The 115,343-nt window shown below is 36.1% G+C and carries 89 protein-coding genes, 4 tRNA genes and 1 riboswitch (2 of these 94 running past the window's edge); of the genes, 36 read left to right on the forward strand and 57 right to left on the reverse strand.

Features of this window, described 5'->3' with window-relative positions; all coding sequences use genetic code 11:
- The 18 genes from fusA to HH304_RS13670 form a co-directional block, all read right to left on the reverse strand.
- On the reverse strand, nt 1-653 hold the beginning of the coding sequence (gene fusA, locus HH304_RS13585) for an elongation factor G (RefSeq protein WP_169682551.1). 1,498 nt of this gene lie to the left of the window's left edge; only the first 653 of its 2,151 coding nucleotides appear in the window; its start codon is at nt 651-653; its stop codon lies off the left edge, out of view.
- Between the two features lie 12 nt (nt 654-665).
- Nucleotides 666-1,133 carry a 30S ribosomal protein S7 gene (gene rpsG, locus HH304_RS13590; RefSeq protein ID WP_169682553.1) on the reverse strand — a complete coding sequence of 156 codons (468 nt, stop codon included), beginning with the start codon at nt 1,131-1,133 and terminating at the stop codon, nt 666-668.
- 8 nt (nt 1,134-1,141) lie between these two features.
- Complete coding sequence (gene rpsL, locus HH304_RS13595) at nt 1,142-1,516, reverse strand: 30S ribosomal protein S12 (RefSeq protein WP_169682555.1); 375 nt, start codon at nt 1,514-1,516, stop codon at nt 1,142-1,144.
- Between the two features lie 141 nt (nt 1,517-1,657).
- Nucleotides 1,658-1,981, reverse strand: coding sequence for a DUF3467 domain-containing protein (locus HH304_RS13600; RefSeq protein WP_169682557.1), 324 nt, complete (start codon nt 1,979-1,981; stop codon nt 1,658-1,660).
- Nucleotides 1,982-2,059: 78 nt separating this feature from the next.
- Nucleotides 2,060-6,364, reverse strand: a complete 4,305-nt coding sequence (gene rpoC / locus HH304_RS13605; protein WP_169682559.1) for a DNA-directed RNA polymerase subunit beta' — start codon at nt 6,362-6,364, stop codon at nt 2,060-2,062.
- Between the two features lie 46 nt (nt 6,365-6,410).
- Entirely contained in the window at nt 6,411-10,277 is a 3,867-nt protein-coding gene (rpoB, locus tag HH304_RS13610) for a DNA-directed RNA polymerase subunit beta (RefSeq protein ID WP_169682561.1), read from the reverse strand.
- Between the two features lie 150 nt (nt 10,278-10,427).
- Complete coding sequence (rplL, locus tag HH304_RS13615) at nt 10,428-10,808, reverse strand: 50S ribosomal protein L7/L12 (protein ID WP_169682562.1); 381 nt, start codon at nt 10,806-10,808, stop codon at nt 10,428-10,430.
- Nucleotides 10,809-10,860: 52 nt separating this feature from the next.
- Nucleotides 10,861-11,397 (reverse strand): 50S ribosomal protein L10, encoded by a 537-nt coding sequence (gene rplJ, locus HH304_RS13620; RefSeq protein ID WP_169682564.1) that lies wholly within the window; start codon nt 11,395-11,397, stop codon nt 10,861-10,863.
- Nucleotides 11,398-11,399: 2 nt separating this feature from the next.
- A complete protein-coding gene (gene rplA, locus HH304_RS13625) occupies nt 11,400-12,098 on the reverse strand; it encodes a 50S ribosomal protein L1 (RefSeq protein ID WP_169682566.1) in 699 nt (232 codons plus the stop codon).
- A 15-nt stretch (nt 12,099-12,113) separates the two neighbouring features.
- The gene (gene rplK / locus HH304_RS13630) at nt 12,114-12,554 is read right to left on the reverse strand and encodes a 50S ribosomal protein L11 (RefSeq protein ID WP_169682568.1); all 441 of its coding nucleotides are present in this window, start codon (nt 12,552-12,554) and stop codon (nt 12,114-12,116) included.
- 2 nt (nt 12,555-12,556) lie between these two features.
- A complete protein-coding gene (gene nusG, locus HH304_RS13635) occupies nt 12,557-13,114 on the reverse strand; it encodes a transcription termination/antitermination protein NusG (RefSeq protein ID WP_169682570.1) in 558 nt (185 codons plus the stop codon).
- Between the two features lie 20 nt (nt 13,115-13,134).
- Nucleotides 13,135-13,329 carry a preprotein translocase subunit SecE gene (gene secE / locus HH304_RS13640; protein WP_169682572.1) on the reverse strand — a complete coding sequence of 65 codons (195 nt, stop codon included), beginning with the start codon at nt 13,327-13,329 and terminating at the stop codon, nt 13,135-13,137.
- Between the two features lie 19 nt (nt 13,330-13,348).
- Nucleotides 13,349-13,424: transfer RNA gene (locus tag HH304_RS13645), tRNA-Trp, on the reverse strand.
- 105 nt (nt 13,425-13,529) lie between these two features.
- A complete protein-coding gene (gene tuf, locus HH304_RS13650) occupies nt 13,530-14,720 on the reverse strand; it encodes an elongation factor Tu (protein WP_169682574.1) in 1,191 nt (396 codons plus the stop codon).
- Nucleotides 14,721-14,847: 127 nt separating this feature from the next.
- Nucleotides 14,848-14,919: transfer RNA gene (locus HH304_RS13655), tRNA-Thr, on the reverse strand.
- 20 nt (nt 14,920-14,939) lie between these two features.
- Nucleotides 14,940-15,012 (reverse strand) — tRNA-Gly (locus HH304_RS13660).
- 68 nt (nt 15,013-15,080) lie between these two features.
- Nucleotides 15,081-15,163: transfer RNA gene (locus HH304_RS13665), tRNA-Tyr, on the reverse strand.
- A 149-nt stretch (nt 15,164-15,312) separates the two neighbouring features.
- Nucleotides 15,313-17,856: a M1 family metallopeptidase gene (locus HH304_RS13670; RefSeq protein ID WP_169682576.1), complete on the reverse strand. Its 2,544-nt coding sequence runs from the start codon at nt 17,854-17,856 to the stop codon at nt 15,313-15,315.
- 145 nt (nt 17,857-18,001) lie between these two features.
- On the opposite strand from HH304_RS13670, the gene HH304_RS13675 reads away from it, so the two are divergent.
- From HH304_RS13675 to frr, 3 genes are read left to right on the forward strand one after another with little or no spacing between them, the layout of a single operon-like run.
- Entirely contained in the window at nt 18,002-18,517 is a 516-nt protein-coding gene (locus tag HH304_RS13675) for an acetyl-CoA carboxylase biotin carboxyl carrier protein subunit (protein WP_169682577.1), read from the forward strand.
- Nucleotides 18,518-18,576: 59 nt separating this feature from the next.
- Nucleotides 18,577-19,281 (forward strand): UMP kinase, encoded by a 705-nt coding sequence (gene pyrH / locus HH304_RS13680; RefSeq protein WP_169682579.1) that lies wholly within the window; start codon nt 18,577-18,579, stop codon nt 19,279-19,281.
- A gap of 22 nt (nt 19,282-19,303) precedes the next feature.
- Nucleotides 19,304-19,864: a ribosome recycling factor gene (frr, locus tag HH304_RS13685; protein WP_169682581.1), complete on the forward strand. Its 561-nt coding sequence runs from the start codon at nt 19,304-19,306 to the stop codon at nt 19,862-19,864.
- 28 nt (nt 19,865-19,892) lie between these two features.
- Here frr and HH304_RS13690 read toward each other — a convergent pair whose 3' ends face one another.
- The 6 genes from HH304_RS13690 to HH304_RS13715 all read right to left on the reverse strand — a co-directional run bounded on the left by HH304_RS13690 (nt 19,893) and on the right by HH304_RS13715 (nt 28,240).
- A complete protein-coding gene (locus tag HH304_RS13690; RefSeq protein ID WP_169682583.1) occupies nt 19,893-22,466 on the reverse strand; it encodes a DUF5686 and carboxypeptidase regulatory-like domain-containing protein in 2,574 nt (857 codons plus the stop codon).
- 57 nt (nt 22,467-22,523) lie between these two features.
- Nucleotides 22,524-23,102: a nicotinate (nicotinamide) nucleotide adenylyltransferase gene (gene nadD / locus HH304_RS13695; protein WP_169682585.1), complete on the reverse strand. Its 579-nt coding sequence runs from the start codon at nt 23,100-23,102 to the stop codon at nt 22,524-22,526.
- Between the two features lie 5 nt (nt 23,103-23,107).
- Nucleotides 23,108-23,680, reverse strand: a complete 573-nt coding sequence (gene gmk / locus HH304_RS13700; RefSeq protein ID WP_169682587.1) for a guanylate kinase — start codon at nt 23,678-23,680, stop codon at nt 23,108-23,110.
- A 96-nt stretch (nt 23,681-23,776) separates the two neighbouring features.
- On the reverse strand, nt 23,777-24,610 hold the full coding sequence (locus HH304_RS13705; protein ID WP_169682589.1) for a DUF4249 domain-containing protein: 834 nt from the start codon (nt 24,608-24,610) through the stop codon (nt 23,777-23,779).
- A 1-nt stretch (nt 24,611) separates the two neighbouring features.
- Nucleotides 24,612-27,017, reverse strand: coding sequence for a TonB-dependent receptor (locus HH304_RS13710; RefSeq protein WP_169682590.1), 2,406 nt, complete (start codon nt 27,015-27,017; stop codon nt 24,612-24,614).
- Nucleotides 27,018-27,124: 107 nt separating this feature from the next.
- On the reverse strand, nt 27,125-28,240 hold the full coding sequence (locus HH304_RS13715; RefSeq protein WP_169682592.1) for a sulfotransferase family protein: 1,116 nt from the start codon (nt 28,238-28,240) through the stop codon (nt 27,125-27,127).
- Between the two features lie 28 nt (nt 28,241-28,268).
- Here HH304_RS13715 and HH304_RS13720 point away from each other — a divergent pair, with 28 nt between their 5' ends.
- A complete protein-coding gene (locus tag HH304_RS13720) occupies nt 28,269-29,147 on the forward strand; it encodes a DUF1295 domain-containing protein (RefSeq protein ID WP_169682594.1) in 879 nt (292 codons plus the stop codon).
- On the opposite strand, the gene HH304_RS13725 is transcribed toward HH304_RS13720, so the two are convergent.
- The 6 genes from HH304_RS13725 to rsfS all read right to left on the reverse strand — a co-directional run bounded on the left by HH304_RS13725 (nt 29,144) and on the right by rsfS (nt 36,192).
- The gene (locus tag HH304_RS13725; RefSeq protein ID WP_169682596.1) at nt 29,144-30,493 is read right to left on the reverse strand and encodes a sensor histidine kinase; all 1,350 of its coding nucleotides are present in this window, start codon (nt 30,491-30,493) and stop codon (nt 29,144-29,146) included. The genes HH304_RS13720 and HH304_RS13725 overlap by 4 nt on opposite strands.
- A complete protein-coding gene (locus tag HH304_RS13730; protein ID WP_169682820.1) occupies nt 30,483-31,862 on the reverse strand; it encodes a sigma-54-dependent transcriptional regulator in 1,380 nt (459 codons plus the stop codon). The genes HH304_RS13725 and HH304_RS13730 overlap by 11 nt, the downstream gene beginning before the upstream one ends.
- A gap of 157 nt (nt 31,863-32,019) precedes the next feature.
- A complete protein-coding gene (locus HH304_RS13735; protein ID WP_169682598.1) occupies nt 32,020-32,805 on the reverse strand; it encodes a hypothetical protein in 786 nt (261 codons plus the stop codon).
- Nucleotides 32,787-33,560, reverse strand: coding sequence for a UDP-2,3-diacylglucosamine diphosphatase (locus tag HH304_RS13740; protein WP_169682600.1), 774 nt, complete (start codon nt 33,558-33,560; stop codon nt 32,787-32,789). Before HH304_RS13740 ends, HH304_RS13735 begins: the two co-directional genes overlap by 19 nt.
- Nucleotides 33,561-33,668: 108 nt before the next feature.
- On the reverse strand, nt 33,669-35,762 hold the full coding sequence (gene ftsH, locus HH304_RS13745) for an ATP-dependent zinc metalloprotease FtsH (RefSeq protein WP_169682602.1): 2,094 nt from the start codon (nt 35,760-35,762) through the stop codon (nt 33,669-33,671).
- A gap of 73 nt (nt 35,763-35,835) precedes the next feature.
- A complete protein-coding gene (gene rsfS / locus HH304_RS13750) occupies nt 35,836-36,192 on the reverse strand; it encodes a ribosome silencing factor (protein ID WP_169682604.1) in 357 nt (118 codons plus the stop codon).
- A 45-nt stretch (nt 36,193-36,237) separates the two neighbouring features.
- Between rsfS and HH304_RS13755 the strand changes: the two genes are divergently transcribed.
- From HH304_RS13755 to HH304_RS13770, 4 genes are all read left to right on the forward strand, one after another.
- The gene (locus HH304_RS13755; RefSeq protein WP_169682605.1) at nt 36,238-37,005 is read left to right on the forward strand and encodes a biotin--[acetyl-CoA-carboxylase] ligase; all 768 of its coding nucleotides are present in this window, start codon (nt 36,238-36,240) and stop codon (nt 37,003-37,005) included.
- A gap of 115 nt (nt 37,006-37,120) precedes the next feature.
- A complete protein-coding gene (ahcY, locus tag HH304_RS13760; RefSeq protein ID WP_169682607.1) occupies nt 37,121-38,434 on the forward strand; it encodes an adenosylhomocysteinase in 1,314 nt (437 codons plus the stop codon).
- A gap of 591 nt (nt 38,435-39,025) precedes the next feature.
- The gene (locus HH304_RS13765) at nt 39,026-39,934 is read left to right on the forward strand and encodes a TraB/GumN family protein (protein WP_169682609.1); all 909 of its coding nucleotides are present in this window, start codon (nt 39,026-39,028) and stop codon (nt 39,932-39,934) included.
- Between the two features lie 81 nt (nt 39,935-40,015).
- Nucleotides 40,016-41,422 carry a sigma-54-dependent transcriptional regulator gene (locus HH304_RS13770; protein ID WP_169682611.1) on the forward strand — a complete coding sequence of 469 codons (1,407 nt, stop codon included), beginning with the start codon at nt 40,016-40,018 and terminating at the stop codon, nt 41,420-41,422.
- Here the strand turns inward: HH304_RS13770 and HH304_RS13775 are convergent.
- Nucleotides 41,397-44,003: an ATP-binding protein gene (locus HH304_RS13775; RefSeq protein ID WP_169682613.1), complete on the reverse strand. Its 2,607-nt coding sequence runs from the start codon at nt 44,001-44,003 to the stop codon at nt 41,397-41,399. The two genes, HH304_RS13770 and HH304_RS13775, sit on opposite strands and share 26 nt — an antisense overlap.
- 20 nt (nt 44,004-44,023) lie before the next feature.
- The gene (locus tag HH304_RS13780) at nt 44,024-45,466 is read right to left on the reverse strand and encodes an NAD-dependent succinate-semialdehyde dehydrogenase (RefSeq protein ID WP_271711622.1); all 1,443 of its coding nucleotides are present in this window, start codon (nt 45,464-45,466) and stop codon (nt 44,024-44,026) included.
- A gap of 143 nt (nt 45,467-45,609) precedes the next feature.
- Here HH304_RS13780 and HH304_RS13785 point away from each other — a divergent pair, with 143 nt between their 5' ends.
- Complete coding sequence (locus HH304_RS13785) at nt 45,610-46,971, forward strand: M28 family peptidase (RefSeq protein ID WP_169682617.1); 1,362 nt, start codon at nt 45,610-45,612, stop codon at nt 46,969-46,971.
- On the opposite strand, the gene HH304_RS13790 is transcribed toward HH304_RS13785, so the two are convergent.
- Nucleotides 46,968-47,993, reverse strand: a complete 1,026-nt coding sequence (locus HH304_RS13790; protein WP_169682618.1) for a hypothetical protein — start codon at nt 47,991-47,993, stop codon at nt 46,968-46,970. The two genes, HH304_RS13785 and HH304_RS13790, sit on opposite strands and share 4 nt — an antisense overlap.
- Before the next feature lie 186 nt (nt 47,994-48,179).
- Here HH304_RS13790 and HH304_RS13795 point away from each other — a divergent pair, with 186 nt between their 5' ends.
- On the forward strand, nt 48,180-50,021 hold the full coding sequence (locus HH304_RS13795; protein ID WP_169682620.1) for an LTA synthase family protein: 1,842 nt from the start codon (nt 48,180-48,182) through the stop codon (nt 50,019-50,021).
- Nucleotides 50,022-50,096: 75 nt separating this feature from the next.
- On the opposite strand, the gene HH304_RS13800 is transcribed toward HH304_RS13795, so the two are convergent.
- Nucleotides 50,097-51,119 carry a glycosyltransferase family 9 protein gene (locus HH304_RS13800; protein ID WP_169682622.1) on the reverse strand — a complete coding sequence of 341 codons (1,023 nt, stop codon included), beginning with the start codon at nt 51,117-51,119 and terminating at the stop codon, nt 50,097-50,099.
- Complete coding sequence (gene polX / locus HH304_RS13805; protein ID WP_169682624.1) at nt 51,120-52,820, reverse strand: DNA polymerase/3'-5' exonuclease PolX; 1,701 nt, start codon at nt 52,818-52,820, stop codon at nt 51,120-51,122.
- 80 nt (nt 52,821-52,900) lie between these two features.
- Here polX and HH304_RS13810 point away from each other — a divergent pair, with 80 nt between their 5' ends.
- The 5 genes from HH304_RS13810 (at nt 52,901) to HH304_RS13830 (ending at nt 58,488) form a co-directional block, all read left to right on the forward strand.
- Nucleotides 52,901-53,305, forward strand: a complete 405-nt coding sequence (locus HH304_RS13810; RefSeq protein ID WP_169682626.1) for an EVE domain-containing protein — start codon at nt 52,901-52,903, stop codon at nt 53,303-53,305.
- Between the two features lie 18 nt (nt 53,306-53,323).
- Nucleotides 53,324-54,853, forward strand: coding sequence for a hypothetical protein (locus tag HH304_RS13815; protein WP_169682628.1), 1,530 nt, complete (start codon nt 53,324-53,326; stop codon nt 54,851-54,853).
- A gap of 56 nt (nt 54,854-54,909) precedes the next feature.
- Nucleotides 54,910-55,449, forward strand: coding sequence for a bifunctional pyr operon transcriptional regulator/uracil phosphoribosyltransferase PyrR (gene pyrR, locus HH304_RS13820; RefSeq protein WP_169682630.1), 540 nt, complete (start codon nt 54,910-54,912; stop codon nt 55,447-55,449).
- Nucleotides 55,450-55,459: 10 nt separating this feature from the next.
- Complete coding sequence (locus HH304_RS13825) at nt 55,460-56,410, forward strand: aspartate carbamoyltransferase catalytic subunit (RefSeq protein WP_169682632.1); 951 nt, start codon at nt 55,460-55,462, stop codon at nt 56,408-56,410.
- 92 nt (nt 56,411-56,502) lie between these two features.
- Complete coding sequence (locus HH304_RS13830) at nt 56,503-58,488, forward strand: OmpA family protein (RefSeq protein WP_169682634.1); 1,986 nt, start codon at nt 56,503-56,505, stop codon at nt 58,486-58,488.
- A gap of 202 nt (nt 58,489-58,690) precedes the next feature.
- On the opposite strand, the gene rseP is transcribed toward HH304_RS13830, so the two are convergent.
- From rseP to HH304_RS13845, 3 genes are read right to left on the reverse strand one after another with little or no spacing between them, the layout of a single operon-like run.
- A complete protein-coding gene (gene rseP, locus HH304_RS13835) occupies nt 58,691-60,019 on the reverse strand; it encodes an RIP metalloprotease RseP (protein WP_169682635.1) in 1,329 nt (442 codons plus the stop codon).
- A gap of 10 nt (nt 60,020-60,029) precedes the next feature.
- Nucleotides 60,030-61,202 (reverse strand): 1-deoxy-D-xylulose-5-phosphate reductoisomerase, encoded by a 1,173-nt coding sequence (locus HH304_RS13840; protein ID WP_169682637.1) that lies wholly within the window; start codon nt 61,200-61,202, stop codon nt 60,030-60,032.
- A gap of 2 nt (nt 61,203-61,204) precedes the next feature.
- Nucleotides 61,205-62,701, reverse strand: a complete 1,497-nt coding sequence (locus HH304_RS13845; RefSeq protein ID WP_169682639.1) for a GH3 auxin-responsive promoter family protein — start codon at nt 62,699-62,701, stop codon at nt 61,205-61,207.
- A gap of 118 nt (nt 62,702-62,819) precedes the next feature.
- Between HH304_RS13845 and HH304_RS13850 the strand changes: the two genes are divergently transcribed.
- On the forward strand, nt 62,820-64,274 hold the full coding sequence (locus HH304_RS13850; protein WP_169682641.1) for a trypsin-like peptidase domain-containing protein: 1,455 nt from the start codon (nt 62,820-62,822) through the stop codon (nt 64,272-64,274).
- Nucleotides 64,275-64,318: 44 nt separating this feature from the next.
- Here the strand turns inward: HH304_RS13850 and dnaA are convergent, their stop codons facing one another.
- On the reverse strand, nt 64,319-65,734 hold the full coding sequence (gene dnaA / locus HH304_RS13855; RefSeq protein ID WP_169682643.1) for a chromosomal replication initiator protein DnaA: 1,416 nt from the start codon (nt 65,732-65,734) through the stop codon (nt 64,319-64,321).
- Between the two features lie 309 nt (nt 65,735-66,043).
- Between dnaA and HH304_RS13860 the strand changes: the two genes are divergently transcribed.
- From HH304_RS13860 to HH304_RS13870, 3 genes are all read left to right on the forward strand, one after another.
- Entirely contained in the window at nt 66,044-67,918 is a 1,875-nt protein-coding gene (locus tag HH304_RS13860) for a methylmalonyl-CoA mutase family protein (protein ID WP_169682645.1), read from the forward strand.
- Nucleotides 67,915-70,044, forward strand: coding sequence for a methylmalonyl-CoA mutase (gene scpA, locus HH304_RS13865; RefSeq protein ID WP_169682647.1), 2,130 nt, complete (start codon nt 67,915-67,917; stop codon nt 70,042-70,044). The genes HH304_RS13860 and scpA overlap by 4 nt, the downstream gene beginning before the upstream one ends.
- Before the next feature lie 297 nt (nt 70,045-70,341).
- Nucleotides 70,342-70,890 (forward strand): REP-associated tyrosine transposase, encoded by a 549-nt coding sequence (locus tag HH304_RS13870; protein WP_169682649.1) that lies wholly within the window; start codon nt 70,342-70,344, stop codon nt 70,888-70,890.
- A gap of 182 nt (nt 70,891-71,072) precedes the next feature.
- Here the strand turns inward: HH304_RS13870 and HH304_RS13875 are convergent, their stop codons facing one another.
- From HH304_RS13875 to HH304_RS13900, 6 genes are all read right to left on the reverse strand, one after another.
- Nucleotides 71,073-71,705, reverse strand: a complete 633-nt coding sequence (locus HH304_RS13875; RefSeq protein WP_169682651.1) for an NAD(P)H-dependent oxidoreductase — start codon at nt 71,703-71,705, stop codon at nt 71,073-71,075.
- A gap of 865 nt (nt 71,706-72,570) precedes the next feature.
- A complete protein-coding gene (locus tag HH304_RS13880; RefSeq protein WP_169682653.1) occupies nt 72,571-76,620 on the reverse strand; it encodes an RHS repeat-associated core domain-containing protein in 4,050 nt (1,349 codons plus the stop codon).
- Nucleotides 76,621-76,640: 20 nt separating this feature from the next.
- Entirely contained in the window at nt 76,641-78,530 is a 1,890-nt protein-coding gene (locus HH304_RS13885; RefSeq protein ID WP_169682655.1) for a DUF6443 domain-containing protein, read from the reverse strand.
- Between the two features lie 4 nt (nt 78,531-78,534).
- Nucleotides 78,535-82,035, reverse strand: a complete 3,501-nt coding sequence (locus HH304_RS13890) for a hypothetical protein (RefSeq protein ID WP_169682657.1) — start codon at nt 82,033-82,035, stop codon at nt 78,535-78,537.
- 12 nt (nt 82,036-82,047) lie between these two features.
- Nucleotides 82,048-83,265 carry a hypothetical protein gene (locus HH304_RS13895; protein ID WP_169682659.1) on the reverse strand — a complete coding sequence of 406 codons (1,218 nt, stop codon included), beginning with the start codon at nt 83,263-83,265 and terminating at the stop codon, nt 82,048-82,050.
- Nucleotides 83,266-83,564: 299 nt separating this feature from the next.
- A complete protein-coding gene (locus HH304_RS13900) occupies nt 83,565-84,464 on the reverse strand; it encodes a hypothetical protein (RefSeq protein ID WP_169682661.1) in 900 nt (299 codons plus the stop codon).
- A 261-nt stretch (nt 84,465-84,725) separates the two neighbouring features.
- On the opposite strand from HH304_RS13900, the gene meaB reads away from it, so the two are divergent.
- Nucleotides 84,726-85,733 carry a methylmalonyl Co-A mutase-associated GTPase MeaB gene (meaB, locus tag HH304_RS13905; protein ID WP_169682663.1) on the forward strand — a complete coding sequence of 336 codons (1,008 nt, stop codon included), beginning with the start codon at nt 84,726-84,728 and terminating at the stop codon, nt 85,731-85,733.
- Nucleotides 85,734-85,932: 199 nt separating this feature from the next.
- Nucleotides 85,933-86,301 (forward strand): hypothetical protein, encoded by a 369-nt coding sequence (locus tag HH304_RS13910; RefSeq protein ID WP_169682665.1) that lies wholly within the window; start codon nt 85,933-85,935, stop codon nt 86,299-86,301.
- Here the strand turns inward: HH304_RS13910 and HH304_RS13915 are convergent.
- The 3 genes from HH304_RS13915 to HH304_RS13925 are packed head-to-tail and all read right to left on the reverse strand — an operon-like array spanning nt 86,298 to nt 89,959.
- Complete coding sequence (locus tag HH304_RS13915) at nt 86,298-86,993, reverse strand: Dph6-related ATP pyrophosphatase (RefSeq protein ID WP_169682667.1); 696 nt, start codon at nt 86,991-86,993, stop codon at nt 86,298-86,300. The two genes, HH304_RS13910 and HH304_RS13915, sit on opposite strands and share 4 nt — an antisense overlap.
- Nucleotides 86,980-88,026: a YncE family protein gene (locus HH304_RS13920; protein ID WP_169682668.1), complete on the reverse strand. Its 1,047-nt coding sequence runs from the start codon at nt 88,024-88,026 to the stop codon at nt 86,980-86,982. The genes HH304_RS13915 and HH304_RS13920 overlap by 14 nt, the downstream gene beginning before the upstream one ends.
- Before the next feature lies 1 nt (nt 88,027).
- Nucleotides 88,028-89,959 (reverse strand): TonB-dependent receptor plug domain-containing protein, encoded by a 1,932-nt coding sequence (locus HH304_RS13925; RefSeq protein ID WP_169682670.1) that lies wholly within the window; start codon nt 89,957-89,959, stop codon nt 88,028-88,030.
- Nucleotides 89,960-90,057: 98 nt separating this feature from the next.
- Nucleotides 90,058-90,247: riboswitch (cobalamin riboswitch) on the reverse strand.
- Between the two features lie 72 nt (nt 90,248-90,319).
- Between HH304_RS13925 and HH304_RS13930 the strand changes: the two genes are divergently transcribed.
- From HH304_RS13930 to HH304_RS13945, 4 genes are all read left to right on the forward strand, one after another.
- On the forward strand, nt 90,320-91,450 hold the full coding sequence (locus HH304_RS13930; RefSeq protein ID WP_169682672.1) for an ABC transporter substrate-binding protein: 1,131 nt from the start codon (nt 90,320-90,322) through the stop codon (nt 91,448-91,450).
- Nucleotides 91,447-92,469, forward strand: a complete 1,023-nt coding sequence (locus tag HH304_RS13935; RefSeq protein WP_271711623.1) for an iron ABC transporter permease — start codon at nt 91,447-91,449, stop codon at nt 92,467-92,469. Before HH304_RS13930 ends, HH304_RS13935 begins: the two co-directional genes overlap by 4 nt.
- Nucleotides 92,466-93,458: an ABC transporter ATP-binding protein gene (locus HH304_RS13940; protein WP_169682674.1), complete on the forward strand. Its 993-nt coding sequence runs from the start codon at nt 92,466-92,468 to the stop codon at nt 93,456-93,458. Before HH304_RS13935 ends, HH304_RS13940 begins: the two co-directional genes overlap by 4 nt.
- A gap of 75 nt (nt 93,459-93,533) precedes the next feature.
- A complete protein-coding gene (locus tag HH304_RS13945) occupies nt 93,534-94,724 on the forward strand; it encodes a WG repeat-containing protein (protein ID WP_169682676.1) in 1,191 nt (396 codons plus the stop codon).
- Nucleotides 94,725-94,775: 51 nt separating this feature from the next.
- On the opposite strand, the gene HH304_RS13950 is transcribed toward HH304_RS13945, so the two are convergent.
- Complete coding sequence (locus HH304_RS13950) at nt 94,776-95,495, reverse strand: DUF547 domain-containing protein (RefSeq protein ID WP_169682677.1); 720 nt, start codon at nt 95,493-95,495, stop codon at nt 94,776-94,778.
- 157 nt (nt 95,496-95,652) lie between these two features.
- On the opposite strand from HH304_RS13950, the gene HH304_RS13955 reads away from it, so the two are divergent.
- The 7 genes from HH304_RS13955 (at nt 95,653) to HH304_RS13985 (ending at nt 103,522) form a co-directional block, all read left to right on the forward strand.
- Entirely contained in the window at nt 95,653-96,987 is a 1,335-nt protein-coding gene (locus HH304_RS13955; protein WP_169682679.1) for an NAD(P)/FAD-dependent oxidoreductase, read from the forward strand.
- Nucleotides 96,988-96,989: 2 nt separating this feature from the next.
- On the forward strand, nt 96,990-98,525 hold the full coding sequence (locus tag HH304_RS13960; protein ID WP_169682682.1) for a 4Fe-4S binding protein: 1,536 nt from the start codon (nt 96,990-96,992) through the stop codon (nt 98,523-98,525).
- Between the two features lie 69 nt (nt 98,526-98,594).
- The gene (locus HH304_RS13965) at nt 98,595-99,290 is read left to right on the forward strand and encodes a glycosyltransferase family 2 protein (RefSeq protein ID WP_169682684.1); all 696 of its coding nucleotides are present in this window, start codon (nt 98,595-98,597) and stop codon (nt 99,288-99,290) included.
- The gene (locus HH304_RS13970) at nt 99,280-100,746 is read left to right on the forward strand and encodes a cellulose synthase family protein (RefSeq protein ID WP_169682686.1); all 1,467 of its coding nucleotides are present in this window, start codon (nt 99,280-99,282) and stop codon (nt 100,744-100,746) included. Before HH304_RS13965 ends, HH304_RS13970 begins: the two co-directional genes overlap by 11 nt.
- A 4-nt stretch (nt 100,747-100,750) precedes the next feature.
- The gene (locus HH304_RS13975) at nt 100,751-102,079 is read left to right on the forward strand and encodes a glycosyltransferase 87 family protein (RefSeq protein ID WP_169682688.1); all 1,329 of its coding nucleotides are present in this window, start codon (nt 100,751-100,753) and stop codon (nt 102,077-102,079) included.
- A complete protein-coding gene (locus tag HH304_RS13980; RefSeq protein ID WP_169682690.1) occupies nt 102,072-102,674 on the forward strand; it encodes a TIGR04282 family arsenosugar biosynthesis glycosyltransferase in 603 nt (200 codons plus the stop codon). Before HH304_RS13975 ends, HH304_RS13980 begins: the two co-directional genes overlap by 8 nt.
- A complete protein-coding gene (locus HH304_RS13985; RefSeq protein ID WP_169682692.1) occupies nt 102,671-103,522 on the forward strand; it encodes a hypothetical protein in 852 nt (283 codons plus the stop codon). Before HH304_RS13980 ends, HH304_RS13985 begins: the two co-directional genes overlap by 4 nt.
- Here HH304_RS13985 and HH304_RS13990 read toward each other — a convergent pair.
- The gene (locus tag HH304_RS13990) at nt 103,519-104,202 is read right to left on the reverse strand and encodes a Crp/Fnr family transcriptional regulator (RefSeq protein ID WP_169682694.1); all 684 of its coding nucleotides are present in this window, start codon (nt 104,200-104,202) and stop codon (nt 103,519-103,521) included. The genes HH304_RS13985 and HH304_RS13990 overlap by 4 nt on opposite strands.
- 151 nt (nt 104,203-104,353) lie before the next feature.
- Here HH304_RS13990 and HH304_RS13995 point away from each other — a divergent pair, with 151 nt between their 5' ends.
- From HH304_RS13995 to HH304_RS14005, 3 genes are read left to right on the forward strand one after another with little or no spacing between them, the layout of a single operon-like run.
- Nucleotides 104,354-104,887 (forward strand): CopD family protein, encoded by a 534-nt coding sequence (locus HH304_RS13995; RefSeq protein ID WP_169682696.1) that lies wholly within the window; start codon nt 104,354-104,356, stop codon nt 104,885-104,887.
- Between the two features lie 7 nt (nt 104,888-104,894).
- Nucleotides 104,895-105,572: an SCO family protein gene (locus HH304_RS14000; protein ID WP_169682698.1), complete on the forward strand. Its 678-nt coding sequence runs from the start codon at nt 104,895-104,897 to the stop codon at nt 105,570-105,572.
- Nucleotides 105,569-106,027 (forward strand): c-type cytochrome, encoded by a 459-nt coding sequence (locus HH304_RS14005; protein ID WP_169682700.1) that lies wholly within the window; start codon nt 105,569-105,571, stop codon nt 106,025-106,027. Before HH304_RS14000 ends, HH304_RS14005 begins: the two co-directional genes overlap by 4 nt.
- Nucleotides 106,028-106,055: 28 nt before the next feature.
- Here HH304_RS14005 and HH304_RS14010 read toward each other — a convergent pair whose 3' ends face one another.
- Nucleotides 106,056-106,517, reverse strand: a complete 462-nt coding sequence (locus tag HH304_RS14010; protein WP_169682702.1) for a hypothetical protein — start codon at nt 106,515-106,517, stop codon at nt 106,056-106,058.
- Entirely contained in the window at nt 106,514-109,555 is a 3,042-nt protein-coding gene (locus HH304_RS14015; protein ID WP_169682704.1) for a hybrid sensor histidine kinase/response regulator, read from the reverse strand. The genes HH304_RS14010 and HH304_RS14015 overlap by 4 nt, the downstream gene beginning before the upstream one ends.
- A gap of 97 nt (nt 109,556-109,652) precedes the next feature.
- Between HH304_RS14015 and HH304_RS14020 the strand changes: the two genes are divergently transcribed.
- Nucleotides 109,653-110,045 carry a bactofilin family protein gene (locus HH304_RS14020; protein WP_169682706.1) on the forward strand — a complete coding sequence of 131 codons (393 nt, stop codon included), beginning with the start codon at nt 109,653-109,655 and terminating at the stop codon, nt 110,043-110,045.
- 11 nt (nt 110,046-110,056) lie between these two features.
- Here the strand turns inward: HH304_RS14020 and HH304_RS14025 are convergent, their stop codons facing one another.
- The 5 genes from HH304_RS14025 to HH304_RS14045 form a co-directional block, all read right to left on the reverse strand.
- Entirely contained in the window at nt 110,057-110,524 is a 468-nt protein-coding gene (locus HH304_RS14025; protein WP_169682708.1) for a hypothetical protein, read from the reverse strand.
- Between the two features lie 241 nt (nt 110,525-110,765).
- A complete protein-coding gene (locus HH304_RS14030; protein WP_169682710.1) occupies nt 110,766-111,941 on the reverse strand; it encodes a PepSY-associated TM helix domain-containing protein in 1,176 nt (391 codons plus the stop codon).
- 2 nt (nt 111,942-111,943) lie between these two features.
- The gene (locus tag HH304_RS14035) at nt 111,944-114,310 is read right to left on the reverse strand and encodes a TonB-dependent receptor (RefSeq protein WP_169682712.1); all 2,367 of its coding nucleotides are present in this window, start codon (nt 114,308-114,310) and stop codon (nt 111,944-111,946) included.
- A 130-nt stretch (nt 114,311-114,440) separates the two neighbouring features.
- Nucleotides 114,441-115,088: a helix-turn-helix transcriptional regulator gene (locus HH304_RS14040; protein WP_169682714.1), complete on the reverse strand. Its 648-nt coding sequence runs from the start codon at nt 115,086-115,088 to the stop codon at nt 114,441-114,443.
- A 118-nt stretch (nt 115,089-115,206) separates the two neighbouring features.
- Nucleotides 115,207-115,343, reverse strand: the 3' portion of a protein-coding gene (locus HH304_RS14045; RefSeq protein ID WP_169682716.1) for a dodecin family protein. Its footprint extends 64 nt past the window's final position; the window shows 137 of its 201 coding nt (coding positions 65-201); the start codon falls outside the window, past its right edge — the gene reads right to left on this strand; its stop codon occupies nt 115,207-115,209.

A 115,343-nucleotide genomic window follows, 5' to 3' on the forward strand; every position in this document is an offset into this window, starting at 1 on the left:
TCTTCGATATCAGCAGGAATATCAACAACATCGTATGTCATTCCGAAATCTTCTTCGTTCCAGATGATTGCTTTGTTAGTGATAAGATCAACTACACCTTTGAAAGTGTCCTCAGCTCCGATAGGTACTTGAAGAGGTACAGGGTTAGCACCAAGCTTATCTTTAATCTCATTTACAACGTTGAAGAAGTCAGCACCGGCACGGTCCATTTTATTAACAAAACAGATTCTAGGAACACGGTACTTATCAGCTTGTCTCCATACAGTTTCTGACTGAGGCTCAACACCTGACACGGCACAAAAAAGAGCAACAGCTCCATCAAGTACACGTAATGAACGCTCTACTTCTACAGTAAAGTCAACGTGACCTGGAGTATCAATGATGTTAACTTTATACTCTTTTGTTTCGTCAATTGGTTGTCCCTGCTTAGTAGGGTACTTCCAGAATGTTGTTGTTGCAGCAGAGGTAATAGTAATACCACGCTCCTGCTCCTGTTCCATCCAGTCCATTGTAGCTGCACCATCGTGCACCTCACCAATTTTATGACTTAGACCAGTATAGAAAAGGATTCTCTCAGTCGTTGTCGTTTTCCCGGCATCAATGTGAGCCATGATACCGATATTACGAAGGTAGGTTAAATCTTTTTTAGCCATTTTAATATCCTATTAGAATCTGAAGTGTGAAAAAGCTTTATTAGCTTCTGCCATACGGTGAGTATCATCTTTCTTCTTGATGGCAGCACCTTCACCTTTTGAAGCCGCAACGATTTCATTAGCCAATCTTTCTACCATCGTTTTCTCATTTCGAGAACGAGCGTAGCTGATCATCCACTTAATACCTAATGAAGTCCTTCTTTCAGGTCTTACCTCCATAGGTACCTGGAATGTCGCACCACCAACTCTTCTACTTTTTACCTCGACAGAAGGCATAACGTTATTAAGCGCTTTCTTCCAAACCTCTAAACCATTCTCTCCAGTTTTTTCGCTCACGATATCTATTGCATCATAGAAAATCGAATACGATAATGATTTTTTACCGTCAACCATTAAATAGTTAACGAATTTCGTCACTAGAGTATCTTGAAATTTTGGATCCGGAAGGATGTATCTCTTTTTAGGTTTTGCTTTTCTCATTGCTTAAATTATTTTTTAGGCCTCTTAGCACCATATTTTGAACGAGCCTGTAAACGTCCGTTTACTCCTGCAGTATCTAGTGCACCACGAATAATGTGATACCTTACACCTGGAAGATCTTTTACACGACCACCACGAATAAGCACGATTGAGTGCTCCTGCAAGTTGTGCCCCTCTCCCGGGATATATGCGTTAACTTCTTTTCCATTTGTCAACCTTACCCTTGCCACTTTACGCATCGCAGAGTTAGGTTTTTTTGGAGTGGTAGTGTAAACCCTTGTACAAACCCCTCTCCTTTGTGGACATGAGTCCAAAGCAGGAGATTTTGATTTTGAGGTTAACTTTTTTCTACCTTTTCTTACTAATTGCTGTATAGTAGGCATTTAACTCTCTCTGTTTAATTTTTATATAGACCTATCGAAATTTTGGATTGCAAAGGTAGGAAAATCAGAGGATTATCCAAAGCTTACCGAGTAAATTTTAAGTAATTCTTCGTAAACAGTGTATTATCCCACTTTCCTTAACTATGCTTCTCCCATTGTCCCCCCAAAATTCATCGGAAATTTCGGCGTTTCCTGACTGTTTTTTATTGGACCGTAAGTATTTTCATACTTATCAATATTGTCAGCTAATGCATTCAAAAGTCGCTTAGCATGCTCTGGCGTAATTACAACTCTAGATTTTACCTTTGCCTTTGGAACACCTGGCATAAGGCGGATAAAATCGATAACAAACTCACTATTTGAATGTGCTATCATAGCCAGATTAGCATAGACTCCTTCAGCAATCTCTTCCGAAAGTTCAATATTAATCTGATTTTGTCCTTGTTTATCTTTTTCTTCAGCCATTATGATTCGGGGTTAATAAACAGGCACCCTGAAATATTTCGGGGTGCCTGAAATTTTATTTGTAATTAATTGCGGTCATTAGTTTACCGCTTCTCTCTCACTACGTTCTCTTTTTCCAGCCATCATTGCTTCGTATTCATCTTTTGGAGCAACGATCAACTTGTCATAATCACGGATACCAGTTCCTGCAGGAATCAGGTGTCCAACAATTACGTTTTCTTTTAATCCAAGTAGATGATCTCGTTTACCCCATATAGATGCCTCTGAAAGCACTTTAGTGGTTTCCTGGAATGATGCAGCTGAAATGAAACTTTCAGTACCAAGAGACGCTTGTGTAATACCTTGAAGAATAGTTCTTGATACCGCAGGCTGAGCATCTCTTACCTGAACAGTTTTCAAATCTTTTCTCTTAAGCATTGAGTTCTCATCTCTTAACTGACGGGCCGTAATTATCATTCCCGGTTTCATTGAAGAACTTTCACCAGAATCAGTAACAACTTTCTTATCAAGCATAGTATCATTTTCATCAGCAAATGAGAATCTGTCTACAACCTGATTTACAAGGAAGCTTGTATCACCAGCATCAATTACTTGTACCTTCTGCATCATTTGTCTTACGATAGCTTCAATGTGCTTATCGTTTATCTTAACACCTTGTAATCTATATACTTCCTGTACTTCGTTTACAAGATATTCCTGAACAGCTTTTGGTCCTTTGATCGAAAGGATATCATTTGGAGTAATAGCTCCATCAGATAATGGGTAACCAGCTTTCACAAAGTCTCCATCCTGAACCAAGATGTGCTTAGATAGAGGCACCATGTAACGCTTCTTAACACCATCTTTAGATTCGATATAGATCTCTCTGTTACCACGTTTGATTGTTCCATAAGTAACAACTCCATCAATTTCAGAAACAACAGCAGGGTTTGAAGGGTTACGAGCCTCAAATAGCTCAGTTACTCTTGGAAGACCCCCTGTAATATCTCTTGATTTACCAGCTGTACGAGGAATCTTGGCCAGAATTTGTCCGGCTTTGATTGTTTGTCCTTCGTCAACTGCAAGGTGAGCTCCTACAGGAATGTTATACCCTTTTGAATCTCCTTTAGAAGGATTAACGATTACCGTTGGGTTTTTAGTTTTATCTCTTGTTTCGATAATTACCTTCTCTCTGTGTCCTGTTTGTTCATCGGACTCTTCTTTATAGGTAATACCTTCTTCAATACTCTCAAACGTGATGCTACCATCAAATTCAGAAAGGATAACTGCGTTATAAGGATCCCAGAAACATAGCTCCTGACCTTTCTCTACCTTATCTCCTTCTTTAACAGTAAGAGTTGCTCCATAAGGAACGTGGTTACTGCTTAGCATCATTTTCGATTTAGGATCGATGATCTTAACCTCAGTCATTCGGCTCATAACAATTTCAATGTTCTTGCCTTCTTCGTCTTTAGTTTTGATCGCACGAAGCTCTTCAAATTCGATAATACCAGAGTTACGAGCCATAATTTTTGCATCAACAGCAATGTTTGATGCAGTACCCCCAACGTGGAATGTTCTAAGTGTAAGCTGTGTTCCTGGCTCACCAATTGATTGAGCAGCAATTACACCAACAGCTTCACCCTTCTGAACCATGTTTCCAGATGAAAGGTTTCTACCGTAACATTTAGCACAACCACCTTGTCTTGTTTCACAAGTAAGAAGTGATCTGATTTCGACCTCTTCAACACCTGCTTCTTCTATATATTCAGCTATTTCATCAGTAATAGGCTCACCTGAAGCAATAATCAGTTCATCAGTCTCCGGATGGTAAACATCATGAACTGTTACTCTACCTTCAATTCTCTCCGCAAGTGATTCAACTACTTCTTCATTATCTTTTAGTGCTGAAACAGCCAAACCTCTTAATGTACCACAGTCTTCTTCCGTGATTACAAGGTCTTGAGCAACATCAACAAGACGACGAGTTAAATAACCAGCATCCGCAGTTTTAAGTGCAGTATCGGCAAGACCTTTACGAGCACCGTGAGTTGAAATAAAGTACTCAATTACATCTAGACCTTCTTTAAAGTTTGAAAGAATCGGGTTTTCAATAATAGCTCCAACAGAACCACTTAAGTTTTTCTGTGGTTTAGCCATTAGCCCCCTCATTCCTCCAAGCTGTCTGATCTGCTCTCTTGAACCTCTGGCACCAGAATGCATCATCATGTATATACTGTTGAATCCTTGATTGTCTTCTTCAAGCTGAGTCATCAAAGTATTTGTCAACTGAGAGTTAATTCTTGTCCAGATATCAATAACCTGGTTATAACGCTCATTGTCAGTGATAAGACCCATTAAGTAGTTGTTCCAAACTACATCTACTTCTTCCTTAGCTTTAACTACTAATACATCCTTAGCTTCAGGAATAATGATATCTCCAAGTCCCATTGACAGACCACCTTTGTAAGCCATCTGGAATCCTAATTCTTTAATATCATCAAGGAAATGAGCAGTTTTTGCCATACCGGCAATCTTAAATACTCTAGCTATAATCTGCTGAAGTTTCTTTTTCGATAACAGTTCATTAACATATCCTACTTCTTCTGGAACATGTTGGTTGAACAATACTCGACCTGCAACAGTTTCTATTAACTTTTCTTCAAGTTCACCATTAGCATTTCTAACCTTTGCCTTAACTTTTATCCATGCATGCTTAGAAATCCTCTTTTCGTTAAGAGCAATGATAACTTCTTCTGCACCATAGAAAGTCATTCCTTCACCAGCAACTGGATGATCTTCAGTAGATCTTCTTCCTTTAGTTACATAATAAAGACCAAGTACCATATCCTGAGAAGGTACAGCAATTGGAGCTCCGTTTGCAGGGTTCAGAATATTGTGAGATGACAACATCAAAATTGACGCTTCTAGAATAGCTTCATGTCCAAGAGGAACGTGAACAGCCATCTGGTCACCATCAAAGTCGGCGTTAAATGCAGTACATACTAATGGGTGTAACTGAATCGCTTTACCTTCAATTAATTTTGGTTGGAAAGCCTGAATACCAAGTCTGTGAAGAGTTGGAGCCCTGTTAAGTAATACTGGGTGTCCTTTCAATACATTTTCAAGGATATCCCAAACAACAGGATCTTTTCTATCAACTATTTTCTTTGCAGACTTAACAGTCTTAACAATTCCTCTTTCAATTAATTTTCTAATGATAAAAGGTTTGAAAAGCTCAGCAGCCATATCTTTTGGAAGACCACATTCATGCAATTTCAATTCTGGTCCTACGACAATTACCGAACGGCCAGAGTAGTCAACCCTTTTACCAAGTAAGTTTTGACGGAATCGACCTTGCTTACCTTTAAGCATATCACTTAAAGATTTCAATGCTCTGTTTCCATCAGATCTTACAGCATTAACTTTACGGCTATTATCAAATAATGAATCAACCGCTTCCTGAAGCATACGTTTTTCGTTACGTAGGATTACTTCAGGTGCCTTAATGTCAATTAATCTTTTAAGACGGTTATTTCTAATGATAACTCTTCTGTAAAGGTCATTAAGGTCAGAAGTAGCGAATCTTCCTCCATCAAGAGGAACAAGAGGTCTTAATTCCGGTGGAATTACTGGAACCATTCTGATAACCATCCACTCAGGACGATTTTCAATTCTTGTTTTCGCATCTCTAAAAGCCTCAACTACTTTAAGTCTCTTAAGAGCTTCAGCCTTTCTTTGCTGAGAAGTATCAGTTGCAGCCTGATGACGCAACTGGTAAGAAAGTTCATCAAGATCAAGACGTGATAATAACATCTCGATACCTTCAGCACCCATTCTAGCAATGAATTTATTAGGATCATTGTCATCAAGAAGTTGGTTTTCTCTTGGCAACTTGTCCATAATATCCAGATACTCATCCTCAGTAAGGAAATCCATCTGAGCGATTCCGTCTTCAGCCTTTAGACCTGGCTGAACAACAACATAGCGCTCATAATAAATAATCTGGTCTAATTTTTTAGTTGGTAATCCCAACAAATACCCGATCTTATTAGGCAGCGATCGGAAATACCAGATATGTGCTACAGGAACTACCAATTCGATATGTCCCATGCGCTCACGTCGAACCTTCTTTTCAGTTACCTCGACACCACATCGGTCACAGATAATTCCTTTATATCTGATTCTTTTGTATTTACCGCAATGACATTCCCAGTCTTTGACCGGACCGAAAATTCTTTCACAGAACAGACCGCCCATCTCAGGCTTATAAGTTCTGTAGTTGATAGTTTCCGGCTGAGTTACTTCGCCAAATGAGCTCTCCAGAATTGATTCCGGAGAAGCAAGGCTTATAGTAACCGTTGAAAAGTCATTGTTGATTTTTTTGTTTTTTCTAAATGCCATAATGTTCCTTATCTATAGGTAGGCACATCGCCTTAATTTAACATTTTTACTGAAGCGTAATTTCTAGAGCCAATCCTCTTAATTCATGAATCAATACATTGAATGATTCAGGAATGTTTGGTCTTGGAAGATTATCACCTTTAACAATTGCCTCATAAGCTTTTGCTCTTCCTACAACGTCATCCGACTTAATAGTCAAAATCTCTTGTAGAATATTAGCCGCTCCAAAAGCTTCGAGTGCCCATACCTCCATCTCACCAAATCTCTGTCCACCAAATTGAGCTTTACCTCCAAGTGGCTGCTGAGTAATTAATGAGTAAGGTCCAATTGAACGGGCGTGCATCTTGTCATCAACAAGGTGCCCTAGTTTCAACATATAAATTACACCCACAGTAGTTGGCTGATCGAATCGCTCTCCAGATAATCCGTCGTGCAGATAAGTTCTGCCTAAATCCGGAAGACCAGCTTCCTTAAGTTCTGCATCAACTTCGTCAGCAGACGCACCATCGAAAATCGGAGTAGCATACTTACGACCTAGCTTTAATCCTGCCCAACCTAAAACAGTTTCATAAATCTGTCCAAGGTTCATACGAGATGGTACACCCAGCGGGTTAAGCACGATATCAACCGGAGTTCCATCCTCAAGGAATGGCATATCTTCTGATCTAACTATCTTAGCAACAACACCTTTGTTACCGTGACGTCCTGCCATTTTATCACCTACTCTTAGTTTACGCTTCTTAGCAATATAAACTTTAGCAAGTCTAACTATTCCAGCAGGTAGCTCATCTCCAACTTCAAGAGTAAATCTTTCTCTTTTGAATTCACCAGCAAGCTCATTTCTTCTATTCAGATAGTTTTTAACCAGAGTAACAAGCAATTCGTTTGCTTCCTCATCATCTGTCCATCCTTCTAAAATAACATCAGCTATTAGGTTTACTTCTTCAGGTACTGCATATCCAGATTCGTCTCTGTATATGTTTTTCTCAGGGAAAAGGTTATTTTCAATATTCTGATGATTGAATTTCATGCCTTTGCTAATCAATTCATCACCGAATTTATGCTTAACACCTTGAGAAGTTTTTCCATCAAGAAGTGAAACAAGCTTATTAATCATTTTTGCTCTTAATCCTCTAAGATTCTTAGAGTATTCTGCCATAAGGTTTTGAACATCCTTTTTAGCTCGAGCTCTTGAGTCTTTATCTTTTTTCGGACGAGAGAAAAGTTTAGTATCAATTACTACACCTTTTACTGATGGTGGTACACGAAGTGAAGCATCTTTTACATCACCAGCCTTATCACCAAAAATTGCGCGTAGTAATTTTTCTTCAGGAGTCGGATCACTTTCTCCTTTAGGAGTGATCTTACCAATTAGAATATCCCCTTCTTTAACTTCAGCACCAACTCTGATAACTCCATTTTCATCAAGATGCTTTACAGCCTCTTCACTAACGTTTGGAATTTCAGAAGTTAATTCTTCTTCTCCTCGTTTAGTATCTCTAACCTCTAATTCATATTCATCAATGTGAATTGAGGTAAATATATCATCTCTTACAACTTTCTCAGAAATTACAATCGCATCCTCAAAGTTGTAACCTTGCCAAGGCATGAAAGCAACCTTCATATTTCTACCAAGTGCTAACTCACCCTGATCAGTTGCATAACCATCACAAAGAACCTGTCCTTTTTCAACTCTTTCACCTTTCTTCACAATTGGAACAAGGTTTAAGCTAGTATCCTGGTTAGTTCTTCTAAATTTGATCAGTTTATATGTTACAACATCATCATCGAAGCTTACAAGCCTTTCATTATCAGATCTGTCATAACGAACTTTGATAACTGTAGAGTCTACGAAATCAATTTCTCCATCAGCTTCAGCTACAATAAGAGTTCTAGAGTCTAAAGCAACTCGCTTTTCAAGACCAGTACCAACTATTGGTGCCTGTGGTCTTAATAAAGGAACTGCCTGACGTTGCATGTTTGATCCCATTAGGGCACGGTTAGCATCGTCATGCTCAAGGAAAGGAATCAACGAAGCTGCAACCGATACAATTTGGTTAGGAGCAACGTCCATATAAGATAATTCGTGTGGCTCCATAACTGGGAAGTCACCTTCATATCTAGCCTTAACTCTATCATTTACATATTCACCACTGTCTGTGATTGGCGCATTTGCCTGAGCTATGTAGTGATTATCTTCTTCTTCGGCAGTCAGGTAAATAACATCATTAGTTACTTTTCCATCTTGTACTTTTCTGTATGGAGTTTCAATGAATCCCATACTGTTTACTTTCGCATGAACACATAGTGAAGAAATCAAACCAATGTTTGGACCTTCAGGAGTTTCAATTGTACATAGACGACCGTAGTGAGTATAGTGAACGTCTCGCACCTCGAAACCAGCTCTTTCTCTTGAAAGACCACCAGGTCCTAATGCAGACATTCTTCTTTTATGAGTTACCTCAGCCAATGGGTTAGTTTGATCCATAAACTGAGATAATTGGTTTGTACCAAAGAATGAATTGATAACAGAAGATAACGTTCTGGCATTGATCAGATCAACAGGTTTGAAATCTTCATTATCACGTACGTTCATTCTTTCTTTTATAGTACGTGCCATTCTAGCAAGACCTACACCAAATTGAGAGTAAAGCTGCTCACCAACAGTTCTTACCCTTCTATTACTTAGGTGGTCAATATCATCAACTACAGCTTTACTGTTGATCAATCCGATAAGGTATTTAACAATAAGAATAATATCTTCAGTTGTTAATACCCTTGAATCTTTAGAATGATCAAGACCAAGCTTTGTATTTATTCTGTAACGACCTACTTCACCCAGATCATAACGCTTGTCACTAAAGAAAAGGTTTTGAATAATTTCTCTAGCAGTAGCTTCATCCGGAGCTTCAGTATTTCTTAATTGTCTGTATATAGTTTCAACAGCTTCTTTTTCAGAGTTTGAATTATCTTTTTGAAGCGTGTTATATATTATTGAATAATCAGTTACGTTAGCATCCTTTCTGTGTAGAATGATTGATTTCACACCAGCATCAAGGATTAACTCAATATCTTCTTCAGTCAGAATCGAATCACGCTCAAGGATCACTTCATTTCGGTCAATTGAAACCACTTCACCAGTGTCTTCATCTACGAAATCTTCAGTCCAAGTACGTAAAACTCTAGCAGCTAATTTTCTATCTGTTACTTTTTTAAGGTTTGCCTTAGTAGCTTCAATTTCTTCAGAAAGATCAAATAGATCTAGAATATCTTTATCAGATCCGAAGCCAATTGCTCTTAAAAGAGTAGTGACCGGAAACTTCTTCTTTCGGTCAATATAGGCATACATTACGTTATTAACGTCAGTAGCAAACTCTATCCAAGAACCTTTGAAAGGGATAATTCTTGCTGAATATAGAGTAGTACCGTTAGTGTGTTTACTTTGAGCAAAGAACACACCCGGAGAACGGTGAAGCTGAGAAACGATCACACGTTCAGCACCATTGATCACGAAAGATCCTTTAGCAGTCATCAAAGGAACGCTACCTAGGAACACTTCCTGTTCAATAGTTTCAAAATCTTCATTATCCTCATCATTACAAGAGAGGCGCAGTTTAGCTTTAAGAGCTACTGCATACGTCAGACCACGATCAATACATTCCTGAACGGAATATTTAGGCGGATCAATAGTATAGTCGACGAATTCAAGAACAAAATTTTCTCTAGAGTCAGAAATAGGAAAGTTCTCCATAAAAACTTTATAGAGGCCTTCATGATTTCTCTTTTCCGCTGCTGTATCCAATTGGAAGAAGTCGCGGAAAGACTGTAACTGTACATCCAAGAAATCAGGGTAATCGATTACTGACTTTATAGATGAGAAATTAATTCTTTCGGTTTGAATCTTATTAGCCAAGACTATCAGAGTTTAAGTTTTTACAAAAGGTGTCGGACTTCAGTTCCTGAAATCCGACACATATGCTCTTCAGCATTGTATGTTCGTACAAACAGGAAAAGACCCCAATAAAATATCAGGGCCTAAATAGGGTTGACCAAGACGGTCAAATTATTTCAACTCAACTTCAGCACCAGCCTCTTCAAGTTGTTTCTTTAAGCTTTCTGCCTCATCTTTAGGCATACCTTCTTTAACTGCTTTTGGAGCGCCATCAACTAATTCTTTAGCCTCTTTAAGACCAAGACCAGTTAATTCTTTTACTAGTTTTACAACAGCAAGTTTAGCACCACCAGCAGACTTAAGGATTACGTCAAATTCAGACTTCTCATCCTCACCATCACCACCAGCAGCAGCGCCACCAGCAACCATAACAGGAGCTGCAGCTGCAGCAGGCTCGATGCCATACTCTTCCTTAAGGATTTCTGCTAATTCGTTTACTTCTTTTACAGTTAAGTTTACTAACTGCTCAGCGAATTCTTTCAAATCTGCCATTTTATTCCCGATTTAAATTGTTTCTAAATTAATACTTGTAAAATAATTGAAATTATGCTTCTCGATCTTGTAATGTCTTAACGATACCTCCAATTGTATCACCTCCGCTCTTAAGAGCTGAAATAACGTTTTTAGCTGGAGACTGAAGTAATGTAATAACTTCACCGATAAGCTCATTTTTAGATTTAAGATTACTAAGAGTTTCAAGATGCTCGTCACCAACAAAAATGTCAGAATCGATTGAGGCACCTTTTAAAAGAGGTTTCTTAGCCCCCTTACCTAGTTTGCTTCTGAAGTCCTTGATAACTTTAGCTGGTGCATTATTAGATTCAGGTGAGAAAATAATTCCGCTGAATCCTTTTAAAGCTACATCCAACTCGGTAAAATCAGCTTCCATTTGCTCAAGAGCTTTCTTGATCAATGTATTTTTGACTACCTTATATTCAACACCTTCTTTAAAGCATAACCTTCTAAAGTCATTGATCTGTCCAACCGTTAGCCCACTAGCATCAGCGATGTAGAAGAACGGGTTATTGTTGAACTTCTCAACCAGACTTTCTATTACTTGTGCTTTTTCTTCTCTAGTCATGGTTATAATCCTGCTATAGAGTTTTTATCAATTTTGATACCTGGACTCATGGTACTAGAGATAGAAATCCCTTTGAAGTAAGTACCCTTCGCTGACGCAGGTTTCAACTTTGCGATTGTCTGAATCAATTCAATAGCATTTTCTTGAATTTTATCATTATCAAATGATATACGTCCAATAGATGCGTGAACGATTCCGAATTTATCAACTTTAAAGTCGATTTTACCCGCTTTAACTTCCTGAACAGCTTTTCCTACATCAAGAGTCACCGTACCCGCTTTCGGGTTAGGCATTAGACCACGAGGACCTAACACACGACCTAAACGACCTATTTTAGGCATTACAGTCGGCATTGTTATGATCACGTCGATATCAGTCCAACCACCTTCGATTTTCTTAATGTAATCGTCAAGTCCTACATAATCAGCACCTGCTTCCTTCGCCTCTTCTTCTTTATCAGGAGTACACAACACCAACACGCGTACGTCACGACCCACACCATGAGGAAGGGCCACAACACCACGAACCATTTGATCGGCTTTACGTGGGTCAACTCCTAAACGAATATCGAGATCAACAGAAGCATCGAATGAAGCATAATTCACTTCTTTTACTAGCGCTGCAGCTTCACCAAGGGTGTAAGCTTTCTCAGGATCTAACTTAGAAAATGCTTCTTTTTGTTTTTTTGTTAATCTTGCCATGTTACCTTAAGATTATTATGCCCAAGGAGCTTTTCCCTGAACCTTTATTCCCATACTTCTTGCGGTACCTGCAATCATGCGCATTGCTGATTCAACTGTAAATGCATTTAAATCCTGCATTTTAGTTTCAGCAATCTCTTTCACTTGATCCCAAGATACAGACCCTACTTTAGCTCGGTTAGGTTCAGCTGAACCCTTCTTCACCTTTGCAGCTTCCATTAACAAGATCGCAGCAGGAGGAGTTTTAATGACAAAGTCGAAAGACTTGTCAGTATAAATAGTTACTACCACTGGTAGAACCATTCCCTGCTTCTCTTGCGTACGAGCGTTAAACTGCTTGCAGAAGTCCATTATGTTGAGACCCTTAGCACCAAGAGCCGGACCGATGGGTGGAGATGGATTGGCTTGTCCACCCTTTACTTGTAACTTCAGGTAACCACTAATCTCCTTTGCCATTACTATTCTACTTTTTCAACCTGCATATAGTTTAATTCCACTGGAGTATTTCGACCAAAGATTTTAACGATTACGTTAAGCTTCTTACGATCTTCAAATACCTCCTCTACGTGGCCGGTAAATCCGCTGAATGGACCATCCATTACTTTCACAGATTCACCTACAATATATGGTGTATCTAGTTTTTCTTCGAACTCTTCCGTCTCATCAACTTTACCTAAGATTCTGTTGACTTCAGATTGACGAAGGGGAACTGGATTTTTGGAAGCATTTCCCCCTCCTGCTCCGAGAAAACCAATAACACCTGGAATGCTGGTCACGGTGTGCATAACTTCTCCATGAGAAAGGTTTGCCTGGATCAGCACATAGCCCGGAAAGAACGAACGCTCTCTAATACGCTTTTTTCCATTGCGCATTTCATAAACTTTTTCTGAAGGAATCAGGATCTGTGGAACCTCACCTTCGAGTTTTTGTCGAGCGATCTCGTTTTCAAGGTAATTTTTTACCTTTTTTTCCTGACCACTTACAGCTCTCAGTACATACCATTTATGCTCACTCATAACCTCGGCGTAACAGTCAATTATTTAATATTGTTATAATAAAAATCGGTTAGGTTTTGGAAACCTGAATCTATCAGTCCAATAACCAACGCAAAAATCAAAGAGGCGATCAAAACCAATACAGCATTGTTTTGTAACTCTCTGTATCCTGGCCAACTTACTTTTGTAGTCATCTCTATGTACGACTCTTTGATATATGACACTAACTTATTCATGAATAATAAATTAATAATTTGGCACGGGTGGAGAGACTCGAACTCCCAGCCAATGGTTTTGGAGACCACTACTCTACCAATTGAGCTACACCCGTGTGTATAACACCCCGAAAAACGGAATGCAAAGATAGATAAATAATTTTGATAAACAAAACGCGTTCCCGAAAAATCAGAAACGCGTTTTATATTTTATATCAATATTACTCGATAATTTCAGTTACCTGACCTGATCCTACAGTTCTACCACCTTCACGGATCGCGAAGCGTAGACCTTTTTCCATAGCGATCGGGCTAATTAGGTCAACGTTAATAGAAACGTTGTCACCAGGCATAACCATCTCAACACCTTCTGGAAGAGTGATCTCTCCAGTTACGTCTGTAGTTCTGAAGTAGAACTGTGGACGGTATCTGTTGAAGAATGGAGTGTGACGTCCACCTTCTTCTTTTGAAAGAACGTAAACCTCAGCTTTGAATTTGTGGTGAGGAGTAACAGAACCTGGCTTACAGATTACCATACCTCTCTTAATTTGAGACTTCTCAATACCACGAAGTAAAAGACCAACGTTATCACCAGCTTCACCTCTATCTAGGATCTTACGGAACATCTCAACACCAGTAATAGTTGACTTAAGACCTTCAGCAGCTCCCATACCAAGAATATCTACAGGATCACCAGAGTTGATAACACCTCTCTCGATACGACCAGTAGCAACAGTACCACGACCAGTAATAGAGAATACGTCTTCAACAGGCATTAAGAAATCTTTGTCGATAAGTCTTTCTGGAAGAGGGATGAACTCATCAACTGCAGCCATCAACTCATCAACTTTTTCTACCCACTTAGGCTCACCGTTAAGCGCACCTAGTGCAGAACCAGCGATGATTGGAGTATCATCTCCTGGATAATCGTAAGAAGAAAGAAGATCTCTAACTTCCATTTCTACTAATTCAAGTAGTTCTTCGTCATCAACAAGGTCTACCTTGTTTAAGAACACAACAATCGCAGGTACACCTACCTGACGACCTAATAGAATGTGCTCTCTAGTTTGAGGCATTGGACCGTCAGTTGCAGCAACAACAAGGATCGCACCGTCCATCTGAGCAGCACCAGTAACCATGTTTTTCACGTAGTCAGCGTGACCTGGACAGTCAACGTGTGCATAGTGACGGTTCTCAGTAGCGTACTCAACGTGCGAACTGTTAATAGTAATACCACGCTCTTTTTCTTCTGGCGCGTTATCGATAGCAGAGAAGTCTCTTACCTCTGCAAGACCTTTATCTGCTAAAACTTTTGAAATAGCCGCAGTTAAAGTAGTCTTACCGTGGTCAACGTGACCGATAGTACCGATGTTAACGTGCGGTTTCGAACGATCAAAGGTTTCCTTAGCCATTTTCTTATAATCCTCGGTTTTGTTATAAATTCATTTACTTAATTGACAAAAACACCTTAAAATGTACTTTTAAGGTGGTTAAGATTTTTATGATTTCCGGATAAACCGGCAATATTATATCTAGCTGAGCCAATGACGGGAATTGAACCCGTGACCTCTTCCTTACCAAGGAAGCGCTCTACCCCTGAGCTACATCGGCTTTAACCGACAATAAAATTGAGCGGGCGACGAGGCTCGAACCCGCGACCTACAGCTTGGAAGGCTGTCGCTCTACCAACTGAGCTACGCCCGCTTAATCTCTTAACCTAATTAAAGATAGCATGAATTACTCGCTTTAAGTAAGTTTCTCAAGAGTTTTTGTGGGGGAAACAGGATTCGAACCTGTGAAGTCATAAGACAACGGATTTACAGTCCGTCCCAGTTGGCCGCTTTGGTATTCCCCCAATTATCGGTTTCAGTTATTCAAATCAACCTACCTAAAACCCGACATTTTGTGTCTCCGTTTTGTTTTAGGTGGTGCAAAAATATATATCATTTTCTATCTTTCAAACATTCGAGTAGAAAATTTATAAAAAAAGATTCGGCTATTTTTTTATTCTTCCGAAGAGACAGTCACAGCTTCCAGATTTTCAATGACTTCCGGATATTTTTCCTCCAATAATTTTTTTTCAATCTTTTCTTTTACTCCCGGATAATCTTCGAGCATCATCAACAATAAATATATCGTCGTTCTATTATTTACACTCTTCTCTTTTTCAAGCAATGAAAACAAAAACTCAGACTTTGATTCAAGATCTACACTTTCACTTGCTCTGGGAAGAAACATCATGTACAATTGAAGTGCATAAAATCTTTCATCCCTTCTCAAATTAATTATCTTTTCTTCAAGCCAGGATATTTTTTCAAAATAACCACTATCAAGATAGTATAATGCCAAAGGTATCACCGTTTCGATCTGATTGTATGATTCATACTTTTGTAGCTTTTCATATTTTCCTTCAATATCACTCATGCTCAACGCCTCTATTGAGGCGCCTTTCACACTAAATGAATTGCTCTCAAGTCCTTTTTCAATCACTGATTTGTATGAGTCAGGGTCCCAACTACCTATTGTCGCTATCGCGTCGGCCCTTACAATATAATTTGAATCTGATGCAGCCATCGAGGCTACTTTTGCGATCACTTCTTCTGGGACATCCCCTTCTGTTGTGGCCCATATATTTAAACTATACTGTCTAAATGCCCAGAAATTATCCGATAAAACTTCAAGGAATAGATCTGAAACTTCAGGGATATTTAAAGAATCTGAAAGCTGTTCAAGTGCTTCAAATTTTGACTTATAAGAAACGCCATATTTATATTGATTAATCCAGTCTTTTAATGGTTTTTCATATGCAATTTCAACTAAAAGCTCATGTTCGGGGTCAAATATGACCGTTTCAGGAGCAGAAGTCATAGGGATTTCCAATATCTGATACGGTTTATCAATTGTCACTGTATATCTTGAACCCTGCCCTTTATCAAACACATCAATTGTTGCTGGTAGCACAAATACCGGAATATCTTCGGATTGAACCTGAAAAACTTCAATATATAACGTGTCATTTTGGTGTAGGTATGAAAAAGTTAGTTCCGGATGCCCTTCACTATAGAACCATTGATTAAAAAACCAACTCAAATCTTGCCCACTTGCAGCTTCCATTGAAAGCCTGAAATTTGCAGCTTCAACAGATTTTCCTTTGTAATCATCAATATAATTTTGTATCCCTTTAAAGAATACATCATCGCCAAGATAAGCTCTCAGCATGTGAAGAATACGCCCTCCCTTATTATAACTATGCGCATCAAATACATCATCAGGAGAATAAAAGTTATGGTTTATCAACGCATGAGTCTCCTCTAGAGCCTCTTCAAAGTAACCTTCTTCTTCTTCGTAAGCTATCAGTCCAGCCTCCATTTCTCCATATTTGTGCTCTGCCCACAGATATTCAGAATAATTAGCAAAAGACTCATTCATGGCAATATTGGCCCATGATTCTGCTGTCAAAAGATCTCCAAACCATTGATGTGCCAGCTCGTGCATCACAATACCTTCATACTCTTCATCTAATGATTCGTTTTCAGTTAATTGAACTTCCTCCATAAATACAGAAGCAGTAGTATTTTCCATTGCACCCGTGACAAAATCGCGAACAGCAATCTGGGCATACTTTGGCCAAGGGAAAGGTTCATCGAGAAGGCTGTCCAGAAAATCAATCATCTCTGGGGTATTCTTAAATATATCAGAAGCACGATTCTTATATTTTTCCTCTACAAAATATTGTAAAGAAAGGTCGTTATTCATGGCTTCAACTTTAGCAAACTTCCCAGCTGCTATCATTGTGAGATAAGCCGCATGAGCTTGTTCCAAACGCCAAGTATCTGTTTTAATGCTATCTTCTCCTACTACACTGCTGATTAATAATCCATTACTTAAAGTCTCAAAATCTGATGGTACTGAAATGCTTATTTCTTGTTTAAATCTTTCATTCGGAGCGTCTATTAAAGGGAACCAACGACTATTATTTTCAGGCTCTCCCTGAGTCCAAAGTTGTATGACCTTCCCGGAATCATCCTTTACAAAATACAATCCTCTCGAATCATAATATGAAGTCGCATTATCTAAAGGACTGTTATTGGGGTCTGCTATATAATCAATTTCAATTGTGACAATCTCTCCTGGCTGATAAAACCTGTCAAGATGAATTTTCAATTGAAAGGAGTCGTAATCATAAGCAACCGGAGTATTTTGATTTCTACCCGGCATAGTGACTTTTTTTATCTCAAAACCCTTTCCGTCAAGGATAACCTCATTTAAAGGATAGCTGTAAGGAGATCCAGTTATTGTTGCTTTTCCAAAGACCTTTTCATTATCAAAATCAAAAGAAACATTCAAATCAAGATGAATGATGTCAAACTCTAAAGGTCTGGCAGTTTGATACGGTACTGGCTTAGGGGTAAGGGCTGCCTGTTCTTCAATAAGAAGAGAATCTGTATCTCCCTCAACATCAGAAACTTGAGGCGTTGAGTTTGAGCATGAAAAAATTGCAAGTATAACAACCGCATAAAAACCGGTTAAAAATATCTTTTTACACATAACTGAAAGTTTAATACTCAAAGATTACAAAAAAAATGCGTATTTATTATTTTGGGTCCTCCAATTTTGGAGATGAACCATTAATTTGCTCACTTCATGCTTGTAAAAAAGACAGAATAACTGTAATTATGCATGAAAAAGCATTATGTACCAGGCACACCTTATTAACGAAGAAGAATCTAATTCAGATAAGTCAACCTCTGTTAATTTTGAAGATGGCAATATCATCGTTGATGATGAAATTCTAAACTGGGACATAAGTCATATCGATGATTCTCATTTTCATGTGATTAAAGATGGAATAGGCTATAAGCTTGAGCATGTCTCTACAAATCACGAAGAAAAAATTGTTACCCTAAAAATTAATGGAAAAGTTTGCCAGATAAAGGTTAAAGACAAGATGGACATACTTCTTGAAAAAATGGGTATGTCAGATCTAGCCGGAAGTCAGGTAACAGATATAAAAGCTCCAATGCCTGGTATGATACTTGAAATAAAAGTTGAGGTAGGCCAAACCATCAAAAAGGGAGATCCTGTAATGGTGTTGGAAGCAATGAAAATGGAAAATGTATTAAAATCGCCAGGAGATGGAGAGATAACAAGTATCGAAGTTAAAACTGGTCAGTCTGTCGAAAAGAATCAATTATTAATCCGCTTTTAGAGCGGATATTTTATATTAGGTAAATTAAAAATCAGTCAATACAACATCGCCGAAATTATATGAGATACAAAAGGATACTTCTGAAGCTGAGTGGAGAAGCATTGATGGGGCAACAACAATACGGGATCGATTCTGCAAGATTACAGCAATATGCTGAAGAGATCAAACGCGTTAAGGATATGGGCGTAGAGATAGCTATCGTTATTGGTGGAGGAAACATATACCGAGGAGTTCAGGCAGAAAAGTCAGGAATTGATCGTGTACAGGGTGACTACATGGGAATGTTAGCTACTGTAATCAATGCAATGGCCCTTCAGAGTATTCTGGAAAAAAACAATATGTATACTCGTTTGATGTCCGGATTTGATATTGAGAAAGTATGTGAGCCTTTTATTAGAAGACGAGCAATCAGGCACCTTGAAAAAGGAAGAGTAGTTATTTTTGGTGCTGGAATTGGAAGCCCTTATTTTACTACTGATTCAACAGCAAGTTTACGAGCAATTGAAATTGAAGCTGATGTAGTTTTAAAAGGAACACGTGTTGATGGAGTTTATACTGCTGATCCTGAAAAAGATCCTACTGCTGAAAAATATCATAACATCTCATTCAAAGAGGTTATTCAGAAGGGATTAAATGTTATGGACACAACAGCTTTTACTCTTTGTCAGGAAAACAATTTACCAATCAGAGTATTTGATATGAATGTTCCTGGTAATCTTTACAATTTGATTGCCGGTGAGGAAGTAGGTACATTAATAGAATAGAACAATTTAGTTATATTTGAATATGGAAGAAATAGATTTATATCTCGAAGAAGCCAAAGATCAAATGGAAAAAGCTATTCAGCATACACAATTAGAGCTGAATAAAGTTAGAGCCGGAAAGGCGATGCCTTCAATGTTAGATGGTCTAAAAGTTGATTATTATGGTAATCCTACTCCATTAAACCAGGTAGGTTCAATTAACACTCCTGATGCAAGAACCCTAGTTATCAAGCCATGGGAGAAAAATATCATTTCTGAAATAGAAAGAGCAATCATCAACAGTGACCTTGGTTTTAACCCACAAAATGATGGGGATATCATACGAATCAATATTCCTCCATTATCAGAAGAACGCCGTGCACAACTACTGAAGCATTGTAAGCAATTAGCTGAACAAGGTAAAGTAAGTGTTAGAAATGCAAGGAAAGATGCAAATGACGGACTTAAGAAGCTTCAAAAAGATGGTACTTCAGAAGATTTAGTCAAAAATGCTGAAGATGAAGTACAAAAACTGACTGATCAGTATGTTGAGAAAGTTGATAAACTTTTAGAAGTAAAAGAAAAAGATATAATGACAATATAAAATAAAGGGAGCAAGTTGCTCCCTTTTTTTATAACAAATCAGGTGATACTCCTATCCTAACACCCCAGTACTTATTTTTAAATGTATCATATCCACCTCCAACTTCAAGGCGCAAGAATCTAAACAAATTGGTGACTCCATATCCACCTTCAAAATAATTACTTCCGTCTGCCAGAGTCAAATTATTAAAGAAAAAGTATTCCTTCATCCCAATCAACCTGAGTTGTGGTACTTGAGTAATCAATAACTTTCTGAAGCTAAATTTAAACATCCCTGTCATGTAGGGTCTATCGGTGCTCCATTGATAGTAATCAAGAAAATTAAAGCTTCCTGATTCTGCAAAAGGTAAAAACGGCGTCTGGTTTCCACGAAAGTGATTGTAGTCGACAAAAGATAACGAATCTTTATAGAAGAAACCTCCAAGCTCAACATCATATAAAACTGATAAATTAGCTCCGGCTTTAAATTTATGTCTGATTCCAATTGAAGCCTTCAGGTAATCTAAATCATTTATTGCTTTTATCGGAATTGTTCCATCCCACTTTAATATTAATTCAGGTTTGTATTCTGTTAGTGGTACTAATCTATCATTATACATGTTATACTTGAGACCTGGAATATAGTGCAAGCTTCCTTTCAAATTAAATACCTGATGATCTGGAAAAGCAGTATTATTTAGATATCGGTTTTCCGGTATATTTGAAGAATATTCTTTATGCACTCTACCATTAAATGTATAATCAGTATTATTGAAAAGCTGTTGTCTTTTTTCCCAATTTAGCTCCAATTGTAATCTAGTTGCATAAACGAAATCTTTAAAGTACTTGAGAGTGACAAAATGCTTATCATATAACTTCATATAATTTCCACGCCAGAACAACGTACTAATTGAATTTATTAAAGGAGTGATTGGCTCACTATTATTAATTTGATCTACAAAATAGCCTCCTTCAAGCTTCACTTGAGTTAGACTATCTCTGACATTATTTTGCCATTCGGCTCCCCCTTTTAACTGAAAATTTTCTGAAGAAAAATTATATCTGGGTACAGCATTAAGTTTCCACCTGTTTTTAGACTTATTGTAAAATGAATAAGAAACTGGTAGAGCTACGTTAACTCCATTTACAGTATTATAAAATGTGTTTTCAAGGACTCCGTCAATATCTAGTCTGGGTTTGCCTCTACCGAAAGAAACATGATCTCCTACTAATAAAAAAAATGGTGATAATTTCCTTGACTTGGTAGAGTCAATAGCAGCCACGCTATCCATTTTTGCAATTGTACTATCAAGCTTGGTATAACCGACAATTTCATCCTGAGTCAATGGAATTGTTCTTACCTCATCCCAATAACTTTTATCGGCTGTTTTTAGAGAACTATCATTTTTATAAACATATCGCTCAAGTATTTTTTCATTTCCAGTTCCTTTACGTTCTTCTTCCACATACATTTCAACATCTTCCATCAGATTTGATACAGTAAAGACTGCTGAATCTTCCTGGGTAAGTGACTGATCGGAAGTAGCGTTTTTCACCTTCACAGCTTCAGTTTTTTCATCTACCACTTCTAATGTTGTCACAAGGTCTTCATTTAGATCAATCTCATAATCACTAACTCCCGCCAAATAATCATAAGAAAATTCGAATCCAACGAAGGATCCTTTTATAAAGAATTTATGTGATATCGGTAGCCAAACATTTTCTCTAACAGGAGCCAGGTTCTGTTGAATATTAATTTTAATTCCCTGCTGGTAATTAAAAAGATCAACACTATGCAGTGCCCAAAGGTCTTCGATTATATAGATATTACCATTGAACAACTCACTATCCTTAACTCTTGGTATTACTCTAATTTTGTTAACCTCATAGTCACCTTCCTTAAAGGATCCTAAATATTCATATTTATAATAAGCAAAACATTTCTTTGATAGTGGAGAAACTACTCCCGCGACGGTACTTTCATAAAAACTACCGAAAATATAATTCCCAGGACTGAAATCCTGACTTTCGCCTTTACTTCTAACGGCAAGAACTTCCTGCTCATAGGTAGATGGCCTTTTATATTTTACTTTTACTAAACTTTCACCTATATAAAGTTGATCCTGATTTAATCCTTCTTTTTCAAGCCTTCTTTTAACAATACCTGGAATTTTTTCAAATCTGCCTTTGCCTTTCAAATAAACCTTTGCTGTAAATTCATCAACCTGATGGAGGTGGTACATTGCTTTGGCACTTGCTTTCCTTATTATAGCATAGGCTGGGTCTTCAAATGAACCTGTCACTTGTAGCTCTGGCAAACTATAGACCTGAGGCTCAAGAACAATATCTATTTGCTTTATTTCATCAGCTACTATTGAAACGCTAACAGTTTTGGATTTATATCCCATATACTGGAACATAACTGTATAATTTCCTGGACTAAGGTCGAATTGAAACTCACCGTTTTCATTCGCGCTTGTTCCTTCATTGATTTCAGAAATATAAACTGCGGTAAATCCAAGTGGTGTATTTTGTTCATCTTTAACCGTTCCTTTCAATGTTTGGGAATAGCATTGAAAAGCAGGAAGCAAAAAAATAATTACTCCTGCCAAAAATTTGAACATGGTGGTCATAAAATTTAATGGTTGTTTTGGTAAATAAGATAGATTAATGGATAATGGTCATTGATAGAGTTTCCTGGAATAGATTAATAATTCAGTTTCTTTTGGAACCAGATACCTAATTGATTTATCATTTTTCACAGAGTTTCTGATAAATGTGGCTGATATATCAATAAAAGGAGCCTCAATCATTTGCACTCGACAATCTTCATGCCATTTTGTTTTTCTGGTACCAGGTCTTGGGTAACATATAATGCCAGTTTCTTCAATCAGAATATCATGATTCTTCCATTTATGAAACCCTTTCAAGTTATCCTCCCCCATGATCAGCTTAAAATCATAGTCAGGGTATTTTTCTTTTATATATGTTACGGTATCTATAGTATAGCTTGGCTTGGGCATATTAAATTCGATATCAGTCACTCTAAACTTATAATTATCGAAAATGGCTGCCTGAACCATATCATAACGATCTTGCTCATGGGCAAGAGTGCTCTTTTTCTTAAATGGGCTTTGAGGAGAAACCACAAACCAAACTTCATCTGCTAATCCGGAATCTGCTACAGTTTGTGCAATTATCATATGACCGATATGAATCGGATTAAACGAACCAAAATATAATCCAATGGTCTTGTTCATGATTATTATTTAGCCATGAACTCATCTAATAGAGACTGGGCTTTTTCTTGTGCTTTACCCAGATCATCATTCAACAAAACGACATCGAACTTGTCCATAAATTCCATTTCAAACTTTGCCTTGAATAACCTTCTGGAGACACTATCCTCGCTTTCAGTACCTCGGTCTCTAAGTCTTTTGGCCAATTCATCAATTGAAGGAACTTTAACATAAACAGCTAAAGCACTATCTTTAAAATATTTTTTAAGATTCAGGGCTCCTTTAACATCAACATCAAAGATTACTGTTTTACCCTCGTCCCATAATCTTTGAATCTCTGATTTTAATGTGCCATAAAAGTTACCAGGATAGACCTCTTCCCACTCTATAAATTCATCATTATCAATACTTTGCTTGAATTCGTGAGGAGACAAAAAGTAATAATCTTTTCCGTTTTCTTCATTTCTTCCTCGCTTATCCCGAGTACATGCAGAAATTGAAAATCCCAGAAAATCATTATTAGCCAACAGATGTTTAACTATTGTTGTCTTTCCTGACCCTGAGGGTGCTGCGAATATTATGGCCTTTCCCTGTTTCATTATTATTCTTTGTCTAGGGTGCAAAGATAGAATATCACTTTAATAATACTTAGCTATAATAGTTAAATACTATTAAATGATGATAATATTCGATAATTACTCCTCTTCCTCAATTAAAATTGTAATTGAGGTCACACTTGAAATTTGAAAAAATCCAAGAGGGGGATTTCCGGGATCAGTTATATTTGAAATATTTGTAGTCGGATTTACAGGCGCCGGAGAAAATATTCCTCCATCATTAAATAATAAATTCACTAATCCCAAAAAGTAATTATAGGTTGATTCATTTAATGAATATTGTTCAACTTTAACTGTATCTCCGACTTCAAAAGGATAAGGCAATTCCAGGTTACTAATATCCTCTTGCACCAATTCATCATCAGCCAAAAGATAGTCACCCCTGTCATTAAAAAGTGTGTCATTTTCATAAACCAACCACCTATAATAATTTATCTGCCCTTTAGGAGTCTTTCCATAAAAATAACAATAATAACCTTCTTCCCTGAAAACCCTTTCTTCCTGATACCTTACCACTACTGAATCCAATACCGGATAAGGTAATACCTCACCTGAAGCAGAATATTGCTGACCATTATAATCTATTTCTAATGTATATTTTTCACCTTCGACTACACTAAAATCATCTGCCGTATAAAAATACCCTGGATTCTTTTCTTCAAGGGGAACGATATAATCATCTCCTCTGACTAACCTCACCTGAGCATTTCTAACTGTATCGTTTCCTTTTTCATCATAATAACTTGTAGTCAGACCCAGTTTTATGAGATGAGGACCAGACTGGGTTGTGATTTTCGCCTCTACTACCAGTTGAGGGTCTCCGTCAGTAAGTTTTAATTTTACTTCTTCCTGACAAGAAGCCACTATCAGGACAAAAATTATTGAGAGTATATATTTTAAATTTCTTTTCATCTTAGAAGCTGAAGTTATATGACACTGAAGGAATTATACTAAATAAATAAGTCGTAACAGAAGCTGGTCTAGAGGAATATTCTTTCCCCGGGTCACCGTCTTCTTGTGGATCAAAATTCACATCATTATTGTATATTCTTCTAAATTCGATTGAGAATGGATTTTTTCTGGCATAGGCGTTGTAAACAGAAAAGTTCCAATACGACTTCCATTTCCTACCTGGTTTTTCTTTCCCTTTAAGCGTTAAACTCAAGTCCAGTCTATGGTAATCCGGCATTCTTGAGCTGTTTCTGTTATTGTCGTCATAATATGGAACAGATTGACCATCGATTTCATATCTACCTACAGGAAAGGAAACTGCTTGCCCTGATGAATACACGAAATTCATCCCCATGCTAACTCTTTTGTTAAACTCATGATTTAGCACTAGAGATATATCATGAATCCTGTCGTATCTGGCCGGATATGGATCACCATTACTGATCATAGGCACCTTTCTAAAGGTTCTAGAAAGAGTGTATGAAAGCCATCCGGTTGTAGCTCCTTTATTCTTTTGAAGTTGAAATTCAAGACCATAAGCCCAACCCTTACCCGCTGATAATTCAACTTCAATATTGTTGCTTAAAAACACATCTGCTTCAGGAAGCATATCGATAACATTTTCCATATGCTTATAATATCCTTCTACAGAAAACTCGTAAGTATTATTTTTGAAGTTTTTGAAGTACCCTAATGCTACCTGATTACCACTAAGAGGCTCAATATATTTATCTGCCGGTATCCAACGGTCTATTGGCAATCCTGCTGTTGAATTTGCAGCAATCTGTAAATACTGCATTGTTCGCATATATGAAGCCTTGATAGACGAAGATGAGTTTAATTTATACCTCACATTTAATCTCGGCTCAAGCCCATCATAAAAAGCAATTCTTTTTCCTCCTGAATAGGATACGGTATCAATAATTTCTGAGTCTCTGGAAGGCTCATCATTTTCATAGATATAAACATCTCCGGGGCCAATGTTAGCAAATAGAGAGTATCTTAGCCCTGCCTGAACCAGCAGCTTTTCAGATAATTTCTTTTCAAAATCAAAATAAAGTCCTTGTTCAAAAGCATATTTTTCATCCAATGAAAAGTTTTGAATGATTGATTCTTCATCTAGCGGTTTGATTTCTGCCGGAGAAAAAATGTGATACATTGAATGTGAACCAAATGATAATGTTAAAGTAGGATCACTAAAATATGTAAAATCAATTTTAGCAGCTACTTCACTTAAGTTGGCCAGCCATTCAAAATTCTGTGATGAATTATCAACTTTAAACCCATAGTTAAAACTGCTGTATAATGCTGTTGTATTTAGAAATAGCTTATCATTGAAAACATGATTCCATCGACCAGTCAGGGTAGCATTTCCCCAGTTTAAACCAAATTCATTATCGAAGTTAAATACATCACGACCAAAATAACCTGAAACGAAAACCTGATCTTTCGGGCTAAACCTGTAATTAGCTTTAGCATTAAAATCATAAAAATACAGTTGGTTATTTTTGATATTCGGATCACTACTTAAGCCAAGAAACAAGTCTGCATATGTTCTTCTGGCTGTCACAATAAAGGAACTAACATCCTTTTTAATTGGACCTTCAAGCGTAAGGCGACTTGAAATTGTACCTATACCACCAGAACCGGAAAAGTGTTTGGAATTACCTTCCTTCATTTGGATATCTACTACCGAAGAAAGCCTTCCTCCATACTTCGCAGGTATACCACCTTTATACATTGTAACTTTCTTAACAGCATCCGGATTAAATACAGAAAAGAAACCAAGAAAGTGAGATGCATTGTAGACTGTTGCTTCGTCGAGAAGCACCAAATTTTGATCGTAGCTACCTCCTCGTACAAATAATCCTGTTGTCCCCTCTCCTGCCGACTGTACCCCTGGCAATAATTGTAGACTCTTCACAATATCCACTTCACCAAAAAGAGCTGGCATTGCTTTAATTTTTTCTATTTCTAGCTCCTCCTGAGACATCGTGACATCTTCAATATTTGCATCTTCTCTTTTACCCGTCACAACAACTTCATCAAGTTCTTGTCCGGCTTCATCAAGTTCGACGTTTAATTTTTTGTTTTCATTAAGATCGATGTCCAGAACTTTTTGATCAAAGCCAATAAATGAAACTGTAATTTGATACTGACCTTTAGGCAAGGTGATTGAATAAAACCCGTAGTTATTGGTAACACCACCACTTGAAGGAGTAGTATTAGCCACTACAGTTGCTCCTATTAATGCTTCTCCGGTCGATGCCTCTTTAACATATCCACTAATTGTAAATTTTTGTTGTGCTGAGGCAGCCAAGTTGACAAATAAAAATAAAAGACTCATTAGAGTCATTAAATTTCGCATAGCTAGTAAAAGGTTTATATGCCTTAAAGATAGTTTGATAACAGAATTCCCGTTGGGGATGTTTACATAACGGGTTAAATTAATTTATGGTTGGCAATATCCATTTATTAGTCAATTATCTTTATATCATCAGGAAACGAATATCCTGTTTTTGAAATGAAATGAGCCCATTCGGCATTAATTCTATTAAATTCTCTAATAGAAATAGTATAGTTATTTTTTTTATAATCTGAATTTACTTTCAGGTAGTTTTTAAATTCCATTTCTGCTTGTTGATAAGACCCAATTTCAAACTTTAAGTATATATCTTTTAAGACCTTTTCCGGACCTGTTTCAAGATCTTCAAACCTTATTTCAAGTAGCCTATCGCTCGATACGGTTTCCTTTTGATTATAATAATCTGATAATAACTTTTTATATAAATCAAAAATCAGATCTTCAACTTCTTCTGGAGAAATGCCATGAAGCATAATTGAAGGAAAGAGCTTTCCAAAGAATTTTTTTGTACTCAGATAAACATGATAAGGATTTCGATGGATAAAAATAAATGCAGAGTCATGGTAATATTCTGTTAACAATTTGAGTCTTGCAGTATTTACCGGGTTTTTTACAATAAGCCGACCTTTCCCAGTATTAATACAAGCCTTTTTCAGTAATTCATCATAATCATTTAACCATTTTTGCTTTTTACTATCTTGTTTAATATGAACAGCATTGGTATAAACTTCTTCATATAGATATGGAAAGAAGAAGAAAAGATAGAATGATTCCATACCCCAATTTCCAACAGCAAATTCATCTTCCTGTGGTAAATCGGGGCCCAACTTTACGTTATCTGAAGGTCTTTTCCCAGGCATGGAAACCCTCATAAAAGTTTTAAAAATAAGTTTACTAGCCAGATTATTTGGAAAAACGCCATTATAGGTAGTGAAATAAGAGCTCTTAGGATCGCATGTCATCAGGTTATGCAATAGGGTGGTTCCAGATCGCCAGTGTCCAATAATAAATATCGGAGGAGAAGTAAATTCAAATCTCTTTATCTTCCTGTGGTACCATATCTTCTCCCAAATATGGAATGGTAATGCTAAAATGGTTACAAGAAAAGTTAGCAATACTTTAATGAAGTATCTGTTTTGAATTTTTCCCTTCCTTATTATCTTAAGAAAGTTAAAAACATTTGCTCCTGCTAATGGTGATATGGGAGGAAGTTCAAAACCAGGCATAAATCTCTGACATAATTAAAAGATAATAATGAAAGCTGATAAAAGCACAAGTTTATTGATCGTTTTAAGTTGCTACATGATTGCAATCTTCGTAGTGGTAGTAATTTGGGATTTCTTGAAAGACTACAATTTGATTTATCGAATTTTAATTGCCGATGTCATCACTACTGTCATAGTATTTGCAGGAAGTATCATTACTAAAAATTCAAGTATGTACGATCCATATTGGTCTGTTGCTCCTCCAATAATTGCGTTAGTTCTAATTACACATTATCCTGAAGGTAATGCAGAAAGGCAAGGCATGATATTATCAGCTACCTTAATCTGGGGCGTTCGATTAACATACAACTGGGTTAGAGGATGGAAAGGATTACATCATGAAGATTGGCGTTATAAGGATATTGCAGGAAAAACAAAGAAACTATATTGGCCTTCCAGCTTTTTTGGTATACATCTGTTACCAACACTTTGGGTTTTTGGTGGATGCTTACCTTTATTTTATATCATCCCTCTGGAAGGTAAAGTGACAATTTGGGATTATACAGGAACATTCTTATGTGTTATTGCAGCGGTAATAGAACTTATCTCAGATGAACAACTTAGAGCTTTTAAGAAAGTAGCGCCCAAAAATAAGTTCATTGATACAGGATGGTGGTCATTAAGCAGGCACCCAAACTACTTTGGCGAACTATTATTCTGGTCTGGGATTTTCATTATGGTATTTCAAATTAAAGATTTATCAGCACTGTGGACCGGTATCGGGTTAGTCGCCTTAATAATCTTATTTGTTTTTATTAGTATACCAATGATGGAAAAGAGGAACTTAAAAAATAAACCAGGATATACTGATTATATCAAAAGGGTATCAATGTTAATACCTTGGCCTTCGTCAAAAAGCAATCGCTAAAATCTGATTGTAAATTCGGTACCAACGTTATCTTCTGACTTTACAGAAATAGCTGCTTTATGCTTTCTCAATATTTGCTTGGATATGCTCAAGCCAATACCTGAACCATGTTTTTTGGTAGTGAAAAATGGAATAAACAACTTCTCTAATGCTTCTTCATCAATACCTGGCCCATTATCTTCAATTTTAACAATTACTTGATTTTTTGGGCCCTGAGTCGCATGAATTTCAATTTTTCTCTTTCTATTATCATCTAATTCATCAAAGGCTTGAATAGCATTTTTAACCAGATTAATAAATACTTGCTCAAGTAATTCGGGATCAGCTTTAAGAGTAAGGTCCTCAGGTATAATTGTACAGATGCATTCTATATTACCTTTTTCAAGGTCATTTTTGAAAAGAGTTTTCAACCTAATGAATATCGAGTTTAGTTCAACATCTTCAAATTTCGGATCCGGTACTCTTGCCAGATTTCTGAAGTCAGACACAAACCTGATCAACCCTTCACTTCTGCGTTGAATAGTCTGGACAGCCATATGAATGGTTTCGATATCTTCATTAGAGATAGTATTCATATCATGGCCATTAACAAGCTGTCCTTGTAATTCACCTTCTACAGTTGCAGCTAAAGAACTAATTGGAGTAACAGAGTTCATGATTTCGTGAGTCAGTACCCTAATTAGGTTTTGCCACGCTTCCATTTCCTTTTCTTCCAGTTCTGACTGAATATTCTGAATTGACACTAATTTAAATTCCTCATTTTTTAGTGTCAGCTCGATAGCATAAATAGCCAATTGAACAATATCATCTTGCTGCTCAATTTTGATTAAGTCCCGGCCTCCAGTTCTTAACTGATAGCATGAATTAACAAGCAACTCACTTATTGGCCTGAGGTCTTCCATCGACTTAACCTGGCGAACTTTTAATAAGCGCTTAGCTGCGGTATTCATTATCTGGATTTTTCCAGACTTATCAAAGGTGATTATCCCGATACCAAGGTGCTGGACAATATTTTTAAGGTACTGATAATGAGCTTCCTTTTCAGCATTAACTTCCTGTAGTTTCTGAAGGATTTTTGATGATGCATCAGGTGCTTCAGTTGTTTTTTTCTGACTTTCAACAGAAAAATCCTCTTCACTTAAACTATCGATAATCCCGAGAATCTCCTCGTTAGACTTTTCGATGTATTTAATAAATGAAATTACCTGAAAAACAATTAATAGTAATATCAGTATACTTCCCAGAACATTGCCATTTGAATAAATCTGATGAGCAAATAAAAATACTGATATCAATAAAATTGATATTCTAAAAATAATATTAAACCTGAAGGTACTAGAGACCATGCTTTTCTAATCTTCTGTATAATGCAGCTCTGGTTAATCCCAGTTCTTTTGCTGCTTTTGATATATTTCCGCTATGCTTATTGATAGCTTTTTGAACAACTTGCTTTTCAACTTCATCAAGGTTAAAAACATCCTCGCCTAAAATAGGTTCATCTGATTTTTGGGTTGAAAGCAAGAAGTTATCTTCTTCAAGCACTTCGCTATCACACATAATAACCGATCTTTCCACTACATGTTGAAGTTCTCGAATATTTCCAGGCCATTGATAAGCCTTTAGCTTCTTCATGGCATTGGCAGAAACACGTTGAACAGGTTTCCGGTATTTTTTTGTGTATATCTTAACAAAATGTTCTACAAGTAAAGGAATATCATCCCGACGCTCTCTTAACGAAGGCAATCTTATCTCGACAGTATTTATTCTGTAAAGAAGGTCTTGTCTAAATGAATTTGATGATACCATTTCATAAAGAGGCATATTAGTAGCACAGATCAACCTGATATCAATTGGAACTGTTTTGTTTGATCCAATTCGTCTGACTTCCCTGTTTTGAAGAGCAGCAAGTAACTTAGCTTGAAGTGGTAAACTCAAGTTTCCTATTTCATCGAGAAAAAGAGTTCCTTTATTTGCAACTTCAAACCTTCCTGCCCTATCTTCTTTTGCATCGGTAAATGAACCCTTTTTATGACCAAAAAGTTCACTTTCAAACAAGGTTTCAGTAATAGCACCCATGTCTACAGAAACGAATACTTCATTCTCTCTAAGAGATCTGGCATGTAATGCTCTGGAAACAAGCTCTTTTCCGGTACCGTTCTCACCTAGAATTAATACATTAGCGTCAGTTTTTGCAACCTTGTCTATCAAATTGAAAACCTCTTTCATTGGCTCACTTTCTCCAATGATATCTCTGAAAGGTTGTGAAATTTCTTCTTCTAAGGATTTTTTAGCGCTACTTAGTTGTTCGACCTTATTATATGATTGCTTAAGCCTTGAAGCAGCAGTTATAGTCGCTACAAGCTTTTCATTTTGCCATGGTTTTAAGACGAAATCAGTAGCACCTTCTTTTAGAGAACGCACTGCCATTTCGACGTCACCAAAAGCCGTAATCAAGATAACAACTGCGTTAGGATCCTTTTCTTTGATTTGCTGAAGCCAAAAAAATCCTTCCTTTCCTGATGTGATATCCTTACTAAAATTCATATCGAGAAGGATAACATCATAGCTATCGTTATTAAGTAAAAAAGGAATTTTCTTAGGATTCTTTTCTATAATTACCTCTTTCGCGTGTTTTTTTAATAGCAGTTTTGCTGCTAATAACACATCCTCATCATCATCAATTATCAATATCTTACCGAGATCTTTTTCTTCCATCATTATTGTGATTATATAATTACCCTGTCTAATAATGTGCCAACATCGAAAAGTGCCTATAAGGCTTGTTTATAGTATAATGGCGTTTTACCGATGTTCATTAATGAACACAATATAGGTGATTTGTACCATTTACGAACATCAGCAGAGAAAAAAATTATTTGCAGCGGTATATTTCTGTGCTTAATGGAAGAATATGCCCTTGAGTGGAATAATAATATAGCTTTCCTTCTATGATTTTAATCGAGTCTTTCTCCTGATAATCAATAGATAAGCCGTCACAATTGTAAATATTATTCTGTCGAAGATCAAAAATATAACTCAAATCATTTTCAGAATGTAAAATCAGATTTTTGCCCTGATACCCAATCACTTTATCAATTTTAGGAATATCAATAAATTGAATGTTATTTGTTGTAACATACCCTATTCTCCCATTTGATAAAAATAAAGAAGGAAGTCTTGAAGGAAGGACAAAGCTAACATCATCTTTAGAAAGTAGTTGATCAGCTTCAAACTCTTGAACCTGACCAGTTTTAAGATCAATATTTATAAGTTTTTGACCACCAAATGAGAGTCCGGAAAAAGCATCAAAACCCTGATAAAACATGATATCAATAGGAGTAGATACATAATCTAAAATAGAAATTTCACGTACAAGGTTAAGGTTGCCATCCAGAAAATTGATTTGCTGTGTTTGGGGTTCAAATGTTATAATCTCGTTTCCACCTGAAAACACAAGTTGATTTTTAAATCTGGTAGGAAATACCCTTTCGGTATCATTGACAACATCCTTAATTATTATCGATTGATTGGTGACAATAGCTAAATAAGTTCCACCAAGTGGTATTAATTCAATATTTTTTAACTGGCTTTGGGCAAGACAGAAGTTACTTAGAATTATGATACATAAAAGATGAAATATCAACCTTTGAAAGTGCATAGCTTAAAGTTTTCACCATCAAAAACTCCATAAGGTGAGCCAGTCATCCATTCGCCGATATTATAGTAACGACTATCAGGCTCAACTTCCAAATCAAGCACAAGATGACGGTGACCACAGATATACATATCGAAATGATCTGTTTTTTCAGATTCTTTACAATATAACCAAATATTTTCCTTGAACTTATCTTCAAATGATTGTTCGAGTCCGTTGTTCTTTTTCTTACTTTGAGATGACCAGAAATGTGCTATCCCCATACCAATAGCAGGATGCAATAAAGCAAAAAGCCATTGACATAACTTACTACGGAATACCTTCTTCAATAGTTTATAGGACTTATCTCCAGGCCCTAAGCCATCACCATGATGGACGAACAACCTCTTGCCATTAACCTTTAATATTAGCTCATCAGAAATAATAGATGCCCCGGTTATCTCAGGAATATAATCAAACATCCACATATCGTGATTTCCCTTAAAAAAATATACAGGGATACCCTTTTTAACTACTTCTCTAACCTGATTTAAAAAGCCGATAAAGCCTTTCGGGACAACCTTGCGGTATTCAAACCAAAAATCAAATATGTCTCCAACCAAAAACACCACATGAGCATCATCAGAAATTGATTTTAACCAGGCTATAATCTTCTCTTCCCTTTCCTGACTTGTATCAAATGCATCAACACCTAAATGAAAATCAGAGGCAAAGTATAGCTTTTTACCAGTTTGAAGATCAATATTAATTTCAGGCATATCTTTAAAAAATTTGTGCAAAGGTGCACTTTTTGTTCAATAAATTATGAGCAAAATAAAAAAAGCCGGGCATAAATATACCCGGCTTTACTAAATTTTATATCCAGATCAAGATTTTGAATCATCTTCCGGCTTATCATTTGAAGATTCAACCTCAGCAGTTTCCGGTTTGCTATGACCATTTTCTAATGAATGATCATTATGATTTAACTCTTTTTCTCTTTTTTCCTTTTCTTCTTCAGAATCAGTAAACTTCTGGTAAGTTGTTTGATGCTGGAATGGTCTTGGACCAATCAGATTTGTCAGATCGTTTTGGAAAAGAATCTCTTTTTCAAGTAATTCTTTTGCCAAAATTTCTAACTTGTCTTGCTTTTCCATTAAGAGCTTTTTCACTCTTTCGTAAGCAGAAGAAACAATCTTCTTAACCTCCTCATCGATTAACTTAGCAGTATTTTCTGAATATGGTTTAGTCATTGAGTATTCACTCTGACCTTTAGAATCATAGAACGAAACATTTCCGATCTTATCATTCATACCATAAACAGTTACGATTGAATAAGCCATTTTCGTCACTCTTTCAAGATCTGACAATGCTCCGGTAGAAATTTTATTAAATGTAATTTCTTCGGCAGCTCTACCTCCCAGAGCCATACACATTTCATCAATCAATTGCTCAGTCTGGTATAAAAACTGCTCTTTCGGAAGATACTGAGCATATCCAAGTGCTGCAATCCCCCTCGGAACAATACTTACCTTTACTAAAGGATCAGCATGCTCAAGGAACCATCCTGCAACAGCATGACCTGCTTCATGGTAAGCAACAATTTTCTTTTCTTCCGGAGAAATTATTTTGTTTTTCTTCTCAAGACCACCAATTACTCTGTCGATAGCATCTTGAAAATCCTGCATATCGACTTTGTCTTTATTCTTTCTAGCTGCGATTAATGCTGCTTCATTACAAACATTAGCAATTTCAGCACCAGCAAAACCAGGAGTCTGAGCAGCTAATTTTTTAGCATCAACCTCATTATCAAGTCTGATAGGCTTAAGGTGTACTTTAAAGATTGCAGTACGACCAACTATATCTGGTTTGTCTACACTTATTTGACGGTCAAAACGCCCTGGTCTAAGTAAAGCTTGGTCAAGTACATCAGGTCTGTTTGTAGCAGCAAGAATAATTACTCCACTATCAGTTGAAAACCCATCCATCTCCACAAGAAGAGAGTTCAAAGTATTTTCACGTTCATCGTTTGATCCTGGCATATGACCTTTACCACGACTTCTACCTATTGCATCGATCTCATCTATAAATACAATACAAGGAGCTTTTTCCTTTGCCTGCTTAAATAAGTCTCTAACCCTGGCAGCACCAACCCCAACAAACATCTCAACGAAATCTGAACCAGACAAGCTGAAAAACGGTACTGCAGCTTCTCCGGCAACAGCTTTAGCAAGCAAAGTTTTACCAGTACCCGGAGGGCCTACAAGCAACGCACCTTTAGGGATTTTACCTCCAAGCTTAGTGAATTTACCCGGGTTCTTCAGGAATTCAACAATTTCCTTAACCTCTTCTTTAGCTTCATCAAGGCCAGCAACATCATTGAAAGTAACCTTAACCTTATTTTCAGCATCAAAAAGAGCAGCTTTAGACTTACCAATATTAAATATTTGTCCTCCAGGACCACCAGCGCCAGTCATTCTTCTCATCAGGAAGAAAAACCCAATGATCATTAAGAAGATTAAACCATAGCTAAAGAAAAACTCCCCTAGCGATTCTCTGTCTGATATTTCAAGACCGGGTTGATCTCCTCCTGCTTCCGCCTCAAGCTTACTAAAGTCTTCAGCGAATTTTTCGGCACCGGCTACTTTAAAGAAGAAATGTGGGCCTCCGGTAAAACCAAAGGTTGAATTTCCATTTAACTTCTCTTTATATTTTTCATTATTAAGTGCTTCATCCTTCAAATAAACTTCAACCAATTCTTGGTTTTTTATCAGCTCCACCCTTTTAACGTCCTTATTAAGGTACATTTCCTCGAATTTTTTTTGAGTAGTTCGGGTGGCTCCTCCTGAGTTATTTAACATCATGAAACCAACAAGTACCGACAGGATGATTAGAATCACCAGCATTTGATAATTCTGCCTGCGCGGATTTTTATTGGGAAGCAAGTTTTTTTTGCCTTTATTTTTTCCCTCGTTTGCCATTCTTTACACGTTACAGTTTATGTGTTGATACATTAACGTTCAATATAATACTTTGTTCGTAATGCCTTAAAAATTAAACAATATTTTCGTAGGTTTTAATATCTGCATCTCCCCAAAGATTCTCGAGATTATAATGTTCCCTGTCTTTTTGTGAAAATACATGAGCAACTACATCGACAAAATCGATGATCACCCATTGCCTATTTTGAGTCCCTTCTTTATTAAACGGATTTTCTGAAGCTTGTTCAAAAACTTTCTTCTCAATCGAATCTGCAATTGCCTCGATCTGCGTATCAGACCCACCGGTACAAATAACGAAATAATCTGAGATGGAGTTCTTCACTTCGCGAAGATCAAGAAGTACGATATCTTTCGCTTTCTTATCTTGCATTCCTTCAACTACTAATGCAGCAAGTTCTGATGAATTCATTTATTATTGTATAAAAATTGTTTTGTCAAAAGTAATCAAAAATAATTGCATAAAAATTCTACCAATCTTTTAATATTAGGCAGAACGTCTGATTATCTGCCATCATGTCAGTCTACTAATGACATTGCAGCCGAAATGCTGTCAACAAAAAATCCAATTGACGGCCATGTTGTCTGGACTACCGATCAAACTGCCGGTAAGGGTCAGCGAGGAAACACCTGGGAGTCAGAACCAGGAAAAAACCTGCTTTTAAGTATCATTTTATATCCTAAATTCTTAAATGCAAGCAATCAATTCTTGTTAACTATGGCTATCAGCCTTGGAGTAAGAGATGCTATACAATTTTTAATTCCTAACAAGGAAGTACTCATAAAATGGCCCAATGATATTTACGTTGAAAATTATAAAATTGCTGGAATCTTGATTGAAAACACATTAAAGAACAGTAATTTGGATCAATCAATCGTTGGGATTGGCAGTAATGTCAATCAAAGAGATAAACTTCATGAACATGCCACTTCGATAGCGACAGAATTAGGCTCTGAAGTTGAAATTAATGATTATTTCCAATTATTACTCAAAAATATTGAAGTCTACTATCTTAAATTAAGATCAGGTAAAGAGTCATATTTAAAATCCATTTATTATCGAAAAATGCTTTGGTATCAGGAGGAAAAGCTATTTAGTTCCGGAGAAAAGTATTTTCACGGCACCATCCTGGGAGTAAACAATGAAGGTAAAATTCAGATTTCAACCGAAGAGGGAATTCGGTCATTTGGATTAAAAGAGATCAAATTTATCATTAACAGATAGTAAGATTTACCCCTAATTTCTTCAGGAATAAATCCTTAAACGTAAATTTTTACAAACATACTTAGTAAATTTGCGTTTCTAAATTGAGAAAAATATTATCAATAGTAATATCATTATGATTGAAGCAAAAGACACCAAATTAAAGTACAAAGTAAAAGATATTAACCTTGCAGAATGGGGACGCCTTGAAATTGAGCTTGCAGAAGCGGAAATGCCAGGTTTGATGTCACTTAGAGAGGAGTTTGGTAAAGAAAAGCCTTTAAAAGGCGCTAGAATTGCCGGATGTCTTCACATGACTATCCAGACTGCAGTATTAATTGAAACTCTTGTAGAATTAGGAGCTGAAGTTCAGTGGTCATCTTGTAACATATTCTCTACTCAGGATCATGCTGCTGCAGCAATAGCTAAAGCTGGAGTTCCTGTTTATGCATGGAAAGGATTAACTGAAGAAGAATACGATTGGTGTATTGAGCAAACACTTATTTTCGAGGATGGTCAACCACTAAATATGATTCTTGATGATGGTGGAGACCTAACCAACGTTGTTTTAGATAAGTACCCGGAAATGGCTCAAAACATTAAAGGTATATCTGAAGAAACAACAACAGGTGTATTAAGATTGATTGAGCGTGAGAAGAAAGGAACTCTTCCAATGCCAGCTATCAATGTTAATGATTCGGTTACAAAATCAAAATTCGACAATAAATACGGATGTAAGGAGTCTCTAGTTGATGCTATCAGAAGAGCTACAGACGTTATGATTGCTGGTAAAGTTGCTGTTGTTGGTGGCTATGGTGATGTTGGTAAAGGATCAGCTGCTTCTTTAAGAGGTGCTGGAGCTCGAGTTATTGTTACTGAAATTGATCCGATATGTGCTCTACAAGCAGCAATGGATGGTTTTGAAGTAAAGAAAATGATTGATGCTGTTGAAGAAGCTGATATTGTTGTTACTGCGACTGGAAATAAAGATATTATTAAAGGTGATCATTTCACAAAAATGAAAGATAAGACCATTGTGTGTAATATTGGTCACTTTGATAATGAGATAGATGTAGCTTGGTTAAACAAAAACCATGGTGGTTCAAAAGTAACTATTAAGCCTCAAGTTGATAAGTACACTATAAACGGAAAAGATATTATTCTTCTTGCTGAAGGACGTCTTGTAAACCTTGGTTGTGCTACTGGCCACCCTAGTTTTGTAATGTCAAATTCATTTACTAACCAGACGTTAGCTCAAATCGAACTTTGGAAAAGCGGTGATAAATATGAAAATAAGGTTTATACACTTCCAAAACATCTTGATGAGAAAGTAGCAAAACTTCACTTATCAAAAATTGGTGTTGTTTTAGATGAGTTAACTGATGAGCAGGCTGCTTACATTGGAGTTTCTAAAGAAGGACCATTCAAGCCTGATTATTATAGATATTAATCACAAATTGATTCAAATAAGATTAAAGAGGTTGTGGAAGCAACCTCTTTTTTTCTGTAGAACGATTCCACACTTTGAGGTTATATTCTTAACAAGACCACACCCCTTAAAAACATAAATCACTGAATAACAAACAATTAAGGTTTTGGCATGGTAATTTCAATATAGAATATGAATTGGTTATTATGACGGTTTAGGTTTATGAATTCAAAGCTCAAAAAGTTTAATTGTCATAAAAGTTTATTGGGACAGGTACAGGTTATTTATTAGTTAACCATTCACACACACGATCAATCAAATCAGACGTCCACACCGTCTGATTTTTTTTGGAACAAAGTGTGGAAAAATTCTACACAAAGTAGCGTACATACTCACAATAAATTCTACACCCCCCTTTAAAATCAAAATTTAAGCCTTTTTTAGTTTTGGCACGGTTTTGTATCTATTAGAAGTACATTAGCAACAACCGGGCTAATACCATATACTTAACAGATTCCGGCTATGGAATTCAAGGGAAAGCGCCAGCTTTCCCTTTTTTATTGTATTTATTGAATTACCCCAATAATAAATGTATATTTTAATAAAAAAGCTATGAAGGCATTTTTCATTATATTTTTAATCTGGATCAGTTTATTTTTAATAAATACCGAATCGATAGCTCAAAAAAAGTCCAGTCTTTTATGGAAAGTTGAGCATCCTGAGACAAATACAGTTTCCTATCTCTATGGAACCTTGCATTTACTTGATAAAAGTTACCTGGATAGTCTTCCTGCAGTTAATGAGGCTTTACAAATAGCAGAATTAGTCATAGGAGAAACAACAACAGACTCTACTGAACTTCTTAGAAAGATAATAAGCTATACTCTAATGAAAGACACTCTTTTAAGTGAGATAATGGATAGTACAAAATTCACAAAGCTTAATAATCTTCTTAAGGAAAACCTTGGTGTTTCAGTTTTATACTTAAATCAGTTTAAGCCAGCAATGGCGTGGAGTATGTTTACCCAAGCTATTTATGTTCAAGAATTCCCAGTATTAGCCGAAAAAAATGAAGTTTTAATCGATCAATATTTTCTTGATTATGCAGAAGAAAATAACATCGAAATCGCAGGACTTGAGACTACTGCTTTCCAACTAAACTTGTTATTTAATGAAATCAGTGTTTTAAGACAACTGGAAATTCTAGAAGATGCAATTGACAATCTTGATGAAAATAAAGTCTTACTAAATCTTATGATTCAAAATTATTTTAATTACAATTTAGAATCTATTGAAGCAGACCTGATGTCTAATGGATTAAGTGTTCAGGAAAAAAACATGTTATTGAGAGATCGAAACAGAAAATGGATCAAGCAAATTCCTGACTTAATAAAAGATAAAAAATCATTTATTGCTGTTGGGGCAGGTCATCTGGTAGGACCCGAAGGGCTCATTGATGGGTTAATAAAACTGGGATTTAAAGTAAGTCCTGTGGAAATGAACAAGAGTCTTAATAATTAATTTGATTTTTTTTTATAAGAGTAATTGATTAATAAAAAATAGGTCTAATTTTATCTATACTTCAGAACATACAAATTATACATGCCAAAAATTCTAGTTATTGACGACGATCCATCATTCAATATGATGCTCACAACCTTTCTCAAAAGAAACGATTTTGAGGTAGAAAGTGCACATTCTGCTGAATCAGGAATTTCTTTTATCAATAAAAACAAAATCGATCTTGTTCTTACTGATTATAAGTTACCCGATCAGGATGGGATTTCTGTCATTAAAGAAGTAAAAGAAAATCATCAGGGCACTCCGGTTATTCTTATGACTCATTATGCAGACATAAGAACTGCCGTGAAATCAATTCAAATTGGAGCATATGAATTTGTAACAAAACCAGTAAATCCAGATGAACTATTACTACTGGTAAAAAGAGCCCTTTCGGAAGTAACTACAGAAACTAAAGAGGAAAAAGTTTCCAAGTCTCCTAAAAAGAAAAAATCATCTCCTGATATAGATTATATTTCCGGAGACTCTGGTTATGCAAGAAAAGTATACGAACACGCTAGTTTGGTAGGCCCTACAGACATGAGTGTTCTTATTTTAGGGGAAAGTGGTACCGGTAAAGAGTTTGCAGCTAAACTTATTTATGAAAAAAGTAACAGACAAAACAAACCGTTTATCGCTGTAGACTGTGGAGCTTTAAGTGATGAGCTGGCAGCAAGTGAACTTTTTGGCCATGTTAAAGGAAGTTTTACAGGAGCGTTACAAGATAAGACCGGTCAATTTGAGTATGCCAATGGAGGGACTTTATTTTTGGATGAAATAGGAAACCTGTCATATGAAGTACAAGTAAAACTACTTAGGGCACTCCAGGAAAAGAAAATTAGGAAAATCGGGTCTAATTCAGACATTGATATTGATGTGAGAATCATCACAGCTACCAATGATAACCTGAGTAAAAAAGCTGAAGAAGGGTCTTTTAGGCTTGATCTTTATCATAGATTAAATGAATTCAGCATTCAGCTATATCCTTTAAGAGAAAGGGGAAATGATCTATTCATTTTTGCCGATCACTTTCTCGAAGAAGCGAATGAAGAACTTGGGAAAAATATCCACGGATTTTCAAGTGAGACTAAAGAAATTTTTAAGCAATACTATTGGCCTGGTAACCTCAGAGAACTTAAAAATGTAATCAAACGTGCAGTTTTACTATGTCAGGGAGATGAAATAACACCTGAACAACTTCCTGAGGAAATTAAATCTATGCGTAAAGTTGAAACTTTTGAAAATAGTGTAGTTAGCCAGGGAATAGAAATTAATTCTGATGCCCCTAACCCTAAAGACTTGAAACAACTTCAGGAAACTAACGAAAAGGAAACCATCGAAAGAGTTTTAAAAGAAACTCACTACAATAAAAGTCTGGCAGCCAAAATCCTGAATATTGATAGAAAAACTTTATATAATAAGATCAAGCGATATGAGATTGACGCCTGAGCCATTTATCAATCAAGGCCAGGCTTACTGACATTTCTTCAATTAACTCGTTAGCCATTTCATTTATTTCGTCTGATGGCTCTGGATTTGACTCTATAGTTTCCTCCAACGTACGTAGGTTTTTAGAAACTGTATCAAATGAAAAGTGACTCCATGATGGAATCATGCGGTGAGAAAGCTTCATAAGGCTATTAAGGTCTTTATTGTTAGCAAATGAAGTGAAATTGGATAAATCATTTTGCATATTTCCATACAACCCTTCAATCATATTTCGAATCATCTCCGGATCATTTCCAGCGAACATTTTGATTTCAGAAATATCAAGTTCAATTTCCGTACTTTCATTTGCACCAACCTTATCATTGACAGATTCAATTGGATCCTTTATTTCAGGTTCTATTTCAGTTATATCATAAATCAAGTTAATTAATTCTGTCCTTGAAAACGGCTTAAATAATATCCCATCAAAATTAGCTTTATTTTCCTGTACATCCGGCCTTGATTCTCCCTTAGCTGTCATCGCTACAAGTTTATCGAAACTACCCTTGTAGCTATCTCTTAATTTTTCAGACAACGTCAGACCATCCATTTCAGGCATTTGTATATCAGAAAACACGAAATAGTATGATTCATTTTTGATTGACTCAAGGAAGTAAACCGGATTTTCAAATACCTTTACATCAAAACCTATTGATTGAAGAATCTTTGACATCAATAGCCGATTATTAGGGTCATCATCAACAACAGCCGCTAATTTCCCAATAAAATTTGACTCATGATCAGATATCAAATACGATTCAGATGGTTTTACTTCCGGTTTATGCATCGGGATTCTTAAAGTGAAAGTAGATCCCTTTCCTTTAATACTTGTCAAATCTATTGCCCCATCAAATAACTCTACCAGATTTTTGACAATAGTTAACCCCAAACCTGTACCTCCATACTTTCTTGTAATACTTGAATCAGCCTGTGAAAATGACATAAACACCTTCCTTTGCTCATCAGGTGTCATCCCTATTCCGGTATCAGTAATATGTATTTTTGCAATTTCATACTGATCTAACCATGCAAACGTCAATCTTACATAGCCTTCTTCCGTAAATTTGATTGCATTACTCAGGAGATTAGTAATTATCTGCCTGAATCTAAAAACATCCGTTTCAAGAGCCAGGTCATCAGCAGCCTGATAGTCAAAAATTAATTCAATGCCTTTGTCTTCCGCAAGAGGAATAAATGAGTTAATTATCTCTTCAAGCATTTTATGAGGATAAAAGCCTTCAATATGAAGAGTAACTTTTCCTGCATTAAGCTTAGAAATATCTAGTAAATCATTTACTAACCGAAGCAGAAACGATGCACTGCCATTTATTGTACTGAGGTATTTTATTTGTTCCTCATCCAGTTGAGTTTCTTGTAAAAGACCTAAAAAACCATTTATTGAGTGTATAGGAGTTCGAATTTCATGACTCATATTTGCCAAAAACTCCTCTTTTATTTTAGCTAATCTTTCAGCTCTGTTCCTTTCCAGTTCTGCCTTTTGCCTATAGAAATTACTTTTAGATACTCCTCTAAATACAAGAGTCAAAAGAATACCCGATCCTAGCAAACCAATAATTCCAATAGTAAATAATGTTTTAGTTGCTTCATCAGCTACAATCTCAGCCTCTTCCTGTTTCTTGAGATTCTCTGCTTTCTCCAGAGTTGTAAGCTCATTTAATGTTTCCTGAATCTGGAAAAATAAATTCTGATCCTGCTCAAGAATCCTGTATTCTCTCAAGGATAATAAATTCCTAAAGTACTTTTCTTCAGCACGCAGGTCTGTTAATATTTCTTCAATCTTATTAACTAAAGAATCTCCATCAACCATTCGCTTTACATAACCTGACCCCGTAGACTCGACCATTGGGTCACTTTGTGGATCAAGTATGGGAATAGTATCATAGACAACTTCCTTGCTTCCAAATAATTTTTTAAGTGAGGCAATAATACCTTTAGTTTGCTTCTCTCTTTCTACAAGTCTATATGAAATATCTCCTGCAACTAAAGAATCTGACTTTGAAACTAATGACTTTGATTGAAGCTGTCTGAACTGATTTTTATTTTTGCCATCCAGGTTTAGCTCTTTTAAAGCTTTTTCGGCATATGCATTACTCTGCTCTTTCAACTTTAGTTCAAGGAATTCATCTAATGATGCTTGTTTTTGATCATAAAGTAGTGCCAGCGTTTCAACTTTCTTGCCTCTAACCGGATCATTACCAATTTCATTTTTTAATTCTACTAATCCGGTCTTAATCGAATCTTCCATCACCTCATACGCTGCAAGAGTAGAATCATCTTCGGTTATTATATAAATCCGGATCAGGTTTTCGGCCTTCATCATCTCTCTGAATAGCTCGTTAAGCTGTTCAGAGGTTTCTTTTGAAGAGGCGAGTGACCTTACTGAATTATTTAATGATTCGAAACTCTTGTATGAAATATATCCGAAACCTCCAACCAACAATGATATAATCAAAAATACTCCTACCACCCTACTGGTAAGGTTGCCAATTGATACTTTCTTTGCTGGTTTAGTTCTTTTCATTTTGATTTTAATTCAACTGGTCAAAGACCTCCCATCAACATATATTTAATATTGAGGTATTCATCAATTCCATATTTTGAACCTTCTCTTCCCATTCCTGACTCTTTTACTCCTCCAAAAGGAGCTACTTCAGTCGAAATCAAGCCTTCATTTATACCTACCATTCCATATTGTAATGATTCAGCTACCTTCCATATTCTTCCAATATCTCTGGAATAAAAATACGACGCAAGTCCAAATTTAGTTTTATTAGACAACTCTATAGCCTCCTCATCTGAAGAAAACCTGTAAACAGGAGCTACAGGCCCAAATATCTCCTTGCTAAACATCTCCATTTCATCATTAACATCTGTAAGAACCATAGGATCAAAAAACCTACCTTCAGGTTTGTTGCTACCCACAACTAGCTTTGCCCCTTTTTGTAAAGCATCTTCTACTAATTCGCTAACTTTTTCTACTGCACTATCATTAATTAATGGCCCAATATCAACACCGGAATCAAGACCATTTCCTACTTTCAGCTTCTTAACTTTTTCAGAAAATTTCTCAACAAATTGATCATAGACTTTATCATGTACCAGAATTCTATTTGCACAAACGCATGTTTGCCCTGCATTTCTGAATTTACATGCTATCGCTCCTTCAGCTGCGGCCTCTATATCTGCATCTTCAAAGACTACAAAAGGAGCATTCCCTCCTAATTCCAGGGAGATCTTCTTAACTGTTGAAGCACTTTGCTCCATTAACATTTTACCTACTTTTGTCGATCCGGTAAACGAAATCTTTTTAACCAGCTTATTAGTGGTTAATTCCTTACCTATTTCTGAAGCCGAATTTGAAGTCACAATATTTAACACTCCAGGAGGTAAACCAGCTTTTTGCGCCAGATATGCTGCGGCTAAGGCACTCAATGGAGTATCCTGAGCAGGTTTTATCACTACTGTACAGCCTGCAGCAAGCGCTGGTCCTACTTTACGTGTAATCATTGCTAGCGGAAAGTTCCATGGTGTGATAATACCAGTTACCCCAACGGGCTGCTTAATCACTACTATACGCTTACCTTGAGCATGGTTTGGCACAACATCACCATATACTCGCTTAGCCTCCTCAGAAAACCATTGGATAAACGATGCACCATATGCTACCTCTCCCATAGATTCTTTTAATGGTTTGCCCATTTCCATGGTCATCAAAACAGCAAGATCTTCTTGATTATCCATAAGTAATCGATACCATTTGTCAAGAATCTCACTTCTATCCTTCGCCAACATTGATGACCATTTGGGAAATTCTCTATCTGCAATTTCAATAGCCTCTTTTACATCCTCCTCATCCATATCAGGTACTGATGTTATCACTGAGTCATCAGCAGGATTTTTAATATCATATGTTTTACCCGAATGAGCATCAGTCCATTTACCATCAACAAATGCTTTACTACGTAAAAGGTCTTTGTTTTTCATAGACATAAGAGTGAATTTTTTATTCCTATCAATTTACAAATTATAATATCAACACAATCGAAATAACCCTCTAGAATTAGGTCATTAAACTTATTTTTCTTTATTTGGTTAAACGACAATAAGACTTAAAAGTAAAAAGATCTATGTATAGAATATTTTTTTTAATCATCATTTCAGGGTTCTATTCTAAGAGTATAGCTCAAAGTGGGGTAAGCCAGTTTAACACACAAATGTATGATATCATTAATAACGTTTCTTCTGAGAGAATTGAGTCTGACATTAAAAAAATGGCTGATTTTGGCACCAGACATACCATGTCAGATACTACCTCGGATACAAGAGGTATCGGAGCTGCTAGAAGATGGATAAAATCTACTTTTGATCAGATATCAAAAGATTGTGACAACTGCCTTGAAGTAAAATATCAACGAAATCTGGTAAAGAAAGGAGAAAGTGAACGAATACCTGAAGACACCTACATTGTTAATGTATTAGCAATACAAAGAGGCACAAAATACCCAAATAAATACATCATCATGTCAGGTGATATTGACTCTCGAATTTCTGATGTACTTAACTACAAAGACGACTCTCCCGGAGCAAATGATAATGCCTCAGGAATGGCCGGAACAATTGAAGCCGCAAGAGTATTATCAAAATATAAATTCGAATGTAGTATCATTTACAGTGGGTTAAGCGGCGAAGAACAAGGTTTATTTGGAGGTAAATTTCTTGCAGAAAAAGCTAAAGAAGAAGGATGGGAAATTCTTGGTGTTCTCAACAATGACATGATTGGAAATATTGAAGGAGTTGATGGAGTTATCGACAACCGTTCTTTCAGAATTTTTTCTGAACCAGTTCCTCCGACTGAAACTGATAGAGAAAGACGAATGAGAAGATTTTTTGGTGGCGAGGTTGATGGAATAAGCAGGCAACTTGCCCGGTATGTTCACTATGTCACAGAAAAATATATGCCTTATATAAATCCCATCATGATTTATCGACTGGATAGATTTGGCAGAGGTGGTCATCACCGACCATTTAACGATGCTGGATTTGCAGGAATCAGAATCATGGAAGCTCATGAAAATTACAACAGACAACATCAAGACTTACGAACCGAAAATGGAATTGAATATGGCGATGTTATTGAGGGTGTGAATTTTGAATATGCCAGACTGCTTACCGCGGTTAATGCCATTACTCTTGCTTCGGTTGCATCTGCTCCTACATCGCCAGAAAATGTCAATATTGGTGGTATTGTTGAGCCTTCAACTAAGTTAAAATGGGATGCGGTAGATAGTGAAGATCTTAAAGGTTACATAATTCATTATAGAGAAACAACTGCACCACAGTGGCAACACTCTGTCTTTGTTGATAAAAACACAACAGAATTTACTTTAAAAGGTGTTGTTATTGATAATTACCTATTTGGGGTTTCAGCAGTTGATAATGATGGAAATCAAAGTATTGTCAGTTATCCTTCGGGAATTATCAGAGATTAAATATTCCTTAACAGCATTTTAAGACTTTGCTTCACAATTTCTCCCATTGAATTACATTCGAGAAACTGTGGAGCTTCATAATGATCTGCAAGTTCTTTTTTAAGGCTTTCTACATTTTCAGGTAATGAAATCTTATCTACAATCATTACATCAATCAGGTCTTTAAGCGCATATCTTGATGCTCTGATTCTATGAACAATCAAAGCTCGTTCCTCTTTTTGATATTGCCTTACAGATTCAGGAGTCATTGTTTCAAGCCCCAGTTTAATAAGTGGGTAATTCTGTTTAAAATATTTAGGCATGTAAATAGCTTTTCTGCCTTCGTATGATTGCTGATCAAAATCAATAGACCTGATTCTGTAGTGTATTTCTTCAAAATCGGGAGTGATATCAATAACAAAATTACTTGAGTGCATGTCACCAAGAAGTCTGACAAAGCATCTTTCATTAAATTTCACAAACTCCTTTGCCAGTCTGATCTTGTTTAGTTGGGGATCTCTAAGGTAAGTGATAATAAACTGATCTCCAGGAACGCCAGCAATATGCTCTTCTATAAGTGTATCACCATCTACCAGATAATTTATTCTGTTAGGGGAAAGATGATGTTCTAATTCGAGCCCATAAATCCTACTTGCATCTGCCTTTTTTACATAGAAATAATCGAAATTATCATTTATTTGATTAACAATACGTACCCTGAAAGGCATACTATTTCCATAAGGACATATATCTACTCTGTCAATAAACAAATGTTCAATCACAGAAAGATCTCCATCTGATTTCAGTAACGCATAGATTTTTTTAAGGCTTTCATTAATATTGCCCATTTCACTTGGCGAGTAAAAAACTGTCTCCCAAAGTGTATCATCACCTTTGCGATCATATAAAGCAATGGTGCTATTAAACCTCAACAAGTCTGAATACTTTATTGGAGATTTAAATGATCGATCATGCTTGTGCAGGTAGCTTCTCAGACCATTACTTATTTGAAAAGGTATTTTCTTCTTACTAATTAGAGCCATTAAAATAAACCATTTGGACTAAAATATAAATTACCACTTGGTTATCCCACTATTTATTAATTTTAGGGTTTATATTAAACCCAAATAACATATAAAGTCGTTTATTGCTTTGTTAGCAAATAAATTCATTGTTAATAATGGGTTAAAGTTAATTAAGTTCTGTATTCCGCATACAAAAAGTTTATAATGAAAGAACGATTTATATATCTGGCAAAAATTTTTGGTCTTTTTACACTTGCCGGTATTTTTATTAGACTGGTGTTTTTAATTTTTCATTTTGGTGAAATGACCAGGAATGCCGGGTTCACTGATGTCTTCATGGCTTTTGTGCATGGTATCAGAATGGATTTTTCTATTGCAGGATACATACTTGCCCTTCCAGTACTTTTAACTGTAATTGGATTTTTAATCCCGAATAAAATCCAATTCTATTTGAACAGAATTATTCTAGTAATATTTGCTGTTGTTCTTTCAATGATGGCCACTGTTGATATCAAGTTATTTCAATATTGGGGATTCAGGCTAGATACAGCTCCTTTGCTTTTCCTTGAAACTCCAGGTGAGGCTGTTGCCAGTTTGAGCATTGCTGAAATGATTATTCCATTTCTTTATTTAGTGATTCTTTGCAGCCTTTTGATTGCCGGAGTTTTCAGAATCACAAAAGATATACTTCAATTCCCAAAATATAAATTACAAAATTCAATAGCCTTCCTTTTACTTTTAGGCTTTCTGATAATTCCTATTAGAGGAGGTGTAGGTATCGCTCCATTAAATCCCGGGTCGGTATTTTTTAGTAACTACTCCGAAATAAACCAGTTGGCATTAAATCCGGCATGGAATTTCAATTATACACTCTCCAAATACGATCCTGATGCTCTAAAAAAGGAATGGTACGACGATGTTAAGGCTGATTCTATATTAACAGAAGCATATTCCAAAGGGCCATATATGGAAGTCTTAAATACCAAAAGACCTAACATCTTATTGATCATTATTGAAAGCATGGCTTCAAAGTTTATGCACAGAACCTATAAAGGTGACACTGTAACTCCATATCTTGATCAATTAAGCAGAGAAGGTATCTATTTTAATAACTTTTACGCTTCAGGTGACAGATCGCATAAAGGTATGACTGCAATATTTAGTGGTTTTCCTGCTCATCCGGTAGCTCCGGTAATTAAATATCCGGCAATAGCTTATGGACTCCCAAATATAATCAGGGACTTAAAAAGTGAAGGGTACAAAACCAGCTACGTTTATGGTGGTGACTTGGCCTTTGCAAATTTTAATGGTTATTTCCTATCTGCAGGAACTGATGAATTAATAACTGAAAGCAACTTTCCTGATTCATTAAGCACAACAAAATGGGGTGTTCATGATAATATCGTAAGTGACACTCTACTTAATCATATTAAACAAAAAAGCTCTATCCCTTGGTTTACAACCTGGTTTACTCTTTCAAATCACCCTCCATACGAACTACCAGAGAATCCAAAATTCGGATCTGAAACGTTAGAAGATAAAGTGTACTCTACATCCCATTTTACAGATCAGCAAATACAAAAAGTTGTTGATTCTCTAAAATCAAATAATGAATTATGGTCAGACCTTCTTGTTATAATAATGGCAGACCATGGAGTAAGAGATCCGGATGGCTCAGATTATTTTGCCCCTGAAACGTTTCAAATTCCAATGATATGGACAGGTGGTGCACTTAATCATACTGGTTTTTCAATAGACAGACTTTCATCTCAAACTGATTTTGCAGCAACACTTTTGGGAGAAATGGAAATGGACTATTCAGAGTATTATTTCTCTAAAAATTTGTTTCAAATTGATTATAAACCAATGGCATGGTATAGTTTCAGCAATGGTTATAGTCTAAAAGTCCCTAATGGAACCTATAGCTTCAGCACATCTTCCGGAGACTTCATTGCTAAAGACTCATCAATAACGGAGGCCGATTTTGAAGTTGGACAAGCTTACCTTCAGAAAGTGTATAAAAAATTTACAGAAAAAAGAGAATAAAAATAGCTCTCCCGATTATTTCGGCGCCATTATTATTCTCTTTGCTATATATTACTTTAAAGTAATGAGTCTTTTTTAAGGCAGATAGAAATCAAAAACCTGGTCTTCCATACATTTAAAATGACCTTTAGGGCATTTTTTGAACCCCATTTTTGAGCACGGTCTGCAATCAATTTTATTATTTTCGAAAACGATAAACTTCGTTTTATAAGGATAGAAACCAAATGCAGGCACTGTATTACCCCAGATACTATATATAGTCTTCTTAAGCGCTGCTGAAATATGCATAAGTCCGGTATCATGAGCAAATACCACCAAAGATTGTCGTGCTAAAGATGCTGATTGATTCAAATTATATTTACCACAAGCATTAAAAATCACAGTTTTCTTACCGAGCTCTTTTAATTTCTCCTCATAAGGTTCTGACGCCTCATTCCTTTCAAAAAACTTTTCAATCTTATTGGCTACATCCACATCATCAGGACCTCCTATTAATACAATTGGCTTGGCAATTTTATCACACAATTCTACTAGTTTGTGATATGGCAATCGTTTGGTAGCATGTGCCCCTCCAATGACAACCGCTACATATTCTTGATGATGAGTTTCCGGTAAATCATTAACAATGTCAACTTCATCTTCGGGCGGAATAAAATAATCAAGTCCAAGATCGTCACTTTTAACACCAAGTGGAGTTGCTGCTGACATATACCTATCAACAACATGGTTTTTAGGCATTTTATCAATCTTAAACTTGGTAAGTAGAAAGCGCTCGATGTTAGCTTTATAATACGAATATGCCGGGATATCCCGCATCCTAAATTTAATAATACGCGTTCTGAGGTTATTATGTAGATCAACTATATAATCGAACTTCTCTTCCTTTAATTCTTTGATCAGATCTCCTAGCGATCCGGTTAATGTATGAACTTTATCTACATAAGGATTTGGCTGAATTATCTTCTGAAATCCGGGTTTGGTACAATAGTGAATTTCTGCATTTAACTGAGTTTTCAATACCCTGACTACCGGAGTTGTTAAAACAATATCCCCAATTGATGAAAACCTAAGTATTAAAATTTTCGGATTTTCCTTCATTTATATTTTTGATTTCCTTTCTTCAAAATATTTAGCCAGCTCATTTACTCCTAAAGAATTCAGATTCATGTTTTCAGTAAGACCACCTTTTCGACCGACAATAACTCCAAATTTAACATGATCATACCCGGCCAATTCATGTGCATCCGGATTAATAGATAGCCTAACGCCTTTTTCAATTGCATATCGCACCCACATCCAGTCAAGATCCAGACGCCACGGATTCGCATTAATTTCTATCACAACATTATTCTCTGCTGCTGCATCAATAACAGCTTTATGATCAATTGGGTATCCCTCCCTTCTTAATAATAAACGCCCTGTAGGGTGACCAAGAATAGTTGTATATGGGTTTTTAATTGCAGTTATTAATCTATTTGTTGCCTTGGCCTTATCCATATTTAAAGGAGAATGAATCGAAGCAACAATAAAATCAAATCCGCTCAGTATATCATTTTCATAATCAAGGCTACCATCTGTCAAAATATCTGACTCAATCCCTTTGAAAATTTTAAACGGTGCCAATTCTTCATTTAATTTATCAATTTCCTCCCATTGCTTTTTTATTCTATTCTCCTGAAGACCGTTTGCATAACCGGCAGTTTTACTGTGATCAGTTATCCCTAGATATTCATACCCCCTTTTCATGCAATCTTCTGCCATTTCACGGAGGGTATTTTTACCATCGCTGTATGTAGAGTGAGCATGAAGTATCCCTTTTACACTCTGTTCAGTCAAAAGGTTATTTCTATTTTCATCTTGAGACCACTCAAATTCAAATTGACCTTCCCGACACTCTGGTTCAATATATGGCAGCCCTGCTGTTTCATATATCTCTGTTTCAGATTTAAAAGTGCCGGTTCTATTTATGTTGAATAATGTTTCTCCGTCATTAAGCCTAAAATTCAGGTGTAATGGAGATCCGGTTGTCTCAAACAATCTATTAATAAATCTCTTTTCACTTGAATAGAATATTTCAATTTGCATTCCTGATTCCGAATGAATCCCTCTCATTGCAAATGGCCCTGATTCTTCCTCTGAAAATGAAAACTTTTTATTCTCTGAAAGCTTACTTTCCCAAAGATCAGGATCTTCAACACCAACAACATATGATAACTTTTCAATAACCGGCATTTTCCTTCTTAAGGCACCCGTATCTGAAACTTTATCAGTATTTAAAATCGTTTTTAGCTCTTGGCACACCTGATTATTTAATTCGATCACAGCGGCATAATGCAATTTACCTTCGTTAGAACGCATGTACATTATTTGCTCAATGATCTTTTCTTCAGTCTTGGCACCGAAGCCTTTCATCTTAGATAATTTCCCCTCTTCTGCTGCTTTCAGAAGCTTATCCACAGAATCGATCCCTTCATCATGCCATAAAGCTGCAATCTTTTTCGGACCGATCCCTTTTACCTCCATCATGTTTAATACACCTTCAGGAGTTTTTGATATTAGATCATCAAGCTGAGTAAATGATCCGTTTTGCTTTGCTTCAGAAATCGCTTCAACAATGCTCTTTCCCACTCCATCTATACCTGCTATTTCATCAGCAGACATGTCAGAAAGAGTTCCTTCAAAACGTTCTAATTTAAATGCCGCATTACTATAGCCTCTAACCTTGAACGGATTCTCACCATGAAGTTCCATTAAATCGGCTGCCTGCTTCAGTAATTTTATAATCGTTTTATTATCCAAGATTTTTAATTATTTTAAATCGACGAATCAATATGCAAATTTAAGATTATACCTGGTTTAAAATACGAAAGGTTAAACAAATGAACTACTGGATCATTAAATCTGAACCTGAGGAATATAGTTTTCAGGACCTTGTAAAAGAAAAAAAAGGTGTTTGGAGCGGAGTTAGAAACTATCAGGCCAGGAATAACCTCAACAATATGAAAGTCGGTGACAAGCTTTTATTTTATCATAGCGGGAAAAATGCTGGTATAGTGGCTATTGCTGAAGTAGCCAAAGAATCATACCCTGACCCAACTGCAAATGATGATAAGTGGACAGCTGTTGATGTCAAACCGGTAGAAGAATTAAATAACAAGGTTACCCTTAAAGAAATTAAAAATCATGATATTATGGCTGATTCTTTGCTAGTCAGGCAATCCAGACTATCAGTTATCCCGTTAAATAAGGAAGAATACGATTTTATAATTAATTTGTCTCAATAAAGGCTAATTACAATAAATATGAGAATATTATTGCTATCAACCATACTCACATACTTTTTTACACCTGTACTTCTTGCTCAAATTGTGCAACCTGAAAGGCTTGAAATTGAATTAGGAAACAACGATGAGTTTTTTGAAATATATTCTGCCGGGGAAGATGGGATTTTTATTTACAGAGATACCAAAGACAGAGAAGATGGAGGGCTTTTATGGGAGGTTTCATTGTACAATACTGATTTTGAGTTAGTCTGGACAAAACTTTTCAAGGTTGAATATGGGTTTGAAGTAATCGGACATGACTATAATAATGGAAGACTATTTCTACTTTTCTCAAAAGGAGGAACCGAAAAAGGTGATTTAAAGGTTTTTCGTGTGATGGCTGCAGACGGAAGCGTTTCAGCACATGAAATCAACCGCCCTATCCCGATCGTTCTTACCCATTTTGAATCAATTGATGATATTTTATTATTCGCCGGAAAAACAAAGTACAAGACCAACGCAGCATTATATAATCTAAAGGAAAAGAGGTTTATAGCATTGCAAGGATTATACACTGAAAATAGTGACCTACTGGAAATACAGAGAAACTTCTCAATGGGAGTTTTTCAACTAACATTTTTGGAACGTAAACCTAGAGTAAATCAATTCATCTCAGTTAAATCATACGACCTGCAAGGAACATTATTATTTGACACAGAGTTAACCCCCGGAACAGAGCATAATTTTATAGATGGGACATCCACTTCATTCCTAAATGATGAACCTTTCATAATAGGCACATGGTCTAATAATAAGTCACAATACAGCAGAGGGATGTTTTTTGGTGAGCTTTCTCCAAATCCGGGAGAAGAAGATAAAGTTAAGTTTTATAGCTACGTTGATTTCCAAAATTTCTTTTCTTACCTGAAAGACAGTAAAGAAAAAAGGATTCGTGAACGAATAATCAGGAAAAAAAATAAAGGTAAAAAACCGAAGTTCAACTACCGATTATTAATCCATGACGTAATTAAAAGAGATAATAATTATATCGTTGTTGGCGAAGTATTTTATCCTACTTATATCAGGCAGGATTATATGCCAAGATCTGGTTATTATCCACCTTCTACATTTGATTATTACCCTGGTACAGGTCAGATTATTAGCGAATTTAACTTTTCTCATGCGGTGATTTTGTCATTTGATGAAAATGGCCAAATGCTCTGGGACAATAGTTTTGAAATAGATGAGATTAAAACCTCATTTTTAGAACATCAGGTAAGTATAGATGTAAATCCTGATCGAATTGCTTTGCTCTATTTCTATGAAGGAAAAATAAAAAGCCAGATTATCAAAGGAGACCAGGTAATAGAAGATAAGACAGATACAGAAATAAAGTTAAAAGAAGATGGCGATGAATTAAAAGATGGCTATTATGAATTCGGAAAGCTTGAAAAATGGTACGGAAAATACTTTTTTGCTTATGGATTACAACGAATTAAAAATAATTCTGACCAATCCGGTTCATCAAGAAAAGTATTCTATATAAATAAAATCTATTATGAAGATTAATGGATTCATTTATAGATTAGAAAATTCGACGGTTTGTCCTATCTTTGTTCAAGTTTATGCAAAAACGTATACTTCTTAATCACGACCTTCTGGAAATCACAATTCTACGGTTATGCCAGCAACTGATAGAAAATCATGGTGATTTCAACAACTCTGTTATCCTGGGATTGCAGCCTAGGGGTAGTCATTTAGCTCTTCAGGTTCATGCACAATTGAAGCAACTTACCGGTATTGATATTCCATTAGGATTTCTTGATACTACGTTTCATCGTGATGATTTCAGAAGAAGAGATACTCCGATATCTGCAAACCAAACAGATATTCCATTCCTACTTGAAGACAGAAATGTAATTCTTATTGATGATGTTCTTTTTACAGGACGTAGTGTAAGAGCTGCTATGGATGCAATGATTGCCTTTGGTAGACCATTGACTGTAGAGTTACTTGTGCTTGTAAATAGGAAATATAGTAGAGACCTTCCGATCGAACCCAATTATACCGGCAGAAATGTAAACACGATCAAGTCTCAAAAAGTTCTTGTTGAATGGAAAGACCAGGGGGCAAGTGAAAATAATGTTTGGCTTATAGACAATTGAATATTAATTAATGGACCGGCTAAGCGTAAAACATCTACTTGGAATTAAAGATCTTACTAAAGAAGATATTGAACTTCTTTTTCAAACAGCTTCATCATTTAAGGAAGTAATCAATCGCCCAATCAAAAAAGTACCTTCACTTAGAGATATTACTATCGCGAATGTATTTTTTGAAAACTCAACCAGAACGAGATTATCATTCGAGCTGGCTGAAAAAAGGCTAAGTGCTGACGTTATCAATTTTTCTTCATCAAACAGTTCAGTAAAAAAAGGGGAAACTCTGGTTGATACTGTTCAGAATATTCTTGCCATGAAGGTTGATATGATTGTTATGCGTCACAGTAGTCCCGGGGCGCCTCACTTTCTGGCCAAAAGCCTCGCTAATACTAAAACCGGCAAACATGCTGTTGTAGTCAATGCTGGAGACGGCACTCACGAACACCCTACACAAGCATTACTTGATACATTTAGTATTCATGAAAAGCTTGGTACTCTAGAGGGTAAAAAAGTTGCAATAATCGGTGATATTCTGCATTCCAGAGTAGCCCTTTCTAACATTTATGCACTAAAGAAACTTGGTGCTGAAGTAATGGTTTGCGGACCGAATACACTCTTGCCAAAATACATTACAGATTTAGGTGTAATTAAAGAGCTTGATGTTGATAAAGCTCTTGAGTGGTGTGATGTAGCTAACGTCTTAAGAATTCAGCTTGAAAGACAACAAATCAAATATTTCCCTAGTTTACGAGAATATTCCTTATATTATGGAATTGATAAACGACGGTTATCAAAGCTGAATAAAGAGATCATAGTTATGCACCCAGGCCCTATTAACAGAGGTGTGGAGTTAGCTTCAGATGCCGCAGATGCTGATAATGCCATTATATTGGATCAAGTTGAAAATGGAGTAGCAATCCGTATGGCAGTACTTTATCTTCTGGCCTCTAAAAAGCCTCAATAAGGCAATTTGTGGTCATACAAACCGTTAGTTTTAATATTTGCGATTTTATTTTTGTACATTTACCAGTGTAGAACTGTGTATAAACCATATTAATGAGGTTTTTTTTAGTATTTATTATCATCTGCATTTCTATTTCTTACAATGCAAATGCCCAAAAAAGAGATGGAAACAAGAAGGGAAGAAGTTATAATATTGTTTCCCCTGAACAGTCTTTGCTAAAAAAAACTGATTCTACCTACGTTTTCGATTTTGCAAATATCAATAGAACTGAATATTTCGCAGATGGAAAGCTCCAAAGAAGAATTATTGAACTCGACAGAAAAAAGGACTGGGAAAACCTTTACCCCTTACTGGAAACTTATGTAGCTAACTTTGGGGTAGAAAACTTTTTTAGAGACAATTATCTGCTCTGGAGACTTGCAAAACTTGCAGAACATTTTGGAGAAACTGAAAAATCGAAATACTACTATCGCCTTGTTCTTAAACACCACAGAGAAGATCTGGATATTGGCAAAACTGAACTTCACTATGACTCTCTTACTAAAAACGAAAAAGACTATTATGTCCCACTGGAGTATTACTATGAACTAGTAGACTTCAGAAAGGAAATTGATACTCTGCGTCCACCTAGAGGTGTGTTGTTAAACATGGGAAAACAGGTAAATAGCCAAACTCCTGATTATGGCCCGACATTAAGTGCCAATGATGAAACATTGATATTTACATCCAAAAGAAATACATATAAAACTTCATTATTAGAAGTTAGAGAAAACGAAGACCTATTCTTTACAAGATTTAAAGATGGTGGATGGGAAGAATCACAACCATTTATTGGAGTTAATACAGAATATAATGAGGGATCTGCCTGTATTAGCAAAGATGGGCAAACGCTTTACTTTGTAAGATGTAACAGCCCTGATAGCTATGGCAACTGTGATATTTTTGAAGCCAAACTACAGGAAGATAGCACATGGGGTGAAATTAAAAACCTGGGGCCAAAAGTTAACTCTGTCAACTGGGATTCACACCCAAGTTTATCTATAACAGAAGACACTCTATTTTTTGCTTCAGATAGAATTGAAGGCTTTGGGTTGTCTGATATTTACTACACTGTAAAACAGAAAGACAATACCTGGAGCAAACCATACAATTTAGGTCCGGTAGTAAATACAAACGGAAATGAGGTAAGCCCATATTACGACCACAAGTTTAAGGTGCTTTATTTTAGTAGCACCGGGCAATTATTACGTTTCGGAGGTTTTGATATTTATAAATCATACTATAAAAGAGGTGCCTGGGCAGAACCAAAAAATGTTGGTCCACTAGTAAATGGACCTGGAAATGAATACTACTTTACCATAGACAGTAAAGCCAATTTACTTTTCTACGCCAAATCATCAGACACTCAGAAAAATGACCTTGATCTATTCTCCTTCCCCCTACCAATGGGAGCACAACCAGGTGCAAACACTTTATTTGAAGGTAAATTAGAGGGAATTGACGGTCAAAAATTTGAAGGGATAGTTTCGGTAATTGATATAAATAACGGTATTGAAGTAGCTCCAAAGTTCTTACGAGATGATGGTACTTTTGCTTTTGACCTAATCGATAATCAACAATATCTAATTATTCTTCAAGGAGATAATTTCTTCAGAATTGAGGAAATTTTCACAGTTGAAGGAGATATGAACGTTGAATTTGAGGCCCAGGAAATCAATGCCCGAATGGAATTTGAGTCAATTGTGTTTGATAATGGTAAATCGGAAATCAAACCTGAAATGCATAGTGATCTTGATAAGGTTGGTAACTTCCTTATCGACCACCCACAATACCTTCTAACAATTGCCGGACACACCGATAGTGATGGTAATTATGAAGCCAATAAAGTATTATCTCAAAGCCGTGCAGATGCTATCAAGGAATTTCTCGTTGGATTCTACAACCTGGACCCTGAACGAATAATGGCAATTGGTTACGGAAGCGACAAGCCATTAGTAGAAGAAAAAACTGAAGCTGATAAGCAATTAAACAGACGTGTTGAGTTCCATATAGAGCGTTCAGCGAAGCAAAGTAGATAATATAATACTCTCCTTTCCTACAAAGTCAAAACACTTAAGTCATTCAAATAGGTCAGTACTGATTATTCTAAATAATCCGGATAAATAACTACTTGAAATATGATAAGTTAATAGGCCTAATAAAATTATCTTGAAATTATAGATCATAAAAAAAGCCGAATAGAAATTCTATCCGGCTTTTTAATTTTTCTTTCAATCTATATTATCCCAAAAATGAATCTCTGATCCATTGCCAGATGTCATTTCCAAAGATGAAAACCATAAGTGTCAGGAGAATTGCCATTCCCACCTTCTGAGCTCCTTCAAGGAATTTATCACTCGGCTTTCTACCTGAAACCATTTCATAAAGTAAGAATACCACGTGACCTCCATCAAGTGCAGGTATTGGCAATAGATTCATAAAAGCCAGAACCATCGAAAGCAGACCAGTTAAAGCCCAGAATCTTGTCCAGTCCCAAGTTCCACCAAAGGTTCTCATGATTCCAATCGGACCTTGTAATGATTTTGTTGGGTCAAGATCTCCGCTAAACATTTTACCAAAGGCCTGGATATTCACCCAAACAACAGTAAACGCTTTTGCTGTTCCCTTAGGTATAGCCTCAGCTAAAGTATAATCTAATTTCTCAAAGTTAATACCATCAATCATCGGTTTGAAACCAATAATTGCGCTATCTCCAAGTGCTACATTTAAATTTTCAGTATTCCCTTCTCTATCAACTGTCAAGGCAACTGTTTCACCTTTATAATTTTCGATATCAGTTTTGAATTCATCAAAATAAGTAAACTTCTTACCGTTTAATGCAAGAATTTTATCACCAGCCTTAAGACCTGCCTTGTCACCGGGACTATCTTTTGCAACATCGCCAACAACGAATTGATGTCTATAGAAAATAAAATGCTCCTTCTTCTCAGAAAGATCATTCATGAAGTCTGAAGGGATATCAACTTTAATTGTATCAGTTCCTCTAAGAACAGTATAGTAAGAGTTATCCTCCAAAAGTACTTTCACGTCTCTCAGATCAGAAAATTTATCCCAATCCCTACCATTAACATCAATTATTTTGTCTCCAGTTTTAAGACCTATTTTTTCTCCTAATTCAAGAGCATAAATTCCTGCCTTATTAACCTCAGACTTTGGTAAGTACTCTTCACCGTTTACATAAAGTAAACTGATAAAGATTATAACACCAGTAATAACATTAATAATAATACCACCAAGCATTACAATTAAACGCTGCCATGCCGGCTTAGCTCTAAACTCCCATGGTTGAGGCTCTTCACTTAAGTTTTCAGTATCCAGCGACTCATCAACCATCCCGGAGATCTTCACAAACCCTCCAAGAGGAATTGCTCCAATACTGTATTCTGTTTCTCCCCACTGAAAACCAAAAATTTTAGGAGGAAAACCAATCGAATACTTCTCCACTCTCATTCCAAACACCTTTGCCGCAACAAGGTGACCCAACTCATGTAATCCTACTAAAATAGAGATGCTCAGAATTAACTGAGCGAACATAATAATTCCTTCCATTATTAAATATTTATCCTAAATACGCATTTGCTAATTCCCGGGTTTCTTTATCTGTTTCAACATAATCATCAAGACCCGGAGATGATATATAATCTACTTTTTGTAAACAATGTTCAATTAGGTCAGACATTTCCAAAAATCCAACCTTGTCTTTTAAAAACGCATCAACTGCAATTTCGTTGGCTGCATTTAAAATACATGGCATATTGCCAGATTTTGCCATGGATTCAAATGCTAATGCAAGATTTCTGAATGTATCCGTATCAGGTTTCTCAAAAGTTAACTGTGGATAATTCATGAAATCAAATCGTGGAAAATCTGATTTTATACGATCAGGATACGTTAAAGCAAACTGGATTGGCACCCTCATATCAGGTAATCCCATCTGTGCTTTCATGCTTCCATCTTCGAACTGTACAATTGAATGAATAATTGATTGTGGGTGAACTACCACTTCAATCTGTTCCGGCTTTAATCCAAATAACCATTTTGCTTCGATCACTTCAAGACCTTTATTCATCATTGAAGCTGAATCAATAGTTATTTTAGCTCCCATGTCCCAATTAGGATGTTTTAATGCCTGCTCTCTTGATACTTTTGCCAGATCATTTCGTTTCTTACCTCTAAATGGTCCTCCGCTCGCAGTTAAAATGATTTTTTCAATTGGGTTATGAAACTCACCCACCAGACACTGAAAAATTGCAGAATGCTCTGAGTCAACAGGGAAAATATTCACCCCTTTTTGCCTCGCCAAATCTGTAATCAACTCACCTGCCACAACCAACGTCTCCTTATTGGCAAGAGCTATTGGCTTTCCACTTTCTATAGCTCTGATAGTCGGCTTTAATCCGGCATAACCTACTACAGCTGTCAATACAATATCAATGGAGTCCATTTCTAAAACAGAAGACAATGCATTTTCACCCGCATAAACTTTAATGTCATGTGAGTCAAGCGCATCAAAAACCTCCTGATATTTATCCTCATTACCGATCACAACTGCATTAGGCTTAAACTTCAAAGCCTGCTTTATCAGTGTATCAGCGCTATTTTGAGCAGTTAAAACTTCTGCTACAAATTTATCCGGATTTGCTTCGATCACTTCTAGTGCTTGTACACCAATTGAGCCTGTTGAGCCCAGGATCGCCACATGTTTCTTTTCCTGATCTTTATTGTCAATCATTATTATTTCAAAAAATTCTGTAATTCGTCAGCTTGAGATCTATCATTTGCCAGTCTTGGCACCTTGTTTTGCCCTCCCAGCTTACCTCGTTGACGCATCATCTCAATGAATGCATTCTTTTTTAATGTCCTGATCTTTAATTTTTGCAGGATATTTCCTTTGATCAGATCATCATAATAAGTATTCAGTTTCCTTAAATTATTGTCAATTTCATTTTCGAAATCCTGCAAATTTAATGGTTCTTTATCAAATTCTACATACCATTCGTGTAAAGGAAGCCCTTCATCAGGAGTTACTTGTGGAGCAACTGTAAATTCGACCACCTCTACCTCAGGATATTTCTTCACTGCAGCAGCCAAAGCCTTTTCAACTTCCTCACCAATAACATGCTCTCCAAAAGCTGAGATAAAGTGCTTTATCCTTCCGGTAACCTGAATTCTATGCGGATATTTTGATACAAACTTTACTGTATCACCAATATTGTACCCCCATAACCCGGCATTACTATTTATGATAATTGCATAATTTTTATCCAGTTCAACTTCATCTACTGATAATCGGGTAGGATTTTCGTTAAACACCTCTTCAGCAGGAATAAATTCAAAGAAAATTCCGCTATCAACTAGTAACAATAAGCCTTTGTCACCCTGTTTATCCTGATAAGCTATAAAACCCTCAGAAGCCGGATATGTTTCAATGCTATCAACATGCCTTCCGATACTTTCGAACAATTTAGCTCTGTAAGGTTCAAAGTTTACCCCGCCATAAACGAAAAGTGAAAAATTAGGAAACAAATCACCTGCCTTTTTACCTGTTTCTTCCTTTAGATAATCAAAATACATTTGTACCCAAGGTGGAATTCCAGAAATCAAAGTCATATCCCGGCCTTTAGTTTCCTTTACAATCGCTGCCAGTTTTTCTTCCCAGTCCTCAATGCAGTTGGTCTCATAACTAGGCAATTGATTTGTTCTCAAATACCCTGGAACATGATGATTAACAATACCTGAAAGCCTTCCTGTTAAAACTCCGTTGGTATTGTACATTTCCGGGCTTCCTGAAAGAAAAATTAGATTTCCTTTTAAAAAGGAACTGTTTCCGGTTTCGTAGATGTAATTCAATAATGCATTTCTGGCACTATTGATATGATTGGGAATCGATTCTTTAGTTATTGGGATATATTTTGTGCCTGAAGTTGTACCACTAGTCTTAGCAAAATAGGTCGGCTTACCCTTCCAGAGCACATCAGGCTCGCCTTTGACAACCCTGTCAAAGTAGGATTTTAACCCTTCATAATCTCTGATTGGCACACGCTTTTTAAATTCCTCATGATTATTGATTGATGCAAAATCATGATCTTTTCCGAAGGCAGTATTTTTACCTACGCGCACCAATTCATCAAACACCTTTTGTTGATATTTTGCCGGATCTGCAGACCATTTCTTTTGTTTGCGGATCACATAAGAGGCAAATGGTTTACTCAAAAAAGACTTTAATCCCATAGCCCTGCAAGATAATAAAATTAATGTTTAGGACGTCATTTTTACAGTTGCTTCAACTGGCATTTATTTTGATACGTAATAAATAGATAACTTTAACAGTAAAACAAGCAATAGAATTATGAAAAATACACTTTTTGTCATACTAGTGTCATTTTTGTCAGGACTGGGAGGTGCTTATTTTTACTCCCAGTTGAATAGTGAAGCAGGTAAGAATGATGAATTTGTATTTGCTTCAAACGACAGCGCTGGTTCAAACCCACAATTTACTTCTGCAGAAGAATTACCTTCAACTCAAAAATCTGTTCTTCCCAACTTAAATGTTGATTTCAGAGTTGCATCGGAAAAAACTACTGAGAGCGTAGTTTACATTAAAACAATGGTTAGAGGAAGAAGTAATGGTTCGTTTTACGAATGGTTCTTTGGAAGTGGAAGTCCATCCTTAAGAGTTGGCTCCGGTTCAGGAGTGATTTATACTTCTGATGGATACATAATTACAAATAACCACGTGATTGAAGGCGCCGATGAAATTGAAGTAATGGCTAAAGAAAGGTCGTATAAAGCTCAAATAATTGGAACAGATCCATCGACAGATATTGCAGTTTTAAAAATTGAAGCTAAAGGCCTGCCGGCAATCGAATTGGGAAGCTCAAGAGATGTAGCTGTTGGAGAATGGGTACTTGCCGTTGGTAATCCATTTAATCTGACCAGTACAGTTACCGCAGGAATTGTTAGTGCTAAAGGAAGGTCTATTAACATATTGAAAGGAAACTTCCCTATCGAATCATTCATCCAGACAGACGCCGCTATTAACCCCGGTAACAGCGGAGGTGCTCTCGTTAATGCAAACGGTGAGCTTATTGGAATTAATACAGCCATCCTGTCTAAAACCGGCTCATATGCGGGTTATGGGTTCGCTGTCCCTATTGACATTGCAAAAAAAGTGGTGAATGACCTGATTAATTACAGAGAGGTACAAAAAGCATTTATTGGTGCTTCTGTTATTGATATCACCTATGAAAATCGCGAGTATTCTCCTGACGGAAGTACGAATGGTGTTTTAATCACCAGGTTAAATAGTGACGGAGCTGCAGAAAAAGCAGGGCTAAAAGAAGGAGATTTAATTTATAAAATAAATGATATTCCAGTACCAAATAAAATTGCGTATGATGAAACTCTGGGATACTACTCTCCAGGTGAAAAAATAACAATTTTTGTCAAGAGAAATGACGAAAATCTATCAAGACAGTTGACACTTACCAATGCTTTAGGCACAACAAGTATCATAAAAAGAGAGCTGTATAGCTCAGAAAGACTGGGTGCTGATTTTGTTTCTTTATCTCCAGATGAATTAAAAGCTTATGATATTAAAGGAGGTATAAGAATCAAAAATGTGAAGCCGGGATTAATTGAAAGAATGGACTTATCTGAGGAATTTATTATCACAAAAGTTAACGGAGAAGTTATAAATTCAGCAGAAGAACTTGCTGATTTATTGCAAAATGCCAGAGGCCGGGTAGTAGTTGAAGGCATTAACCAAAGAGGTGTGAAAGGATATTTCAGTTACTTATTCTAACTACAAAATGAATCAAAAAAAGGGCCGATTAATCGGCCCTTTTTTTAATGTTTATTATAAGATTTTATTTGAAGTTTTTTCCTGATGTCATCTACTTCACTTCTAAACTTACTATCAACTTCCATTAGATCACTCACTGTTTGTACAGCATGAATTACTGTACTATGATCACGACCACCAAAGTGATAACCGATAGATTTCAAAGAGAGAGAAGTGTGTTCTTTACTAAAATACATTGCCACCTGTCTGGCCACAACAATTTCTTTCTTTCTTGTTTTTGATTTTATATCATCAAGGCTCACACCATAATGCTCAGCTACAGTTTTCTGAATAAAATCAACCCCAACATCACTATCAATATCCTGAACAATATTCTTTAATGTTTCCTTCGCCAACTCAAGATCAATATCTTTTCTGTTTAGTGACGCTTGCGCTACCAAAGAAATCAATACACCTTCAAGTTCCCTGATATTTGTATCCACACTATATGCCAGATATTCCAGAACATTTTCAGGAATATCAATTCCTTCAGACTGAAGTTTCTTTTGCATAATAGCAATTCTGGTTTCAAAATCAGGCTGCTGTAAATCCGCAGTAAGCCCCCACTTAAATCTTGATAACAATCTCTCTTGCAGACCTTTAAGATCTCTAGGAGGACAATCACTTGTCATGATAATCTGCTTACCAGACTGATGTAAGTGGTTGAATATATGGAAGAAAATCTCCTGAGTTTTTTCTTTTCCTGAAAGGAACTGAACATCATCAATAATCAGTGTATCAACCTGTAAATAATAATTACTAAAATTCTGAATATTATTATTTCTTAAGGCTTCGATAAATTGATTTGTAAACTTCTCAGAAGATACGTATAAAACAAATTTCTCTGGAAACTGACCTTTGATCTCATTACCAACTGCCTGTACAAGGTGTGTTTTCCCAAGCCCTACTCCACCATATAATAACAGCGGATTAAAACTGGTTACCCCAGGTTTTTTAGCAACTGCATATCCGGCTGAACGAGCCAGACGGTTACAATCACCTTCAACAAAATTATCGAATATATAGTTGGAATTCAGATTTGATTCGTGAGTAGAAACAGTTGATTGAATATCAAATGGACTGAAGTTTTCATTATTAGCTTTTCCATTCAACGGCCTTTCTGTGGTCGGATAGTTTACTGACATAGGTTTATGACTTTCGTCTCCCTTATCAACGATCACAGAATATTGAAGCCTCGCCTTATCTCCAAGGTTAGCAACTAAAGCTCTCCTGAGTGGCCAAATGAAATGCTCCTCCAGATATTCGTAAAAAAACTGACTAGGTACCTGAATAGTCAGTACCTGCCCCTCTAATTTCAGCGGCACAATTGGTTTGAACCAGGTATTAAAGCTTTGATCTCCAATTTCAGCTTTAATGTGGCGCAAACAATTTTCCCAAACTGTCGTGCAGTCTTTTTGCATTTAGATTAAAAACGATGGCTTTTTTTATGGATTCTTCCCAAAATGGGATAGCAAATTTGATAAAAAAATAGTTCATAAAAAAATGTGGATAACCTTGACTTTTTATAAAAATGCAATTCAATCAAATACTATAGGATTATCTCAAGATAAAAATATTTTTTTCATGAAATAATACCAAACCATATAAAAAAAAGCCAATGGTTAGATCTGTCATTTTTGGGTTTACTTTGGTCTATATGAGGTAATAACGCTAAAAATTCATCAGTTAAAGTGTATATTTGACATTATTAAAAAGAACAATATTTACCTGTGAATAAAATTAATCTTGAAAATCAGTCTTTTGACCCGGTCGATAAGGCAGAATGGTATAACAAGATAGTTAATGATCTTAAAGGGAAGGTTTCAATAGATGGCCTTAAGGCTAAATCTTACGAGCCATTTGAGATTGAACCCTTTTATACCCTCGAAGAATCAGCTAAATGGGAATACCTGAATATCCTTAACAGGCCAGCAGATAAAAATGCTCCCCGAACATGGTCTTATCTTGAAAGAATTAAAGTCACTAACGATTTCAATGCCAATAAGGAAATCAAAAGAGCATTGACTACTGATGTTGATGGCTTCATTCTTGATCTTTTTGATGACCCCGATATTCAGTTTAATAAAATTCTGGATAGCATTGAAAATACAAACTTCAAGATATTTCTTGAATCAGATAACAGAGCCTTTACTTGTCTGAACAGATTTGCCGACTACACCAAGTCTGATGAAATCCAGCAGTTGTCAGGCGGGATTCTTTATGATCCATTATCAATTCTTAGCAGACATGGTCATATCGATGAGGCTGTGTTCTCAAAGATTATTTCTATGCTTGAAAGAACGGAAAACATCAAAGACTTCACGGTTTTTTCTGTTGACTCATCAACATTTGGAAATGCTGGTGCCTCTATTACTCAGGAACTGGCCTTTTCATGTTCAGAATTTGCTGAATATTGTGCCAATCTTTCTGACATGGGTGTTTCTTTAGAGTCAACCATTTCTGAGAAGATGACTATCGAAATGGGTACAGGTCAGAATTTCTTCCTTGAAATAGCGAAAGGAAGGGCCTTGAGATACCTATTTTACAAAATAGCAAAGGAGTTTGGTGTAAAAGACATCAATCCTTATGACTTTAAAGTTTTGGGAAGAACAAGCATGTGGAACAAAAGCTTATTTGATCCATATGTTAATATCCTTAGAACAACAACCGAAACCATGGCAAGCATTCTAGGTGGTGTAGACTACATAAAAGTAGCTGATTTCAATGCTCCGTTCAGAAAAAGTGATGACTTCAGTAAGCGGGTTTCGCGAAATATCAGCCACATGCTAAAGCATGAAAGTCACTTTGATAAAATTGCTGATCCGGTAGCTGGAAACTGGCTTATCAATAGCATTACAGATAAATTAATTACTGCTGCATGGGAATTATTCCTTAAAACAGAAGAGCAAGGCGGTTATATGGAAGCCTTGAAAAAAGGATTTATCCAGCAGGAAATTAATGAAGTCAGACTGAGAAAAATTGAAGATATTTCATCTCATAAAGAAGACTATATTGGCACGACTAAATACCAAATGCCAACTGAAATAATTGATCCTGATGCTATTAACCATGATTTCAATGGTGAACCAAAGATCGATAAGGCCCTCACTCCTATCTCAGCGATGACCGAATTCAATCAGCTAAGACTTCGGACTGAAGCTTATGTAAAACGAAAAGGTCAGGATTTTAGGCCATTAGTAATCCCGATTCTCCTCAATGCTACTCCAATTGCAAGAGCAAGAAAAGAGTATGCAGGTTTGTTTTTTGGTTCTGCAGGTTTCAAAACTGATGACTCCATGATAAACAAGCCGCTGGAAGAACAATTGAATCATGCAACAAAATTTCCTCGTGCGATCATTGCTTTTTGTGCTGACAATGATGCCTTGGTAGATGAGGAAATCAAATTATTTAATGACTACAAAAGTTCTGAGAAATCAGTTGACCAGATTCTGTCGATATTAGGAAAGCCTTCTGATTACGACAAATTAAAATCATGCGATGCGATTGACTTTTTTATTAATCAAAAGAGTAACACAATCGACCTGCTAACTCATATGCAGCAAAAACTGGGAGTTATTTCATCTTTAAACGAAACTGAAGCATGAGACCTGATTTCACTAAAACTGAATTAAAAGAAAATAAAAGTATCACCGAAAATGAGGTTTCAGCGCACAAACCCTGGCTTTCGGGTGAACAACTACAAATAAAAGCTGTCTATAAACCCGAAGATATCGAAGGTATGAACCACCTCCAATATGGAGCCGGTATTCCTCCTTTCCTTCGTGGCCCGTATAGTTCAATGTATGTTATCAGACCATGGACTATCAGACAATATGCAGGATTTAGTACAGCTGAAGAATCTAATGCATTCTACAGACGTAACCTTGCTGCCGGACAGCGTGGCTTGTCAGTAGCCTTCGACCTGGCGACACACCGTGGCTATGATTCTGACCACCCTAGAGTAAAAGGTGATGTCGGTAAAGCCGGTGTGGCAATCGATTCGGTTCTTGATATGAAGATCCTTTTTGATCAGATACCACTCGATAAAATGTCTGTGTCAATGACCATGAATGGAGCTGTAATTCCGATAATGGCATTTTACATTGTCACAGCCAAGGAACAGGGAGTTTCTCCGGATAAGCTTACCGGGACAATTCAAAATGATATCCTGAAGGAATTCATGGTTAGAAACACCTATATCTATCCACCTGAACCTTCGATGAAAATAATTGCTGACATTTTCGAGTATACTTCTAAAAACATGCCGAAGTTCAATTCGATAAGTATCAGTGGTTACCACATGCAGGAAGCAGGTGCTACTGCAGATATTGAGCTTGCCTATACTTTAGCTGACGGACTGGAATATATTCGTACTGGAATCAAGGCCGGAATGGATATTGATGACTTTGCTCCGAGGTTAAGTTTCTTCTGGGGAATTGGTATGAATCACTTCATGGAAGTGGCTAAAATGAGAGCGGCCAGAATTCTTTGGGCTTCACTCGTTAAGCAATTTAACCCTAAAAATGATAAATCAATGGCACTGCGTACGCATAGCCAGACAAGTGGATGGAGTTTAACAGAACAAGACCCATATAACAATGTTGCCCGTACGTGTATTGAAGCAATGTCAGCTGCTCTAGGTCATACCCAGTCTCTTCACACTAATGCATTAGATGAAGCCATTGCATTGCCTACTGATTTCAGTGCCCGAATTGCCAGAAATACTCAGTTGGTATTACAAGAAGAAACCGGAATCACCAACTTTATTGATCCATGGGCGGGTTCGTATTACGTTGAAACACTTACCAACGAGCTAATTGAAAAGGCCTGGAAGCTTATTCAGGAAGTAGAAGAACTTGGTGGAATGGCTAAGGCTATCGAAACCGGACTTCCAAAGATGAGAATTGAAGAAGCTGCTGCTCGTAAGCAAGCCGGAATTGATACCGGTAAGGAAGTGATCGTTGGGGTAAACAAATATATTACTGATGAGAAAACAGAATTGGAGATTCTTGAAATTGACAATTCAGCGGTAATGAAGTCACAGCTTGACAGACTTGAAGAACTTCGTAATAACCGAAATGATGATGAGGTATATGCTGCAATGGATGCAATTACCAAAGCTGCTGAAACAGGTGAAGGCAACTTGCTTGAGCTTGCAGTTATCGCAGCAGAGAAAAGAGCTTCATTAGGAGAAATTTCTTATGCCATGGAAAAAGTATTTGGAAGACATAAAGCAGAAAGTCAGTCTGTATCCGGAGTTTATGCCGGTGAGTCGCAAGACAATGAAGTATTTAAGAGTGCAGTGGCAAAATCTGATGAATTTGCTGAAGCTGAAGGTCGCAGACCGAGAATCATGATTGCAAAAATGGGTCAGGATGGTCACGATAGAGGTGCAAAAGTTATTGCCTCTGCTTTTGCCGATATCGGATTTGATGTGGACATCGGTCCGTTATTTCAGACTCCGGAAGAAGCAGCCCGTCAGGCGGCAGAAAATGATGTTCATTTCATTGGAGCTTCAAGCCTTGCCGGTGGTCATAAGACATTGATCCCTGATTTGATCGAAGAGCTGAAAAAGATTGGCCGTGATGACATCATGGTTATTGCGGGTGGAGTGATCCCACAGCAGGATTACCAATTCTTGTACGACTCAGGAGTAGCGGCAGTCTTTGGTCCTGGAACAGTAATTCCTGAAGCTGCAATCAAGATCATGGATAATTATTTGAGTGAATAACAATTGCAAAAAGTTTATATTCAAAAAGTGAGGGCTGTGCTCTCACTTTTTTTGTATGTTTTTTAATATAAAATCCTGGCGCAAACGTCCCGCTTGTGTCATTAAATACTTATCGCTCTACCACTAGCGCAAGCGTCTCGCTTGTGCTGCTAAATACTTATCGTGTTACCATTAACGCAAGCATCTCGCTTGTGCTGCCAATTACGTTAAGTTCCACTTTCAAACTTTTACTCCAATAAATAATGAGTTAAACGGCTATTATTTTTAATTCAATACCCCGAAATGTAAATTTTCAACATGAGTAACAAATATAAGATCAGAGATAACTCAAAGTTATATTTTGTGACATTTACAGTTGTTAAATGGGTTGAAATATTCAATGAAGATGAATTCAAAAATATCATCATTGAAAGCATCAAGTTCTGTCAAAAGAACAAAAATCTGGAAGTTTATGGATGGTGTATCATGAGTAATCATATGCATATGATAATAGGTAGTAATGGTGGTAATTTAATAAAAATTATAGGTGAAATGAAAAGCTATACTTCCAGATCAATAAGGAAATTATTAGAGTCAACTATAAATGATTGTTTTGACAGATCGACAACACAGGTATTTTACAATGCAGGGCTAAAAAATGGAAATAACAAAGATTGGCAATTGTGGCAGCAGCATAATATGCCAAAGGAAATTTATAATGTTAAAATGTTTAACCAAAAGCTTAATTATATACATCAAAACCCAGTAAAAGCTGGATATGTTAAAAACGAAGAAGAATATTTATATAGTAGTGCAGCTGATTGGCATGGTAAGAAAGGTATGATTGAGTTGAGCTATATCAATTGATTAATTAGTTGATGTTATTGGGGTACAAGCGGGACGCTTGCTTATAGCACAATGGGGACACTTGCGTTTTTAGCACAAGCGAGACGCTTGCGCTTGGGGTATATTGGTGGTCAGATAACAAATAACAAAAAAAGTCCGTAGCTCTCGCTACGGACTTCACACAACCTATTTTTGTCAATCAATTACGCTATTTCGGTAATGAACTCTTCTTTTGGTGTTCTTACTTTTTTCATGTTCACCAACCAGTCGTTCTCTTCATCCCTGTACCCTAATGCAAGGATTAATGAACTCTTCAACCCTTGTTCTTTAAGGTTTAGTAGCTCGTCTACTTTCTCCGGAATAAAGCCTTCCATTGGAGTAGCATCAACTTTTTGTTCTGCAGCAGCAGCTATTGCAAGACCAAAAGAAATATAAGCCTGTTTTGCAGCGTGGTGAGCATGCCACTCCTGCCCCAGCGGCTCATAAAGACCCCAGATATTATTTCTGTAATCGTTCATTGTTTCACGAGGAAGACCACGCTCATCCATCATGAAGTTAAATACATTTTCGATACGCTCATTAGTGTAACCATCCCATGAAGCAAAAACCAAAAGATGAGAAGCATCAGTTACCTGAGACTGATCCCATGCGATTGGTCTGATTTGTTGCTTAAGTTCTTCATTAGTAATTACGAAAATTTTATATGGCTGAAGCCCAGATGAAGACGGGGCTAATCTTGATGCTTCAAGTATATAATCCAGTTTATCCTGAGGCACAACTTTACCATTCATTTTTTTGGTAGCATACCTCCACTTCAAATCGTCAACTAAACTCATTTTTTATAACTATTTAAATCTATTTTTTATTCTTGTTTAAACAACTATAAAAACGGGGAAGGTGAATTAAAGGTTAGGAAAAGTTTAAGTTTTTTTTGAAAAATGTAAGATTGAGGATGTTTATTACTGATTATCAAGTTGTAATGATTTGTGAAAATGTCAATATGACATGAAATTTTTCTGTTTGATTGTAGGGGCGTAGCATGCTACACCCCTACAATTAGACAGGAAAATCACCCCCACTCTACTCATCATATTGAACGGTTTTACTCCAATTAACAATGAGTCCCTAATAATAAAAAAACCCTCTAATGATATACTGATACAACTTACAGTAAGTGAAATATCTGTCTGTACCTAACGGTAAATTCTAATTAACCGCAATCAAAAAAGCCTCCGGAAATATTCCGGAGGCTTTGATATTCTTCTTTTTATCTTTCGGCAAATGTTAAACTAAAAAGAAACAATTTTCAATTTGACAGATTAACGAGCTGTATTCCAATCAATAATGGAATAAGGTACAAGGCTATAACACCAATTATGTTCTTGCCGCTGTAGAGCTTTTTTTTACCCTTCCCGTATACTTTATCATACTTCTCGCAAATCCTCTCTGATTGCTGTTCATAGTAACTACTCGTGATCCAATAAATCAAAAAGAATATTGGCAAAAGCAATAGTTTATTCGGTAAATAATTCTCGTGTAAACTGGGTAAAGACCAACTAAAAAAATATTTAATAAAACCGAACAATAAGGCCAAATGACAGACAACCATGAACATTACCGCACCAGCAGAATATGATTCTGGGGTAGGGTTCTTCTTCTTTGCAAAACCGTAAATGAAATAATAAACAAAATGATACATCGCTAATCAAATAGGTATTCTGTTAAACTCTTATTTGTATAATACTGTGTGCCTACATCAGCCACAAAGTAGACACCTCCAGCTATCCAGCCAGCTACCGGAACGGATGCAGCTAAAGCGTAAATGCCACCCGTTATTAAGAGATCAGCTGTATGATGATTTTGCCAACCATTCGCAATTCCGTCATAAACTGTTATCGCAGCACTTGCTACAACTAGTCCGTTTGAAACTTTCGAGACAAATCTTGCTGTACTTGCCGTATTGAGTTTAGAAGCCTGAACAGTATATTTTGAAACGTGCTGATTGCCGTAGAATCGGTTACTGTAAATCTTACCACTATTAGTGTGATAATATTTACCATTCGATCCAGCTCGATACTCTTCACTTAAAAGTAATGAATTACTCGCTAAACCTATTAATCTTCCTACATTTACAACCCCATTTAAGATACCTAAACCACTGTTATTTGTAGAATTAAATCCACTGTCATTTGATATCGCAAGATACTCCCAAAATAACATGTTGGTGCCAGGCACAACCATACGACCGTTAACAAATTGAAAAAAGTGTCCGCTTTCATTAAGTTCATATAAGAGTAATCTTTCTTTTACAAACATACTTTCTCCATTCATTTCAATATTTGTCGTATACTTTGTACCCAACCAACTTTGATGATAATCATGATATTGATGAGCAGCATTATTTACCTGTTCATCTGAAGTAAAATAATTAATCCCATTAATTCTTGACCACGATCCTCCAAACTCAGATCTACCTAGCTTTGATATAGCACCAACAACACCATCTCCGGCCGAATAACTATTACCTCCAGCACCAGTTAAATCATCAAATACACCTTCCCAATAATCAATTGCACTTCCATTATGAAACCTTAACATGGAATTACCATTAAAGGTATTAACGTTGTGCCCACCAAAAATAGCATCTCCCATCGGGTCATTATATGAAACTGGGTTATTACCTGCAAATTGGTAAGGTGATATACCATAATACATCTCTGCCTTAATATCCACACCATTAAACCTGCCCACTGTAGGGTCATAGTTACGATAGAAGGTTTCGTAAAGTTCTGTGGCTTCGTTTAACTCAGTACCTGCATTGTACAGGAACTGGTTTTTCTGCTTATGTGCCGCATTATACTTATTAAATGACATACCATACGGATAATAATCTTCACTTTGCACTACATCGAGCTTCTTGTCATGAACTACTTTAATGTCATCAAAATATACGGAACTCGTACCATCACTATCATTACTTGCATATACATAGATATATCCCTCTTGCTCTATAGTAATCGGAGTAAACTTCAACTCATGATGATAACCAGCTTGTGTAGGTATTTGCATATAACCACCTGTTACAAACTCAAAATCTTTGTTAAACACCATATAATTCAGAAATCCTCCGGTTCCATTTTCAGTAGAATAACCTATTGTTCCTAAAGCATCATACCCTTGAGAAAATGAACTTTCCACTTGACTAACAGATTCTCCAAAACCTGTTGCAGCCGGATTAAACATATTAGCTATTGTAGCTGCTAACATTGCACTAGACAACTTGTTTGTTCCTAATGCATTTTCATGATATCCTGTTGCAGAAATATCAACAACATCACCTTTCATTACTTTTAATGAAATCCCTCCACCTACAGGGTTATTGCTATTTAAACGAAGTGCTTCATTAAAATTGTGCCCAGCAGGTGGTTCTTCCATCCCCGCATCAATGAATGTCTGCGTAGAAGTCGAATTTGCCGGGTAAGGAACCCTTCCTGCATCAAGGCCTTCAAACTGCTGATTTTCACGGCCTGCTTCTTCCGATTCCATCGTAGCTAAATACACATCATTTTTTGTGCTTTCAGCATACGTAACTCTAACATTTCCTAAGTGATCGGTATGATGATACTGATATTTTAACTTTTCATTACCATTTTCATCTGTTTCCGGTACTAACCTACCTTGTGAGTGAGCAACTTGCTGCAACTCACCATTTACATATACAAAACCTCCTATATAAGTAGTGGTTGTTGTCTCTCCATTATTATGAAGCACTTTGGATAATTTATTACCCATGGCATCATAAGTGTATACAATCTTTTTATTACCACTGGCATCAAACCATACTTCTTCAGGTTTATTCAAATGGTTATAAGTAATTTTGGTTATGCCTTTGTTATTATCTTTAATTACATTTCCATTGGCATCATACTCAAAGTCAACGTTACTCTGGTTTGTATCCTTAAAACCATACTCAAGGGCATCTTGTGTGTTTAAATCTGTAATTCCCTGTAACTGATTACCACTTACATAGCTGTAATCCATCTCATCGATCACTTTAATCTGATCGTCAATAAGCATTTGTCGCTTAAGATCAGTGATATTACCGTTGAGATCATATTTTATTTCCGGCACGGCAAAGGCACCATTATTAACTGCAAAATAGCCACTGGTATTCTTTTGGGCATAATCAGCACTGATCAGCCTGTCCATCGCATCATATTTGTAAGAGAAAACCTGTTCTTTTCCTCCTGCAGATGTAGCACTACTAAACTTTATAGCAGATATATTTCCGTTGTATTGTACCTCTTGTGATAAGTTTTGAGATATGGTATTTCCTACAATTTGTTGTGAAGTATATACCCCCTGAGGATAGGCAACTTCTAATGTATAATATAGCGTCACATTAGATGACAGGTTATTATCAATAAACTGACCGGATAGACCAGAAGAAGCATTATAAGTTTTTATTGGTGAGCCTTTTACGCCTAAAAGATTACTTCGATAGATTTTAACACTTTGATAACTGTTATCATCTACAGTCCAGCTTAAATTAATTGAACTATCATCTGAGCCACTAAATGTAAGTTGCGGCTGGACAATATCATTTGTAGTTATTTCAAGCTGATCAGAATCAATTGATGAAATTCCATCTAATATTTCAACAGTATAATAATACGTAGTATTAAAGGTTAAATTATTATCATTAAATTCTGTCAAAGCAGCAGCTGATTCATTAATCACATTTCCTCTTTGTCCGGATGTTGTACTTCTATATACTTTATATCCCGTAATTTCCTGAGGGTGCTCAGTTACACTTATGCTAAAAGATGTTGTGTATTTTGTTTTTAAAACTTCAGCTAATTGAGGTTTGTATAATGGTGGAGCATTCTTAAATAATAAAGAAGCAGGTTTTGATTGTAGATAATTTCTGTTACCTATTGACGATTCATTATAACCAAAAATCTTTACTCCATAAGTTTCTGCATCTTTCAGGGCACTTTGAATGAGTGATGAATCTGATCCTTCATATACAACATAGGTACCGTCACCAACATTCTTACCAACTATTCCTTCCGGAGATTGAGTATTACTACCAGTAATAGCTACATTATCTTGCGGAGTATAAGTAGGGATAGCTCCATGTTTCATCAAAACAATAAACTTTTCCGAATTATTATTATGGGCTACCATGCTCCAACTCAATTTATTGCTTCCATCACTTAATTGATATTCTGAAGTTAAATTCTCAGGACCATAACTTGGTGCCGAGGTAGTTTGATCAGGAACATATAGATCTTGAGCTAATGAATTATAACAATAATTAATATCATCAGCAGTTTCATTATAAGAATATGCCCTAAAGTAAATCTGCTTTTTAGGATCTAAGTATATAGAGAACGTTGTACCAGAGCCACGGTATGCTACTTTATTATAACTGTATTTTACATATCCTCCAACCTGATAGTAGTTATGATCTACCGGAGCAGAAGAAACGGTAGCTCCTTCCCTATACATAATAAATGTACCACTGGTACCACTAGCCTTTGTCCACGAAAAAGTAGCATAACCTGTAGACCAGTTATAGGAGACTAGTTTAAAATTGGTGACCCTTGCTGAAGGCTCCTTCGCGTAAACGGGAGGATCACCATCACCTCCTCCTCCACCAATAGGAACTGAAAATGTACCAAACTGAGCTTGAGAAGCAAATGACAATATACTCCCCAGTAATAATATCGTAAAAAATCTATGCATTTTGATTGTGGTTGAAAGTCTTAAAATCCCTGAACTGTTTCGTTGTACATAAATTCCATCCCGAAAAGATCATTAGTGTCGGTGCGTTCACTATCATTGATCTTTTTTAGCCATCCCCTAATGTTATATTCATAGTTGACACTCTGTAGAGGCTCACCATTTACTACATGGATGTTCTTTTCGATAACCTGCCCGAGTGCATTGTATTCATTAGCTGATAATATCACCTCTTCTTGCCAATTTCCATTTTGATGTACCTGGTGGTAAGCCTGCAGTACTCTTCCAGCATGATCATAATCAAATCGCTGAACAATGCCAATTTGATTAGCATTCATATTATGCTCAGTATATGTCTTTAACAAATGCCCTGCATATGAAAAAATATTGCTAGCCTTATCTTTACCACCTGTCTGATTTTCTGATACAACCTGAATAACTCTGCCTTTTTTATCATAATAGTTTACAGAATGTAGCCACTGCGAAGACCCAAGGACTCTTCGCTTCATACCAGTAACACTTCCTTTAACTCTGTCAAAAGAAGATGTTGGAAAAGAAAAGGTGCCAAATGGTGATTCAATAGACCCTAAGTGTGTAGCATCGTAATCGTATGAAGATCCAAAATCAGATAAGCCCTTAAAGTCATAATTATCATAATATGCTACTGTCAGATATTCATTTTGAGGCACATTTTTAGGGAATGACTTGTCAGTATAACCATGTAATGTTCCGCCATACTCCTCATACCATTCATAGCCTGAAGTTCCAAATAATCCATTAACATAAGATTGCATTGACTCCTGGGTTAGGTGGGTATTATCTTCGTACTTTCCTGTCATAACAGGTCTGTTAAATACATCGTACTTTATAAACATCCACCATGGTGATCCTGTAGCAGGATTTCGCTGATTACCATCCTGAGCAAGAATTACTCTGTCTCTTTCATCATAAACAATGTATGTCCAGTCAGAACCAGGAACCTTTTTCTTATTTACTCGGTTTAGGTTGTCATATTTATACTGAAATGCCCACTTATCTAAAAATGATTGTGTAATGGCTTGACCATCTATTATAGCTTTTGTAGCCATCGGAGGCAGTACAAATCGAACATTTCCCAAATCGTCATATACAGAATAAGTTTCTGCCCATTCAATTGGATTATATGTGTTTAAATCAACAGATTCAGCAACTTGAACACGCTTTAATATTGCTTGTCCTCGCCTATTAGTAAATGATATTACATAATGACCATTTTCATCCTGAATAATATTTTTGATCAGTTCAGGATCAGCAATAGACGAATATGACTTTGCAATGACCGGAAGGTCAGAAGCATTAAGTTTAAATAAATAAACCTGATCATTTTTGTTAAACTTTACATCCGACTTTATCGTGTTTCCATTGTTTAACTGCCAGGCTTCACCAACACTACCTTGTTCCAGTATTGTGTTTCTTTGAGATAACTCAAACCTTGACTCTGCAAATGGACTAATAGAAGTTGCATAATCACCAGTTGTATTCTGATAAAACTGGTATTGATCACTCGATGTATAATTATCATTTAAAGCGTTTGACTGATACGATCCATCATTAGAGTTGCTTACATAAGGCAAGTATGACTTTGGAGACAAACCTAAATTATTATATTTAATCGGTTGAATTATATCCAACCCTGATGGATTAGATCTCCATCCGATTATCTGAATAGCTCTGTTAAAACCATCATAATATGTAATTGATACACTTTTTTCGTATTCGGATAATGAACAAATATCTGTGGTTTGATCAACACCCTCTTTTGTAATTATAGTTGTCAGGGAATAATTATAATTTCCCAAATTACATTGACTGAATGTTTGGTCAGCAATAGTAAATAACAGAAATAGTGTTGTAAATATTTTATAAGCTCTCATTCTATTATTTATTTATAGTATTGTATTCGTTGATTTGTAAAATATTACCGTCTTGATCCCTGGTATACTTAAGTCGGCCCGAATCATCATATTCATAATAAACAGTTATATTATTTATATCAGTCTGGCTTGAGATGCCATAAACAGGATGATAAGTTTTGGTTATCATAACTGCATTTTCAGGATATACTCGGATATCATCGAATGCGGTAGCGCCTGAAAGCACAACTTCATTATTAGCATTTGTAACCAGTGGCTGTTCTCCAGAGAATTTCCAGTTTCCGTTTTCCAGATACCAATAACTAATGAAATAATTTTTAGAATTTGGTTTTTCAAACTCAAAAGTAAAACTTCCTTTTGAAGCATATCTTCCGGTGTGAGCACCAAATGAGATTGTACGGTTAAAATTGAGGCTCGAATTAGACTCAAAATCTTCAAAGTAGAATTCCACAGTTCCGGTAAATTCTTGTGCTGCTACCTTATAATCAATAGCTATACTCGCATTCATTGGGTTAATTGAACTCAAAGTGACTGTATATGTACCTGCAGGTAACGAAGTGAATGTTTTGGATTCAGGGTAATTAATACATCCCTTACATAGAGTAGTATTTCTTGTTATACCTCCACCTGAAATCTGAACAAATAGATTTTCATTATAGGTTAAATCGGGAGTATTTCTTAGTGAAACAGTTATATCAGACTGCGTTGCATTTGTAAATGTTCCTGATGATTGTGGAGCTGAATAAAGTAAAAAATCAGTTCTATCATTGTAAACAGTTATATAAGAATGAAAATTCTTCGCATTTTCAACAATAGCCTTTGGTTTATTGAAATTATAATTATAAAGGTAACTTACAATTTTCCCAGATCTTGAAGTCGCTTGCAAAACGTTTCCATATTGATCATACTCATCAATTACCATTGATTCAACAATTTGCCCATTTTCGCCTAACTGACTTGTTACTCTCGAAGGATAAATATTTCCCGGAAACTCATCAGATTCCAAAAACTCCACACGATTAGTATTAAGTAATTGCCCATTCAAATAGCTTTCTGTTTTACTCTTCACTGAAAGCATATTTTTAGAAGATATTAAAGAATTATCCTCATAAGCATATGTGAATTTCTTTTCTTCAAGATCTCCGTCAATAGTCTTTGAAGAGACAGAGGTTATTTGACCCAATGTGTTGTATTGGAATATAGTCTCGTTTGACATCTCTTGCTGACCATCAAAAACAAATGATTTTTTCTTAGAAGGTAAAAACTTCCCTATAAACGTATGATATGCTGTTTTACTTACCACAAAGTCATTATCATTGATATTATAACCGACTTGCCTTACATTTTTAATGATTGCATTCGGGTTATAAATTGAATACTCAATTTCTGTTCTTTGTATTGGTTGAGTCGTATCATCTACCTTAAAGGTTGATTTTGATAACAGATGACCTCTTTTATACCCATTATCTACGTAAGTAGGTGTCAGGTTTGCTTCACCATTAAAAGATGCAATTGCTTGAGAGTCTCCATAACCATTATCATGATTAGAAAACTTGTAGATTGTAAATGCACCATCAGCTCGTTTCTCAACTACTTCTGAATAGGTAACGTGACTACCATGGTAATTTGATGTAGAAGGCACAACAGGGTAACTTCCTGTTATTTCAAATTCTACTTGCTTTGATAAATTGGTAATTCCCGTGCCTGTGATATCATACTTAGGGATAAATTCTAAAATACCACTAGATCCTTCGTAATTTATACCATCATACCCTTTTACATACAGATATTCTATGGTCGAAACATTGCCATTATTATCATCATTTTGAATTTTGCTAATACGTAGACCACCTGCATTCTTCTCTAACCCTAGTGGAGAATATGACCTTGAAAGTGAGTTTACTTCTCCTTTGTATTTATGCTGTTCAAAAAAGTAGGTTGTTTTCCCTCCAGAAGGATAAGTTATCGATTTTAATGTGCCATCTAAAGCCAGGTTAAGATCATGAGTTGGATCTTTCAACCCACACTCCATGATTGTAAGTCTACACTCTCGATCTTCAAATAAATTTCGGTTAGTTAAATCGTTGGCATATCCCCAATGATCATTTGTCATTTTCAAGTATGGCGATAATAGACCATAACTGTAATAATCAAGATCATATTTTGATATTATCTCATCTTGTGAGTTTAAAAACCTAACAGTTTGTAGTTCAAGACGCTTAGATCCATCAAAATTATTAGAATAATCGAATTCAATAGATTTATAACGATCACTATTATGCTTTAACTCAATACGATCAAGCTTGAGCCTGAAGGTTTTATCCCATACCTTGTCAAATTGATGATCTATCGGATAAAACTTAACTAGATTAGTATTAGTCCCAAAAACCTCTGAATAATACTTCCCATCACCGGAAAGTTCACCTGGCTGATTTTGACTATAAACAGTCATTACCTTACCATATTCAGAATCAGAATAATCAAGATCTTTGCTTTCTGAATAGAAAAATTTAATATACTTATTACCCTTGGTCCATATCTGATCCAGATAAACAGGTGATGCTATTGTTGCACTATAAAAATCTCTTGTTAAATGTTCATCCGCATCTTCTCCATAATAAACCTGACCATTGATATCAAAGGTTTGATCATTTAATGACCTGGATATATTAATTTGATATGGTCCTCTAAAATAAGTATATCTTGCAATCACTTCACCTTCTGGTGATATAACCTTGTTTAATTTCCAATTATTTACTGTCAAATCAGAAACAAGATCATCTGGCATTGCAATAATCTTAAAGTTTAAATAATCACTGAACTCATATGCGCCATTACCAAATTCATATTTATACCCTCTGTCATCGATAATGGTAATAGTCTGGTAAGTAGGGTCAACTTTATCTTGAAGTCTGGAAAAATAGTTTGGAGTAAATCTTGAATTTTCTTCAATAACTACCTTTACCGGACTAGCTGAATTAACTTTAATTGTTCCATCTTCGGAGAAAGAAAAGCTTCCTGAAATTCCTAAAAACGAGAAGTTGAAAACATCAGGTTCAAGATCATAAACATCATCAATCTTATTGTTTCCATCCGGATCAGCCGTTTGTTTAGATGTCTGACTCAAATAACTTTCTACACTCCAATTAGGGTCGTTATTAAATTTGTTGTAAGAAAACTCATACCCATAAACAGGAGTTTCATCTTTAATACCTTTTACGGTTCGAATTATCTGACCTCCAACTGATAAATTCCATCCTAAACCTACAGAAGAAGGATGAACATCAGGCATTACTCCATTAGCTGAGTAATAAAGGTTCATGGATGTAGGTCCACCAGAAAAAAGTGGGATTTGTATTCCAGGTTGACCAGTAAACATTGACACATTACCAATACTGGCACTGACAGTATTACTTGAAGGCGCCATTTGCCCAAGACTCTGTCCTCTTGAATGCAGAAAGATTGCACTAAAAGCTATGACTGAAAACAAAAGCTTTTTAAACATAGAAATTCAGGTTTATTTATTGTTTTGAAAACTTACCCTGACATTAAATCTGTCAGAAACAGGTGAGCCAAACTCATCGTATGCCAGGTTATATAAAAAATATGTTTTGATTGTTATTTTCGACGTTAATTCAAATCCCTTATAAGCTCCTATATAAACTCCGGGAATCCATTTTTTTTCGGTGAAGTCAGTACCATGGATTTTCATCTCGCGATGGACCTGCTCATATTCTGCATATCCACCAAGATTTTTTAATACTTCATACTCTGTAAATACTCTTCCCCCAATCATGTTATTTGATACTTCAGAAGGCACATAAGAATCTTTGGTCCAGACAGTAAATCTGGCTACAACACTAATGCCTGAAGACCACCTAGGATAAATTTGATAGCTAACAAAAGGAGCAGCATCGATACTTATCTGATCTCTACCGTTAATTACCAGTGAACCTCCATAATTAAGCCGCTCCTTTAAACTTTTATTCCCGAGTGGATTTTTGGGAAGATCTCTGATATCCTGAACATCAGAATGAAATCTTTTAGCTTTAGCTAAAGTTTTTTGACCTTGCTCCAATGCAGCTTGTTGATTAGCAAAAACTTTCTGAGTTGGTGCTTTTACAATATTTTGAGCTTGCGAGGCGGCATTTTGAGGCAAGTTTTCTACCTGTGTCATTTGTTGTTGAACAAAATCTAGCCCTTCTCCTGAACCGAGAGTTTGCTCTAATTGAGAAAATTGATCACTAAACTCCTGTTTTTTAATAAACTCCTTAGCCTCCTCTTCTGCAACCCTTGCTAGCTCATCTCTAATAATCGGCTTTAAACTATCAAGCTGGTATTCTGAAATTGATTTTAAACTATCAGTATAAGATTGAAGTATATCTAACTCTTTACTTTTACCTGAAAGCCTTGCCAGTTCATTTATTTCAACTGAATCTTTTAATAAATTCTCATATTTTGAGAGGCTATCAAATTCGATTTGATCACATTTATTGTATTTTTTACAAATATCTTTAGCAAATCTTACACTATCTTTTTCATACTGCTTTCGATATTTTTTTATCTCCTTCTTATACTCAGAAGCCATTTCATAATACTTCTTCGCATCCTTATAAGCCTGAAGAACAGCTCTTTCTGTACTATTCAAGGGTACATTAACTTTAATCTGTGCTAAAATAGGACTAACTGATAAGACCAGCGCCAGTAGTGATATGTAATAATAAATTTTATTCATGTTGAAAGATGCCGCAAGTATATTACATGAGTAGGATAGATGTCAAGAATTATCAAATATAAATTTCAAGTTTTATTCTATTAACAACTCGGAATCGCATATATTTTGTCAAGAAATTTGACATTAATTCCAAATAAGTAAAAGATAAATGACATACAGAAGGGTGATATAATATAGAAGTAACACTGAATAATAGTTGAAAGTCGGATCACAGATCCTACGATAGTAGTTTGACATTGCAAATGTCGAACAGCAGCTTTGGGTAGCATGGGCTTCGCCCCCACAAGGATTTTAAAATCCTACCTCAGCTGACTTCCTTTAACACTCTCAAGGTAAATCTTTCTGAAATATTCAACTCCCGGTGTGAGTTCAGCTGCTCGTTTATATGCTTTAATCGCATCGATAAGTAATCCCTTTTCTTCAAAAAATGCTCCTAAAATAACCATATCCAAAGAACTATTCATATCTAAATAGGGCTTAAACAAATTAATTTCTTTAGTCAATCTTCTCTTTTTTTCTTCATTGAGTCTTTTTATTCCAATTTTAGCCGACTTCCCCATTTCTCCTTCAGCTACCACACTTACCATAATCATATTTGACACATTATATGGAGCCTCATCGATATTTATTTTTATTAATGGCTTAGTAATGCGCTCTTTTTTTAGCACCTCATTGTGAATATTTCTCACCTCGACATTAAAGGCCATATCCACATCATCCGGAGCTAACCAACTAACGACTATTTCCGAATCATATACTTCACTTAATTCCGGAATTAACATGGTTAGTTTACCATATTTTTCATCTGAATCAGTTATCACCGAGGCCTCAAGAACATTACCCTCATTTATTATATCACTTTTCCCTAAAAGAAATTCCGAACTATTAATAATCACCTGCCTTCCCTCATCAGAAATCAAATCCTTGCTCTTTTTATTTAAGCTTAAATTTATTGTTCCATCTGATATAATTTCCCTAGTCTCACCCTCTGAGTTTACTAGACCAATATAAGAACCTGAGATCGTTTTGATAGTTACATCTTCCGAAAGAATTGCACCAGCCTGAAGTGGTGTCCAACCGGTTTGTGGACTTTTATATTGATTAAATCCCTCGGAAATTAACACTGTATATTCAGAGTTTTGAGCTATTAACACATGCCCTGCCAGCATTCCGATTAATAATATTATATATCTAGTCATTTTAAGTCGTTGCTAGTCGTTCAGGTAAATTTTAAAATTGTTTTAGGGGTGTTGCATGCAACGCCCCTACAAAAACGGAAATTATCTTTAAAAAGAAAATTTACCCGACGACTATATGCCTTTTACTGGTTTTATTATCACAAAGCATGCCACTTGATACTAAACAAAGGAATTTTAACTATCCTTCAGGGCAAACGTCTATATCCTTGGTCAAAAACGGATTAATTAGTTAATTTCCATCAAAATTTATACTATCGGTTCATGACTAAGGCTAAAAGAACGAGAAATCGACTCACTAAAGAACAATACCTCGAAGGAATTTTAAAAGGTGACCGTTTTGTGTTAAGTAAAGCTATCACACTCATTGAAAGCACCAGAGAAGATGACCGGATCATTGCTAAAGATATCATCAGAGAGCTACCTAAAAACGACAATACCATTCGCATAGGAATTACCGGCGTTCCCGGAGTAGGTAAGAGCACTTTCATAGAATCTTTTGGTCATGCCGTAATTGATGCAGGCTACAAGCTGGCAGTATTAACTATCGATCCTTCGAGTAGAGTTACCAGGGGAAGTATCCTGGGTGATAAAACCCGTATGGAAAATTTAAGTAGAAACCCTCATGCCTACATTCGCCCCTCTGCTGCTGGAACATCGCTCGGAGGAGTTGCAAATAAAACTCGTGAAACGATGCTTCTCTGTGAGGCTGCCGGTTTTGATATGATTCTGATCGAAACGGTTGGAGTGGGTCAAAGTGAAACGATGGTCAAGGAAATGGTCGACTTCTTCCTGCTACTAATGCTTAGTGGTGCCGGAGATGAACTTCAGGGTATCAAAAAAGGCATTATGGAGATGGCTGATATGGTAACAATTACCAAAGCTGATGGTGATAATATTAAGCAGGCACAACGAGCAAAACGAACTTATAAAAATGCTATGCACCTCTTCCCCCCTAAACCAAATGGTTGGGTTCCCAAGGTAACAATTTCATCGGCATTAAAGAACGAGGGAATGAAAGAAGTGCTCGATATTGTAATAAAATTCATTTTTCAAAATAGAGAAACCGGCTACCTCGATCAAAACCGTAGAGACCAGCATTTATACTGGTTAAACACGTTGATATCAGAGGAGCTTATGAATATATTTTACAAAAATCCTCAAGTGAAAGAAGAGTTTTCGTCGATAAAATCGGGGGTTTTGTCGGGATATATTGACGCATCGGACGGAAAAGACAAGTTACTTGACATTTTTTTCAGAAATATAGTTTGAATGTTAAACTTTTTTTCTAATTTAGCGTTATCACATTAGCATAGTTGATAAATCCTAATGTTTTGGTTGAAAGATGGCTGTCCTCCCCGGACAGCTTTTTTTATGCCCAAATGTTAATAACCCATTAAGAAATATCTTGCTTATTTCGAAATTCCAGTTTACTTTGATAACGTTAAGCTAAAATAGGAACCGTATTTTTATGAATAGTTCTGATAATTGGCTATTGCCAAAAGAAAAGACTGAGTTCAGGAATTTTCTTCATCAGGAAAATATTTCTACCTCAGAAAAACACTCAGGTTTAAAGTCCACGGTTGAGAAATTCAGGACTCTTTTTTCCAGAGCAAACTTATACCTGTATTACCTGCTTGGTTTTACGGCTTTACTCTTTATCCCGCTATCACTGATTACAAAAGGCTTTCAAACGGGAATATGCATATCCCTGACCCTCTCAATATTTATCGCTAATTGGTCAGTGGTTCATTACCCAAAGGGATTCTTACCAAATCACAAAAAAAAGATGCAACGTTCGGCAGTTAAAAAGCACTCCAAAACCACCCTCCACCATTAAAAAACATCAATAAAACCAAATTTTGTGTCATGAGCTCCTGGAGTTGAAGCCTCATAAGTACGCTCTATTATTTCTCCTGTAGTTATTTCCAAAGGTTTCTTAAATATTGGCCCGTCATAAATTAATGTATGAAACTCACCATTTTCACCACATGGATCGACATTTTCAGGTAGATCATTTAAAAAATCCACATCGATATCTCTACCAAGAAATGATTTGTCAAGCTTATGAAGACTACAGCAAACTATTTTAGCCCTGAACCCAAGATCTATCCATTCCAACAATAAATCCTTAGTGTTATTTCTATTGAAAATAGGAAAATAAGCCTTCATCCCTACACTTTTCAGTTGCTCCTCGCGCATATTCTTAAGGTCTTCAAGAAATATATCTCCAAATACACAGCCTGAATACCCCATATCCTTCAGCTTCAAAGTCTCCCTCTCCATGAGTTGTTTATAGCTTTCCATGGAAGTATCTGGTGACAACCCGACAGTATGCAAAGGCAGCCCTATAATTTCAGCCTGCTTTTCAATCAATTCCATCCTTACTCCGTGCATGCTTACACGATTTACAGATGTTTGAACCGAAGTAAACAGCAGACTTACATCAATCCCTTCCTTTTGCGCTATGTATAAAGCCAGAGCAGCGTCTTTACCGCCGCTCCAGCTTATATAATTTTTACTTTTCGACATATAAAAATCCGTTTGGTCCAATACCTACGGTTGCTTTTTTCACAAATGATCCGTCGCTATTAAAAATATGCACTTCGCCATTTGTTGTAAAACCGGTAGATACCGCTACTAGAATCCAGTTGTTTACTGTATCAAAACCTAACCCATAAACTCCTGAAACTGATATTTTATCTTGCGTCAAGTTACCACTTTGTGTGTCTAAAACATGAATTCCTGAAGAAGTCCCAAGATAAATTTTATCATTGGCCTGATCGTAAGCTAAAGAGTTAAAATATTGGCCATCAATACCGTCAATTTTCTCTATAAAATTACCCTGGTCATCATACTTAAATACTGATGATTTTCTAGTATCACTTTCCGGCCACGATTTTCCTTTACACATTACCCAGATATCTCCGGATTTATCTTCAATCACGAATAGCGGATTAATTCCCGATTCAATTTCTTTCACAAAATTCAAATCAGTGTCATATATTGAAATGGTACTGTCTGTAGAATATCCTCCACCATTTGGCACCCATATTTTTCCATTTACCAATGACGGTTTTGCAGGCCCCGAACCTGTACTTACTGAATCAACAAATTCGTAGGTCACCGCATCATATTTTTTGATATTTCCATTATACCCGTCAACCCAGTCTGTTATGAAAACTCCTTCGGATCCTGCAAAAGTATATCTTGGTTTTAATAATAAGGTATCAATGGTAGTTACTGATGTAAAGTCACCAGAATTGATAACCTCAACCTTAGCAGAATTTTGTACCGTAATAAAAACTTTATCATCATAAGAAGTCAAACCTTGAGCCTGATCTCCCAGGTCAAAATTGTTTGTATTGTAGAAAACATCATTTTCTATGGATGAATCGGCATAGGAAAAATAGGACAATGAAGCATTTCCGCTACCAAAAGCACCTTCACTAAGAATCAGAAAACCTTTTTCAGCATCAATTGGAGCAGTGGGCTCATTTTCATCACAAGAAATAGCAATAAGGGCCACAACCAGGGCCAAAAGCATAGATTTTAATCGTATCATATTAGTGGTTTATTAAAAAGTTTATTGAAAAGCTGTAATTTCTACCAGGCATAATTCGCTCTCGCCTCACTTCATAGGCAGTATCGAATACATTTTTAACCTCTCCCGAAAAAGTGAGTGCATGGTCATTGATTTTCATAGTATAAGACAGATTCAGGTCTGATAAAAACCATCCATCAAGTACCCATCGCTGGTTATTATCAAGCGTAGTAAATTGTTTTCCTGAATATTGATTGAAGACAGCCAATGTCCAGGCTTTATAAACTGCTGAAATGTTACCCCCAAAGACGTGTTCCGGAGTATAGAAAAGTTGATTTTGTTTGCCGGTATATTCTTCTGCAATAGTTGAATCTTCCATTAAAGAAGCTCGAGTCAATTGATAATTTAACCGGATCATAAAATCGACTTCATTACCATCAACTTTAGTCAATGACTCCATCTCAACACCTCTCGACCAGACTTTTTGCAGGTTTTGAGGTGTCCAGGCACCATCTTCAGCCGGAGACCAGATTATCTGGCTATTGAGTGTCGCACTATATAAATCAATACTAAAAGTGGTTGAGGTTTTTCTATTTGAAATTACATTAAGGTTAGTACCAACACTACCACTAATGCCTGATTCGGGCTTCAGATCCGGATTTCCTCTTGCACCACTTCCCTCCCAATACAAATCATTGAAGGTGGGCACTCTGAAAATTCTACTTGCCTCCCCTTTTACTAACAAGATTCTATTCAAATGAAATGACCCTGATATTGAAGGAGTCAAAGGAACCTTCACTCCTTCTACAAGAGTCTGGTTTAATCCCGCAGTGATTACTGCCTTTGATGATGGCTCATACCGTACTGAACCCAGCACCTCACCCGTGAGCCTTCTTCGTTTTACCGGAGCCCCGGTGTTATTAAAGGTAACCTCTTCCCTATTACCTTTGGCTGATAGATTTAAGGTGAATTTTTCAAAATAGTGTGCATAACTGGCACTATTCTGCCACCTGAAACTCTTAGTTTTTGATTCCAGGTCTGTACTTCCATCCCGGTAAAGTATATTTTGGATATCAATACCTGAAGAAAAATCAAGGTCATAATTACTTTTTCTTACCATGAAATTGACAATTCCCCGATGATATGTATCTTCTTGTTCTTCTTCGGAAAGTTTAGATTGTGATGCCAATGAGGGTAATTCACTATCGGAATATAACCCCCAATAAGCTGCAGAGATGCTCAACGGGTTAGAAAGTCTAAACAAATAATCTGCAGCCACCGATCCATTCTGACGTCCTGAATGCTCCATTCTCTGTTCAGGAGAACCCTTTTTATAGGTGTTTTCAAAACTATAATCATTATCAGCCTGATGATAAAACAACTTTACCGAACCGCTGTGCTTTCCTTTGGATAAGGATGTTTTTACTCCTGCTGAATAACTTTCAAAGCTACCCGCCCGGAGAAAAATGCGACTCTGGTTTCTAAAATTAGGTTTAGCTGATAATGGTTCAAGGTCAAGAATACCTCCAATCGCTGCGGAACCTGCAACGGCAGACTGCCCTCCGCTATACAATGCCATGTTATCAAAAAAGAATGCTGGTAATTGACCAATATCCATGGATCCATTTGACAAACTCTGGAGATCCATTCCATTCCATAGAACCTTGGTTCTCGAACCGCCAAATCCTCTTTGGGAAATAGTGGTAAGCCCGCTTACTCCATACGACCTGATATGAACAGGAGAGATATACATAAGCCTTGCAGAAACACTCTGATAAGGCACCAATTGAGTGGTTAGTGAATCAGATTGGTACTTTTTATGGGCAGGAACAAATTTCTCCCATGGTGAAGAAACAACTTCAACTTCATTAAGCACACGAACAGAATCGCCTTGCCCAAACCCTATGGTTGGCAAAAAAAGATAAGTGATAATTAATACAACAAATACTCGCATTTGAATCATTTTTAAAACAATGACTCAAAGCTTCTGGTACCACGATAACGTGAAGAATTAAAAGACCTAGTCTTCCAACGCCTTTACTCCGAAAGCCTTGAATTTTGAGCAGTATGGCAGGTCTCCTGGCTTGCATTCCTGTTGTCGCCTTCCCGTGATTTCACAGTGGCAGATTGGACAACAGCATTTAAATGCTTACAGTTGCGGGTACAGCTTTCGATTTACACGAAATTCCCTATTAATTCTCCAGGCAGTATACCCTTCGAAACCAAAATGCAGTGCAAATGTACAAAGTATAAATGAATTTCATAGTTTTACGAAAACTATTTACCAGCAAGTCATAAGCATAGACACTTTTAAATGAAAAACCCATTCACCATACTTACAGCTCTGTTTTTCCTGGCTATCATTTCCATTAGTTGTAAAAAAACAGCTAAAAATGAAGGTTCAACTGACGCCGGAATAATCAAAAATGATTACGCTAAAGGGTTTTCTATCGAGAAAAAAGAGGATGGATATCTGTTAAAGTTGTTTGACACAAATAATGAAAAACCTTTAAGCGAAATCTTACTAACAAATGGCTCTTCAGCAGAAAATAATGATATTCCAAGTTTATCAATACCTTTAGATAAAGTAATTATCGGATCCTCGACATTCATCGGTTTTCTGGATACTTTAGAAAGCTTGAAAATAATTAAAGGGTTCCCTGGTAAGCAATTAATCTATGATCCGGAATTACTTGAACAGATAAATTCAGGCACTACAATAGATCTGGGGAACCAGATATCCTGGAATGTTGAAAAAGTAGCTGAAATCAACCCTGATGCGATGCTTCTTAACCTGTTTGGAACTGAAGACCCTAGCATAGATAATATCAGAAAATTAGGTGTCCCAGTGTTGTATATTCAGGATTTTCAAGAACCCCATCCTCTAGGAAAGGCTGAGTGGATCAAGGTTTTTGGTCTATTGACAGGGAAATATGAAGAAGCTATCTCAATCTTTGATGGCATTAAAAATGACTATCTATCTTTAAAATCATCGCTTGCATCTATCGAAAACAAACGAGGTGTGACCAGCGGAATGGTTTATGAAGATGCATGGTTTGCGCCGGGTGGCGATTCTTATATGGCCACATTGATTGCAGATGCAGGAGGCAAATATATTTGGGAAGATAAAAGTGGAACCGGGGGTTTACCTTTGGCTAAGGAAGTGATATTAACAAGAGCAAAAGACGCTGAGTACTGGATAGGCGCTGCTGCATTTTCAAATTATGAAAAGTTAAAAGATCACGATAAACTTTTCGAATCAATAAAGGCGGTAAAAGATAAGAACGTTTATACTTACATTGGAAAGGTTAGAGAAAATGGAGGTAATGATTATTTTGAACGTGGTCCGGTAGAACCTCATATCATTTTAAAAGATATGGTTAAAATTATGTATCCGGAAATGGCTGAAAAACACAAACTTGTTTATTACAAAGCGCTCCAATGAGAAAGTCAACCATATTTATCATTCTGATAGTTGTACTTTGTCTCGGATTTATACTGAGCTTGTGTCTTGGTTCGGTACTTCTGACTCCCGGACAACTATTTGATGCTTTCTCAGGCAATGGTGATTCAATATATTCGGACATTATCATAGATTATAGACTTCCAAAAGCAATCACAGCTTTAATTGCAGGAATAGCCCTTTCAATAAGCGGATTATTAATGCAAAATTTCTTTAGAAACCCGCTTGCCGGTCCTTTTGTCCTTGGGGTAAGTAGTGGCGCCGGGCTATTTGTTGCCATTTTAATCATGACAGGGTGGTATGCAGGCTTCGCCATTATTGGCATTGAAATACACCAAACTACCATGGTAAGCTTTGCCGCAATTTTTGGCGCGATGGCTGTATTAATACTGCTTTTGTTAATCCAGTCTATAAATAAAGATTACACAACCTTACTAATAGTCGGCTTGATGATTTCATCTGCTGTAAGTGCAATGATCAGCCTAATTCAATATTTCAGTCAGTCTCAAGATATTCAACGGTATCTTTTATGGACAATGGGAAGCCTTGGGGCTTTAAGCTGGATGGAAATTTCAGGCTTGGGTATTTCACTTATTATCTGCCTTGTCCTATTACTATTCATAATTAAACCACTCAATGCATTAAATCTTGGCGAATCCTATGCCTTATCTATGGGTGTTAAGGTTCAGACAGTAAGAATTATTGTATTGCTAATTGCAGGTATCCTTGCGGGAATGATAACAGCATATTGTGGTCCAATTGGATTTATTGGCTTAGCAGTACCGCATTTGACACGACAATTTTTTAAAACATATCATCCTGCCTGGCTTATTCCGGGAACAGCAATTACCGGTGGAGCTATTTTGTTATTCTGTGATATAATAGCCCAAATGCCTGGTTTTGACTATGTATTACCCATAAATACTGTAACTGCACTATTTGGTGCTCCATGGGTGATCGTATATCTGTTAAGAAAAAAAATTAGCGGGAACTTCAATTGAAAGAATCAAGTAACGATATCGCCCTTTTATTAAAAGACCTTGAGATTGGATACAAGGTAAATCACCCTATTGCTAAAAAGATTAATGCATCTGTCAATTGGGGAGAAAACATAGCATTAGTTGGGCAAAATGGCAGTGGAAAATCTACACTTCTCAAGACTTTGAGTTTACTTCAGCCAAGTCTTAGTGGTTCTCTTGTAATTGACGGGATCGAATCTGAAAAGCTAACAGAAAATCAAAAAGCTATCCTTACAGGAGTAGTACTTACCCGTGGTGAAGTAATAGCAAATATGCGGGTTGAAGACCTGGTTATGCTAGGGAGATATCCGTTTACTCCATGGCATGGAAGATTATCTAAAGAAGACCTGAAGATTGTAAGTTCATCGATTGAGGCAACGGGAATATCCTATAAAAGAAAGGCATTACTAAGTGAATTAAGTGATGGACAGCTACAAAAGGCATGGATAGCCAGGGTTTTGGCTCAAGAAAGCAAAATATTATTCCTTGATGAGCCAACTTCCTTCCTTGATCAACCTAGTAAAATGGAAATCTTTGGCTTGATATCTGACCTGGTAAAAACTAAAAATAAAACTGTAATCACAGCCACGCACGACCTTGACCTTGCGATTCAAAAGTGTCACCGCTTCTGGTTGCTAAACGACAAGGGTGAGTTCATTGATAAACTTCCTGAAGAATTAATAATGAATGGCTCTATCAATGACTTATTTGCTGGTAAGGGATTTGAGTTTGATCTGGATCAGGGCCGGTTCATCCGGAAAAATAATTTTAATAGAAAATATAATATCAAAGGCCCCGGGCATTTAGTCAAATGGGTCGAACATGCATTAAATAAATATGAAATATCTGAAAACTTAAGCGAACAGATTGTCGTGACAGAAAATGACAATAAACTTATTTTTAATATTGGTGAAAATTCTTATACTGAGATGTCTAAATTTATTTCAGTATTAAAAATGAGAAACTTTTAACCAGTTAACTTTATAATTTTTTTCAAATCATTTTTATATATTGGGAAACATTTTTTCGATTTTAACCTAACTAATATGAAATCTTTTTATTTAGTAGTTGCACTTATCATAGGTGTTAACTTATCATATGCTCAAGAACTTATCCCATTTCGTAAAGGCGATAAGTGGGGATATGTCAACAAATCAAAAAAGGTAGTCATCAACTTCAAATATGATAATGCAAATCCATTCTCAGAGGGGCTCGCGGCAGTAGAAATGAATGGAAGAGTCGGTTTCATTAATCAAAGCGGTGATATTGTAATTCCTTTTCAATACTCAAAAATCATTGAAAATTTTGAAGGTGGCCTGGCTAAAGTTTTAAAAGGCGACAACCTTGGAATGATCAATGCCAAAGGTAAAGAAATTGTAAAATTTGGAGAATACGATAAGATCTCTGAGTTTAACGGTGACTTGGCTCCTGTTTTCAAAAATGGTCTTTGGGGCTTTATTAACAAAAATGGCAAAGAAGTAATCAAGGCTCAATATGAGAGCGTTCCTTTTGCCAGAATATTTACCGAAGTAGCTCCAATTATCTGCGTGAAGAAAAGAGGGAAATGGGGTTATATCGATAGAAAAGGAAATGTAGCTGTGCCTTTTGCTTATGAAGATGCATTATGGTTTACAGAAGGAATGGGTGCAGTAAAACTAAATGACAAATGGGGTTTTATTGACCAGGCAGGTATGATCGTTATTCCTTTTCAATATGAAGATGTAGACCACTTCAAAGAAGGAAGAGCTGCAGTCAGGTTAAATGAATCATGGGGATATATTGATAAGTCAGGAAGAAAAATCACTGAATTTAAATATGACCTTCCTGTTGTAAAATTCTCTGATGGGTATACTATGGTTCATCAAAAAGGTAAAATTGGTTTTATTGACATTAATGGAAATGAAATCATTAAACCTAAATATGATTTTGGCGGACCTTTCTTTAATGGTTATGCTGTAGTTGGTAATAAAGGACAAGCTGGAGTAATCAATACCGAAGACAAAACTATTGTACCTTTTTACTATGACAAGCTAAGCGAGTTTTTTGTTGATGGCCTAATTAAAGTTAGTAAAAATGGCAAATTCGGGTTAGTATCTGTTAACAACAAGCAGATCACTGATATAAAATATGACAGGATTGGTACTCCACTTAGCAATCTTAATAAAGGATTGATCGAAGTAAGAGTTAAAGGTGTCAGAGGGTTTATTGACTCAAACGGAAACGAATATTTTGAATAAAAAAGAGGCTGATCTCTCAGCCTCTTATCAACAACCAAATTTTTATTATATTCAATAGCGGATGTTTAATCCCCAATCGTAGCTATAATATGTTACTTTAAACGAGTTTGGGATATCATTTGTTTTGTACTGGTTTATCCAGGTAATTACATCCTGTCCCTTTTGAGTAAAATCTTTGTTATACCACTCGAAAATCTGGTTTAATTCAACCTTTTTTGACGAAGTATTAACTTTAATAAAATTGCTGTCATCGACAGCTTTTTTTGTTCTGGTATCAAGCTGTTTATCAAGAACTTCAGGTTTGAATGCAAAATTTGCTAACTCAGGACAACTATTTGCTGCACAACTAAAAGCAAAATGCACACGTGGATCACCGTATTTAAAAATCACTTTACCTTTTTCAATCTTGTCAAGAGTTAATTGTTCACCTGCTACATCGTGCTTTATCATGTTAAAAAATCCATTCTTATTTATCGCCGACTTTAATGGATAATACTTTACAATTTGATGAATAACTATAATGTTATATGCATTAATATAAAATGCTGTTAACTCATTTTTATCCTTTCCTTGCAAATCAATATCAGCAAGCATAGCATACATATCATTTATTTCTCTGGGATTATCTTTTATACTTGCATAGTCGACCCTTCCTTTTTCAACATATTTGTTTAAAAATTTATCAGCACGGTTGGTGAATTCATCATACTTATTCTGTGCAAACAAGCCATTAGCAATTAAGATTAGTGATACAATCAGGTGAGTTTTCATAAAAAAATTGTTTTAGTGTTTCCTTTCAAACGGGAAATCTATTTCCTCTGATTCCAATTTTTTGTCTGCCTAATGACAATTGACGCCTTTATATTTTCATAAAGCCCAACTCTTTTATCTAAATTAGAGAAATTGAACTTCCGAAGAACTTTAATCAATGGAAAGAATCATAATTATCGGCAATGGTATTTCCGGAGTAACTTTAGCCCGTCACCTGAGAAAATCTGGATCTAAGGATGAAATCCTGATTATTTCATCTGAAACGAAGCATTTCTTTTCAAGAACTGCCTTGATGTATATCTATATGGGGCACATGAAATATGAACATACAAAGCCCTACGAAGATCACTTCTGGGCTAAAAACGATATAAAATTATTGTATGATCATGTCAAGCATGTCAACATATATGATAAATCACTAAAACTGGAATCTGGTGATCACGTAACCTATGATAAGCTGGTTATTGCCACCGGGGCTAAACCTAGTTTCTTTGGATGGCCAGGGCAGAACTTAAAAGGTATTCAGGGACTGTATAGCTATCAAGACCTCCTTAACATGGAAGAATCCACTAAAAACATCGCAAAAGCAGTTATAATCGGCGGTGGTTTGATTGGCGTTGAAATGGCAGAAATGCTTCGTTCGAGAAATATTGATGTTACTTTTTTGGTGAGAGAAGACAGGTTCTGGGGAAATGTACTTCCAATGGAAGAAGCAAAAATGATTGGTCAACATATGAAAACTCACCATATAGATTTGCGACTAAATACCGAGGTTGCAGAATTTATCAGTGAGGACGGTACTCAACTCCATAGTGTCAAAACTAGCTCGGGAGAAATTATTGAAACACAGTTTGCCGGGGTTACCGCTGGTGTATCACCAAATATTGACTTCCTGAAAAACACTGATATTGAAACTGAAAGAGGGGTATTAATTGATGATCAATTCAGAACATCTGTACCGGATATTTATGCAATCGGCGACTGTGCCCAGCATAGAAACCCACCGCCAGGACGAAGGTCTGTTGAGCAAGTCTGGTACACCGGAAGAATTATGGGTGAAACACTGGCTCAAATTCTGACAGGTAAAAATGTAAAATACAACCCGGGACCATGGTTTAACTCCGCTAAATTTTTCGATATCGAGTATCAAACCTATGGACAAGTGCTTCCGGAAATCCAGAATAATGAATCGCGTTTCTACTGGCAACATCCGGAAAACAATATTGCCATTCACATTGTATTTGATAAAGATGATTATTCATTCATCGGGATTAATGTATTCGGCATCAGACTGAAACATGAGTATTTTGACAAGATGTTAAACAAAAATGCGACAGTTTCAGAAGTGTTGAGTAATCTTAATGATGCCAACTTCGATCCTGAATTTTTCAAAAGATATGAAGAAGAAATCATTAGCTCCTTTAATAATACTTTTCCGGATCTAAATGTTAGTCTGTCAGCCAAACCATGGTATAAAAAGTTATTTGCTTAGTTATGAATTTAATTCAAAAAACAGGAATCACCATTTTTTGCTTAGCATTAACCATGTTTATCGGTTTGCTTTTCACTTCTTCTTTTACTTTAACTCCGGAAATCGCAAAAGAAGTAATTACAGACGAATCCCACTTTGAAAGTTTAAGTGAGGGATTAAAACCATTATACAATCAGGAGTTAAGCAAAACTGAATTTATATCCGGAGTAAACGAGGTAGTTGAATCTACAAATGAACACTACAGAAAACAGGAACTGTGGGATAATGTAATTTATACAGATTACACCTTTTCACTTACAAGAGAGTCCTTAAGAGGCCCTGTTGAATCTAACAATCCGTTTCTATTATTCCTGATACTTGGTGCTGCCATCATTGGATCATTATTGTATATCAGCCAGAAATGGAAAGATGAACCTGCAGGAATCAAAAATAACAATGTGATGTTCAGGTCAATGACCAGAAGAGGTGCACTTGGAATCATCACAGCAATTTTCCTTATCCTGTTCTATATCTTCCTTTACAAACTCCCTGCTTACATAATTGAATGGGTAAGGCTGTTCGATCCGGTATCCATGTTTATAAAAGGCCAGCCAGCGAGCCAGTGGTTTATGTATGGATTTTTATATACAGTCGCCATAGTTATTATGGGTATCCGAATGTTTAAAAAATATCGTCATAGCAACTATCAGATTCTCAGAAATACTTCAGTAATGTTCTTTCAGATCTCCTTTGCATTTTTGATACCTGAAGTATTATACCTGTTGAATTTACCAGCTGTTGACCTTAAAAATATCTGGCCTCTCGATTACACTTTCTTTTTCGAATATCGGATTAATGAATACATTGAGTCAGGTACAATCGGTATCTGGATGATGGTTTGGGGTATACTTCTAATCATTATCGGAGTTCCATTATTTACTTTTTTCTTCGGAAAAAGATGGTATTGCAGCTGGGTATGTGGATGTGGCGGATTGGCAGAAACCCTTGGAGACCCATACAGGCATCTTAGTGATAAATCTATTAAAGCATGGAAGATTGAAAGGTATTCTGTTCACTTAGTACTTGTATTTGCAATAGTAATGACTGGCGCAGTTATGTATACCTACTTCAGTGGCAATTCAAATATATTAGGTGTCAGCAGTTATGATATTAGAAGCTGGTATGGGTTTGGTATCGGATTCATATTCGCAGGGGCTGTGGGCACCGGGTTTTACCCAATCATGGGAAACAGGGTCTGGTGTCGGTTTGGATGCCCACTTGCTGCATACCTGGGTATTGTACAACGATTTAAATCCAGATTCCGAATTACCACTAATGGAGGCCAGTGCATTTCCTGTGGAAACTGCTCCACCTATTGTGAGATGGGAATTGATGTTCGCTGGTATGCCCAAAGAGGACAGAATATCGTTAGAGCTTCATGTGTAGGCTGCGGAGTTTGTTCTGCCGTTTGCCCAAGAGGTGTACTAAATCTTGAAGTAAAAAATGAAAAAGGCCGGTTTGGCAAAGATCTTTTAACAGGCAACAATAACACACTATAGATACATAATAGTTGAAATACCTTGATGCTAGCAACAGGGTAGGTTATTTTTGCATTTTTTTAGCGGAAAATGAAGCAAAAACCAGATATACGGGTCATCATACCAGCCTTTAATGAGGAAAATGCAGTTGGAAAGGTCATTAACGAGATACCAATGGATATCGTTAAAGAAGTGATTGTGGTTAATAATGGATCTGTTGATAAAACAGCTCTTGAAGCTAAGAAGGCTGGCGCAACTGTTCTTGATCAGCCAGAGAAAGGATATGGCAGAGCCTGTTTGAAGGGCATTGATTATCTGAAATCTTGTGACAATACTGACATTGTAGTTTTCCTGGATGCAGATTATTCAGATTATCCCGAGGAAACTTATCAATTGGTTGCTCCAATTATCAATGAAGACGTTGATATGGTAATCGGTTCAAGAGCAACTGGTGACAGGCAATCAGGATCAATGACTCCGCAGCAGATTTTCGGTAACTGGCTGGCAACTAAAATGATCAGATGGTTTTACAATGAACATTTTACTGATTTGGGGCCTTTCAGAGCTATTAAATACCAAAAGTTACTTGATCTGGATATGCAGGACAAAACTTATGGCTGGACAGTAGAAATGCAGGTTAAAGCTGCAAAACAAAAATTTAAATCGACAGAAATACCTGTGAAATACAGGCAAAGAATCGGTGTCAGTAAGGTGTCGGGTACTGTTAAAGGCACGGTCATGGCAGGTTATAAAATAATTACAACAATTTTGAAGTATGCAGTTTAGTGTCTGGGAGTTGGTTTTAATGATAATTTATGTTGGTGCATTATTCTTCATTTTTGCATTCAGCCTGACACAACTACATCTCACCAGTGTCTATAAAAATTTCAAAAAGAAAAAGAAGTTATCTTCTCCAAAGGTAGAAAACTGGCCAATTGTTACTGTTCAATTACCGGTATACAATGAATTATATGTAATAGAAAGATTAATAGAATCTGTTGGCAAACTGGACTATCCGGAAGGTAAGTTGGAAATTCAGGTTCTCGATGATTCAACTGATGAGTCAGTGGAAATCGCTGCAGCAAAAATCAAAGAATTACAAGAAAAAGGAGTTGACATAAAGCATATCCGTCGACCTGAGAGAACAGGTTTTAAAGCAGGTGCCCTGGATTATGGACTGCAAATCTGCAGGGGAGAATTTATAGCCATCTTTGATGCAGACTTCACCCCGGATACTCTATTTCTTAAAAAAACGGTTCCATATTTTAACTATCCGGAAATTGGAGTCGTTCAATCTCGTTGGGGCCATTTGAATAAAAACTACAGCTTATTAACCCGACTACAAGCGTTTGGTCTTGATGCTCATTTTTATATAGAGCAGGTTGGTAGAATGGCTTCCGGGAGCTTTATAAATTTTAATGGAACCGGAGGGATTTGGCGCAAACAATGCATTGTCGATGCTGGTGGATGGAATGATGATACTTTGACAGAAGACCTGGACTTGTCTTACCGTGCTCAATTAAAAGGTTGGAAATTTCACTATCTCGAAAACCTCGTTTCTCCTGCTGAACTACCGATTATTATGCCTGCTGTTAAATCACAGCAATTCAGGTGGAATAAAGGGGCCGCAGAGACTGCAAAAAAGAACCTGGGAAAACTCTGGACAGCAAACATCCCTCTTAAAAATAAAATTCACGGCACTTTTCACCTGTTAAATTCTAGTGTTTTTATTTTCCTGTTGGTTGCTTCTTTAGTGAGTGTCCCCCTGTTAAGAATTAAAAATTCAACGCCTGAATTTAACTGGCTGTTTGATCTTGGGTCTATTTTCCTGATTGGTTTTATTGGGCTTTCATATTATTTCTGGGTAGCAAACAAGCAATCTGACGATCAAAAAGACAGTTCCTTTTGGTCATTCCTAAAAACGTATTTTTTGTTTTTAACTATGTCAATGGGACTATCACTTCACAATGCTATCGCTGTCTTTGAAGGCTGGATTGGAAAAAAATCTCCTTTTATCAGGACTCCCAAGTTTAATGTAAGCGATAAAAATTCATGGAGAAAAAATCGCTATCTTAATCTAACATTTTCACCACTTAGCATGCTGGAAGGACTTTTGGCAATATATTTCTTATTCGGAATATTTTATGGTGTGAAAATCGGTGATTATGGAATGATCCTTTTTCATGTAATGCTTGCCTCAGGATTTTCTATGGTCTTTTATTACTCAGCTAAAGCAACCTGATAATATGGGCATTCAGGCTGATAAATCTAATAGTCAATCAATTTTCGGAGCCATAATCCTGGCTATCAGCATTCTTTATCAAGGGTTATTTGTAGATCGGCTAAATGATTTATGGATTACTTTAACCTATATTTCAGCCTTTGCAGGGTATTTTGTTGCAGTTTTTTCAGGTGGATCTTCAAAAACCAGGCTTTATACAGCAGTACTTATTAGAGTAGGTTTGATTTTTATCATACCATGGTTATCCGAAGACATATACAGATTTATCTGGGATGGTGCTTTATGGAAAATGGGAATTCATCCATTCTCGGAAACACCTTCCCATATCATGGCAAATGTTGATTTAACACCTGAACTACAAAACCTTTATCATAAACTAAACTCACCAAATTACTTCACCATTTACCCTCCTGTTTACCAGGCAATTGGGTACTTATCATCATTTCTTCTACCGATATCAGATTATGCTTCAATAATATTCATCAAAGGAATACTTGTTATTGCCGAACTGAGTGTAGTTTCAGGATTTGACAAACTAAGTAAATTTTACCCTAAGGCAAGTTCCCTGAAATATGCCTATTTGTTAAATCCACTTGTGATTATTGAAGGTGCCGGGAATGCCCATTTTGAAATTATTTTGGTACCTGCATTAATTTACCTAATCTATTATATCAAGAGTAATAAATTCATGCTTACCGGGATTACACTCGGAGTCGGGATTGGAATAAAACTACTTCCTCTAATATTTGCGCCTTATATCCTTCTCAAAGCAATTCAGAAAAAAGAAGGTCTAAAATTCATGATAGCTACAGCAATTACCTGCATGCTATTATTTTTTCCAATATTTGATCTGCACTTTATCAAAGGCCTTTCGGAAAGCACTTCTTTATATTTCCAAAAGTTTGAGTTTAATGCTTCAATATATTATCTAATCAGAGAAGCTGGATTTATGATAAAAGGGTATAACCCTATTCAAACAGTTGGTCCAATTTTATCTATTATCACCACGCTAGCCATACTTGCAATTTCATGGAGGTTCCGCAAAAGTGATCCTGCAAAAGTATTATTCTGGCTGTGGCTGGCTTATTTATTATTTGCTACAACAGTTCATCCATGGTACGTCATTCCACTTATCGGAATTTCCACTCTAAACAACTACCGATCAGCAATGGTCTGGTCATTTTTTGTTTTTTTTACATACCTGGGATACTATGAATCCGGCTATAAAGAAAATTATTTATTAATAGTTGTTGAATACGTAGTTCTTGGTGCGGCCTTTTTATTTGACTTGAATTACCTTAAATTTAATAAGACCCAAATTGCTAATGAGTAATACAAAGCTTATAGTTTTTGTTAAGAGACCTGAAAAGGGAAAAGTAAAAACCAGGCTGGCAAAAGACCTTGGTGATGATAAGGCATTGGAGATCTATACAAAATTACTTTTACATACGGCATCACTAATTGAAGAAATTGAATGGCCAACTTTTGTTTACTACAAAGATGAAATAGTTCGAAATGATTTGTTTTCATTGCCATGGGTTATCAAAAAAGTTCAATCAAATGGTGATCTTGGTGCGAAAATGAAGAATGCATTTGTAGAAGTAAAAGAAGAAACAGAAGCTGAAAAAATTATCATAATTGGTTCGGATTGTTATGATTTAGCCACAGATCACCTAATAATGGCATCGGAAAAGCTCAATAACCATGATGTCGTAATTGGACCGTCTAATGATGGAGGTTATTATTTACTGGGCTTAAAATCGATTCAAAGCAATCTATTTAACAATATTGAATGGTCAACTGAAACTGTTTTGGCAGAGACTATTAAAAAATGTAAGGAATCAGGACTAAGTATTCATTTGATTGAAGAATTAGTAGATATAGATACAATTGAAGATCTGAAGTCAATAAAAAATGAACTCATATGATACGTTATGTTATCATTCTAATGCTAATAATGTCTGCCTGTAACTCTAATACAGATGACCTGACAGAACAGGTAAATAAAACTTTGCATAAACCGCCAAAATGGGCTCAACATTTTAATAGTGATTGGGCTTCAAATGATTTGTGGAATGATGGGCTTGCGGAAGTCAATATTTATGATGCTGAACGGGTAATCTATGGCGAATCCAGAAAATATGAACAAGTTTATATTGCAGTAAAAGAAACATTCAATAAAGAGTACCATGTAAAAACAGATAATTATGAGCGAAATGACCTTTTTGATGTGATCAAAGTAAATCTATTTGCAGATATACCCACCCATAAATATCCATATCACTATCTGATGAGTATCTTTTTCAAAAGAGAGCTACCATATGAAGTAAATAAACTGACAGTTTCTTCTCAGGAATGGTGTGGAAATACGTTTAAAGCAATTCGTAAAAAAAATTACGGGTATGATGAAACCTACAATAGCTATTGGGATGGTGAAGGCAAAGGAGACCGAAAAATCAATCAAAATTGCCTAATTGAAGATCAGTTAATTTTTACACTACGTTCGCTAAATTTTCGTGATGGATTTTCATTTACTGCCCCGATAATGAAAACCCGAATGACCTCCAAAGCAACGGCTCCAAATATAAATGAAGCCAGAATCACAATAACAGACAATGACACATCCTGGAAAGTAGTTGTTAAGGGAGATCACATCGGAGAAATAATCTATCTCGTTGAAAAAGAATACCCAAACAAGCTTACTTCTATGATCGCTGCTGATGGAAGAAAATGGGATCTTAAATCTTCTTCAAGAGATGACTACTGGGCAGATTAAGCCAAAGCTTCTAAATCTCTGAATAGAATTCTTCTACGGTCAAAACTAATCAGGTTTTGTTCTTTCAGTTCATTTAAAACAGTGGTGACGGTTTGTCTTGAAGTCCCTGTTAGTGCCGCAATATCTTTATGTGTCAGGTGATTTTTTACCATAACCTCATAGCCAACTTTGGTTCCTTTTTCTTCCCCCAGTTCTTTCAAAAATTCAACAATTCGTGTTCGCGCATCCTTAAACACAAGAGAGTTAATTCTTCGCTCCATCTTTTTCAATCTGAAACCAATCAACTTAAGAATCTTCAAGGTAAAGGTCTGATCATCAAGCATAAGCTCTTCCATATGCTCAGTAGTCATCGGGCAAACTTTCGTGCCTTTATCCATGGCCTGGGCAAAGTCATTTCGCTTTCCTTCTCCGGTAAGTGCCAGTTCACCAAAAAGCTCACCCTTTCCAAGGATCACTTTCAGATTTTCTTTACCCTCATCACTATAATTGCCAATTCTCACACGTCCTTCAGCAACCAGATATAACTGATTTGACGCATCATTAGGGAAATAGATGAATTCATCCTTATCAAATTCCAACATTTTATGGGTTTTCCCTGTTGCCTCCCCAAATTTATGAGGACACATAACTCCAAAAAGATCTACATTTTCAAAATACCACAGATTATTTCCGTTATTCATATCTAAAAATTATTTAAATACTGCCCTGATTTGTTGAAAGACAATTATAAATATATGATTTTTTATTGCTGGTTTTAGATTAATTGGCAATGTTTTAAATAAACATCGCTATTTTTGAACCATAATACATTATAAACGGTATTATTAAAACATGAGTTTCTATCTATACGCAAAAGCCCTTCATATTATATTTGTTGTAAGCTGGTTTGCCGGTCTTTTTTACATTGTGAGACTATTTATTTATCACACTGAAGCATTAACTGAAAAGCTAGATCCGGAAAAATCCATATTGAGTAATCAGCTTAAAATTATGACCTCAAGGCTTTGGTCAATCATAACCATACCTGCATCTATTCTTACTGCAATTTTTGGTTTCTGGATGGTCTGGGAACTTGGAACTATTAGTGGATGGCTTTGGGTGAAATTAGGTCTGGTAGCCGGATTATATCTTTATCAAATTTGGTGTTGGAGAATTTATAAAGACCTCCAAAACGAAAAGGTTAGATACTCCTCTGATCAGTTAAGAATGTTCAATGAAGGAGCAACATTATTCTTGATATCCATAACTTTTCTAGTAGTCTTAAAAAGTGCTCTTGATATGGTTTATGGTTTAATTGGACTCTTTTTCGTGATGATTTCATTAATGGTAGGAATTAAACTTTATAAGAAATACAGAAAAAATTAAAATATCTATGTTACGTAAATATCTTTTTGCAATTGCATTTTTATTGTTGGCATTAGCTTGTAACAAGGGAAACGAAAGTGGTGGCAGGATCATTTCTATTGATGAGCCATCAAGAAATCTTGGCTATATCGGTAACTATCAAGTTATCGATACGGTTATAAATGATGAAAAAGTAGTAGATACTATCTATCATACTATTGGTGAGTTTTCACTTATTGATCAGGATAGTAACATTGTTACAAAAGAGCAAATGGATGGTAAAGTGGTAGTTGCGGACTTCTTCTTCACCACATGTCCTTCAATATGCCCTACAATGGCCGCTCAGATGCTCAGAGTATATGAAAAATATAATGGAAGAGAAAATTTCCAGATCCTTTCTCACAGTATTGACCCATATAATGACAGCGTACCTGCTTTAAAAGATTACGCAAATAAATTGGGGGTTGAAAATGATAAATGGTTGTTTATGACCGGTGACCTTGAAGAAATATTCAGGCTAGCCGAAAAGCAATACATGATTACTGCATATCAGGATCCTCAGGCACCAGGCGGGTTTGCCCATAGCGGAGCATTCGTTTTGGTTGACCAGAAAGGACGACCAAGAGGTATGTATGACGGAACCAAAAAAGAAGACGTTGATCGTCTTATGAATGATATTGATAAACTATTGACCAATTCGAAATGAAATATACAACGCTGATTTTCCTTAGCGCCATTTTGATTATGAATACATCTTGTGGCTCAAAAAACAAAAATGGAAATGTTGAAGTATCAGGAACTGCTTCTGATGAAATGAAATTCAAACACTATATGATTGCCGGTGAGCAGTTATATAAAAAACATTGCAGTAATTGTCATCAGGAAAATGGTGAAGGGCTCGCCTCATTATTCCCTCCATTAGCAAAGTCTGACTACCTATTACAAGATGTTAATCGATCTGTATGTATTGTAAGAAATGGCTTAAAGGGAGAAATAACTGTCAATGGGAAAAAATTCAATCAACCCATGTCAGCTTTAGGATATCTATCTGATATGGAAATAGCCGAAGTATTGACTTACGTATACAATTCGTGGGGAAACGAAAAAGGTCTTGTTACCCAGCAAGCTGTTAGTGATGCCTTGCTGGAATGCGAAGAATAATAAAAAAGCTGCCTTAGAGCAGCTTTTTTTATTTTTTAATGAGGCTATCAGCCATTAATGCTTTTTCTGTTGTCTTTTTAAGCTCCTGTAACTTATCAAACTCCCCCTCAAGATAATCAATTGCCATAGTATCAACCATAGCATCATATTCGGTTACTTCGTCCTTTGATACACCCTTACGCTTAAAATTCATCATCCATTCACGCATTTCTTTCTGGGCTACAAGAATATTTGAATGAGCCTGTGATAAATCCTTATAGAATACACTTGCTGTATCTCCACTAACCGAGATTGAATCCATCATCTTTTCAGCTTTGTTTCTCATCAGATTTAGTGTCGTTGCAGGTGCCATCAACTCATCATGAATATGCATGACATTTTGATAAAGTGAATCACGTTCAGCTGTAAGATCTGCTGACTTCTCTTTAGAAGCATCAGAGCATGAAGAAACAACTCCTGACATAATGATTATTATAATTAAATATCTCATATACTTACATTATCTATTCTCTTAAGCAGTAAGTTAATAATCTCATCTACCGAATTGAAAACATTGCTTAATTCTGTCTCTTTTTCTTCTATGGCTAATCCGGACTCTAACTTCCTTCTGCTTCTTTCAATTGCATCCAGCAATTGAGTTGCTTCCAAAAATTTAAGCATGGATTTAACTTTATGAACCGTATCCGTGATAATGTCTACATCCTCATCTAGAAAAGCAAATCTGAATTTGTCCTTAAATTCTTTCAATTGATTGATATATGAGTTTACAAATTCTTCTTCGAACCTTTCATTTCCGTCTGTCAGATAGTCTATCTTCCCAAGATTAATTATGGCTTCTTTAATTAACCCTTCGGTAGCATCTCCGGGAATCAATTCTTGAATTTGCTTCTCTTCAGATTTAACATACTTGGTTATTTTCTTATATAAATCTGCAGGATGAAATGGTTTCGATATCAAATCATTCATCTTAGCCTTTTCGACTTTCTCACGGACATCATCTAACACATGGGCAGTAAGAGCAATTATTGGCACTTTATTAATAGCATCGTTTGTATGTGCCCGGATTCTTTTAGCTGCCTTCACGCCATCCATCACAGGCATCTGAAGATCCATCAAAATCAGATCATATTCATTAATAGAGGCCTTTTCAACTGCCTCTTCTCCATTAATAGCCGTATCAATTAAAAGGCCCCATTTTTGCAAAAACCTTTTGGCAATATTAAGATTTACAGGGTTATCCTCTGCAACTAGTACTCTTACACCCTTTAATACACCTTTACTCTTAGAGTAAACTTCACTAATTCCGTCACCAAGAATAAGCTTACTACTCTTTTTAATTTTAAGTACAAAACTAAATTTGGATCCTTTTCCATATTCAGATTCAAGCGCAATTTCTGAGCCCATTAATTCTAACAAGCGCTTAGTGATTGCAAGACCAAGTCCGGTACCTCCAAATTTACGTGTAGTATCTGTGCTAGCCTGTTCAAAGCGTTCAAAAATCACCTTATGTTTTTCCTTTGGAATACCAATTCCCGAGTCTTCTACAGAGAATAATACATGAACAAACTCTTCATCTTCCCTATCGTACCCAACATCCAAAACTACAGAGCCTTTATCGGTGAATTTTATTGCATTACTAACCAGGTTTGTAAGTACCTGACCAATTCTAACCTGATCACCAATAACAATCTCAGGGATACCCATATCAATTCTTACCTTGAAGGAAATATTTTTCTCTTCGGCTTTTGGTGATAACGACTGACGAATTCCGCTAACCAATGAAGGTAATGAAAAGTCAATGTTTTCAATTGAAATTTTACCTGCCTCAATTTTGTTAAAATCAAGCACGTCATTAATAAGTACTAATAAATTATCGGTTGCAAATTTCAAGGTTTTCAAACTATCAACCTGTTCAGGTTTTGGAGATTCATCCAATAGTAAATGTGTCATCCCAATTACAGCATTGAGCGGAGTTCTAATCTCATGACTCATTGTTGATAAGAAGAACGCTTTAGCTTCAGAAGATTCTTCAGCACGCTTCTTACTATCTTTTAACTCATTTTCTTGAAGCTTCCAGGTTGTTATTTCTTCAGAGAATATTATTATTCCACCGATTTCATAATTTTCATCAAACCAGGGACGAACTTCCCATCTAAACCATCGCTCATTCCCCTTCTTATCGATGATCATTTCTTCCTCTTCATGCTCTATTGCTCCATTAAGACAACGTCTGTGAATATTCTTCCACTCCTGAGAAACATTTGGAAAAAGGTCATAATAGGAAATACCTAAAAACTCCTTATCCCGAAGATTATAATCATCAATCCATTTGCCACTTGCCGCAATGAATTTCATATCCTTATCAAGCATGGCAAGAGGAACAGGCACAGTTTTAACAAAAGACTCGAGCTGCTGTTTCTTTAGATAAAACTGCTTTTCTTTATCTTTTATAGTGGTAATATCCTGCACCATTGCGTAAACACCAATGATGCGCCCACGTTTGTTATAGCTAGGTCGGCCGGTATATTTAAATGTTTTTTGAGTTTTATCTTCTGTTTCGTGAACTATTTCGATATCGAAGGCTTTTCCAAACTTACTTGCCTCCTCTAACACTTTGTAGAAACTTGCAGAATCATCAAAATGAATTGTATCAATAAACTGTTCCAGATCAATTTGAGTTTGCTGAGCTGCCAATCCAAAAAACTCACATAATGTAGCAGACAAAATTACATCCTGACTCTCAATATTAATCTCGATAATACCAGTTCGGGTCATTCGTTGAGATTCCAATAATTGTTGCTCTCGAAAGGCGATTTCATCTTTTAGAATTTCAACATCAGCATTTTTTTCAAGAAGAGCTTTTGAAACATTCTTTACCTTCCAGTCAAACTCCTCAGTTTTCTTTTTTAATAAATCATTTTCTTCAGACAATGACTTATTCCTTGTTTTAACCAAATCTAGTTTCTGGGTAAGGGCATTAATATTGAGAAGAATCTTATTAATTGAATAATTCAGACAAAAAGATGCTATGATTACAACAATATAATAGCCGAATAATAAATGAGTTCCAAACTGAATCCACTCTGACGGTTTGTGAATCAAGGGGTATAATGCATCAAAAAGGATTATGAGACCAGGAATAATGATTATATTACTATAATAGGTAACTTTAGTATTACTTGATACATAAGTGAAATAGGGTATTACTGAAGCTAATATCAGAACAATATGAATTGAATATCGAAAAGATTCAAGATGTTCGAATGACAAAAATGAACTTGTCAATCCAATTATAAATATTAACGTTATATAAACATAATAAAAAGCTTTTCGAAAAATGACCCGGTTTCCTTTTGGATCGATCAAATAAAATAGCAACATAACGACATAAGATGTCACTCCTGAAATTACAGGGGAATAGTTATCCGCATTCATTAATAGTGATATCAACAATATTAATGATGTGATTAAAATAAATCGCACTACTTTAACGTAGTTACTTGATGAAAGCTTATCGAGGCTGTTCATGAGCTTAAAAAATAAATTAGAACCAGAAAGATAGTAAAAAATTATATTCGATAATAAAAAATATTTCTGTTTAAATTAATTATAAAAAAATAGGAACATGTTCAATTCAAATAAACAAAATATGGCTTCTGAAGATAAACAACCTACAGGTTCAGGTAGTATTGTTTCATCAAGTACCGTTATGATTGGAAATATTGAGTCAAATGACTTATTAAGAATAGAAGGAAAGGTTAATGGAGATATTCTTAAAGCCCCAAGAGTAATTGTAGGATCAAAAGGTGAAATCCATGGAAATATCACTTGTGGTCAGCTCGATGTTGAAGGGACAATACATGGAAATATTGCTTGCAAAAGTAAAGTGATTTGCAAAAGTACGGCTAAAATAACAGGTGAAGTTAAAGCTGCAGATTTAAAAGTTGAAGCTGGAGCTTTAATCAATGGAAAAATATCTATAGGGTCACAGGCTGGAGCTGTGGTTGAAAAGAAATAATTTTTTAACGGTTAGAAGTTTTCTATTTTTTTAAGATGAATCCATTTCCCATCTTTATAAATCACTATTTTTAAATCAGTGATTAGTTCTATACCGTAAGTCACTGTTTCAGTTCGGTCGTTATAATAAAGAGTTATGGAGTTTTGAGATTGTATGAACTTATCAAAATCAAGCCTGTTTACATCCGGACAAATTGGTATTGCCTCTGCAGTTTCATCTCTGTAAAAAATAAAATCTGTAGCTATACGGTCTACCTCATTACCTTGTCCACATGTTGTGCGATCCATATAAAGTTCGCCATCCATACTATACAAGGTAGCTTTTTCAAATTCCCATACACCTACAAAGTCTGAATCTGAATAATATGGTTCTTCCTCAAATTCATCGCTATTACATGATAATATTACCACAGCAAAGAGTAAGATTACCGAACAAGCATTAACACGCTTATTAATGGCATTTAATCTTCCATAACACATAGCTCGTTACTTTATTGTTAATCTTATTTTAAGAATGATTACAAATAGCTGGGTGTGGTATTAATATAATATACACAATATCAGTATATTATAATAGAAAAAAATACTAAAAAAGTGTCCAAAACAGACTCAAATAGCATGTATATTGAATAAAAGTAGTATCCTACATGCTATATTGTAAAAAATCGATATTTTAATTGTATATTTCTTTGAGCCTTAAATCATAAATAAATTTTATGATTTACATATTGAATTGACTATGTAGTTTAAGTTTTACTTTACTTTGAATCTTTGTTTTATTGTTAGATTTAATTTTCCTGCCATACCACATAATAAACCCTGTCACAGGCATACTTGCGATGATTAAACTAAACAAAAAGGCCAGTATCTTTCCCGGAATACCGGCTATTGAGCCAATATGAATATCATAATTCATTCTCATAAATAAATCTGCCCCATCAGCATTGGCATACTTATTCCATACATGATCTACTTCTTTTTCTTGAAGTGTATATTGATCAAAATAATGATAATTCATTTTCCAATAGGTGGATGCATCTGGATTTGCGTTCGCAGCAATAGTAGTAAGGCTATCATGAGGTGGGTGAACTTCAATCCATTCCGCATCTGGATACATCCCTTTCATTTTAAGCCATGCAAGGTCTAATGAAGATGCATTGAATTCCTTATCGCTATTTCTCAATGTATCTGATTGAGGCTGGTAGTACTCCACGAACTCATCTCCACCTGAAATCCCGGTATATACCATGTCCCGAAACCATTGAAAGCCCCATATTAACCCGGTAACTGAGAACAAAATAGCAAATATCGAAACATAAAAACCAAGCACCGTATGAAGATCAAAATTTACTCTGCGCCATTTACCATTAAATTTAATCTTAAATCGCTGTTTGACATTTTTCTTGTTTTTTGGCCACCACAGTATCAACCCTGAAAACACTATAACTAGAAATACCAAAGTTGCACTTGCAACTATTGGCTGTCCTATCGGGCGAGGTAACCAAAGATTGAAGTGGCCATCTAAGATTACTCTAAAAAAACTCGTCTTTTCATCTTGTACATGAATAATTTTACCGGTATAGGGATTTAGATAGGCGATAAAATAATAATCATTTTCATAACTGTAAAATATTGCTTCAGTCGACCTGCCTTTATCATAATAAAGCAAAGCATGTAATTCTTTATCAGGAAATTGACTTAAAACAACCTTTTCAAGTTCAGAAGGAGGCAAAACTCTTTCATTACTTTTCTCAACAAATCTATATGGTTGTGTTGCATCCTGGATTTCCTTTTGGAAAGCATAAATACATCCTGTTACCGCAACAACAAAAACGATTGGCCCGGATATAAATCCGAGCCAAAGATGAACCTTTCTGACTATCTTTTTTACTACCATTATTAAAATCTGAAATTAACTGTTAATCGATAGTTACGAGGAGGTTCTGTTTGCCAGTAATAGATTGGAGAATATCCCTGGCCATCTGAAACATTTGTTGGAGCCCCTGAGTACAAATAATCGTCTAACAGATTATTAACCAACAGGTTGAAACTTATATTCTTAACCGAATAACCTAAACCTGCATCTAGTCTAAAATAATCAGGTAAAGCAGATTCTGATCCGTCGAAAACAAACCACGATGATCTTTCTACTTGATAACTATAGCCTAATGAAAGTCTAAGATTTGATTTTACTAACTCCTTTAGATTATAGGTTAACCATGAGTTTTGTAAATGTTTGGTAGCTCCCGGTATACTATTCCCAATAATTTCAGAGTTTGTATCTTCTGTAATTTCACCATCAGTATAAGCATAGTTCATTACCAATTCCAGATTAGGTAAAACCTCCCCTCTAAGGTCAAATTCTATACCTTGAATTTGCTGTTGGCCTGTTTGAATACTGAAGTTAGGATTATCAGGATCGGTGGTTAAAACATTGTTTTTTGTTATCTGATACAGAGATATCCCCATATTCCAACGTCCATCAAACCATTCCTTTTTTAGACCTAATTCTAAATTACTTCCCACTACCGGATCAAATGAATTTCCATTTACATCAAGTCCAAAGTTTGGCATGAAAGACTCATCATAAAGGAAATAAGATGTCAGGTCGTTTGTCACAGACCAGCTAATCCCAACTCGAGGAGTGAACTTTTTATCTTCTTTTGTTCCTGAATATGGATTTACAGTATTACTTACAGAATAGCGTCCAGCTAACGTTATTCTTAATTTATCATTAAAAAACCCTAGCTGATCCTGAATATAAAGACCTGTATATCCATTAGTATAATTAACCCCTCTCTCTTGGATAGATGAGCTTCTATCATATTCTGGATATTGATTTGCTGAAACTGTTCCGTAAACAGGCTTATAGATATTAAATTCACCTCCAAGTGAGCCTCCCTGAGACCAATCCGCATAATAATCCTTATGATTAAGATCGAGCCCGGCAATTATTTCGTGAGAAACATCACCAGTAACTTCACGGCCATACACAAATAATTGGCCATTCTTGCTTTCGCCAAACGCATCCCAAATACTAACTCTTCGAATAATTAAGCTATCATTATCAGGGTCAACGTATGAAGGCCAAAGGCTCTGTCCTTCCTGATCATACCTCATGTATGCCACCTGTGCATTAAGCTGCCAGTTTGTACTTATATTATGCTCAACAGATGCAAAAATACTTTTATCAACCATATCTGTTGGATCCATGTTAGATTCTGCAGTTGTGAAGCTTCGTGGAAGTACACCATAACCATCTTTTGAAAATGAATAATTGCTTCCAATTACATTAACTCTAGCAAATTGCTGGTTGTACTCTAAGGTTAACTTGGTATTATCTGTAACCAAGTATTGAATTACACCTGCTACTGAATATCTGCTACTCTTCTCAAAGTCTCTATGAGAAGCTTTTGACTGTCCCATTACATTGAGTCGGTATAGTAACTTACCATCTTTTGAAATTCGACCATCCAGATCTCCTGCAACCCGATAGGTATCAAAACTCCCTAATGACATAGAGACCGATCCTCCGGGTATACCTGTTGGTTTTTTAGTTACAACATTGTAAAAACCTCCCGCTTCACCATTTGACAACATAAACCCGGCAGGGCCTTTGACAAATTCAATTCTGTCAACCATACTCATATCTTCCGACAACGGCCCCCAGTTACTAACTTGTACATTCATTCCATTTCTAAAAGGTGTTGCACGGCTTCCCCGGATATTAATTCTGGCATAGGTTTCCCAATGTTCCAGACGTTGAGCACCGCTAACATTTCTTTCAATACCATCAGTCATCTCAAATATTTGCTGATCGTCAAGAAGTGACCGGGTAACTGTTTGAATATTTTGTGGAGTCTCAAGAATTGGAGTCCTTAATCTTAAGGAAGTTGAAGGTAATTCTGAATAATAATCATTTCTATTTGTTGAAACTGTTACTTCCTTTAATGTTTCAAGTGATTCAACTAATTGAAAATCTAATTTTGTGGTTGTACCTCTTGAAATTTCAACCTCTTTAGATTGCTTATCTAAACCAACAAAAGAAGCTATAATTGTATATTCCCCTGGTTTGATTTCTGTTATTCGGTAAAATCCCTTTTCATTAGAAGAAGTCCCTTTAGTTGTCCCTTCTAGTATTATATTAACAAATGCAGCTGGCTCTCCATCTGAAGTGGTTATTTGTCCTTCAATAGATCCATTTTGTGCTTTTATTCCAAACGCACATGTTACTATTAATGAGTAAAAAAGTAAATTTCGTATCATAATTTAGATCTTACTTGCGTAGTTTAATTATGATACAAAATTCTTATTTAGAATGATTCTAAACAATACCGGCAATTGGTGAAATTACACTACCATTTCTAAGGTTTACCTACTCTATTCAGGGTAGTTTTTAACCTGGATCTACTAATCCATTATCATAAGCATAGCGAACAATCTCAGCAACAGAGCTTACGCCTAGCTTTTTCATAATATTTTTGCGGTGGGTTTGAATTGTATGAACACTCAAAAATAGCTTGGCAGCAATAGTTTTATTATTCATTCCTGTTGCAAGACAAACGGTTATTTCTAGTTCTCTGGGAGATAATACTTGATTATCAATAGATGCAACAGGTTGTTTTGTGTTCAATTGTTCTGAAAGAATAACGTCAATTATATTATTACAATAAAACTTTTCCTTTGAGATCATTGCCCCCAAGGCTTCGACTACCTCCTTTTCTTTGCAATTAGGAGTAATACATGACTCAATACCAAGTTTAAATAGATCAACAAGTGCACGATTATTAGATTTAGAAGCAACGGCTAATACCGGCAGATTATAATTTGTCCTGACAGTTTGAATTATTGAAAAGTCATCGTAAAAAAAATTATCAGCATCAATTACTACTCCAACAAGCCCATCAACATGTAAAGACTTTTCAAAGTCATTATTCGTATTTACATCAATAGTGTGATAATGAAATGATTCTTCAACTAATGACCTCATGCCAATATGAAAAAGTGTATTGTTGCCTGCAATTAATACGGAAGGATCACCCATTTTTAAAACCTATATTTATTTAGACTTATTCTAAATAGCAAAATAAATACATATTTAAAGAAAAAACAATACCCTACAGAAGGTATTGTTCATTATAACTGAAGTTCTTAATAGTATATCAATCAATCTCAAAGGAGATTTTTGCATTTACTCCATAGCTAACTATCTTATCTCCTTTTACCATACCATTCATATTTTCTATATATATGGATTTGATATTTTTGATTGTTTTTGCAGCTTCTTTCACGGCATTCT

The organism is Marinigracilibium pacificum (assembly GCF_012926615.1).
In the GTDB taxonomy this organism is placed as follows: domain Bacteria; phylum Bacteroidota; class Bacteroidia; order Cytophagales; family Cyclobacteriaceae; genus Mangrovivirga; species Mangrovivirga pacifica.

Coding starts and splice junctions, on each gene's coding strand:
- HH304_RS13675 (WP_169682577.1), top strand. CDS start 18,002: ATGTACCAGGCACACCTTATTAACGAAGAAGAATCTAATTCAGATAAG.
- scpA (WP_169682647.1), top strand. CDS start 67,915: ATGAGACCTGATTTCACTAAAACTGAATTAAAAGAAAATAAAAGTATC.
- HH304_RS13765 (WP_169682609.1), top strand. CDS start 39,026: ATGAAGGCATTTTTCATTATATTTTTAATCTGGATCAGTTTATTTTTA.
- HH304_RS13845 (WP_169682639.1), bottom strand. CDS start 62,701: ATGGGATTAAAGTCTTTTTTGAGTAAACCATTTGCCTCTTATGTGATC.
- rseP (WP_169682635.1), bottom strand. CDS start 60,019: ATGGAAGGAATTATTATGTTCGCTCAGTTAATTCTGAGCATCTCTATT.
- HH304_RS14005 (WP_169682700.1), top strand. CDS start 105,569: ATGAAATATACAACGCTGATTTTCCTTAGCGCCATTTTGATTATGAAT.
- HH304_RS14000 (WP_169682698.1), top strand. CDS start 104,895: ATGTTACGTAAATATCTTTTTGCAATTGCATTTTTATTGTTGGCATTA.
- HH304_RS13825 (WP_169682632.1), top strand. CDS start 55,460: ATGGACCGGCTAAGCGTAAAACATCTACTTGGAATTAAAGATCTTACT.
- rplA (WP_169682566.1), bottom strand. CDS start 12,098: ATGGCAAGATTAACAAAAAAACAAAAAGAAGCATTTTCTAAGTTAGAT.
- HH304_RS13895 (WP_169682659.1), bottom strand. CDS start 83,265: ATGAATAAAATTTATTATTACATATCACTACTGGCGCTGGTCTTATCA.
- HH304_RS13995 (WP_169682696.1), top strand. CDS start 104,354: ATGAGTTTCTATCTATACGCAAAAGCCCTTCATATTATATTTGTTGTA.
- HH304_RS13770 (WP_169682611.1), top strand. CDS start 40,016: ATGCCAAAAATTCTAGTTATTGACGACGATCCATCATTCAATATGATG.
- gmk (WP_169682587.1), bottom strand. CDS start 23,680: ATGAAACAGGGAAAGGCCATAATATTCGCAGCACCCTCAGGGTCAGGA.
- ftsH (WP_169682602.1), bottom strand. CDS start 35,762: ATGGCAAACGAGGGAAAAAATAAAGGCAAAAAAAACTTGCTTCCCAAT.
- HH304_RS14040 (WP_169682714.1), bottom strand. CDS start 115,088: ATGGGTGATCCTTCCGTATTAATTGCAGGCAACAATACACTTTTTCAT.
- HH304_RS13790 (WP_169682618.1), bottom strand. CDS start 47,993: ATGGCTCTAATTAGTAAGAAGAAAATACCTTTTCAAATAAGTAATGGT.
- HH304_RS13880 (WP_169682653.1), bottom strand. CDS start 76,620: ATGCATAGATTTTTTACGATATTATTACTGGGGAGTATATTGTCATTT.
- HH304_RS13990 (WP_169682694.1), bottom strand. CDS start 104,202: ATGAATAACGGAAATAATCTGTGGTATTTTGAAAATGTAGATCTTTTT.
- HH304_RS14015 (WP_169682704.1), bottom strand. CDS start 109,555: ATGAACAGCCTCGATAAGCTTTCATCAAGTAACTACGTTAAAGTAGTG.
- HH304_RS13840 (WP_169682637.1), bottom strand. CDS start 61,202: ATGATTGACAATAAAGATCAGGAAAAGAAACATGTGGCGATCCTGGGC.
- HH304_RS13915 (WP_169682667.1), bottom strand. CDS start 86,993: ATGTCGAAAAGTAAAAATTATATAAGCTGGAGCGGCGGTAAAGACGCT.
- HH304_RS13985 (WP_169682692.1), top strand. CDS start 102,671: ATGATACGTTATGTTATCATTCTAATGCTAATAATGTCTGCCTGTAAC.
- rpsG (WP_169682553.1), bottom strand. CDS start 1,133: ATGAGAAAAGCAAAACCTAAAAAGAGATACATCCTTCCGGATCCAAAA.
- HH304_RS13785 (WP_169682617.1), top strand. CDS start 45,610: ATGTATAGAATATTTTTTTTAATCATCATTTCAGGGTTCTATTCTAAG.
- HH304_RS13600 (WP_169682557.1), bottom strand. CDS start 1,981: ATGGCTGAAGAAAAAGATAAACAAGGACAAAATCAGATTAATATTGAA.
- pyrH (WP_169682579.1), top strand. CDS start 18,577: ATGAGATACAAAAGGATACTTCTGAAGCTGAGTGGAGAAGCATTGATG.
- HH304_RS13725 (WP_169682596.1), bottom strand. CDS start 30,493: ATGGTCTCTAGTACCTTCAGGTTTAATATTATTTTTAGAATATCAATT.
- meaB (WP_169682663.1), top strand. CDS start 84,726: ATGACTAAGGCTAAAAGAACGAGAAATCGACTCACTAAAGAACAATAC.
- rpoC (WP_169682559.1), bottom strand. CDS start 6,364: ATGGCATTTAGAAAAAACAAAAAAATCAACAATGACTTTTCAACGGTT.
- HH304_RS13960 (WP_169682682.1), top strand. CDS start 96,990: ATGAATTTAATTCAAAAAACAGGAATCACCATTTTTTGCTTAGCATTA.
- HH304_RS13950 (WP_169682677.1), bottom strand. CDS start 95,495: ATGAAAACTCACCTGATTGTATCACTAATCTTAATTGCTAATGGCTTG.
- HH304_RS13800 (WP_169682622.1), bottom strand. CDS start 51,119: ATGAAGGAAAATCCGAAAATTTTAATACTTAGGTTTTCATCAATTGGG.
- HH304_RS13780 (WP_271711622.1), bottom strand. CDS start 45,466: ATGAAAAACAAAGACCTTTTACGTAGTAAAGCATTTGTTGATGGTAAA.
- HH304_RS14035 (WP_169682712.1), bottom strand. CDS start 114,310: ATGATACGAAATTTACTTTTTTACTCATTAATAGTAACATGTGCGTTT.
- HH304_RS13910 (WP_169682665.1), top strand. CDS start 85,933: ATGAATAGTTCTGATAATTGGCTATTGCCAAAAGAAAAGACTGAGTTC.
- HH304_RS13975 (WP_169682688.1), top strand. CDS start 100,751: ATGGGCATTCAGGCTGATAAATCTAATAGTCAATCAATTTTCGGAGCC.
- HH304_RS13870 (WP_169682649.1), top strand. CDS start 70,342: ATGAGTAACAAATATAAGATCAGAGATAACTCAAAGTTATATTTTGTG.
- rplL (WP_169682562.1), bottom strand. CDS start 10,808: ATGGCAGATTTGAAAGAATTCGCTGAGCAGTTAGTAAACTTAACTGTA.
- frr (WP_169682581.1), top strand. CDS start 19,304: ATGGAAGAAATAGATTTATATCTCGAAGAAGCCAAAGATCAAATGGAA.
- HH304_RS13945 (WP_169682676.1), top strand. CDS start 93,534: ATGAAATCTTTTTATTTAGTAGTTGCACTTATCATAGGTGTTAACTTA.
- HH304_RS13735 (WP_169682598.1), bottom strand. CDS start 32,805: ATGCACTTTCAAAGGTTGATATTTCATCTTTTATGTATCATAATTCTA.
- HH304_RS13730 (WP_169682820.1), bottom strand. CDS start 31,862: ATGGAAGAAAAAGATCTCGGTAAGATATTGATAATTGATGATGATGAG.
- HH304_RS13670 (WP_169682576.1), bottom strand. CDS start 17,856: ATGTGTAAAAAGATATTTTTAACCGGTTTTTATGCGGTTGTTATACTT.
- rplK (WP_169682568.1), bottom strand. CDS start 12,554: ATGGCAAAGGAGATTAGTGGTTACCTGAAGTTACAAGTAAAGGGTGGA.
- secE (WP_169682572.1), bottom strand. CDS start 13,329: ATGAATAAGTTAGTGTCATATATCAAAGAGTCGTACATAGAGATGACT.
- HH304_RS13795 (WP_169682620.1), top strand. CDS start 48,180: ATGAAAGAACGATTTATATATCTGGCAAAAATTTTTGGTCTTTTTACA.
- HH304_RS13930 (WP_169682672.1), top strand. CDS start 90,320: ATGAAAAACCCATTCACCATACTTACAGCTCTGTTTTTCCTGGCTATC.
- HH304_RS14025 (WP_169682708.1), bottom strand. CDS start 110,524: ATGTGTTATGGAAGATTAAATGCCATTAATAAGCGTGTTAATGCTTGT.
- HH304_RS13740 (WP_169682600.1), bottom strand. CDS start 33,560: ATGCCTGAAATTAATATTGATCTTCAAACTGGTAAAAAGCTATACTTT.
- rpsL (WP_169682555.1), bottom strand. CDS start 1,516: ATGCCTACTATACAGCAATTAGTAAGAAAAGGTAGAAAAAAGTTAACC.
- HH304_RS13815 (WP_169682628.1), top strand. CDS start 53,324: ATGAGAATATTATTGCTATCAACCATACTCACATACTTTTTTACACCT.
- rplJ (WP_169682564.1), bottom strand. CDS start 11,397: ATGACTAGAGAAGAAAAAGCACAAGTAATAGAAAGTCTGGTTGAGAAG.
- ahcY (WP_169682607.1), top strand. CDS start 37,121: ATGATTGAAGCAAAAGACACCAAATTAAAGTACAAAGTAAAAGATATT.
- HH304_RS13810 (WP_169682626.1), top strand. CDS start 52,901: ATGAACTACTGGATCATTAAATCTGAACCTGAGGAATATAGTTTTCAG.
- nadD (WP_169682585.1), bottom strand. CDS start 23,102: ATGAACAAGACCATTGGATTATATTTTGGTTCGTTTAATCCGATTCAT.
- HH304_RS13715 (WP_169682592.1), bottom strand. CDS start 28,240: ATGCCTGGTTTTGAACTTCCTCCCATATCACCATTAGCAGGAGCAAAT.
- HH304_RS13900 (WP_169682661.1), bottom strand. CDS start 84,464: ATGACTAGATATATAATATTATTAATCGGAATGCTGGCAGGGCATGTG.
- HH304_RS14010 (WP_169682702.1), bottom strand. CDS start 106,517: ATGAGATATTTAATTATAATAATCATTATGTCAGGAGTTGTTTCTTCA.
- HH304_RS13965 (WP_169682684.1), top strand. CDS start 98,595: ATGAAGCAAAAACCAGATATACGGGTCATCATACCAGCCTTTAATGAG.
- HH304_RS13885 (WP_169682655.1), bottom strand. CDS start 78,530: ATGAGAGCTTATAAAATATTTACAACACTATTTCTGTTATTTACTATT.
- HH304_RS13935 (WP_271711623.1), top strand. CDS start 91,447: ATGAGAAAGTCAACCATATTTATCATTCTGATAGTTGTACTTTGTCTC.
- HH304_RS13890 (WP_169682657.1), bottom strand. CDS start 82,035: ATGTTTAAAAAGCTTTTGTTTTCAGTCATAGCTTTTAGTGCAATCTTT.
- pyrR (WP_169682630.1), top strand. CDS start 54,910: ATGCAAAAACGTATACTTCTTAATCACGACCTTCTGGAAATCACAATT.
- dnaA (WP_169682643.1), bottom strand. CDS start 65,734: ATGCAAAAAGACTGCACGACAGTTTGGGAAAATTGTTTGCGCCACATT.
- HH304_RS14020 (WP_169682706.1), top strand. CDS start 109,653: ATGTTCAATTCAAATAAACAAAATATGGCTTCTGAAGATAAACAACCT.
- HH304_RS13775 (WP_169682613.1), bottom strand. CDS start 44,003: ATGAAAAGAACTAAACCAGCAAAGAAAGTATCAATTGGCAACCTTACC.
- HH304_RS13980 (WP_169682690.1), top strand. CDS start 102,072: ATGAGTAATACAAAGCTTATAGTTTTTGTTAAGAGACCTGAAAAGGGA.
- HH304_RS13690 (WP_169682583.1), bottom strand. CDS start 22,466: ATGTTCAAATTTTTGGCAGGAGTAATTATTTTTTTGCTTCCTGCTTTT.
- HH304_RS13720 (WP_169682594.1), top strand. CDS start 28,269: ATGAAAGCTGATAAAAGCACAAGTTTATTGATCGTTTTAAGTTGCTAC.
- HH304_RS13830 (WP_169682634.1), top strand. CDS start 56,503: ATGAGGTTTTTTTTAGTATTTATTATCATCTGCATTTCTATTTCTTAC.
- HH304_RS13920 (WP_169682668.1), bottom strand. CDS start 88,026: ATGATACGATTAAAATCTATGCTTTTGGCCCTGGTTGTGGCCCTTATT.
- HH304_RS13925 (WP_169682670.1), bottom strand. CDS start 89,959: ATGCGAGTATTTGTTGTATTAATTATCACTTATCTTTTTTTGCCAACC.
- HH304_RS13875 (WP_169682651.1), bottom strand. CDS start 71,705: ATGAGTTTAGTTGACGATTTGAAGTGGAGGTATGCTACCAAAAAAATG.
- HH304_RS13705 (WP_169682589.1), bottom strand. CDS start 24,610: ATGAAAAGAAATTTAAAATATATACTCTCAATAATTTTTGTCCTGATA.
- HH304_RS14030 (WP_169682710.1), bottom strand. CDS start 111,941: ATGGTAGTAAAAAAGATAGTCAGAAAGGTTCATCTTTGGCTCGGATTT.
- HH304_RS13710 (WP_169682590.1), bottom strand. CDS start 27,017: ATGCGAAATTTAATGACTCTAATGAGTCTTTTATTTTTATTTGTCAAC.
- HH304_RS13850 (WP_169682641.1), top strand. CDS start 62,820: ATGAAAAATACACTTTTTGTCATACTAGTGTCATTTTTGTCAGGACTG.
- tuf (WP_169682574.1), bottom strand. CDS start 14,720: ATGGCTAAGGAAACCTTTGATCGTTCGAAACCGCACGTTAACATCGGT.
- HH304_RS13955 (WP_169682679.1), top strand. CDS start 95,653: ATGGAAAGAATCATAATTATCGGCAATGGTATTTCCGGAGTAACTTTA.
- nusG (WP_169682570.1), bottom strand. CDS start 13,114: ATGAGTGAGCATAAATGGTATGTACTGAGAGCTGTAAGTGGTCAGGAA.
- rsfS (WP_169682604.1), bottom strand. CDS start 36,192: ATGAATTCATCAGAACTTGCTGCATTAGTAGTTGAAGGAATGCAAGAT.
- HH304_RS13970 (WP_169682686.1), top strand. CDS start 99,280: ATGCAGTTTAGTGTCTGGGAGTTGGTTTTAATGATAATTTATGTTGGT.